General features: G+C 44.6%; 108 protein-coding genes, 1 pseudogene and 2 riboswitches (1 of these 111 running past the window's edge). Of the genes and pseudogenes, 6 read left to right on the top strand and 103 right to left on the bottom strand.

The window, feature by feature from the left end; translation table 11 throughout:
- Positions 1–246: 246 nt before the first annotated feature.
- The 16 genes from ACM6JA_RS28850 to uvrB form a co-directional block, all read right to left on the bottom strand.
- Positions 247–330, bottom strand: coding sequence for an LPXTG cell wall anchor domain-containing protein (locus ACM6JA_RS28850; protein ID WP_414855344.1), 84 nt, complete (start codon positions 328–330; stop codon positions 247–249).
- 70 nt (positions 331–400) lie between these two features.
- A complete protein-coding gene (locus tag ACM6JA_RS28855; protein WP_414855170.1) occupies positions 401–967 on the bottom strand; it encodes a GNAT family N-acetyltransferase in 567 nt (188 codons plus the stop codon).
- Positions 968–1,126: 159 nt separating this feature from the next.
- On the bottom strand, positions 1,127–1,771 hold the full coding sequence (hisIE, locus tag ACM6JA_RS28860; protein ID WP_414855171.1) for a bifunctional phosphoribosyl-AMP cyclohydrolase/phosphoribosyl-ATP diphosphatase HisIE: 645 nt from the start codon (positions 1,769–1,771) through the stop codon (positions 1,127–1,129).
- Positions 1,768–2,526: an imidazole glycerol phosphate synthase subunit HisF gene (hisF, locus tag ACM6JA_RS28865; protein WP_414855172.1), complete on the bottom strand. Its 759-nt coding sequence runs from the start codon at positions 2,524–2,526 to the stop codon at positions 1,768–1,770. Before hisF ends, hisIE begins: the two co-directional genes overlap by 4 nt.
- Complete coding sequence (gene hisA, locus ACM6JA_RS28870) at positions 2,516–3,265, bottom strand: 1-(5-phosphoribosyl)-5-[(5-phosphoribosylamino)methylideneamino]imidazole-4-carboxamide isomerase (protein ID WP_414855173.1); 750 nt, start codon at positions 3,263–3,265, stop codon at positions 2,516–2,518. The genes hisF and hisA overlap by 11 nt, the downstream gene beginning before the upstream one ends.
- Positions 3,262–3,876, bottom strand: a complete 615-nt coding sequence (gene hisH / locus ACM6JA_RS28875; RefSeq protein WP_414855174.1) for an imidazole glycerol phosphate synthase subunit HisH — start codon at positions 3,874–3,876, stop codon at positions 3,262–3,264. Before hisH ends, hisA begins: the two co-directional genes overlap by 4 nt.
- Position 3,877: 1 nt before the next feature.
- Positions 3,878–4,477, bottom strand: a complete 600-nt coding sequence (hisB, locus tag ACM6JA_RS28880; RefSeq protein WP_007718302.1) for an imidazoleglycerol-phosphate dehydratase HisB — start codon at positions 4,475–4,477, stop codon at positions 3,878–3,880.
- Positions 4,474–5,772 carry a histidinol dehydrogenase gene (hisD, locus tag ACM6JA_RS28885; protein ID WP_414855175.1) on the bottom strand — a complete coding sequence of 433 codons (1,299 nt, stop codon included), beginning with the start codon at positions 5,770–5,772 and terminating at the stop codon, positions 4,474–4,476. The genes hisB and hisD overlap by 4 nt, the downstream gene beginning before the upstream one ends.
- A gap of 19 nt (positions 5,773–5,791) precedes the next feature.
- Complete coding sequence (hisG, locus tag ACM6JA_RS28890) at positions 5,792–6,439, bottom strand: ATP phosphoribosyltransferase (RefSeq protein WP_007718296.1); 648 nt, start codon at positions 6,437–6,439, stop codon at positions 5,792–5,794.
- Between the two features lie 3 nt (positions 6,440–6,442).
- A complete protein-coding gene (locus ACM6JA_RS28895) occupies positions 6,443–7,618 on the bottom strand; it encodes an ATP phosphoribosyltransferase regulatory subunit (protein ID WP_414855176.1) in 1,176 nt (391 codons plus the stop codon).
- Between the two features lie 181 nt (positions 7,619–7,799).
- On the bottom strand, positions 7,800–8,303 hold the full coding sequence (locus ACM6JA_RS28900) for an acyltransferase (protein ID WP_007718291.1): 504 nt from the start codon (positions 8,301–8,303) through the stop codon (positions 7,800–7,802).
- Between the two features lie 15 nt (positions 8,304–8,318).
- A complete protein-coding gene (gene hprK / locus ACM6JA_RS28905) occupies positions 8,319–9,254 on the bottom strand; it encodes an HPr(Ser) kinase/phosphatase (RefSeq protein ID WP_007718288.1) in 936 nt (311 codons plus the stop codon).
- A gap of 155 nt (positions 9,255–9,409) precedes the next feature.
- Positions 9,410–9,778 carry a phage holin family protein gene (locus tag ACM6JA_RS28910; protein WP_047069714.1) on the bottom strand — a complete coding sequence of 123 codons (369 nt, stop codon included), beginning with the start codon at positions 9,776–9,778 and terminating at the stop codon, positions 9,410–9,412.
- Positions 9,779–9,817: 39 nt separating this feature from the next.
- On the bottom strand, positions 9,818–10,450 hold the full coding sequence (locus ACM6JA_RS28915) for an HD domain-containing protein (RefSeq protein ID WP_414855177.1): 633 nt from the start codon (positions 10,448–10,450) through the stop codon (positions 9,818–9,820).
- Positions 10,451–10,516: 66 nt separating this feature from the next.
- Complete coding sequence (uvrA, locus tag ACM6JA_RS28920) at positions 10,517–13,384, bottom strand: excinuclease ABC subunit UvrA (RefSeq protein ID WP_414855178.1); 2,868 nt, start codon at positions 13,382–13,384, stop codon at positions 10,517–10,519.
- A 15-nt stretch (positions 13,385–13,399) separates the two neighbouring features.
- Positions 13,400–15,376, bottom strand: coding sequence for an excinuclease ABC subunit UvrB (gene uvrB, locus ACM6JA_RS28925; RefSeq protein ID WP_007718279.1), 1,977 nt, complete (start codon positions 15,374–15,376; stop codon positions 13,400–13,402).
- Positions 15,377–15,556: 180 nt separating this feature from the next.
- On the opposite strand from uvrB, the gene ACM6JA_RS28930 reads away from it, so the two are divergent.
- Complete coding sequence (locus tag ACM6JA_RS28930; RefSeq protein WP_414855179.1) at positions 15,557–16,489, top strand: flagellar hook assembly protein FlgD; 933 nt, start codon at positions 15,557–15,559, stop codon at positions 16,487–16,489.
- Between the two features lie 64 nt (positions 16,490–16,553).
- Here the strand turns inward: ACM6JA_RS28930 and ACM6JA_RS28935 are convergent, their stop codons facing one another.
- The 6 genes from ACM6JA_RS28935 to ftsE form a co-directional block, all read right to left on the bottom strand.
- Positions 16,554–18,263 carry a hypothetical protein gene (locus ACM6JA_RS28935; RefSeq protein WP_414855180.1) on the bottom strand — a complete coding sequence of 570 codons (1,710 nt, stop codon included), beginning with the start codon at positions 18,261–18,263 and terminating at the stop codon, positions 16,554–16,556.
- 122 nt (positions 18,264–18,385) lie between these two features.
- On the bottom strand, positions 18,386–19,747 hold the full coding sequence (locus ACM6JA_RS28940; protein ID WP_414855181.1) for a PDZ domain-containing protein: 1,362 nt from the start codon (positions 19,745–19,747) through the stop codon (positions 18,386–18,388).
- A 15-nt stretch (positions 19,748–19,762) separates the two neighbouring features.
- Positions 19,763–21,232, bottom strand: coding sequence for a S41 family peptidase (locus tag ACM6JA_RS28945; protein ID WP_007718275.1), 1,470 nt, complete (start codon positions 21,230–21,232; stop codon positions 19,763–19,765).
- Positions 21,233–21,324: 92 nt separating this feature from the next.
- Positions 21,325–22,527: a murein hydrolase activator EnvC family protein gene (locus ACM6JA_RS28950; protein WP_414855182.1), complete on the bottom strand. Its 1,203-nt coding sequence runs from the start codon at positions 22,525–22,527 to the stop codon at positions 21,325–21,327.
- A gap of 27 nt (positions 22,528–22,554) precedes the next feature.
- A complete protein-coding gene (ftsX, locus tag ACM6JA_RS28955; RefSeq protein WP_414855183.1) occupies positions 22,555–23,451 on the bottom strand; it encodes a permease-like cell division protein FtsX in 897 nt (298 codons plus the stop codon).
- Entirely contained in the window at positions 23,441–24,127 is a 687-nt protein-coding gene (gene ftsE, locus ACM6JA_RS28960; RefSeq protein ID WP_173612226.1) for a cell division ATP-binding protein FtsE, read from the bottom strand. The genes ftsX and ftsE overlap by 11 nt, the downstream gene beginning before the upstream one ends.
- 336 nt (positions 24,128–24,463) lie before the next feature.
- Between ftsE and ACM6JA_RS28965 the strand changes: the two genes are divergently transcribed.
- A complete protein-coding gene (locus tag ACM6JA_RS28965) occupies positions 24,464–25,621 on the top strand; it encodes an iron-containing alcohol dehydrogenase (protein WP_414855184.1) in 1,158 nt (385 codons plus the stop codon).
- 94 nt (positions 25,622–25,715) lie between these two features.
- Here ACM6JA_RS28965 and ACM6JA_RS28970 read toward each other — a convergent pair whose 3' ends face one another.
- From ACM6JA_RS28970 to ACM6JA_RS28980, 3 genes are all read right to left on the bottom strand, one after another.
- A complete protein-coding gene (locus tag ACM6JA_RS28970; RefSeq protein ID WP_414855185.1) occupies positions 25,716–26,261 on the bottom strand; it encodes a hypothetical protein in 546 nt (181 codons plus the stop codon).
- 19 nt (positions 26,262–26,280) lie between these two features.
- The gene (locus ACM6JA_RS28975; protein WP_414855186.1) at positions 26,281–26,649 is read right to left on the bottom strand and encodes a hypothetical protein; all 369 of its coding nucleotides are present in this window, start codon (positions 26,647–26,649) and stop codon (positions 26,281–26,283) included.
- Positions 26,650–26,790: 141 nt separating this feature from the next.
- Entirely contained in the window at positions 26,791–27,891 is a 1,101-nt protein-coding gene (locus ACM6JA_RS28980; RefSeq protein ID WP_414855187.1) for a GerAB/ArcD/ProY family transporter, read from the bottom strand.
- Between the two features lie 139 nt (positions 27,892–28,030).
- Between ACM6JA_RS28980 and ACM6JA_RS28985 the strand changes: the two genes are divergently transcribed.
- Positions 28,031–28,942, top strand: a complete 912-nt coding sequence (locus ACM6JA_RS28985) for an acetamidase/formamidase family protein (RefSeq protein ID WP_414855188.1) — start codon at positions 28,031–28,033, stop codon at positions 28,940–28,942.
- A 59-nt stretch (positions 28,943–29,001) separates the two neighbouring features.
- On the opposite strand, the gene argH is transcribed toward ACM6JA_RS28985, so the two are convergent.
- Together argH and ACM6JA_RS28995 are read right to left on the bottom strand one after the other, a co-directional pair.
- Positions 29,002–30,447 (bottom strand): argininosuccinate lyase, encoded by a 1,446-nt coding sequence (gene argH, locus ACM6JA_RS28990; protein ID WP_007718258.1) that lies wholly within the window; start codon positions 30,445–30,447, stop codon positions 29,002–29,004.
- A complete protein-coding gene (locus ACM6JA_RS28995) occupies positions 30,444–31,703 on the bottom strand; it encodes an argininosuccinate synthase (RefSeq protein WP_414855189.1) in 1,260 nt (419 codons plus the stop codon). Before ACM6JA_RS28995 ends, argH begins: the two co-directional genes overlap by 4 nt.
- 276 nt (positions 31,704–31,979) lie before the next feature.
- On the opposite strand from ACM6JA_RS28995, the gene ACM6JA_RS29000 reads away from it, so the two are divergent.
- The gene (locus ACM6JA_RS29000; RefSeq protein ID WP_414855190.1) at positions 31,980–32,519 is read left to right on the top strand and encodes a histidine phosphatase family protein; all 540 of its coding nucleotides are present in this window, start codon (positions 31,980–31,982) and stop codon (positions 32,517–32,519) included.
- Positions 32,520–32,547: 28 nt separating this feature from the next.
- On the opposite strand, the gene ACM6JA_RS29005 is transcribed toward ACM6JA_RS29000, so the two are convergent.
- The 11 genes from ACM6JA_RS29005 to ACM6JA_RS29055 all read right to left on the bottom strand — a co-directional run bounded on the left by ACM6JA_RS29005 (position 32,548) and on the right by ACM6JA_RS29055 (position 44,180).
- Positions 32,548–33,885, bottom strand: coding sequence for an HD-GYP domain-containing protein (locus ACM6JA_RS29005; RefSeq protein ID WP_414855191.1), 1,338 nt, complete (start codon positions 33,883–33,885; stop codon positions 32,548–32,550).
- A complete protein-coding gene (locus tag ACM6JA_RS29010; RefSeq protein WP_007718253.1) occupies positions 33,869–34,420 on the bottom strand; it encodes a DUF5317 family protein in 552 nt (183 codons plus the stop codon). Before ACM6JA_RS29010 ends, ACM6JA_RS29005 begins: the two co-directional genes overlap by 17 nt.
- A 143-nt stretch (positions 34,421–34,563) precedes the next feature.
- Positions 34,564–34,707 carry a hypothetical protein gene (locus ACM6JA_RS29015; RefSeq protein ID WP_170206688.1) on the bottom strand — a complete coding sequence of 48 codons (144 nt, stop codon included), beginning with the start codon at positions 34,705–34,707 and terminating at the stop codon, positions 34,564–34,566.
- Positions 34,677–34,758, bottom strand: a riboswitch (cyclic di-GMP riboswitch). It overlaps the preceding gene by 31 nt.
- Before the next feature lie 92 nt (positions 34,759–34,850).
- On the bottom strand, positions 34,851–35,822 hold the full coding sequence (gene argF / locus ACM6JA_RS29020) for an ornithine carbamoyltransferase (RefSeq protein WP_414855192.1): 972 nt from the start codon (positions 35,820–35,822) through the stop codon (positions 34,851–34,853).
- A complete protein-coding gene (carB, locus tag ACM6JA_RS29025; protein ID WP_414855193.1) occupies positions 35,767–39,009 on the bottom strand; it encodes a carbamoyl-phosphate synthase (glutamine-hydrolyzing) large subunit in 3,243 nt (1,080 codons plus the stop codon). The genes argF and carB overlap by 56 nt, the downstream gene beginning before the upstream one ends.
- Positions 39,002–40,108, bottom strand: a complete 1,107-nt coding sequence (locus ACM6JA_RS29030; protein WP_414855194.1) for a carbamoyl phosphate synthase small subunit — start codon at positions 40,106–40,108, stop codon at positions 39,002–39,004. Before ACM6JA_RS29030 ends, carB begins: the two co-directional genes overlap by 8 nt.
- Positions 40,109–40,256: 148 nt before the next feature.
- Positions 40,257–41,438 (bottom strand): aspartate aminotransferase family protein, encoded by a 1,182-nt coding sequence (locus tag ACM6JA_RS29035; protein ID WP_414855195.1) that lies wholly within the window; start codon positions 41,436–41,438, stop codon positions 40,257–40,259.
- Positions 41,439–41,456: 18 nt separating this feature from the next.
- Positions 41,457–42,254: an acetylglutamate kinase gene (gene argB, locus ACM6JA_RS29040; protein ID WP_414855196.1), complete on the bottom strand. Its 798-nt coding sequence runs from the start codon at positions 42,252–42,254 to the stop codon at positions 41,457–41,459.
- Between the two features lie 13 nt (positions 42,255–42,267).
- On the bottom strand, positions 42,268–43,308 hold the full coding sequence (gene argC, locus ACM6JA_RS29045) for an N-acetyl-gamma-glutamyl-phosphate reductase (RefSeq protein WP_414855197.1): 1,041 nt from the start codon (positions 43,306–43,308) through the stop codon (positions 42,268–42,270).
- A 136-nt stretch (positions 43,309–43,444) separates the two neighbouring features.
- Positions 43,445–43,834: a c-type cytochrome gene (locus ACM6JA_RS29050; RefSeq protein WP_026043384.1), complete on the bottom strand. Its 390-nt coding sequence runs from the start codon at positions 43,832–43,834 to the stop codon at positions 43,445–43,447.
- Positions 43,835–43,910: 76 nt separating this feature from the next.
- Complete coding sequence (locus tag ACM6JA_RS29055) at positions 43,911–44,180, bottom strand: YciI family protein (RefSeq protein ID WP_047069739.1); 270 nt, start codon at positions 44,178–44,180, stop codon at positions 43,911–43,913.
- A gap of 143 nt (positions 44,181–44,323) precedes the next feature.
- Between ACM6JA_RS29055 and ACM6JA_RS29060 the strand changes: the two genes are divergently transcribed.
- On the top strand, positions 44,324–45,757 hold the full coding sequence (locus tag ACM6JA_RS29060) for a PAS domain S-box protein (protein WP_414855198.1): 1,434 nt from the start codon (positions 44,324–44,326) through the stop codon (positions 45,755–45,757).
- On the opposite strand, the gene prfB is transcribed toward ACM6JA_RS29060, so the two are convergent.
- From prfB to hpf, 4 genes are all read right to left on the bottom strand, one after another.
- A protein-coding gene (prfB, locus tag ACM6JA_RS29065) for a peptide chain release factor 2 (RefSeq protein ID WP_414855199.1) occupies positions 45,747–46,860 on the bottom strand; the annotation gives its coding sequence in 2 pieces (ribosomal slippage) (positions 45,747–46,778 and positions 46,780–46,860; 1,113 coding nt in all). The two genes, ACM6JA_RS29060 and prfB, sit on opposite strands and share 11 nt — an antisense overlap.
- 114 nt (positions 46,861–46,974) lie before the next feature.
- Positions 46,975–47,436 (bottom strand): hypothetical protein, encoded by a 462-nt coding sequence (locus tag ACM6JA_RS29070; RefSeq protein ID WP_414855200.1) that lies wholly within the window; start codon positions 47,434–47,436, stop codon positions 46,975–46,977.
- 245 nt (positions 47,437–47,681) lie between these two features.
- Positions 47,682–50,201 (bottom strand): preprotein translocase subunit SecA, encoded by a 2,520-nt coding sequence (secA, locus tag ACM6JA_RS29075; protein WP_414855201.1) that lies wholly within the window; start codon positions 50,199–50,201, stop codon positions 47,682–47,684.
- Positions 50,202–50,401: 200 nt separating this feature from the next.
- Complete coding sequence (gene hpf / locus ACM6JA_RS29080) at positions 50,402–50,965, bottom strand: ribosome hibernation-promoting factor, HPF/YfiA family (protein ID WP_414855202.1); 564 nt, start codon at positions 50,963–50,965, stop codon at positions 50,402–50,404.
- Between the two features lie 209 nt (positions 50,966–51,174).
- On the opposite strand from hpf, the gene ACM6JA_RS29085 reads away from it, so the two are divergent.
- On the top strand, positions 51,175–52,227 hold the full coding sequence (locus ACM6JA_RS29085; protein ID WP_414855203.1) for an HD-GYP domain-containing protein: 1,053 nt from the start codon (positions 51,175–51,177) through the stop codon (positions 52,225–52,227).
- Positions 52,228–52,293: 66 nt separating this feature from the next.
- Here the strand turns inward: ACM6JA_RS29085 and ACM6JA_RS29090 are convergent.
- From ACM6JA_RS29090 to wecB, 61 genes and pseudogenes are all read right to left on the bottom strand, one after another.
- Positions 52,294–52,428 (bottom strand): annotated as a pseudogene (locus tag ACM6JA_RS29090) (cold shock domain-containing protein); the annotation flags it as partial.
- Positions 52,424–53,098 carry an amino acid ABC transporter permease gene (locus ACM6JA_RS29095; protein ID WP_047069746.1) on the bottom strand — a complete coding sequence of 225 codons (675 nt, stop codon included), beginning with the start codon at positions 53,096–53,098 and terminating at the stop codon, positions 52,424–52,426. The pseudogene ACM6JA_RS29090 and the gene ACM6JA_RS29095, both read right to left, overlap by 5 nt.
- An 88-nt stretch (positions 53,099–53,186) precedes the next feature.
- The gene (locus ACM6JA_RS29100; RefSeq protein ID WP_007718196.1) at positions 53,187–53,978 is read right to left on the bottom strand and encodes a basic amino acid ABC transporter substrate-binding protein; all 792 of its coding nucleotides are present in this window, start codon (positions 53,976–53,978) and stop codon (positions 53,187–53,189) included.
- Between the two features lie 289 nt (positions 53,979–54,267).
- The gene (locus tag ACM6JA_RS29105; RefSeq protein ID WP_414855204.1) at positions 54,268–55,053 is read right to left on the bottom strand and encodes an OmpA family protein; all 786 of its coding nucleotides are present in this window, start codon (positions 55,051–55,053) and stop codon (positions 54,268–54,270) included.
- Positions 55,046–55,855, bottom strand: coding sequence for a motility protein A (locus ACM6JA_RS29110; protein ID WP_007718192.1), 810 nt, complete (start codon positions 55,853–55,855; stop codon positions 55,046–55,048). Before ACM6JA_RS29110 ends, ACM6JA_RS29105 begins: the two co-directional genes overlap by 8 nt.
- 379 nt (positions 55,856–56,234) lie before the next feature.
- On the bottom strand, positions 56,235–56,594 hold the full coding sequence (locus ACM6JA_RS29115; protein WP_414855205.1) for a flagellar protein FliT: 360 nt from the start codon (positions 56,592–56,594) through the stop codon (positions 56,235–56,237).
- Between the two features lie 13 nt (positions 56,595–56,607).
- Complete coding sequence (fliS, locus tag ACM6JA_RS29120; protein WP_414855207.1) at positions 56,608–56,985, bottom strand: flagellar export chaperone FliS; 378 nt, start codon at positions 56,983–56,985, stop codon at positions 56,608–56,610.
- A gap of 14 nt (positions 56,986–56,999) precedes the next feature.
- Positions 57,000–58,508, bottom strand: a complete 1,509-nt coding sequence (gene fliD, locus ACM6JA_RS29125) for a flagellar filament capping protein FliD (protein WP_414855208.1) — start codon at positions 58,506–58,508, stop codon at positions 57,000–57,002.
- A gap of 12 nt (positions 58,509–58,520) precedes the next feature.
- Entirely contained in the window at positions 58,521–58,856 is a 336-nt protein-coding gene (gene flaG / locus ACM6JA_RS29130; protein ID WP_414855209.1) for a flagellar protein FlaG, read from the bottom strand.
- Positions 58,857–58,916: 60 nt separating this feature from the next.
- On the bottom strand, positions 58,917–59,903 hold the full coding sequence (locus ACM6JA_RS29135; protein WP_414855210.1) for a Gfo/Idh/MocA family protein: 987 nt from the start codon (positions 59,901–59,903) through the stop codon (positions 58,917–58,919).
- Positions 59,904–59,914: 11 nt separating this feature from the next.
- Positions 59,915–60,937 carry a Gfo/Idh/MocA family protein gene (locus ACM6JA_RS29140; protein ID WP_414855345.1) on the bottom strand — a complete coding sequence of 341 codons (1,023 nt, stop codon included), beginning with the start codon at positions 60,935–60,937 and terminating at the stop codon, positions 59,915–59,917.
- Positions 60,937–61,818, bottom strand: a complete 882-nt coding sequence (locus ACM6JA_RS29145; protein ID WP_414855211.1) for an SGNH/GDSL hydrolase family protein — start codon at positions 61,816–61,818, stop codon at positions 60,937–60,939. Before ACM6JA_RS29145 ends, ACM6JA_RS29140 begins: the two co-directional genes overlap by 1 nt.
- Positions 61,819–61,857: 39 nt before the next feature.
- Positions 61,858–62,685, bottom strand: a complete 828-nt coding sequence (locus tag ACM6JA_RS29150) for an SDR family oxidoreductase (RefSeq protein WP_414855212.1) — start codon at positions 62,683–62,685, stop codon at positions 61,858–61,860.
- The gene (locus ACM6JA_RS29155; RefSeq protein WP_414855213.1) at positions 62,666–63,385 is read right to left on the bottom strand and encodes a cytidylyltransferase domain-containing protein; all 720 of its coding nucleotides are present in this window, start codon (positions 63,383–63,385) and stop codon (positions 62,666–62,668) included. The genes ACM6JA_RS29150 and ACM6JA_RS29155 overlap by 20 nt, the downstream gene beginning before the upstream one ends.
- Entirely contained in the window at positions 63,382–64,293 is a 912-nt protein-coding gene (locus ACM6JA_RS29160) for a Gfo/Idh/MocA family protein (protein WP_414855214.1), read from the bottom strand. Before ACM6JA_RS29160 ends, ACM6JA_RS29155 begins: the two co-directional genes overlap by 4 nt.
- Positions 64,290–65,339, bottom strand: a complete 1,050-nt coding sequence (locus ACM6JA_RS29165; protein WP_414855346.1) for a nucleotidyltransferase family protein — start codon at positions 65,337–65,339, stop codon at positions 64,290–64,292. Before ACM6JA_RS29165 ends, ACM6JA_RS29160 begins: the two co-directional genes overlap by 4 nt.
- A 13-nt stretch (positions 65,340–65,352) precedes the next feature.
- Entirely contained in the window at positions 65,353–65,985 is a 633-nt protein-coding gene (locus tag ACM6JA_RS29170; RefSeq protein WP_414855215.1) for an acetyltransferase, read from the bottom strand.
- Positions 65,982–67,064: an N-acetylneuraminate synthase gene (neuB, locus tag ACM6JA_RS29175; RefSeq protein ID WP_414855216.1), complete on the bottom strand. Its 1,083-nt coding sequence runs from the start codon at positions 67,062–67,064 to the stop codon at positions 65,982–65,984. The genes ACM6JA_RS29170 and neuB overlap by 4 nt, the downstream gene beginning before the upstream one ends.
- A 14-nt stretch (positions 67,065–67,078) precedes the next feature.
- On the bottom strand, positions 67,079–67,750 hold the full coding sequence (locus tag ACM6JA_RS29180; RefSeq protein WP_414855217.1) for a PIG-L deacetylase family protein: 672 nt from the start codon (positions 67,748–67,750) through the stop codon (positions 67,079–67,081).
- Complete coding sequence (gene neuC / locus ACM6JA_RS29185; RefSeq protein ID WP_414855218.1) at positions 67,750–68,910, bottom strand: UDP-N-acetylglucosamine 2-epimerase; 1,161 nt, start codon at positions 68,908–68,910, stop codon at positions 67,750–67,752. The genes ACM6JA_RS29180 and neuC overlap by 1 nt, the downstream gene beginning before the upstream one ends.
- Before the next feature lie 4 nt (positions 68,911–68,914).
- Entirely contained in the window at positions 68,915–69,565 is a 651-nt protein-coding gene (locus tag ACM6JA_RS29190; RefSeq protein ID WP_414855219.1) for an HAD family hydrolase, read from the bottom strand.
- Complete coding sequence (locus ACM6JA_RS29195) at positions 69,537–70,439, bottom strand: ATP-grasp domain-containing protein (RefSeq protein ID WP_414855220.1); 903 nt, start codon at positions 70,437–70,439, stop codon at positions 69,537–69,539. Before ACM6JA_RS29195 ends, ACM6JA_RS29190 begins: the two co-directional genes overlap by 29 nt.
- Before the next feature lie 31 nt (positions 70,440–70,470).
- Positions 70,471–71,175, bottom strand: coding sequence for a TylF/MycF/NovP-related O-methyltransferase (locus ACM6JA_RS29200; RefSeq protein WP_414855221.1), 705 nt, complete (start codon positions 71,173–71,175; stop codon positions 70,471–70,473).
- A gap of 16 nt (positions 71,176–71,191) precedes the next feature.
- Entirely contained in the window at positions 71,192–72,364 is a 1,173-nt protein-coding gene (locus ACM6JA_RS29205) for a LegC family aminotransferase (protein ID WP_414855222.1), read from the bottom strand.
- Positions 72,361–73,371, bottom strand: coding sequence for an NAD-dependent 4,6-dehydratase LegB (locus ACM6JA_RS29210; protein ID WP_414855223.1), 1,011 nt, complete (start codon positions 73,369–73,371; stop codon positions 72,361–72,363). The genes ACM6JA_RS29205 and ACM6JA_RS29210 overlap by 4 nt, the downstream gene beginning before the upstream one ends.
- A gap of 17 nt (positions 73,372–73,388) precedes the next feature.
- On the bottom strand, positions 73,389–75,266 hold the full coding sequence (locus tag ACM6JA_RS29215) for a 6-hydroxymethylpterin diphosphokinase MptE-like protein (RefSeq protein WP_414855224.1): 1,878 nt from the start codon (positions 75,264–75,266) through the stop codon (positions 73,389–73,391).
- Complete coding sequence (locus ACM6JA_RS29220) at positions 75,253–75,834, bottom strand: hypothetical protein (RefSeq protein ID WP_414855225.1); 582 nt, start codon at positions 75,832–75,834, stop codon at positions 75,253–75,255. Before ACM6JA_RS29220 ends, ACM6JA_RS29215 begins: the two co-directional genes overlap by 14 nt.
- Before the next feature lie 134 nt (positions 75,835–75,968).
- Positions 75,969–76,793 (bottom strand): flagellin, encoded by an 825-nt coding sequence (locus tag ACM6JA_RS29225; RefSeq protein ID WP_414855226.1) that lies wholly within the window; start codon positions 76,791–76,793, stop codon positions 75,969–75,971.
- A 198-nt stretch (positions 76,794–76,991) separates the two neighbouring features.
- Positions 76,992–77,690, bottom strand: coding sequence for a class I SAM-dependent methyltransferase (locus tag ACM6JA_RS29230; RefSeq protein WP_414855227.1), 699 nt, complete (start codon positions 77,688–77,690; stop codon positions 76,992–76,994).
- A complete protein-coding gene (gene csrA, locus ACM6JA_RS29235; protein ID WP_414855228.1) occupies positions 77,687–77,962 on the bottom strand; it encodes a carbon storage regulator CsrA in 276 nt (91 codons plus the stop codon). The genes ACM6JA_RS29230 and csrA overlap by 4 nt, the downstream gene beginning before the upstream one ends.
- 22 nt (positions 77,963–77,984) lie before the next feature.
- A complete protein-coding gene (fliW, locus tag ACM6JA_RS29240; protein ID WP_414855229.1) occupies positions 77,985–78,389 on the bottom strand; it encodes a flagellar assembly protein FliW in 405 nt (134 codons plus the stop codon).
- 13 nt (positions 78,390–78,402) lie between these two features.
- Positions 78,403–78,981 (bottom strand): DUF6470 family protein, encoded by a 579-nt coding sequence (locus ACM6JA_RS29245; RefSeq protein ID WP_414855347.1) that lies wholly within the window; start codon positions 78,979–78,981, stop codon positions 78,403–78,405.
- Between the two features lie 23 nt (positions 78,982–79,004).
- On the bottom strand, positions 79,005–79,907 hold the full coding sequence (flgL, locus tag ACM6JA_RS29250; RefSeq protein WP_414855230.1) for a flagellar hook-associated protein FlgL: 903 nt from the start codon (positions 79,905–79,907) through the stop codon (positions 79,005–79,007).
- A 17-nt stretch (positions 79,908–79,924) separates the two neighbouring features.
- Positions 79,925–81,412 carry a flagellar hook-associated protein FlgK gene (gene flgK / locus ACM6JA_RS29255; protein WP_414855231.1) on the bottom strand — a complete coding sequence of 496 codons (1,488 nt, stop codon included), beginning with the start codon at positions 81,410–81,412 and terminating at the stop codon, positions 79,925–79,927.
- Between the two features lie 12 nt (positions 81,413–81,424).
- A complete protein-coding gene (locus tag ACM6JA_RS29260) occupies positions 81,425–81,916 on the bottom strand; it encodes a flagellar protein FlgN (protein ID WP_414855232.1) in 492 nt (163 codons plus the stop codon).
- A 71-nt stretch (positions 81,917–81,987) separates the two neighbouring features.
- A complete protein-coding gene (gene flgM, locus ACM6JA_RS29265; RefSeq protein WP_016742371.1) occupies positions 81,988–82,263 on the bottom strand; it encodes a flagellar biosynthesis anti-sigma factor FlgM in 276 nt (91 codons plus the stop codon).
- A gap of 110 nt (positions 82,264–82,373) precedes the next feature.
- Positions 82,374–82,802 carry a TIGR03826 family flagellar region protein gene (locus ACM6JA_RS29270; protein ID WP_414855233.1) on the bottom strand — a complete coding sequence of 143 codons (429 nt, stop codon included), beginning with the start codon at positions 82,800–82,802 and terminating at the stop codon, positions 82,374–82,376.
- A gap of 87 nt (positions 82,803–82,889) precedes the next feature.
- Positions 82,890–83,675: a ComF family protein gene (locus ACM6JA_RS29275; RefSeq protein ID WP_414855234.1), complete on the bottom strand. Its 786-nt coding sequence runs from the start codon at positions 83,673–83,675 to the stop codon at positions 82,890–82,892.
- On the bottom strand, positions 83,672–85,660 hold the full coding sequence (locus ACM6JA_RS29280; RefSeq protein ID WP_414855235.1) for a DEAD/DEAH box helicase: 1,989 nt from the start codon (positions 85,658–85,660) through the stop codon (positions 83,672–83,674). The genes ACM6JA_RS29275 and ACM6JA_RS29280 overlap by 4 nt, the downstream gene beginning before the upstream one ends.
- A gap of 149 nt (positions 85,661–85,809) precedes the next feature.
- On the bottom strand, positions 85,810–86,175 hold the full coding sequence (locus tag ACM6JA_RS29285; RefSeq protein WP_414855348.1) for a glycosyltransferase family 2 protein: 366 nt from the start codon (positions 86,173–86,175) through the stop codon (positions 85,810–85,812).
- Positions 86,176–86,245: 70 nt separating this feature from the next.
- The gene (locus ACM6JA_RS29290) at positions 86,246–86,953 is read right to left on the bottom strand and encodes a response regulator (RefSeq protein ID WP_015893575.1); all 708 of its coding nucleotides are present in this window, start codon (positions 86,951–86,953) and stop codon (positions 86,246–86,248) included.
- Between the two features lie 33 nt (positions 86,954–86,986).
- Entirely contained in the window at positions 86,987–88,129 is a 1,143-nt protein-coding gene (locus tag ACM6JA_RS29295) for a sensor histidine kinase (RefSeq protein ID WP_047069765.1), read from the bottom strand.
- Positions 88,126–89,142 (bottom strand): polysaccharide deacetylase family protein, encoded by a 1,017-nt coding sequence (locus ACM6JA_RS29300; RefSeq protein ID WP_414855236.1) that lies wholly within the window; start codon positions 89,140–89,142, stop codon positions 88,126–88,128. The genes ACM6JA_RS29295 and ACM6JA_RS29300 overlap by 4 nt, the downstream gene beginning before the upstream one ends.
- Positions 89,143–89,293: 151 nt before the next feature.
- The gene (metK, locus tag ACM6JA_RS29305; RefSeq protein ID WP_217367744.1) at positions 89,294–90,499 is read right to left on the bottom strand and encodes a methionine adenosyltransferase; all 1,206 of its coding nucleotides are present in this window, start codon (positions 90,497–90,499) and stop codon (positions 89,294–89,296) included.
- A gap of 133 nt (positions 90,500–90,632) precedes the next feature.
- A riboswitch (SAM riboswitch) is annotated at positions 90,633–90,734 on the bottom strand.
- Between the two features lie 61 nt (positions 90,735–90,795).
- On the bottom strand, positions 90,796–93,372 hold the full coding sequence (locus ACM6JA_RS29310) for a S8 family peptidase (protein ID WP_414855237.1): 2,577 nt from the start codon (positions 93,370–93,372) through the stop codon (positions 90,796–90,798).
- A 182-nt stretch (positions 93,373–93,554) separates the two neighbouring features.
- On the bottom strand, positions 93,555–94,550 hold the full coding sequence (locus ACM6JA_RS29315) for an SLAP domain-containing protein (protein WP_414855238.1): 996 nt from the start codon (positions 94,548–94,550) through the stop codon (positions 93,555–93,557).
- 40 nt (positions 94,551–94,590) lie between these two features.
- A complete protein-coding gene (locus tag ACM6JA_RS29320; protein WP_414855239.1) occupies positions 94,591–95,553 on the bottom strand; it encodes an SLAP domain-containing protein in 963 nt (320 codons plus the stop codon).
- Positions 95,554–95,646: 93 nt separating this feature from the next.
- On the bottom strand, positions 95,647–96,594 hold the full coding sequence (locus ACM6JA_RS29325; RefSeq protein ID WP_414855240.1) for an accessory Sec system S-layer assembly protein: 948 nt from the start codon (positions 96,592–96,594) through the stop codon (positions 95,647–95,649).
- A 426-nt stretch (positions 96,595–97,020) separates the two neighbouring features.
- Positions 97,021–97,962 (bottom strand): NAD-dependent epimerase/dehydratase family protein, encoded by a 942-nt coding sequence (locus tag ACM6JA_RS29330; protein WP_414855241.1) that lies wholly within the window; start codon positions 97,960–97,962, stop codon positions 97,021–97,023.
- Positions 97,963–97,983: 21 nt separating this feature from the next.
- Entirely contained in the window at positions 97,984–99,405 is a 1,422-nt protein-coding gene (locus ACM6JA_RS29335) for a sugar transferase (protein ID WP_414855243.1), read from the bottom strand.
- A gap of 31 nt (positions 99,406–99,436) precedes the next feature.
- A complete protein-coding gene (locus ACM6JA_RS29340; protein ID WP_414855244.1) occupies positions 99,437–100,192 on the bottom strand; it encodes a DapH/DapD/GlmU-related protein in 756 nt (251 codons plus the stop codon).
- A 24-nt stretch (positions 100,193–100,216) separates the two neighbouring features.
- Positions 100,217–101,443, bottom strand: coding sequence for a glycosyltransferase family 4 protein (locus ACM6JA_RS29345; RefSeq protein WP_414855245.1), 1,227 nt, complete (start codon positions 101,441–101,443; stop codon positions 100,217–100,219).
- Positions 101,421–102,629, bottom strand: coding sequence for a glycosyltransferase (locus ACM6JA_RS29350; protein ID WP_414855246.1), 1,209 nt, complete (start codon positions 102,627–102,629; stop codon positions 101,421–101,423). The genes ACM6JA_RS29345 and ACM6JA_RS29350 overlap by 23 nt, the downstream gene beginning before the upstream one ends.
- A 71-nt stretch (positions 102,630–102,700) precedes the next feature.
- Positions 102,701–104,599 (bottom strand): asparagine synthase (glutamine-hydrolyzing), encoded by a 1,899-nt coding sequence (gene asnB / locus ACM6JA_RS29355; protein ID WP_414855247.1) that lies wholly within the window; start codon positions 104,597–104,599, stop codon positions 102,701–102,703.
- Positions 104,600–104,619: 20 nt separating this feature from the next.
- Entirely contained in the window at positions 104,620–106,518 is a 1,899-nt protein-coding gene (gene asnB, locus ACM6JA_RS29360; protein WP_017252311.1) for an asparagine synthase (glutamine-hydrolyzing), read from the bottom strand.
- 13 nt (positions 106,519–106,531) lie between these two features.
- A complete protein-coding gene (locus ACM6JA_RS29365) occupies positions 106,532–107,755 on the bottom strand; it encodes a glycosyltransferase (RefSeq protein WP_414855248.1) in 1,224 nt (407 codons plus the stop codon).
- A 13-nt stretch (positions 107,756–107,768) separates the two neighbouring features.
- On the bottom strand, positions 107,769–109,268 hold the full coding sequence (locus ACM6JA_RS29370; RefSeq protein ID WP_414855249.1) for a hypothetical protein: 1,500 nt from the start codon (positions 109,266–109,268) through the stop codon (positions 107,769–107,771).
- A gap of 21 nt (positions 109,269–109,289) precedes the next feature.
- Entirely contained in the window at positions 109,290–112,328 is a 3,039-nt protein-coding gene (locus tag ACM6JA_RS29375; protein ID WP_414855250.1) for a glycosyltransferase, read from the bottom strand.
- Positions 112,300–114,153, bottom strand: a complete 1,854-nt coding sequence (locus tag ACM6JA_RS29380; RefSeq protein WP_414855251.1) for an ABC transporter ATP-binding protein — start codon at positions 114,151–114,153, stop codon at positions 112,300–112,302. Before ACM6JA_RS29380 ends, ACM6JA_RS29375 begins: the two co-directional genes overlap by 29 nt.
- A complete protein-coding gene (locus tag ACM6JA_RS29385; RefSeq protein ID WP_414855252.1) occupies positions 114,146–114,943 on the bottom strand; it encodes an ABC transporter permease in 798 nt (265 codons plus the stop codon). The genes ACM6JA_RS29380 and ACM6JA_RS29385 overlap by 8 nt, the downstream gene beginning before the upstream one ends.
- On the bottom strand, positions 114,943–115,343 hold the end of the coding sequence (wecB, locus tag ACM6JA_RS29390; RefSeq protein ID WP_414855253.1) for a non-hydrolyzing UDP-N-acetylglucosamine 2-epimerase. 697 nt of this gene lie beyond the right edge of the window; the window shows 401 of its 1,098 coding nt (coding positions 698–1,098); its start codon lies off the right edge, out of view; the stop codon is at positions 114,943–114,945. Before wecB ends, ACM6JA_RS29385 begins: the two co-directional genes overlap by 1 nt.

Below are 115,343 nucleotides of genomic sequence, written 5' to 3' on the forward strand. Positions count from 1 at the left end.
TTTCACATCTTATCACGTTCGTTATTAGCGAGTCAAGAAGTTTTTTATCGAATCTCGTTTTCTTTTCTCGTATTTTGTCGTCGTTCTTGGCGACAAGGAATAATCTATCACATATAAAATTCTAAATCAAGAGTAATTTTAAAAGTTTTTTTATCGGCAAACGAGAAACAGCTAAAATATCGTGATACGAAAGGAAAAAGAGCGAGAAAAACATCTCGCTCTTTCTATCAAATATCTCTACTATATTCAGGCTTGAACTACATACCCGTTTCTTTTCTTACGATATTGAAAGATTCCTACTCCAGCCATAAGAGCCAGTCCCGCGCCCATCGCCAACCATTCCGGAAAGATGAACAAGATCCCCTATGCAATTGCCACTAGCGAAAGAGCAACAGGAGACCTATTCCTTTGCTCGCTGGTAAAACTCTTCGCGCAACAGCCCCATCATGATGGTGTCGTAATACTGCCCATCTACATATTCATTTTGGCGCAGTCGCCCTTCTATCACAAAGCCTGATTTTTCATACGCGCGAATGGCACGCGTATTTCCGCTCCACGTATCCAGCTGCACCCGATTCAAGTTCAGCTTGGAAAAGAGGAAGTCGAGCAGGAGACGCAATGTATCTGTACCGTAGCCTTTGCTCCAATAGTCTTTCGCCATGATCGCAATGCCAATTGTGGCTGTCCGCGTAATGGGATTCACATCTCGGTAATCACAATTGCCGATGTGTTCTCCGTCCACGGTATAGACAGAGAATACAAAACCCTTTAATTTATCATCCGGCCGTGAAGCGCGAACGTTTTCCTCATACATGGCTTTCAGTGAGTCGAGTGAAACATAACTATAGGTTACCAGGCCTGAGCCCGCTGCCCATTTGGCTGCTTCTTCATCGTTGCGCCAATGGAACAGTCTCTCCATATCCTCAGCAATAACTGGTCGTAATTCTACTAAATTCCCTTTGATCATTAAGTATCCTACCCTTCGATTGGTGTTTGAAAATGGAGTCTCTTTGGTTTGAAGTGATTTTGAATTTGTTCATGGTCACCACACCTTTCGAAGTAAGATACCGATTATTCTAACAAAAAAACCACGCTCTGGAAACAGAGGTGGTTATTACTTCATTTGTTAGCGACGCCTCTGAAGCTCCGTCAGTACTTCATCCAGCGGCAGCTTTTGCTCGCGTAACAAAACCATCAAGTGAAAGATCAGATCAGAGGCCTCGTACCGAAGCTCCTCACGACTTCGATTTTTCGCTGCAATAATGACCTCGGCAGCCTCTTCCCCGACCTTTTTCAGGATTTTGTCTACGCCTTTTTCGAACAAGTAGGTGGTGTAGGAACCTTCCGGGCGCTCTGCCTCCCGGGCAGCAATCAATTCTTCCAGCTCACTCAAGATCGCAAACCGATCTGCTTGTACCGGCTCATCTTCTGTATCGGAGAAAACTTCCTGCGAGAAACAGCTGTACGCTCCCGTATGACAAGCAGGCCCTTTCGGCTCGACCATCACAACCAGTGCATCTCCATCGCAATCATACTGCATAGAGACAATCCGCTGTGTATGACCCGAGGTCTCACCCTTATGCCACAATTGTTGTCGGGAACGGCTCCAAAACCATGTTTCTTTGGTCGCCAATGACTTTTGTAGCGATTCTTCATTCATATAGGCAAGCGTCAAGACTGTCTTGCTTCCGGCATCCTGCACGATGACAGGGATCAAACCCTTTTCGTCAAAACGCAATTTTTCCACTGCAAACGCTTCTGCTCCTGTCATGGTCGTACGACAACTCCTTTGGTTTGCAAATACTCTTTCACCGAGTGAATCGACGTCTCGTCATAGTGAAAAATGGATGCGGCCAGCGCTGCATCTGCCTTTCCCTGAGTCAGCACATCGTAAAAATGCTCCCTCGAGCCCGCTCCACCAGAAGCAATGACCGGAATCCCGACCGCTGCTGATACCCGCTTGGTCAATTCGAGTCCAAAGCCTTTCTTTTCCCCATCGTCATCCATGCTGGTCAAAAGGATTTCGCCCGCTCCCAGCGCTTCTGCCTCCTGCGCCCAACGGATGACATCCCTACCCGTCGCATTCCGTCCACCGTGGGTATACACTTCCCAGCGATCTTCCCCGACATTTCTCGCGTCGATCGCCACGACGATACATTGTGAGCCGAAGACCGTCGCTCCCTCACGGATCAATTCTGGACGCAAAACAGCCGCTGTATTCAACGAGATTTTGTCCGCACCCGCACGCAATATCCTTTTCATATCGTCGACGCTGTTAATGCCACCACCAACCGTGAAAGGAATCGTAATGTTTGCGGCCGTTTTTTCGATGACATCCACCATCGTCTTGCGCCCTTCGTGGGACGCAGAAATATCGAGAAAGATCAGCTCGTCTGCTCTTTCCTCGCTATACTTTTTTGCCAGTTCAACCGGGTCTCCTGCATCGCGAAGTCCGACGAACTGCACACCTTTTACCACCCGTCCGTCTTTTACATCGAGACACGGGATGATTCGTTTAGCCAGCATTCGCTTCACGCCCCTCCATACGCTGGAGCGCTTCTTCCAATGTAAAAGCGTCCGTGTAGAGTGCTTTGCCAACAATGGCACCAGAGACTCCGTCTGAAGCATGGGCAGCCAGCGTCAACAAGTCGTCCAGTTGGCTGACACCTCCCGAGGCAATCACCGATTTACCTGTAGCCATCGCCAAGGCTGCAATTTCTTCTACATTGGGTCCTGTCATCGTGCCATCACGGGCGATATCGGTGTAAATAAACGTCTCGGCGCCATACGTAACCAACCGCTTGGCAAGCTCTGTCGCTTGCACATCTGTCGTGGTCAACCAACCTCTGGTAGCCACCAGTCCATTCCGGCAGTCTAGACCAATCGCGATTTTGTCCCCATAGTTTTGAAGAATTCGCTTCGTAAAAGGCTCGTCTTCGATAGCTGCAGTCCCGACAATCACTCGCGAAACACCCGCTTCCAAATAGTCCGCGATCTGCTCTTCTGTTCGAATGCCGCCTCCAACCTGCACAGGTACAGGGATCGAGCGCGCTATCTCTTTGATAAGCGCTGCATTTGCAGGCTTTCCTTCCTTTGCCCCATCCAAATCTACGAGATGAACCCAGGACGCCCCTTGCTCTACCCAGCGCTTCGCCATCGCGAGCGGTGAATCAGCGTACACTGTCTCTTGCCCGTAATCTCCTTGGAAAAGTCGAACACACTTGCCCCCGCGAATATCGATCGCCGGATAAACGATAAAGCTCATGTCAAAACCCCCTCGCATTGAACGGCAAAGTTACGCAGCAGCAGCATTCCTGTCTCTCCGCTCTTTTCCGGGTGAAACTGCATACCGTATACGTTGTCACGATTCACAATGGCTGTGACCTCCTGGTGATAGTCACTTGTCGCAAGCAAGACATCAGACTGGCACAAGACATGATACGAATGGACAAAGTAGACGTAATCACCATCCTGCACACCGTTTAGTAACGGTTGCTTTTGCTTTATTATCAGTTGGTTCCATCCCATGTGCGGTACCTTGTAATCCCCGCGAAAACGAACGACCTCACCACCGAGCAGTCCCAAACCCGTATGCTCGCCATGTTCCGCACTTTTCTCAAATAAAAGCTGCATGCCGAGACAAATGCCCAAGATCGGACGACCTGATGCTGCGTATCCCTTGATCGCTTGCTCTAATCCAAGCTCACGTATGTTGGTGATAGCATCTCCGAACGCCCCCACTCCCGGCAAAATCAACCCGCTATATTCTTGCAGACGCTCAGCCTGCGATACGAACTTGTACGAATAGCCCAGCCTTTCCAACGCCTTGCTCAAGCTGTACAAATTCCCCATGCCGTAATCGATGATGCCGATCATACTATAAAACCCCTTTTGTTGACGGGACCCCTTTTACACGCGGATCGATCGTCGTCGCTTCATCCAGTGCACGGCCCAGCGCTTTGAAAATCGCCTCGATCATGTGGTGCGTATTGTGACCGTAGTGCAGGATCACATGCAGATTGATCCGTGCCTCCAGTGCGAGTTTCCATAAAAATTCGTGCACCAGCTCCGTCGGAAACTGACCAACCATATTTGTAGGGTACGTAGCGCGATATTCCAGATGAGGACGGTTGCTGATATCAATGACGACCTGCGCGAGCGCGTCATCCATCGGGACAAACGCATTTCCATAACGCTTGATGCCTTTCTTGTCTCCCAACGCTTCCCGCAGAGCATGCCCAAGACAAATCCCGATATCCTCCACCGTGTGGTGATAGTCGATTTCGATATCTCCCTTAGCCTTGACAGTCAGGTCAAAATGTCCGTGTCGGGTAAACAGGTCTAGCATATGATCCAGAAACGGAACACCCGAATTTTGCTTGCTCTCACCCGCGCCGTCTACACCAAAGGAAAGCGCGATCTGCGTCTCATTCGTATTGCGTTCGATCTGTGCTGTACGTTGTTTCCCTTCACTCATCTCTTTTCACTCTCCTGCTCTTCACTCTCAAAATCTCGCAATCGCGCAAGGATCGCTCGACCGTGCCCAGACAATCCTTCCTGCTCTGCCAGTGCCACAATTTTATGTCCATTGTCTCGCAAATCTCGTTTGCTGTAGGAAACAACACTAGACTTCTTAATAAAATCATCGACGGATAATGGCGAGGAAAAACGCGCCGTTCCATTCGTAGGAATCACATGATTGGTACCAGCAAAATAATCGCCGACTGGCTCTGAGCTGTATGGGCCGAGGAAAATCGCACCTGCATTTTCCACTTTTCCGAGATGCTCAAACGGCTCCGCCACCATGATTTCCAAATGCTCAGGTGCGATACGGTTGATAACGGCAAAACCTTCTTCCAAATCGTCGACGAGTAAAATAGCGCCGTAGTCGCGTATCGCCGCTTCCGCAATCGCTTTACGTGGAAGGTCGGCAAGCTGTCGCTCGACTTCCTGTGACACCTGCTCCGCCAACGATTGCGATGTCGTAACCAATATTGCGGCTGACATCGGATCATGCTCGGCCTGAGACAGCAGGTCTGCCGCGACGTATCGCGGGTTGGCCGTCTCATCTGCGATCACCGCAATTTCACTTGGCCCTGCCACCATGTCGATACTGACCAATCCGAAAACTTCTCGCTTTGCCAGTGCCACGAAAATATTACCGGGCCCAACAATTTTATCAACTGCTTTGATTTGCTCCGTTCCGTAGGTCAATGCCGCGATCGCCTGTGCCCCACCTGCCTTATATATCTCGGTCACACCTGCAATTTGGGCCGCAACGAGTATCGCAGGATTGATTTTCCCGTCCGCTCTTGGTGGTGTCGTAATGACAACTTGTGGAACACCTGCGATTTTAGCAGGGATGGCATTCATCAATACACTGGAAGGATAAGCTGCCGTTCCGCCTGGTACATACAATCCTACGCGCTGCAATGGACGTATCAGTTGGCCTAACAAGGTGCCACTCTCTCTGGTGGTAAACCAGGACTGACGGACTTGTCGCTCGTGAAATGCCCGAATATTTTCGGCTGCTTCTATCAATGCCGCTTTGACTTGTGGAGAAACGAGCGCACTTGCTTCTGCAAATTCGCCTTCGCTCACACGGAAGTTTTGTAGAAGCACACGATCAAATCGTTCTGTGTAATAGCGCAGCGCTTCGTCCCCTTGCTGGCGAACCGAGGTGAGGATCGCCTTCACCGCTTCTTGCTGTTCTCTCGTCCCTGCGTCTACCGATCGTTTCCCGTCATACTGGCTGGCTGACATGATACGCATGGCTGTCTCCCCTTTTTCTCTAGTTCCCGCGAGGAATGACCTCTAAAAATTTTCCGGCGATCTCGTCCACCGCTTCACTTTTCATCCGATAGCTGGCTCGATTGGCAATCAGCCTCGTCGTAATTTCACAAATGCTCTCCAGTTCGACCAAGCCATTTTCCCGTAATGTCCTACCTGTTGAGACAATATCCACAATACGATCAGCCAGTCCAATCATCGGTGCAAGCTCCACTGAACCATTCAGCTTGATTACCTCTACCTGCTGTCCCTGCTCACGAAAATAACGTGACGCAATCTTCGGATATTTCGTCGCAACACGCAGCGCTTCTGTCGGTTTCCAATCTGGCAGACCTGCTACCATCATGCGACAATAGCCGATATGCAAATCCAACAGCTCGTAAACATCTCGTTCTTCTTCCAATAAAACATCCTTGCCAACCACTCCAACGTCAGCCACCCCATACTCTACATAAGTAGGAACATCGGTAGGCTTCGCCATAATGAATTCAAGCTTGGCATTTTCCACAGGGATAATCAGTTTACGAGAATCTTGTAGATCCGCAGTGACCTGCAAACCAGCCTGCTGGAGGAAGTGGACGGCCTCTTCAAAAATCCGCCCTTTTGGCATGGCGATCGTCAGCTTTTGGTCGTTTTTCGTGAGTGCCATCTCCTACTCCTCCTGTTGCGTCATGCAAATGACCTTGGTATATCCCGCTTCTTGTCCAACCTGTTTCTCATCTATTCTGGAAACGAGACGTGCCACCACCACGAGCCCGTTCTCACGCAATTGCTGTGCCTCTGCCAAAGCGGCGCCGCGGCAATCCTCGGTGTATACAAGCAAAACTCGCGCAGGTGCTTGCCGTTTTTCGAAAGGAGTGACCTGAAGCAGCCGATCCATCTTGATCGCAAAGCCTGTGGCCGATGCCGCACGCCCAAATTGGGAGAGCAACTGATCGTAGCGTCCTCCGCCCAATAGTGGGGAGCCCAGGTCTGCCGCGTACCCTTCAAAAACGATGCCTGTATAGTAGTTCAAATTGATGATCAGATTGAAATCGATCAACAAATCCTCCGTCACTCCGTAGGCTTCTAACGACTCCCACAAGGAAGCAATCGTCTCGACTGCCCTCCTTGCCTTTCCGTTGCCTGCCAGTTCACGCGCGACTTCAATCTTCCCTTTTCCCCCTTGCAGGCGTAGCAAGGCTTCCAATCGGCTTTTTGCCTCTGTAGGGATGTCTACTGTTGCTAGTAGTTGCCGGAAGCCAACGAAGTCCCGCTCGTACAAAAACTGACGGAATTGATTGCGAACATACTCATCCTCAATCTCTTCCTCCAAAAGACCGTCTACGAAATCGACATGCCCAATGGCAATGCGAAACGTCTCTACACCTGCTACCCGCAAGCAAAACACAGCAAGTGCAATGGCTTCCGCATCCGCATCGACAGACGCATCTCCGATCAGCTCGATCCCGGTTTGAGAAAACTCCGCATTCCGTCCCGCTTCCTTTTCTTGTGCCCGAAACACATTTGCCTGGTAATACAACCGAATTGGCAATGGAACATCTTTATAAAGGGAGGAAACAACCCTTGCAATTGGCGTTGTCATATCCGGACGCAGGACTACGGTGTGGCCTTGTTTATCCAGGAGGCGAAACATCCGGTCTGTTAGTGTCGCACTTGCTGCTCCTACCGTATCGAAGTACTCCAGAGAGGGTGTGGATATTTCGTCATAGCCCCATCGCTCGATACACTTCCGCAGCTCCCGCTCCAAGTGCCGTTGTTTCGCCAGTGATTCCGGCAGTATGTCCCGCATCCCGAGCGGCTTTTCGAATCCCAAGGGTTTTGCCATCCTTGTTCCCTCCATCACATTCGCTTTACTCTGCTAATATGGTAATAAACTAAAGTGTTATGAAGAAGATTACCACGTCGAGAATCTTAGGTCAACCAAGATAAGAATAGTCGGAAAATTTAACACAAAACTAAAAACCGCCAGGATAAACTCCTGACGGCTGATCATAATGGAAGAGACGCTACATGACTTCTTCCTCTGAAGCTTTCGTTCGAATGAGCTGCATGGGGTTTCCACCTACAAAGGCACCAGGCGGGACATCTTTATGAACAACCGTTCCCGCTGCGACAATGGCCCCTTTGCCTATCGTTACTCCCGGCAAAATGGTAGTGTTGGCCCCCACCAAGACAGCATCCTCAATAATCACTTCTCCCAAACGGTATTCATCTATCAAATATTCATGCGCAAGTATGGTCGTATTGTACCCGATCACGCAATTACGACCGATCTTGATTTTCTCAGGAAACATAATGTCCATCATCACCATCAACGCAACAGCACTATGCTGCCCTACTTCCATACGCAAAAATGTTCGGTACATCCAGTTCTTCCACGAAACGATCGGCGTATACCTGGAGAGTTGGATGACGATAAAATTTTTCATGACTTTCCAGAAGCTTACCGTTTGATACATGTGCCAAAGCGGATTTACCCCATTTACGGGATAACGTGTTGTCTTCCTCATATGCGTCTCTTTCTCCTACAAATCAGAATCGGCATCTTCTAAAATGGCATTCGACTGTTTCCGTGTGAAGTGCATCGCTGCGTTGTAACCCATCCGTTTCAGACGGAAGTTCATCGCTGCAACCTCAATGATGACTGCCAAGTTTCGTCCTGGTCGAACAGGAACGGTAATAATCGGAATTTCGGTATCCATGATCTTCAATGTTTCCTCATCGAGCCCCAACCGCTCGTACATTTTATGTGGCTCCCACAGCTCTAGCTGAACAACCATCTCGATGTTTTTCACATTGCGCACGGCACCTGCACCAAACATCGTCATAATGTTGATAATCCCCACGCCGCGGATTTCCAAGAGATGCTGAATCAGCTCAGGAGCGCTACCGCTTAGCTGCCCGCCCTGTGTCTGCTTAATCTCCACTGCGTCATCTGCTACGAGTCGGTGTCCGCGCTTTACAAGCTCAAGTGCGGCTTCACTCTTCCCGATCCCGCTCGAACCCATAATCAAAACGCCGACACCGTAAATGTCTGTGAGTACCCCATGAATTGTCGTCGTTGGTGCAAGACGGTTCTCCAGGAAGTTGGTCACTTTCCCGACTAGCGTCGTCGTTGCCAGCGGGGACTGAAGTACAGGTACCCCCAACCGATTGGAAACGTCAATCATCTCTTCAGGCACCATCTGATTACGGGTCACACAGAAGCAAGGAACCTGACTTTGCATGAGAAAATTCATCCGTTCCAGCCGTTCCTCTGGAGTCAGCGTTTGAAAAAAGTTGATTTCCGTCAAGCCGAACAATTGAATCCGCTCTTCCGCATAATACGAATAGTAACCGGCTAACTGCAGGCCGGGACGACTCAAATCCGTTACGGTAATCTCACGCCCCAAGCCCTCTTCCCCGCTCAAGATCGTCATATTGAAATGGTCCACTAGATGGCTCACATTCGTCTTACGCATGAAGCTTCCCCCTTACATGGGATTTTCCGTCCCTATGGTTGTGTCTCTATTGTATCGAAACCTCTGTACTTACGACAACCTAATAAGACCGAGCATCCTTATTAGGCAAAAACCCCGCGACTCGTTTGAGAGAATACGGGGCTTTTTCGAACATACTACCTCTTTTCTTTTTTCATCCCTACTACAACTTCAATGAGGTAGCCAAAAATACTCATCAGTGCTGCTGCCACGATGACAGTGCCAATGTTGTCAGGCCATGGCCCCACTTCAAATCCATCAATAAAATAGGCAGTCAACGCAAACGTCACGGCATTAATGACAAACCAGAACAAACCGATCGTCAATACTTGCAAGGGAAAAGTAAAAAACAGCAGAATCGGCCGAATCACTGTGTTGACCATCCCCAAAATCAACGTAGCCCATAGTGCTACTGTGAAATTCGCTACATAAATGGAATGGAACCAATTGCTGATCAAAAGTAGCGCAGCCCCATTTAAAAGCATTTTGATTATCCAGCGGCTCATGGTGCATTCCCCCTATACAGTCTTGCAATCGCGCAACGATTAACGATTCCCCGTTACTTCCCATTCCCATTGCTCAAAAAACGTTGTCATGAATTGATGCCTGTCTTCGGCGATTTTCTGGGCAGTCTTGGTGAAAAGCTTGTCTTTGATGCGCTGCAGCTTCCAAGTGTATTCCTTATAAGGTGTATGCTGATTGGGGTCATCCGATTGTATGGGTTGCCCAATAACCCCAGTATAAGCAAAAACCCGAGCCACTCCAATAGCCCCAATCGAATCCAGCTTGTCTGCATCAAACAAGACCTTTTCTTCCAAGGTATGTGGCGGTCGGTCTTTGCGAAAACGATGGGCGAGAATTGCAGACTGTACACGTGAGATGAATGCTTCCGTCATACTGCGTTCGGAGAGCCATTCCCCTGCTAGTCTTGCGCTGATTTCGGCATGGCACTCACCTGTTTGCCGTTCTTCTGCTCTCCCGATATCATGCAGCAAAGCAGCGAGGCGCAGCACTTCCATATCTGCCCCTTCCTCGCGGCCAATCCGCTCACACATCGCCATCACACGCAAATTATGTTGCCAATCGTGAGCAGGATCTTGTCCATCAAAGCGCTTCTGTGCTTCTGCCACCAGATCGGCAGGTAGTGCGGCAAGAGAATCCTTCACGTAATAATCCATCTTTTCTTCCCCCTATGCGTCCACCTAGCAAAGACGCCTCCCTGAATCAGGGAGGCTGTCTCTCGATTACTTCGAAACGAATTGCTCTAGCTTGGCATTCGTCCGTTCTCTATCACGTTCCAAAATCGGCTTTAAATAGATACCCGTATAAGAGCCTTCCATTTTTGCCACTTCTTCCGGTGTTCCCGTTCCGACAATTTCTCCGCCACGGGTACCACCCTCAGGCCCCAAATCTACGATGTAATCAACCGTTTTGATTACATCGAGATTGTGCTCGATGACTAGCACCGTCTCCCCGTTTTCCACCAATCGTTGCAGTACCTTCAACAAACGATCAATGTCATCCGTATGCAGACCAGTTGTCGGTTCATCCAGAATGTAAAGCGTACGCCCTGTGCTGCGTCGATACAGCTCAGATGCGAGCTTGACACGTTGCGCTTCCCCGCCTGAGAGCGTCGTAGCAGGCTGCCCAAGCTTTACGTATCCTAGCCCTACGTCTACAATCGTCTGTAGTTTGCGCTCAATCTTTGGCAGGTTCCGGAAAAACTCTACGCCATCCTCAATGGTCATTTCCAGCACATCTGCAATGTTCTTGCCTTTGTATTTTACATCGAGCGTCTCGCGGTTGTAGCGTTTGCCGTGGCAAACTTCGCAAGGCACATACACATCCGGCAAAAAGTGCATCTCGATTTTAATGATCCCGTCACCACTGCACGCTTCACAACGGCCGCCCTTGACGTTAAAGCTGAAGCGACCTTTTTTATAGCCGCGCACTTTGGCTTCGTTGGTGGAAGCAAACAGGTCGCGAATATCATCAAAGACACCTGTATATGTCGCCGGATTGGAACGTGGTGTACGTCCAATTGGAGATTGGTCGATGTCGATCACCTTATCCAAATGCTCCAGTCCCAGGATGCGGCGATGCTCACCTGGCTTCACCTTTGCCTTATTCAAATCACGAGCTAGTGTCTTTTGCAAAATTTCATTGATCAGCGTACTTTTTCCTGAGCCAGATACACCTGTTACGGCAACAAAAACGCCTAGAGGAAGCTTCGCAGTGACGTTTTTCAGGTTGTTTTCCTTCGCGCCCTCAATCTTGATCCATTTGTCCGAAGGCTTGCGACGCTCCATCGGAACAGGGATGAATTTGCGCCCACTTAAATAGGCACCCGTCAAGGAGTTAGGGTCCTTCATGACTTCATCCGGAGTTCCTGCCGCTACGATTTGACCGCCATGTATGCCAGCGCCCGGTCCAATATCGATAATATAATCGCAGGCCATCATCGTATCCTCATCATGCTCGACGACGATCAATGTATTCCCCAGCTTGGTCATATGCTCCAACGTCTTGATCAGACGCGCGTTATCCCGCTGATGCAGTCCGATACTCGGCTCATCCAAAATGTAGAGAACGCCCATCAGACTAGAACCGATCTGCGTAGCCAGTCGAATCCGCTGCGCTTCTCCCCCAGACAATGTTCCCGCTGCACGGCTCAGTGTCAGGTAATCCAGTCCGACATCAATCAAGAAGTTCAGTCGCTCCTTGATTTCTTTTACGATCAGGTTCGCGATCTTCGTTTCCCGCTCTGTCAGTTCCAGCCCACCGACAAACTGATGCGCATCGAGAATCGACAGCGTAGTCAGCTCAGAAATGCTGCGCTCCCCGACCTTTACCGCCAAGCTCTCCTGACGCAAACGTTGGCCTTTGCAGACAGGACACGCCTTTTGGCTCATGAAGCCTTCGATTTGTTCACGGATGTAATCTGAGCTCGTCTCCAGATGACGTCGTTGCAGATTAATGACGACACCCTCGAACGGTACGACCGCCTCACGCACTTGCCCGAACTCGTTCTCATAGCGGAAGTGAATTTTTTCGCCTTCACTGCCGTACATCAAGATTTGTCGGTGCGCTGCCGTAAGCTCCTCGTATGGCACATCCATCCGAATGTTAAAGTGGCGGCAAGCTGATTCCAACAATTGTTGATAGTAAGTAGAAGTCTTCGGCTCCCATGCGCCAATCGCCCCATCATCGAGCGTCTTCGTCGCATCGGGAACGACCATATCCGGGTCTACCTCCAACTTGACACCCAGTCCATCACACTCCGAACAAGCACCAAACGGGCTGTTAAAGGAGAAAATCCGCGGCTCCAGCTCCCCGATGGAGAATCCACATATCGCGCAAGCATGCTTTTCACTGAACAGCAGCTCTTCTTGCTCCATTACATCGACGATGACCTTGCCATCTGCTAAACGAAGTGCCGTTTCCAAGGAGTCTGCGAGACGCGCCTGTACATCCGGCTTCACGACGATCCGGTCAACGACAACCTCAATGTTATGCTTCTTGTTCTTTTCCAGCTTGATGTCTTCGGACAGATCGGTAATTTCACCATTGACCCGCACACGGACGAAGCCTTGCTTGCGGATGTCCTCGAGCAGCTTGACGTGCTCTCCCTTGCGTCCTTGTACCATAGGCGCGAGAATCTGCATTTTCGTGCGCTCAGGATACTCCAATAGTCGATCGACCATTTGTTCAATGGTCTGGGATTGGATCTCGATTCCATGCTCCGGACAAACCGCTCTACCGACACGCGCATACAAAAGGCGCAAATAGTCGTAGATTTCCGTAACCGTACCTACCGTGGAGCGAGGGTTGCGGCTCGTTGTTTTCTGGTCAATCGAGATCGCAGGGGAAAGTCCCTCAATCGAATCCACGTCCGGCTTGTCCATCTGTCCGAGAAATTGACGGGCGTATGCGGACAGTGACTCGACATAGCGTCGTTGTCCCTCTGCGTAAATCGTGTCAAAAGCAAGCGAGGACTTACCCGAGCCAGACAAACCCGTCAGAACGACGAATTTGTCCCTCGGAATGACTACATCAACATTTTTTAGGTTGTGGGCACGTGCACCCTTTACGACAATATGTTCTAATGGCATGAAAAAAACCTCTCCTTAGAGTTCCGCCTTCAGCTCAAGAATCAAATCACGCAATTCGGCCGCACGCTCGAACATGAGGTTGCGTGCCGCTTCCTTCATTTCTTCTTCCATACGTTCTATAACAGCCACGCGATCCTTCTTCGGCATTTTCTTGAAATCTGCATGTGGCAAGTAATCTGCTTTTTCCTCCGCTACCTTGGTCGCCTCGATCACTTCGCGGACGGACTTTTTCACGGTTTGCGGCGTGATGCCGTGCTCTTCATTGTAAGCCATCTGAATAGAACGACGACGGTCTGTCTCACGAATCGCAGAGGTCATCGAATCTGTCATTTTGTCAGCGTACATAATAACGCGTCCCTCTGCGTTCCGCGCAGCCCGACCAATCGTCTGAATCAGCGAACGCTCATTGCGAAGGAAGCCTTCCTTGTCTGCATCCAATATCGCTACAAGTGATACTTCCGGCAAGTCAAGACCTTCCCTCAAGAGGTTGATCCCGACTAGCACGTCAAATTCACCCAAGCGCAATGAACGCAAAATCTGCATCCGCTCAATCGTTTTAATATCCGAGTGAAGATAACGCACCTTGATTCCGATTTCTTTCAGATAGTCCGTCAAATCCTCAGACATTTTCTTCGTCAGAGTCGTGACGAGAACCCGCTCATTTTTCGCAATTGTGGCTTGAATTTCGCCAATCAAATCGTCAATCTGTCCCTTGATCGGACGTACCGTAACCGTTGGATCAATCAAGCCTGTCGGACGAATCACCTGCTGTACCATTTCCGGACTGTGTTCCAGCTCATAAAGACCAGGTGTAGCCGAAATGTAGATCGCTTGTTTCAGCTTTCCTTCAAACTCCTCGAACTTGAGTGGACGGTTATCGCGTGCAGAGGGCAGACGGAATCCGTGATCGACCAGTACATCCTTCCGTGCACGGTCACCGTTATACATCCCCCGAACCTGCGGCAAGGTCATATGCGACTCATCCATCATGACGATAAAATCTTCTGGGAAGTAATCTAGCAAGGTATAAGGAGCATGCCCGGCAGGCAGTCCCGTTAGATGGCGCGAGTAGTTTTCAATACCGGAGCAAAAGCCCATCTCCATCATCATCTCAATATCGTACCGTGTACGTTGCTCCAGTCGCTGTGCTTCCAGGAGCTTACCTGCATCACGGAATTCTTTCAGTCTTTCTTCCAGCTCGGCCTCGATGCTTTGGACAGCCAGCTTCATTTTTTCCTCGCGCGTCACGTAGTGAGATTTAGGGAAGATGGCAATGTGATCACGCTGTCCCAGAATCTCGCCGGTCAGTACGTCAATCGAAGTAATCCGCTCTATTTCATCTCCAAAAAACTCAACGCGAATCGCCTGCTCACTCTCTGAGGCAGGGAAAATCTCCACGACGTCCCCCCGCACACGGAACGTACCGCGCGTGAAGTTGATATCGTTGCGTGTGTACTGGATATCGACCAAACGATGCAAAATCTCGTCCCGTCCTGTTTCCATGCCAACACGTAAAGACAAGAGCAGCTCCCGATACTCCTCGGGAGAACCCAATCCGTAAATGCAGGAGACGGAGGCAACGATGATCACATCTCGGCGTTCAAACAACGCACTGGTAGCGGAGTGACGGAGCTTGTCGATCTCGTCGTTAATGCTCGAGTCTTTTTCAATAAACGTATCCGATTGGGGAATGTATGCTTCGGGTTGATAGTAATCGTAGTAGCTGACGAAGTATTCCACCGCGTTGTTCGGGAAAAACTCCTTAAACTCTGCACAAAGCTGAGCGGCCAGAGTTTTGTTGTGTGCCATCACGAGTGTTGGCCTGTTCACCTGAGCAATTACCTGGGCAGCCGTATAAGTCTTTCCCGTTCCCGTCGCACCCAGCAATGTCTGGTGTCGCTTGCCAGCCTGTAACCCTGCCACCAGCTCGGCAATGGCGGTCGGCTGGTCACCGGACGGTTGAAACTCCGATACCAATTCAAAACGCTCCATTCCCTCGTTCATCTCCTCATAGCATGACTGTTTCTACTTCCATTATAACACAATTTCAGCTAGTTTAAGCCCAAAATTCGAACAAACGTTTGTCTTCATCTTTCCACCGATTTTTCCGATATAAGATGAAGGAAGTGCAAACATGCACAGATAGACTCGCCACCTTCAGGGAGGATTGACATGTCAGATACCGGAACAACCGTTAAAAATAACCCTTATATACAACCGCATTTGAGCTATAAAGGCAAAAAAGAATTCACCACCGAGCTCGACCAAAATGCCTTTATGAAGCTCATGCTGGAGCAGTTAAAGCATCAAGACCCTATGTCCCCAATGGACAACTCTCAGTTCATCCAGCAAACAAGTATGCTGACCATGGTAGAAAAAATCACAAAAATGACCACGCTGATGGAGCAATCGAACAACAGCATGGTCACTTTGGAAAAGTATGAAAAGCTGGTAGGTCGTACAGCCTCGTATTCCCTTACTACTAAAGACGAGATGACGGGAGAAACTAAGACGGAGAAGAAAGAAGGCGTACTTGATGCCGTCTACATGGATCAAGGCAAAATCTACTTCCGTGTCGCAGGCGAATCGACACCGATTCCACTGGCAGACGTCTCCGGACTGGAATCGCAAGGTCTGGCTGGTAATACGCTCGATAACAGCGTGAAGTACATGGAAATGATCGGTCGAGAGATTTCCTATAAAGTAACCAAGGAAGTCGACCGGGATGGCAATCCAGATACCACACACGACGTTTCCAAGGTGGATGAAATCTTGAATGGCGTCATCACTGGCTTTACTACCAAAAATGGTACTGCACAATTCCAACTGGATAATGGATCAACCGTAAAAGCCGAAGAAATCGTAGGCATGACGGTGAAACCTGAAAACAGAACAATGGGCAACTCCCTTGCCTACGCGCAAATGATCGGCTACAACATCACGTACAATCAGTCTCAGACGAATCCGGACGGTACCACTACCAATACGCCTCTTACAGGCGTGGTCAAAGCTGTCAGCATGAAAAACGGGGTAGTCGAATTCGTCCTCAAGGATGATAAGAAAGTCGGTCTCAATCAAATTACGGGATTCGAAGCAACTGCCTAGAATCCTATACAAAAAGCCGCACATCTTCGAAATCGGAGAAGGCGGCTTTTTATTATGCAGGTTCCTATTCGTTTACAATCACTTTTCCGGTTATCGCATCCACATAAAATGTATCATCTACTTTAAATTCTCCCCCGCAGAAGCAATGCGAGCGAGTTTGGCGAAAAGAAAGGTCATAGCCGAGCTTCCAGGTAATCGTGTTTTTCTTGTAATCTGGCTGGTGGATGTAGGTCAGCTCAAGTGGAAAGGTTTGTAGTAAACGGGTCATAGCCACTTGTTCTTTAAGCGCGTTGGAACGGGCCGGGTATTTGACACTGGCCGGTTTATTTATGCTCACCTGCTCCCATGTACCCGTCCATGAATCGATCCGAATCGAATACATCCCCTGTTCCACACTCTGATTGCTCCCATATACCGGAATGCCGTTCACAAGGGGATCAGCTATGATCGAGGTGTACCTTTCATCTCCATCCTCCGTTACTTGTATCTGATTGCTTCCAGACGGAGTCAGTCTTTTCAAAAGCTTTTCCGCTTCCATTCGATCCCGCTTCTTATCCGTTTTCACGTTAGACCATTGCGGATTGTTCACCTTAGTAGAAAATTCAAGCAGTTCACCAGTCTTTGCATCCGTCACGAGGAGATGATGCTGCTCGCCGTTACTGCTTCCCTCAGGAAAGGTCGCCATTCGAGATATCTTGTCGGCATCGGGAACCCCCTCACCAAAACTTCCCCATATGAAATAACGAAGGGCTGGACCATCATTGTAACTCGCCTCGTAGATGGACAGCGGCTGCTTTTCTGTTTCTATTCTAAACAACATGCGTAACAAATCACGCGCTTGCGTCTCTGTTTGCGCTACCCACTTCTCTCCTGTTCCGGTCACATTGATGGTCTGAGACGGGGTGGTTGTCGCTCGGGTATTCGTTGTTACTAATCGTTTACCACTAAAGGCATCTAATGCACTACCTGTATGTTGTTGCGTTATGATTCCATTTTTCAGGACATAAGCGAGTTTTGCTTCTACCTGATCGCTTTGATTATGAATGGGCAATAAATAAACGAGTTCTAATGGACGGCTTTCTTGCCACTTTCGTACTGCTTGTTCGGGGGAGATGACGCGCTGAGGAGATGGGAGTGAAGAGGGACTTACTTTTTCGTATAATCTGCCATCAAACGTAGAAAACCAAACGATTCTTCCCGATGCATCAAAGCTGACAAGACAATCATAATCGTCGTCGAGCACCACATTATTCAGGACTCGCACCAGTCGAACCGTCAATAAGTCCTTATTTTTATAAACCTCTCTCGCCTGATAGGTGTTACCTGTACCAGTTCCCTGCAAACCAGCGACAAAAGCCAACGCACGTGCTTTGGCCTGCTGCTCATTCGGGTAGGCAGGCTTTGTTGCTGCTTTCGGGGTAAGATTCAGTCTGAGCAGCTCTCCTGTCTGTCCATCAAAAATCGCATCATCCATAGACGATTCAGCCTCAGCAGCAGACTGTGCAAACGTGACCACCACCCCGCTAACACCGGGTCCATCCACATCACCACCGTAAACGACATAGCGCGAAGACAGCTCCGGTAAAAGCTTGACTAGCTTTTGGACACCTTTCGTCACAAGCATCGGCACAGCCACAACCGATTGAGCCTGCGCTACGGTCACATGACTCGTTGCGCCTACTCCTGATAAGGGGCCGGCAAAAACTGTGGCGGCAGCTAATGTACCTGACAAAAACCACGAGACCGTTCTTTTCACTTTGAACACCGAACCCACTCCCTCTTTTTTCCTCCTACATTGAGACGCAACAGCTACCCGTAAGTTACCGAATGGACAAGCTATGCTCGAAAAAAAGAAGGTATGCACGTTTGTCTGCATACCTTCTCCCCCAACTATCCTTATGCTCCTACATTCAGCTTCTCCAGCTTTTGCTTGATCAGCTCGACTACACTGGCGCGTTTCAAATCAACAAATGCACGGGTATTTGCATCCGGAACCACAATGATCCCCAGTTGGTGATGATTGCCCGCATAAACCGCACACTGTACGAACTTCAGCTCGCCTTCACGCGTGAGTACTTCCATTTTGCAAAAGGCAGGATTGGCTTGTAACGCCGGATATAAATCTTCTTTTTCCCGCACCGAAATGCCATTTACTTTCACGATAATCTCACCGGGCGTGATACCGATCTCCTCTGCTCTCGTACCCGGAATGACACCCATTACCTTTACACCACGCGAAGACTGGATGAAATAAGGCGAACGCTTTCTTTCTTGATACTGACTCCAGAAAAACAGCGCCTCATGACCGAACAGTGCAAAGATCGCGGCCAGCAAGATCAACGGATAAAACCATACAGCCAGAGCGCACAAGCCCAACAAACCAATCGCATACAGTGTCAAATTTTTCGCAACCTGCGTTGCTTTTCTATACGGAGTCATCGTTTGTGTCATATCAGAGAATCCGGTCACTGTCGGCAGAAGCATCAGTCCGAATGAAGCGGCTTCCGGCGAAAAGAACGGCCACCCTGGATACAACGCACCGCTGATAGCACCTGGCTCCATCTGTACGAACAGCACGGCTGGCGTCAGCCAAAAAGAATGAAGCAAATAGGCACCGACGATCCGACCACGCTGCCCTTCCACGAACAGCGGAGAAGCGTCCCGCCCGCCATTCCAGCGTACGAGCATCGCTTCAATCAGATGCATGACCGCAACTAACGCAAGCAACGGCAAAGGCTTCGCCTGACGAATCATTTCCCAGACATAGCTCAATCCAGGAACATCCGTAACCGGTGGAATGACCTGTGTGATCGCGTGTAAAATCGCCAAAATCCCTGCAGCATATGCGAAACAGAGAAACCGTAAACGAATCAGCGCCAAGATGAGCGCCAATCCCCATAGTATCCACAAATCCTGTGCTTGCACGACCACGCCGAGTCCTGCACTAAGAAGAGAAATAAGCAAGCCTCCCACCAAGCCCATCCCTACAGCCCGTATCGTCGAGAGCAAGGGGGACTGAATGCGTGCAGAAAAAAGCTGTCTTTCCAGGTTCATCTGTCTGCGATAATGCAAATAAATAAACACCAGAAAGAGATAGAAGACAGGATTGATAAAAAATGCGGCAAAGCCATATGCAATGGTAAGCATATCTGCCTGTATCGCCAATTGCCTCACCTCAATTAAAAGAAAGAAAAACCACGGCATTTGATTTGCCGTGGTTATCATTTCTACGGAAAGCAGGGAATTACCTGCTTCCATTTTCTTGATTATTCATTACTTACCCGTGACTACATCCAGCGCTTTTTGCAATTGCAGGTCATTCTCTGGCTTCGTCATCGTTTTACGGAGACTTTCTTCCAGCGAAGAGCGTGTCTTCGCGTCTACTTTGCCAGTTACCTCAAGTTTGTTGGAGGTTTGGAACTGCTTGATTACTTCCTCTGTCTTTTCATCAAAATAGCCATCTTCTCGTCCTGGGGACAGATTCAAGCCCTTCAGGATGAGCTGCAGGTTTTTCACGTCAGTGCCAGCCATATCGCGCTGCAATACTTTATCTGCCGGCAACAGAGTTGCGTTGAAATAGTCTGGTTGCTTGACTGCAAAGTCTGGCGTAATGCCTTTTTTATGGACCCATTCACCCTTCGGTGTGACCCACTTGGCAATCGTCAGCTTCAATTGGCTCTTGTCGTTCATTTCCATGGTACTCTGAACGGTTCCTTTACCAAAGGTCTTCTCACCGACCAGCTTGTAGTTGCCGCTATCCCGCAGAGCACCTGCGAGAATTTCCGAAGCACTGGCGCTTCCGCCATTAATCAGTACCGAGATTGGGTAAGGCTTAGCAGCTTCTGTAGTCGAGAAATACTCTTCCTTTTGCTGTCCGCCATTTCCATACTCGATTTGCACGATCTTACCTTTATTTGGAACAAGGATTTCTCCGATTTCTTTCACGGCTAACAAATACCCTCCCGGATTGCCTCGAACGTCAATGACCAAACCGCCAATCCCCTTCTGTTCGAGAGCAGCCAGCTGATCTTTGAAGTGCTTAGCTGTTTCTGTAGAGAATTGGGTAAGGTTGATCACGCCTACTTTGACACCGTTCTTCTCGAGTATCTGACTGTTTACCGTCTCAATCGGAATATCGTCACGAACACACACGATGGTAAGAGGCTCTGGCACTCCTGCTCTCACTACTTTGAGAACCGCCTTTGTTCCTTTTGGACCGCGAATCTTCGTCACTGCCTGATGCAGGTCCAATCCTTCAAGAGATTCATCATTTACGCTCAAAATTTGGTCGTTTGGTCGCAGCCCTGCACGCTCTGCTGGGGAGTTTTTGAATGGCGAAACAACCGTTACCCGACCATTTTGCATCGTTACCTCTGTCCCGATCCCTTGGAAAGTCGAGTGTAGGGTTGATGTGAACTCCTCAGCAGAACGAGGGTCCATGTAATCACTGTACGGATCTTCGAGCGACCCGACCATTCCGCCAATTGCACCCTCTACTAACTGCTCATTGGTGACATTTTGGATGTAATCTTTCTTGATTGCTGAAAACGCCTCGTACAGCTTCTGGAACTCTTTCGGATAATCTCCGCTCCCAGAAAATAGCGCCATGCTGGATGCTGTTAAAGCTCCACCTTGACTTGAACTGGCGCTAGCCGATGTCTTCATGATCGCCATCGTAATAAAACTACTGGCTACCATGGAGATGAGTACAAGCGCGATAACGGTACGTCCTTTCCATCTCACTGTTACGTCACCATCCTTTGTGCTACCGGAAAAAGATATGCTGCTAGTGTATGCATGTTCCGTTAACAATATTTGTCTGGTCGCACGAGGGTCTACTTCAAGTACGGCATTGGGTTGACTGCTACGTCATTTTTATAGACGGTAAAGTGTACGTGATTTCCGGTTGAGCGACCTGTTGATCCTACCTCTGCGATCTTTTGACCTCTCGATACGGCTTGCCCAACAGAAACCTTGATACCTCCCTCGCGAATATGACCGTACAGAGTGGTATATTCCGCGTTATGCTTGATCATTACTGTATTCCCGTAGCCGCCGTTATATCCTGCAAAGAGAACGATTCCGTCAGCCGCTGCCATAATTGGCGTTCCCTTCCGTGCTGCCATATCTAAACCATTATGCCCAGCCGAGCGGCCTGTAAACGGGTCTGACCGCATTCCGAAGCCCGAAGTGAAGCGGAATTGTCCACTTGCGACTGGCAAGGCAAACTTTCCACCCTTGTAGCCTGTACTGGATGCGCTCATCGCACGTACTCGTTCCGCGTATTTGGCTGCTTCTTGTTTGGTGCTAGCCAAAAGCTCCTGTCCATACTGCTCCAAATCCACTTCCAGTGCAGATTCTTTCTTATCCAGTTCAGCCTTCACCACTAGACTTTGCTTGTACTGCTTGTCCAATTCGACTTTGAGCTCCTCAGCCTCATCGAACATCCCAGCGTACACAGTCAGTTGATGATCAATTTCTTTCTTTTTGGTCTCGATCGTTTCCTTATCGCGAATGTTATCCTCTAAAATACGCGTGTCCTGCTCCAAAATAAGCTGCAAGGCCTGCATGCGCGTCAAAAAGTCCCCAAAGTCAGAGGAACCGAGAAGTACATCCAAATAGGAGATCGTACCGCGTTCATACATGGAAGTCACACGCGTTCTGAGCAAGGCATCCCTTTTGGCTACGCGGTCTTTTGCTTCATCCAGTTTATCCTGAGCGTTTGCTGCTTTTTCCTTGGTATCATCCATTTGCTGCTCAAGCTTGTCCAGCTTTTTCTGTGTATCGTTGCGCCGCAAATCAATTTGCATCAATTGCGTCTCCAAGCCTTTTTTCTCTTTTTGCACGACATTAATCTGTTCTTCGGTCTTCTTCAATTGCTGCTGCTGGCTTTTCTTCTTCTTTTGAATTTCTTTTAGCTCTCGATTAATCTTGTCCAAAGAGGCCTTACTAGGCGCTGCCAAGCTTACATTTGTCGGGAGCACAGTACCAACCACAAGCCCAGTGATTACGAGTGCTAGCAGGATTCTCTTTCTCATGTTACTCCTCCCACGCTCTTCAAATTATTAAACTCGCAAGAAGCGACGTACGGACACCAAACTTCCCCAAATCCCGATGAATGCACCAATCGCAAGCAAAGCCAGCGCCACTTGATACACGAGCGGGAATAGCGGCAACAGTTTAAACAGTTGGGAAGCTTCAAAGCTGGAGTGAATGGCATCCAGGAGGTAGTAATACCCAACCGTTAACATAATGGTCGGAATCAATGCCCCTGCCACACCCATCAACAGCCCTTCCACAAAGAATGGCCAACGGATAAACCAGTTCGTGGCCCCAACCAGCTTCATGATTTCAATCTCTCTGCGACGTGCCACAATTGTCAGCTTAATCGTGTTGGCAATCAAGAACATCGCTGTAAAGCCAAGTCCAATAATAAAAGCAATCCCGACATTACGAACTGCTCCTGTCAAGGAAAACAGCTTATCCACAGTGCCTTCCCCATAGGTCAGGCTTTTGACATACTGGAGATTTTTAATTTGAGCGGCAACAGCAGCAGTGTCTTGCGGTTGCTTCGTTTTTACGGTAAACGCATCCGGCAGAGGATTGCTTTCCTCCAATCCTTCAAACAAATACGCTTTTTCACCAAGGCTCTCTTTAAACTGCTTCAGCCCTTCGTCTTTCGGTATAAATGAAACAGACTCGACTTGCGGAAGTTTCTTGATGTTATTCTCAACCTGTGTGATGTTTTCTTTTGTCGCCAGCAAGTCCATGAAAACGCGAATTTCTACTTGTTTTTCGACGGTTTGCGCAAAGTAATTGACGTTCATCGCCAGAATGAGGAAAACGCCCAAGATAAAGAGGGTAATGGTTACGGCACTAATAGAAGCGAACGACATCCAGCCGTTCCGCCCGAGGTTTTTGACCCCTTCACGGACATGGCGCCCCAGCGTCCTAATCTTCATAACCATATTCCCCTCTCTGCTCATCACGGGCAATTTGGCCTGCTTCGATCGCAACCACCCGTTTTCTCATGGTGTTTACAATTTCCCTATTGTGGGTAGCCATGACGACTGTCGTTCCACGCTGATTGATTTCTTCAAACAGCTTCATGATTTCCCAAGAGGTCTCAGGGTCCAAGTTCCCTGTCGGTTCGTCCGCGATAATAATTCCCGGACTATTTACCAGTGCTCGCGCCAAGGCAACACGTTGCTGCTCACCACCGGACAGCTCGTTTGGCAGCATTTTGGCTTTATGCTTGAGTTTTACGAGTCCCAAAACATCCATCACGCGCGGCTTGATTTGTTTAGGATTGCTCTCGATTACTTCCATCGCAAATGCGACGTTTTCGAAAACGGTCAACGTCGGCAGCAGCTTGAAGTCCTGGAACACGACACCGATACTGCGGCGGACTAATGGAATTTGACGTTCTTTAATTCTGCTGACATTGAAGCCACCCAAAAAGATTTGTCCTTTCGTCGGCTTCTCTTCACGGTACATTAATTTGATAAACGTAGATTTACCCGCTCCACTGGGGCCAACTACGTACACAAATTCACCCTTTTCGATTCGAATGTTGATACCTTTCAAAGCATTCGTACCATTCGGGTATGTTTTCCACACATCGAACATTTCGATCAAGCAAATCACATCCTACTTCGTCAGATCCTTCTCTATGTATCTTGATCCTGATTTTTTGTTAACGGTAAAATCGACAAAACCCCTCTACCCACTAGCAACCGCTGACATACCTTGTTGAAAAACAGCGGGATTTCCCATCTTATCCATTATACCACCACGATTCAAGGATGGTATCCACTAAATCTCTCATTTCTTGTCGAAACAGCTTCGAATGTTAACATCTGTCACGAATTAGGGAGAAAATAAGATTGCACATTCCCGCCTAGCTTCATGGAAAACAGTTGGCTACAATGAGTGTGACAAGAAAGTCATCATGTAAAAGGAGCTGGTTATACCGTGGAAAATTTTGTTTACCATAACCCGACACAGCTGATTTTTGGACGGGGTCAATTGGCCCAGCTCGAGGAAAAAGCAAGACAGCTAGGTCCCACTGTTCTTTTGGTATATGGTGGTGGCAGTATAAAGCAAACCGGTCTCTACGACAAAGTGATTTCTCTCCTCCAGTCTGCGGGCTGCCGTGTGCATGAGTTGGCAGGAGTGGAGCCAAATCCACGTTTGAGTACAGTGAACAAAGGAATTGAGCTATGCCGCCAAGAAGGCGTTAATTGGATACTCGCTGTTGGTGGTGGCAGTGTAATCGACGCGGCCAAAGCAGTCGCGATTGGTGTGCCTTACGAGGGAGATGTATGGGATTTTTATACGCGTAAAGCGGTCGCACAAAAGGCTCTGCCCCTCGGTACCGTACTGACACTTGCTGCTACTGGTTCTGAAATGAACCGGGGAAGTGTCGTCACCAACTGGGAGACACAAGAAAAGCATGGAGCTGGCACGACGTTTCCGGCGTTTTCGATTCTGGACCCTGAGCATACGTTTAGCGTACCTCGCGACCAAACAATCTACGGAATCAGCGACATTTTGTCCCATGTATTCGAGCAGTATTTCACGCATACAACCGAGATTCCATTGCAAACACGTTTTGCTGAGTCGATCATGAAGACCGTTATCGAAAATGCAGAACGCGTCCTCACCAATCCGGAAGACTACGCTGCTCGTGCCAACATCCTGTACTGCGGAACAATGGCATTGAACGGCACTCTCCCGGTTGGTGTCACAACAGACTGGGCAACCCACTCCATTGAGCATGCTGTCAGTGCTGTTTACGACATCCCGCACGGTGGCGGTCTGGCGATCATCTTCCCGAAATGGATGCGCTATGTGTACCGTGAAAACGTCGCTCGCTTCGTGCGCTTCGCAACAGAGGTATGGAATGTTGATCCTTCCGGCAAGACAGATGATGAGATCGCCTTGGAGGGGATTACCGCTACAGAAGCTTTCTTTGCGCGTATCGGTGCCCCGACCCGATTGGCTGATTACGAAATCACCGATGAGCACTTGCAACTCATGGCCGAAAAAGCCACTCCGTTTGGCCCGATCGGTCAGTTTAAAACGTTGACGAGTGACGATGTGGCACAGATTCTTCGATTAAGTTTGTAAATCTAGTTTCGTATTTCGGTTTTAAAAATATATAAAGAAGCCTTAGTCCAGTATAAGACCGAACTAAGGCTTCTTATATTTTCTATGTTTATTACTATCCACTTGGATATTTTTCTTCTATTGAAGATATCCTCCAGTTTCTAGAATTCAACTGATCCTGTTTAATTTTCTCTTTCTCAATATACGAAACTATTTTCATCTTAACAAAATTTCCATTTCCTTCTTCTCTCTGAAAAAGAATATATACCTCTGATAGATTTGATGTGGTCAATACGACTGGAACAAGATCACCTGGTTTTCGTACACTATTTAGCGCATTGGTTAAGTCTTCGGAAAAGTGGGTACTCTCTGGTTCCTGCAGATTCATAGTTATATGATCGGAATCGAACCAATCAAATTTTTCAAGATCATCCTTATTCAACGCGAAAATATTGATCGCATTCTGCCAAGATTGCTCAAGCATATCATTAATTTCTTTGGATCGCTTGTCCCTCATATATGTCTTTTTTTCTTGTGTAATCAGAGCATCTTCTGCGTTCATAGAATTTACATGGAGAAAAATTAATGATGCGACTGCAGCAATAGTAACACATATAGAAAGAGTGAATATATTCCACCCAAATAATTTTTCCTTTTTCATATCTCTATTTCATAAAGTTTTACCCTTTAGTAGTGGTCGTCTTGGTTTTTCCTGCTGCGTCCCAAATTTTGTGGTTAGACTTTGCAGTATATTTACCTTTTCCGTAAGTTACATCAACTTGGGCTTCTGCCCATTCTCCATCTCTTTCATCTACAGCACTATCTTGAAACTTACCATCTTTATAAATCTCTACATAGACCTTTGCCTTAACTGTATCGGAATTCCCTTCTGTTCTTCCTAATGCACTCATATATTTGTCATCATATGTTGCAGATACTACCGTAAAAGTCTGACTCGATTTAAACCCTAAGGCAGCAAATGCAACTGAAGATACTGCGGTAACAGCTAATAGAGAGGAAGCAACTGTTAAAAACAATTTTCTTTTCATTTAATTCTCCCCTTTTTATTACAATCCAATTATTGTAAATGTATTATTTTTACAACACTACTCTATTTCATACAATTCTCGCCCGTAAAACGACACAAAAAGCCATGCTCCGTTAAGGAGTACGGCTTTCTTTTGACCTCGTCAGTTTTGATTCAACCATTTTTTCCGAATAAGATTTCCGCATAACAGCACCAACGGTACACCGATGCTGTAGGTAAAATCATAGAATGGCCAGTACTTCGCAATGATGTCGCCAAAGACAACCATATTGGGTGAGAAAATCATGGACATCACCATGAGCAAAACGATGTACGGAAAAATTAGAACCCTGAAGTTGTCGATTCGAAAGACGTGACGGATGCCCAAATGAAAAAACAGACAATACAGCGTAATTTTGACGCTCACCGCGATAAACCAGATCACCGCAATAATCGCCTCTAGCCGCTGAATGAAATCCCCGAGCTTCAGCTGTTTGATGAGAACATAGGTCGGATAAAAATGCCGCGCAGTCTGATCTGCCCCCAAAACAAGGATGCACATCAGCATGATGATGAACAGCACAATTCCCCCAAGCAACGTCCCCAGAAAAAAAGATCTCATCCGTTTTTGGATGGGCGAGACAAACGGAAGAACCGCCATAAAAATGACCAGCTCTGAATAAGGAAAGGTAATTGCCGCCGTAGATCCCTGCAAAATAGGCGTCCACCCATTTTCAAATACAGGTTGAATTCTCGATATTTCCGCCTGTGGTAGTAGAGTAATCATGAGTAAACCAAAAAAGAAAAAGAACCAGACAAAATAGATTTCTGCCGATTCTGCGACTGTTTGCAGTCCCAAACTGACACCAAACATAATCACAATGACAAACAACAGCTGTATCGCGAATCTTGGAGTCGAGACTAATAGATGCGTGCCAACAAAGTCGCCAATTTCCATCACATGCGCCCCTGCCGAAAACAGAGTATAGCTAATAAATGAGAGTGTAATGATCGTTCCTAGTACTCTCCCAACGGTTTGATCAACGAAGGTGAAAAAGCTTTGATTCGGATAAAGCTTCCCCACAGCTATGAGTAAGACAATATTGAGCAGTCCCACCACAAGCCCGACCAGGACAGATATCCACGCATCTTGTTTAGCGAGTGCAGCCGTCATGCCAGGCAGGACGAGAGCGGAGTCCCCAATGGTAACAAGGGTGACGAGCATCAATAGTTGACGGGGACTGATCTTGTTGGTCTCTTGCATAATTGCTCCCTGCTCTCTTTAGGCCTTCGATCCCTTTGTACAATTATTTCCTGCATGATTCGGCGCTAAACACATAGGCATTTCATGCTATGATAAAGAAATATATGTAAATTCCGAAATGGACTGGAGGACTGCAACCATGTACAGAGTAAATAAGCGGAACGTGATTTATGCCATGTCTCCTGAGAATCGGCCGGTCTTGAAGGTAGAAGCAGGCAGTATCGTCACGTTTGAAACCTGCGATTGCTTCGAGGATCAAATCCAATCGGCTGACACCGTGTTTCAAGAGCTTGATTGGAATCGGATCAACCCTGCTTCCGGCCCTATTTATATAGAAGGAACAGAACCAGGCGATATTTTGGTTGTTCATATTCAGAAAATTGAGATTAAAAATCAAGGCGTAATGGTTACTGGACCAGAACTGGGTGTAATGGGATTTGCCCTGCAAGAAAATGTGATCAAAATGATTCCGATACAAGATGGACAAGCTGTCTTGTCAGACAAGCTTCAGGTTCCGATCAATCCCATGATTGGCGTAATTGGAACAGCTCCTGCCAAAGAAGCCATTTCGTGCGGTACGCCGGGCGATCACGGCGGCAACATGGACTGCAAGCAAATACGTGAAGGTACTACATTGCTTTTACCTGTAAATGTTCCCGGCGCATTATTTGCCCTAGGTGACCTTCATGCTGCAATGGCTGACGGTGAAGTAGCTGTATGTGGTGTGGAAATTGCAGGGGAAGTAACCGTAAAGCTCGATGTGATAAAAGGAAAGCAGTGGCCGTTACCGATGGCAGTCAACCAAGAGCACCTGATCACGATTGCGTCAGAAAAAGAGCTGGACAAGGCAGCGGATCGAGCGGTAATTAACATGGTACAATTTCTATACGAAGAGCTGGGCGTAGAAAAGGCCGAAGCCACCTTCCTGCTCTCCGCTGCGGGCGATTTGCGTATCTGTCAGGTCGTCGATCCTTTAAAGACAGCCCGCATGGAGTTGCCTCTAGCGTACGCAACCTCATTAGGCTTTGATTCGAAAATAGTTGGTAGATAAGGATAGAACGCAAAAAAACCCCAAAGCTTTGGGGTTTTGCTATTCCTGCATGTACGTTTTTATGCAGGTGAACCGACATCGATCAGGGATTCAATCATGACCTTTTGACTGTTTTTGTCCACCCAAGCATGTGTTTCTACCAGTTGCTTGCGGTACCAATCAATTTGTACTTCTACCTGATTACGAGCGGTCCCACCCAGCACGTTGCGCGCATTGACAACTGTCTCAACAGCTAGAGCGTCATACACATCTGCCCCAATATCCTCTGAGAAGCTCTGGAATTCTTCCAAGGTCAAATCGAGAAGATATTTTTGCTGCTCGATGCAGTACAAGACGGTTCTCCCTACGACTTCATGCGCCTGACGGAACGGCATGTCTTTGCGAACCAAGTAATCTGCCAAGTCTGTCGCATTGGAAAAATCGTTGGTAACTGCTTGACGCATGCGATCTGCTTTGACATGCATCGTCTTAATCATCGGCGTGAGCAACGCTAGTGCCCCATGAATGGTCGCTACCGTATCGAACATGCCTTCTTTATCTTCTTGCATGTCCTTGTTGTACGCCAGCGGCAAACCTTTCAATACGGTCAACAATCCAAACAGATTGCCGTAAACACGCCCTGTTTTTCCGCGAACCAGCTCTGCTACATCAGGATTTTTCTTTTGCGGCATGATACTGGACCCCGTGCAAAATGCATCGTCTAGTTCCACAAAGGAGAATTCCTGACTGCTCCAGATGACGAGCTCTTCGCATAGTCGGGAAAGATGGGTCATGACCAAAGAAGCGTCTGCCAAAAATTCGACGATGAAATCACGGTCACTCACCGCATCCATGCTGTTTTGATAGATACCGTCAAATTGCAGCAATTCCGCTACAAATGTGCGGTCGATCGGGAAAGTCGTACCTGCGAGAGCACCTGCTCCAAGCGGCAGCACATTCACACGCTTCCACGTCTCAGTCATCCGCTCGATATCGCGTTGCAGCATGGACACGTACGCCATCAGGTGATAGCCAAACAATACTGGTTGCGCACGCTGCAAATGTGTATAGCCTGGCATGACGGTATCGAGATGCTGGCTCGCTTGCTCAAGCAATGCCTCTTGCAAATACATCGCCAATTGGATGATCTCCATCAGCTTTTCTCTGAGGTACAGGTGCATATCCAACGCAACCTGATCATTGCGGCTACGGCCGGTGTGGAGTTTTCCCCCTACCGGACCGATCTCTTCAATCAGCATCTTTTCAATATTCATATGCACATCTTCGTGCGCAACGAGAAACTCAGCTTGCCCACGCTCAATTTTCTCTTTTACCTTTTTCAAGCCAGCGATGATCTGTCTTACTTCCTCCATCGGCAGGATGCCGCACTTGCCCAACATGGCAACATGAGCCAGGCTTCCGACGATGTCCTGTCGCCACATTTTCTGGTCGAAAGAAATAGAAGCGGTATACTCTTCTACTAGTTGATTCGTAGGCTTCGTGAAGCGTCCTCCCCAGAGTTTCATTGCTTGATCGCATCCTTTTCATCCAAAATCTTAATGGCAGTGTTTTTATTCTCGTGCAGTACACCCTCGTTTACCTGTGCGTATACCTTTGTAGGCAAACCCCACAGCTTGATGAAACCGAGTGCTGCTTTGTGGTCGAATTGGTCACCTGCATTATAAGTCGCCAGCTCATGGCTATAGAGAGACGATGCAGAGGTACGGCCTACAACGATCGCATGTCCTTTGTGCAGCTTCACGCGTACAACACCCGTTACGTGTTTTTGCGTTTCTTCAATGAACGCCTGGACAGCATTGCGAATTGGCGAATACCAGAGACCCTCATAAATCACTTGCGCCAGTTTTTGCTCGACAATTGGTTTGAACTGAGCCACCTCACGAGGTTGCGTCAAGAATTCCAGCTCACGGTGAGCCAAAATCAAGGTAGTCGCAGCCGGTGTCTCGTAAACTTCGCGAGATTTGATGCCCACCAAACGGTTTTCCACATGGTCGATACGGCCTACGCCGTGGTTTCCAGCGATTTTATTCAGCTTGAGGATCAGCTCAGCCAGTGGGAGCTCTTCGCCGTTCAATGCAGTTGGCTTCCCTTGCACGAAAGTAATTTCGATTTCTTCTGCCTCGTCTGGTGCATCCGTGATCGACTTCGTCAGATCGTATGCACCTTCTGGAGGAGCTGCCCATGGATCTTCCAGAACACCGCACTCGCAGCTTCTGCCCCATAGGTTTTGGTCAATGCTGTATGGATTGTCCAGATCGATTGGGATCGGGATATTGTTCTTTTGCGCATATTCAATCTCTTCGTCACGCGTCCAGCCCCATTCACGAACCGGCGCCACGATTTTGATATCCGGGTTCAGCGCTGTAAAGGAAACATCGAAACGCACCTGGTCGTTTCCTTTTCCTGTGCAACCGTGTGCGACAGCTACCGCGCCTTCTTTTTCCGCGATTTCAACCAGCACGCGCGAAATCAAGTAACGCGACAGTGCAGACACTAGCGGATATTTCCCTTCGTACATCGCGTTTGCCTTCAGAGCTGGCAATACGAATTCCTCTGCGAATGCATCTTTAGCATCCACTACGATGGATTTCAATGCCCCTACCTGCAATGCTTTTTTCTGTACGAAATCGAGGTCTTTCCCTTCCCCTACATCCAATGCAACTGCAATGACATCGTAGTTATACGTATCTTGCAACCATTTAATTGCTACCGATGTATCTAAACCGCCTGAATAGGCCAACACAATTTTATCTTTTGCCATCATTCTCTCTCCCCGTTTCGAAGTTTCTCTTATGCGAGTAATTATACAAACGAACTAATAAAAATACAACTATTTTTCTTGTATATTTCTTGTGAATTCGCAGACAAAAACGGAGATGCAGAGGAATTATACATTTTCCGTATAAAGAGTATCTTGTTTTTATGCATACTCATCATCTGTTTATGCATAAACGTTGTGGGATTGAAAGGGAAACTTATCCAAGGTAGAGAATGAATGAAAGGAGGAATTCCATAGGAGATATCTGTTGGAGGGATTATGAAAACAATTTATTTGGTACGTCATTGTCAGGCTACTGGCCAAGAACCCGAAGCACTGCTCACGGAAAAGGGAGAAGTACAAGCTCGGGAGCTTGCTACCTTCTTCGCAGGTTCTCCCATTGATCGAATCATTTCGAGTCCGTATCATCGGGCGATTGCTACCATCCAACCACTTGCACAGGAACGCGGAATCGTGGTTGAAAAAGACACACGTTTGGTCGAGCGCGTCCTTAGCGGAGTACCACGTGAAGATTGGTTCGAACGACTGCGCGATACGTTCAATGACCTGACGCTTGAATTCGAAGGGGGCGAATCCAGTCTTACTGCTATAAACCGGGTAGATTCATTGCTCACTGAGATTTTGGTAGATGCGCATAAAGAAATCGTGCTCGTTAGCCACGGATGCCTGCTGGCCTTGCTCATGAAATCAATTGATGACCGCTTTGGCTTTCACGATTGGGAGAAATTAAGCAATCCAGATGTATTCAAGCTTACCTGCCATTTAGAAACCAGAGAGCTCGTCCGCATATGGTCGTAAACGAATAAAAACAGTTACAAGGGGCAGCTCATCTGATTGCCTCCTGTAACTGTTTTTGTGGGATGGACTCCATTCCGATAATGCTCTGCAACTCTTCGTATGGCAGTCGCTGAACGATTCTGATAAAATGCTCCGCCAATATCGGATCAAATTGGGTACCGGAGCCCCGTCTGATTTCTTGAAGCGCTTCCTCCACTGGCAAGCCTTTTCGATATGGCCTGTCCGCGACCATCGCATCGAAAGCGTCTGAAATGGCTAAAATTCTCGCCACCAGCGGAATCTCATCCCCAGCTAAACCATCCGGGTATCCCCTTCCGTCTATTCGCTCATGATGGGAGCGGATCGCAGGAAGCAATTCATTGAACATCCCTGCTTGCAAAATAATTTCGTAGCCAATGACCGTGTGCTGCTTGATCTTGTCGTACTCTTCCGGGGTCAGCTTTCCTTTTTTATTGAGAATTTCGTCTTCGATGCCGATTTTTCCAATGTCGTGCAGGATTCCCCCGATATAAACATCCTCCACTTTTCTTTCGGACAAACCAATATCTCTCGCAATTTCTCTTCCCCAGTAAGCTACACGCTGAGAATGTCCACTTGTGTATCGATCTCGTGCGTCAATGGAAGCAGCCATCGTCGTTAAGAAGTTGTGATTGAATGATTTGACCTCTTCTACTTTTTGCTGAAGTCTTTGAAGGTTGTCATAGTAATGATGAAATACGTAGCTGATCGTAATAAACGCAATCATCATAGGAATTAGTGTTAGCGGGCCATATGACTCTACTAACCGTGAACCTACTCCTGCTAGAATTAAAAGCAGCAAGTAAGTCGAGGTAAAACCTTTTGCCATCATCTTTACGGTTCGCGCCCAAGTCATTTGATGAAAATAGGAGATACCCAATCCACATAAAATCAGGTTCACAAACCAATACACAACAGCTAAAAACAAATCGCTAATAATGGGAGAAACGGTTCCGAAGCCCTCGATCCAATCCTTCAAAAAAGCTACTGTCCATATAGTCATTAACAATTGCCCGATATTAATGATAGCTTTTAGCGGATTAAACCTTACCAGGAAAGCAATGATTAAAGATTCAATAACAGCAGCCCATACTCCGACCCACACTCCGTACAACAAGATACCCGAAAAGATTACAGCATTGTTCACTGTTAAAATCGTATTCGATATACGCACGGGAGCAAAACAGGAGAAAATGGTCAGGAGGGTATAGGTAGATAATACCGCCCAATGTTCACGAACAGCCCATTCAGATGAAGATGTGTAAAAAATATAGATTGCTGCAATGACAAATCCAACCTGTACAACAATCCCCTTTATCCAAACCGCATAATCAGTTTTTTGTCGCATAACTTTTACCTTCGCGAAGTTGTAGTAATGAAATAGGTTTATTCATCAATCGCTGAACAAGTAAAAAGGCGCCTAACATAATAAAAATATCGCCGATGCTAATAATCCGAGGAATGATAGATGGCATGTAGATGACATCCGTCAAAAATGGAAAATTTGAACTTTCCGTCAATACACTATGCTTGAAATTCGTTCCGTTTACAACTGGTTCTAAATCATAAGGAAGCTTTGCTGCTTGGACTAAATCGATTGGCATTTTTCCATTGTTAGACCAAATTGCAATCGCATTCAGAAACCAGCCGATTAAAAATATCCGCATATCTTCAAATTCTCGATTAAAAACGAGGAAAGCCAAAATAAACACATACGCGATCGATATGAAAAGGCCACCGATCGTAGGGAAGATGACTGCACAAGCCTGCAGCAATATGGTAACGATAAGAAGTTTTATTTGATTGAATTTAGGAAATTCCTTGATTCTTCCCCCTCGCAGCAATGCTACGAGAAAAGATAGGGCAATTACATCCAATAGCATGTTGTTTCCTCCAAGCTTGAAGAAAAAACACCACTCAGCCAAGCGGTGTTTGTTTCTCCAATACGCTTATTATCCAATATGGAAGTTTGCAGAAGTAGCTGCTACGATTGCAACCACCATCATAATTGCCGCGAACCATTTTTTCATTTTCTTTTCCCCCCTTCAGGCATAGTGGAGAAAGCTGGCTTCGCTACTGTCCGTGATGCAGAGGCCAAGCGACCAAGTACAGCCCCTGCTCCTCTTTCCTTTTCCATTACGGAAAAGGTTGGATTCGCTACTGGCTCCATACGGACCAAGCGACCAGATACAGTCCGTACTTCTTTGCTTCTTTCCTACCTTTATTTTACACATAAGTGACAAAATTCGGCAATCCTAGATTCATAGTCTATTCGATTTAATTACAGCTAGTTCTATTTAACTAGAACTATGTTCACACCAGCGCCGCCAATATCGCCTTTTGTGCGTGCAATCTATTTTCAGCCTGATCGAAAATGACAGAGCGCGATCCGTCGATGACTCCGGTTGTCACTTCTTCTCCACGATGTGCTGGCAAGCAGTGCAAGAAGAGATAATTACGGTCTGCCGCTGCTACCAATTTTTCGTTCACTTGATAGTCGGCAAATGCTTTCAATCGCACCTCATTTTCTTCTTCAAAACCCATACTAGTCCAAACGTCCGTGTATACAGCATCTGCCCCCATGACAGCCTCTGTAGGATCGGTGGTCACCATCATGTTTCCACCACTTTGTTTCGCGTATTCTGTAGCCTTTGCGACAATTGCTGCATCCATTTCGTAGCCTGCCGGAGTCGCCACTCGCACATCCAGACCTAGCAAAGCTGCGCCCAGCACCAGTGAATTCGCCACGTTGTTGCCGTCTCCTACATAGGCGAGCTTGACTCCTTTCAGCTTGCCTTTATGCTCCCAGATCGTAAGCAGATCAGCCAACGCCTGACACGGATGGTACAGATCGGTCAAGCCATTGATAATAGGGATCGACGCGTGCTCGGCAAGCTCTTCTACATAAGAGTGGGAAAAGGTGCGAATCATGATGGCATCCACGTACCGAGAGAGAACTTTCGCTGTGTCGCTGATTGGCTCCCCGCGTCCGAGCTGTAGCTCTTTTCCACTCATAAACATCCCTAGGCCACCCAACTGATGCATCCCTACTTCAAAGGAGACGCGCGTGCGGGTCGAAGCCTTGTCAAAGATCATCCCCAACGTCTTGCCTTGCAAAGGCTGGAATGGCTGTCCCAGCTTTTGCAATTGCTTGACGTGAGCAGACAGATGGAGCAGCTCCATCAATTCCTCCCCGTTGAATTCATCGACGCGTAAGAAATCTTTTCCTTTATGCTTTTGTAACGGCAAGTTTTGAAAGTGTTCCAATATCTTCACTGGCTGCATGCGAGCCACCTCTTTTCTTCATAATAGACTTCACGTATAACTCGAACGTATCGACAGCGGAGAACAACGGCACACCTTGCTGTACCATACGGCTTCGCAGAGCAAATCCTGTCCGGCCCTGACGATTGCCTTTCGTCGCAGTAACGAGTGCAAAGGCTGCTTCTTCCTTTTGCAATAGCTCGATCCACGCCGCTTCATCTGCCACGACATGCTTCACGACAATTCCTTCGGCTTTCAACCACTCGGCCGTTCCCGGAGTCGCCGCCAAATTGGCACCGTCTGCTTGCATTTGTCCAATCGACTCTCTTATGCCGTCCTGCTTATCTCCATCTGCCAGAGAAATCATGACCAACTGACCTTTTTGCCAGTCGCCGTACAAATTGTCCTTGAAAGCAAAGGCTTTGCCTGCTGCCTCTTCGAAAGAATGCCCCAAGCCGAGAACTTCGCCCGTCGATTTCATCTCTGGACCTAGTACCGGGTCTACGCCGTTCAGCTTGATCGTGGAGAAAACGGGCGCCTTGACGACTGCAAACGGAATCTCTGGCAAAAGCCCTGTACCGTAGCCCATCTCCGACAGCTTTTCACCCAATTGTGCGCGAACCGCTAATTGAACCATCGGGATGCCAGTCACTTTGCTCGTAATCGGTACGGTCCGTGAAGCACGTGGATTTACCTCCAGTACATAAACCGTTTCCCCATCAATGACGAACTGGATATTGATTAACCCGACCGCTTCCATTTCCCTCGCGATTGCTTCTGTATAGCTCGCGATTTTGTGCTTAATGTCATCCGTCAGCTGAGGAGCTGGGAACAAGGCTACACTGTCGCCAGAGTGGATGCCCGCTCTCTCCACATGCTGGAAAATCCCTGGGATAATGACAGATTTTCCATCGCATACCGCATCTACTTCTGCTTCCTTGCCTGGAACGTATTTATCCACGAGGAGTGGGAAAAACATGCTCATGTCCGGATGGTTCAACCAGTCGTGAATGGTAACTTGCAGTTCCTCGATAGTGTGGACTACTACCATACCTTGCCCGCCGATGACGTACGAAGGCCGCATCAAAACAGGGAAGCCGATTTCCTCCGCTATCGCGGTCGCATCCTCCAAGGACGATACTCCTTTACCGGGAATATGCGGAATGTCCAGCTTGCGCAGCATGGCGTAGAATAGCTCGCGATCCTCCGCACGTTCGATGGCTGTAAGTGACGTACCCATTACTTTCAGACCCGCATGCTCCAGCTTGGCTGCCAGATTGATCGCAGTTTGACCCCCAAACTGAACCATGACGCCCTCTACCTGTTCGCGTTCTGCGATATGCAGCACGTCTTCTACGTGAAGCGGTTCAAAATAAAGATGGTCGGCTGTTTCATAGTCAGTGCTGACCGTCTCTGGGTTGTTGTTCACAACGACAGCCGCAATACCACTTGCCTGAAGTGCTTTGGCTGCATGCACAGAGCAGTAGTCAAACTCGATACCCTGACCGATGCGAATGGGACCTGAGCCGAGTACCAGTACTTTGCGGCCAGACAGTGACTCGACCTCATCTATTCCTTGCCAATCCGAATAGTAGTAAGGGGTTTGAGCATCAAATTCTGCTGCACACGTGTCCACGATTTTATAAGTAGGCGTAATGCCCGATGCTTGACGAAGTGATTTAATTTCGATAGGTGTAGTACCCACTAGTGAAGCGATGGTTTCATCGGCAAACCCGCGACGCTTTGCTTCCAACAACAGCTCTGGGGTCAGTGTTTTCCTATCGTGGCAAGACAGCTCTACTTCCAAGTCCACGATTTTACGCAAGCTCCGCAAGAAAAACGGATCGACACCAGTCAGACTGTGCAGCTCACTTTCTGTAAAGCCTTTGCGGATCGCCTCGGCAAAAACAAACAGTCTGATATCAGTCGCTTCCTGCAAGGAATGTGCAAGCTCCTCACGTGTCCAGGATGCCAGCTCTGGTCGAGTCAAATGTGTGCAGCCCTGTTCCAGGGAACGAACTGCCTTCAAAAGTCCTGCTTCCAGATTGCGGGCGATCGACATGACCTCGCCAGTCGCTTTCATTTGCGTCCCCAGCTTGCGGTCTGCCAGTGGGAATTTGTCAAACGGGAAGCGTGGGATTTTGACAACGATGTAGTCCAACGCTGGTTCAAAGCTAGCGTACGTATAGCCCGTGATTGGATTGAGTACTTCATCCAGTCCGTAGCCCAATGCGAGCTTGGCGGCGATCCGCGCGATTGGATAGCCTGTTGCTTTGGACGCCAACGCACTTGAACGACTGACACGAGGATTTACTTCGATCAACACATACCGATCGGAATTCGGATCAAGCGCAAATTGAATATTGCAACCGCCTACTACCCCAAGCGAACGAATCACTTTCGTTGATACGCTGCGCAGCATTTGGTACTGGCGATCTGTCAGCGTCTGAGAAGGCGCGACGACAATACTGTCTCCCGTATGAATACCTACTGGGTCCAAATTTTCCATATTGCACACGATAATGCAGGTATCATTTGCGTCCCGCATGACCTCGTATTCAATCTCTTTCCAGCCTTTTACACTGCGCTCAATCAGTACCTGACCAATTGGGCTAGCCGCAATGCCACCTGCTGCAACCTTTCGCAAGGACGCTTCATCCCCTGCGATCCCGCCACCTGCTCCTCCGAGTGTATAAGCAGGACGCACGATAACGGGATAGCCTATCACGTTCGCAAACTCGATTGCTGCTTCTACAGATTCAACTGTATCGCTCTCTGGAACAGGCTCTCCGATTTGTTGCATCAATTGCTTGAACAGCTCACGGTCTTCCCCGTTTTGAATGGCAGCCAACGGCGTACCCAAAAGCTGCACACTGTACTTTTCCAGCACGCCCGCTTCTGCCAGCGAAACAGCAAGATTAAGTCCCGTTTGGCCGCCTAACGTAGGCAAGAGGCCATCGGGACGCTCTTTTGCGATAATAGCTGTCACGGATTCCACCGTGAGCGGCTCCAGATATACTTTGTCCGCTACTTGTTCATCTGTCATGATCGTTGCCGGATTGTTGTTCACCAGCACGACCTGCACGCCAGCTTCTTTTAGGGAAAGGCAAGCCTGTGCACCTGCATAATCAAACTCCGCTGCCTGCCCGATGACGATCGGACCAGAACCGATGACCAATACTTTATGAATGTGTGGCAATTTAGGCATATCTCTTCGCTCCTACTACACGCATCGACTGCAAGAATTGGTGGAAAATGTGGGATGTATCACTAGGGCCCGGATGTGCTTCCGGATGGAACTGCACACTGAAAACAGGCAGACTGACGTGACGCAATCCTTCGACTGAACCGTCATTGACATTGCGATAGGAAACCGTTAACTGTCGTTTATCCAGAGACTCTTCCTTGACCACGTACCCGTGATTTTGTGAACTCATATATACTTTGCCAGTCATCAGATCCTTGACCGGATGATTGCTGCCGCGGTGACCGTATCCGAGCTTTTCTGTCTTGCCGCCGTACATCAATGCCAATACTTGATGCCCCAAACAAATGCCCAATGTCGGGTACTGCTCCACGGCTTTGCGCCATTCACTGCAATACGCAAGCAAGTGCTCCGGATCGCCAGGCCCATTGGAAAACAACAAGCCGTCTGGTGCGAGAGCATTGATTTGGTTAAAACTCGTATCAAATGGAACGACCGTGACACGGCAGCCCTGCTGGAGAAGGGCATCCAAAATCGATTGCTTCATGCCGAGGTCAATCAAGACGACATGCTCCCCTGTTCCCGGATACCGCTCCACTTGTTGTCTGGATACGTTGGCAACTAATGATTTCTTGGCGTGCTTGTAGCGCAGGGACACAACTTCCTCTACCTGCATAGGCTGATCGGAAATAACACCGAATACAGTACCGTCTTGACGGACTCGCTTTGTAATCGTTCGCGTATCAATCCCTGCAAGGATCGGGAATCCAAATGCTTCTGCCGCTTGGGCCAAACTCATGTTTGATTCGTAATGGCTTGGCTCCATGCATAGCTCACTGACAATCATCCCTGTCAAAGCTGGCTTGGCTCCCTCATAATCCTTTTCGTTAATCCCGTAGTTTCCGATCAAGGGATACGTGAAGGTAACGATTTGCCCTGCAAAAGAAGGATCTGTCATCACCTCTTGATATCCCGTCATTCCTGTATGAAAAACCACTTCTCCGAATCCGTTAATTGGGGCGCCATACAGCTTCCCTGTAAAAACCTCGCCGCTCTCCAGCGTTAAATATCCTGTTCCTAACGATTGATTCTCTCTATCCATCTATAAAGCCACTCCTCTCCAATGGGCACCGGCCTGATTGCTCTTATCGAAAATTTATGCAACCTTTTGTATTAATATACATTTGAGATTATAAAAATGCAACGAGTTTTTTGACCACTTTCACTCGTTGCATTCTTTGCTTTTTCATCTAAACCTGAGATAGCGCCTCGCTTAATACAGCAATGGCCTGCTTTACTTCATCATCGGTCGTTACAAACGAAGGCAAGAGTCTCACTACTTGTGGGCCAGCCATCAGCAGAATGACTCCTTTTTCCCGTGCATACGCAACCAGCTCACCAGCAGGAATCGTTAGCTCCACACCAAGAAGCAATCCTTTTCCCCGAACCGTAACCACTTTGTCTGGGTGCTCTGCCTTGAGCTTCTCCAGCTCTTTGATCAATACGTCATGGATATGGGCTACCCGCTCCAAAATCTGCTCCTCTTCCATCGTCGCAAGCGTCGCGATTCCAGCTGTTGCTGCCAATGGATTCCCGCCAAAAGTAGTACCATGCGTACCTGGAGCAAACGCTTCTGCTACTTCCTTAGTCGCGACGACCGCACCAATCGGGAACCCACTTCCCAAGCCTTTTGCCAATGAAATCGCATCTGGCTTCACGTCATATTGCTGGAAGGCAAACCATGTACCCGTGCGACCAACCCCAGTCTGTATCTCATCGATTAACAGGAGTAATCCGTGCGCATCGCACAATTCACGCAGCACCTTCACCCACGCCTCTTCTGCCGGATGTACGCCGCCTTCTCCCTGAACCAGCTCCAGCATGATCGCGCATGTCTTGTCTGTAATTGCTGACTTGACTGCATCAAGGTCGTTGTAAGGAACGGTGACAAATCCTTGCGGCAATGGTGCGAATCCGTCCTTCACCTTTTCCTGTCCAGTAGCCGTCAAGGTAGCCAATGTCCGTCCATGAAAAGACTGTTCAAAGCTGATGATTTCGTAACGGTCAGTCCCTTTTACTTTTTGTGCATAGCGGCGGGCGAGCTTGATCAACCCTTCATTCGCCTCCGCCCCACTGTTGCAGAAAAAAGCTTGATCCAGTCCAGACAGACGGCTCAGTCTTTCCGCCAAAATCTCTTGCTGAGGAACATGCACCAGATTCGAGCAATGCCACAACGTATCGAGCTGTTCGTGCAGCTTTGCCGTTACTTTTGGCGGGACATGCCCTAACGAGGTCACGGCAATTCCTGAGGTAAAATCGAGATATTGCTTGCCTTGATCATCCCACACCTGGTTTCCTTGTCCTTTTACCAAACTAATTGGCCATCTCGCATAGTTATTCATGAGATGCACAGGCGTTGTTGTTGTATGCATATTCATTTCCCTCCTCACCTAAGCGTAATTAACATTCATACGAACGGTTGTCCCAACTGCCTGCCCCGCACAAACACCGAGCAGATCTTCAGCGGTTCCCCGGCAGATGACAACCTGCTCCACACCCTGTCCAAGAGCGTCGAGAGCTGCCTGAACCTTCGGAATCATTCCTCCAGTAATAATCTCTGCCCGAATCATTTCCTGAATCTCTTCTGCACTTGTGGCTGGCACTACTGCCTTGGTTCCGTCTGGCTGAGGCTGCATGATGCCCGGAACGTCAGTCACCATGATCAGTTTTTCGGCGCTAAGTGCTGCTGCAATCGCTCCTGCGGCTACATCAGCATTGACATTAAATGTCTCTGTGCCTTCTTCACTAACGGAAAGGGGAGCAATCACCGGGACATAGCCCTGCCCAAGAATCGCTTTCGGAATGGTCGTATCAGCCTTCTTGATTTCTCCTACCCATCCGAGTGGCTTTGGCGTTTTTGTTGCCAAAAGAGTCTGACCATCGATGCCACTAACTCCCCATGCCTTGGCTCCTGCCTGCGTTAGCCTTTTTACCAGCACCTTATTGATGTTACCGCACAAGACCATCTCTACAACACGCAGCGTGTCCTCGCACGTAACACGAAGCCCATCGACAAATTGAGGAGTGATCTGAACTCGATCAAGCATACTGTTAATGGCAGGGCCGCCCCCATGGACGATGACGAGCTCTTGCCCTTGCGCCTGCAGTCCGGCAATCGCCTGAAAGAAGGAGTCAGGTAGCTGATCCATGGTGCTTCCGCCACATTTGATCACGACAATCCCTTGCATCTGCTCTCCTCCTCTACGGGTATACGGGTACGAGCGGCAAGCCCGTTTTCTCAGGCAAATCAAACATGGCATTCATGTTTTGCACAGCTTGACCAGCTGCGCCCTTCATCATGTTATCGATTACCGACAGCAAGATAACACGCTTCGTGCGCTGATCAACATGAATAGCGATATCGCAGTAATTGGAACCATAAACTTCTTTCGTATGTGGATGACTGCCTGCAGGACGTACACGCACAAAAGGCTTATCCGCATAAGTAGCTTCGTATAGCTCCTGGATTTGTGCTTGTGTGACATCAGTCGTTAGTTGTCCGTAAGCCGTGACTAAAATCCCTCGGGTCATCGGTACCAGATGCGGCGTAAATTGAACAAGCGTCTCTTCCCCGCTTTGTTTTTGCAGCTCCTGTTCAATCTCTGGTGTATGCTGATGATTCGCAACTTTATATGCATGAATGCTTTCATTAATCTCGCTGTAATGAACACCGAGCGATACTCCACGTCCAGCACCGGACACACCTGATTTGGCATCGACGATCCAACTGTTAGGCTGCACCCAGCCTGTCTTCACCAGCGGAAGCAGGGCGAGGAGCGTAGCAGTGGGATAGCAGCCAGGATTTGCTATGAGACTGGCACCCGCCACTTGCTCTTGATTCCACTCGGTTAAACCGTAAACGGCTGTTTCTACCCATTGGGAAGGGGCCGGCTCATGTTTGTACCACGTTTTGTAGACCGCACCGTTTTCCAGACGAAAATCCCCGGATAAATCGATGACCTTTACGCCTTTTTCGACCAGCTTCGGAGACAGCCCGCTACTTACTCCCGCAGGCGTAGCGAGGAAGATCAAATCGTTCACACCACTCATGCTGTCTGCATCAATCGGTGACAATGTGGGCAACCCGAGCCCAACTACATGTGGAAACGATTTTTCCAAGCTTTCTCCTTCTGATGAACTTGAATATAAGTTTGCAATCTCAACATGCGGATGCCCAGCCAAAAGACGGATCAATTCCGCGCCACCATACCCCGTTGCTCCAACAATCCCGACTCGAACCATGCTCTCTCCCCTTTATTCAATTCCGTATTTTTATACATGAATAATAATAAAAATCCATTTAGAATACAACAGAAAAACTTTTTTACGTCCAAAGAAAAAAGCGCCCGATTGCTCGAGCGCTGGTTTGTTGCCCTGTTTACTTTTTGTCCGCTAACCATGCAGCGATGTTTTCTGCATCTTTTCCTTTGACGAGACCCGGAGGCATTGATCCTTTTCCTTTTTCCAAAATGCCCAGGATCTGCTCCTTGTTCAACTGACTACCGATCTTTTGCAAGTTCGGTCCAACTGCCCCTTCCAACGTCTGTCCGTGGCAGCCTGCACAGGTATTTTTGAACATGGTTTCTGCAGTTGCTGCATCATAGCTGCCGGATGGCGTCGTCGAAGGTGTTTCTGTCGCTGGTTTTTCAGCTGCCGGCGTTTCTGTTGCTGGTTGTTGTGCTGGCGGCTGTGTTTGCTTGCTGGTACCACAGGCACTTAGCGAGAATGCGAGTACAGCCGCTGTCAAAACGAGTGGAATACGTTTCAAGGCTGTTCCCTCCTTTTTTCGGATTTCTTCGCTAAGTATGCCTCCGACTACCACTTCTCATTCTTGCTACAGCCATTTAGGACAAAGGAAACTCTAACGGGCTCCATTCACGTAACTCCAACGTCCGTGCGCCTTCCACGACAACTGGATCAGCCTCAGCCAATTTGCGAGCCTCTTCCAGAGAATCCGCTTTATAAATAACCAATCCGCCAAGCTTATCTGTGAAGGGTCCTGCCATGAACACTTTTCCCTGCTTGTACAAATCATTGATATACGTAAGATGCGCAGGTCTTACTTGAGCATTCAGCTCTTGATTCACGATTGGCAAAAATGCGGCATACAACATGGACGGTTTCTCTCCTTTTTCATGACCTTGGTCTTTCATGAAGTATAACATAATTATGAATACGGACTTTTGTCTGGTAGGATTTTTCCTTTCTACAGCGAACGATTCAAAGGTAGCAAGTAGCAACAGAGAGGCGGATAGGTATGGGCACGCAGATACAGTTATATACATCTCTCTTCCACAACAATCCTGACGCTGTTTTCATGTTCGACATGCAGGGCAGATTCACAGGAGTAAACGCTGCTGGTGAAGCATTGGTAGGATACACCTCTCAAGAATTGCTGCACATGCAAATTTGGGAAATTCTTGCTTCTACAGAAGGTCTCGACAGTAAGAAACAACAAATCCTCTCTGCAGGAATCAGAAAAAATAAGCATTATCAGTTGCTCCATAAAAACGGGCAGGTTGTGGATATTATCGCTTCCAGCTTTCCTATTTTTCAAAATGGCGAAATAATCAGTCGCTATTCCATTGCCAAAAACATCACGCAGCAAAAGAAAATGGAAGAGGCTCTTCACCAGATGCAAGAGAACTTTCGGTTAATATCCGAAAACATTATGGATTTGATTTTCATTGTAAATGTGGATGGAATTATTACCTACGCTTCCCCTTCTGTTCAAGCGGTTAGTGGTCTCACGATTGATCAAGTGATCAACCAGCATTTTTCGATCTTGATTCATCCTGAGCAAGTAACCAACGCAAAAAGCGATTTTGCTCAAATGATGAAGCAGAAGATCACACTTGACGCCGAGTACCATTACCTGCACCCAGACGGTAGAATGTTGCTGTTCGATGTGAAAGGAACACCTGACATTTGTTCGAGCGGTAATATTCTCAGCACGGTTTTTGTGGCACGTGATATTACAGAACGTCGGCAATCAGAAGAATTGCTTCGTTACTCTGACAAGCTGTCAGTTCTAGGAGAGCTTGCCGCGGGAATCGCCCATGAAATTCGCAATCCACTTACGGCCTTGAAAGGGTTTATTCAACTCATGGAAGGGGACGAGTTCGCCAATCAGCAATACTTGCAAATTATGCGATCCGAAATCGACCGGATCACTTCGATTACCAGTGAGCTTTTGATTATGGCCAAGCCGCAAGCGTTGCGATTTGCTCCCAACGGACTTTTGCCATTGCTTTCGTCTGTCATTAAGCTTTTGGAACCACAAGCACTTCTAAAAAACGTATCCATTCTTACTGATTTTCCGCAAGTCACGTCCCTCATATTGTGTGAGGAATATCAAATCAAGCAAGTCTTCATAAACATCATAAAAAACGGCATGGAAGCCATGCCGTTAGGTGGAAATCTCACAATCAAGGTTGTAGAGCGATCTTCCGATGTTATCATCCGAATCAGCGATCAAGGACAAGGTATCCCTGCCGAGCTACTTCCTCGATTAGGAGAGCTTTTTTATAGTACAAAAGAAACAGGAACTGGCCTGGGGTTAATGGTAAGCACAAAAATTATTCGCGATCACGGCGGTACAATCAACATCGCCAGCGATGTCGGCAAAGGAACCACCGTATCGATTTCCATACCAAAAGCCTTGAAGCCTTCTGTTTCGTTTAACGATTAATCTGCGCGCGCAGATAGGCATCGATAAACGAATCAATATCACCATCCATGACTGCTTGAACGTTTCCTACCTCCATATTCGTCCGGTGGTCTTTTACCAGACTGTATGGGTGGAAGACATAGGAACGAATTTGGCTGCCCCATGCAATATCTTTTTGTTCACCTTGAATCGCGGCCAACGTTTTCTCTTGTTCTTCCCGTTTTTTCTCAAACAATCGTGCCGTCAGCATCTTCATCGCACGCTCCCGGTTTTTAATCTGGGAGCGTTCTGTTTGACACGTCACCACAATTCCAGAAGGCAAGTGAGTAATCCGTACAGCTGAGTCAGTCGTGTTGATATGCTGACCACCAGCACCACTGGAACGATACGTATCGACTTTCAGGTCTTCTGTACGTATGTCTACCACATTATCGTCTTCGATCTCCGGTAGGACGTTGCAAGACACAAACGATGTGTGACGACGTCCAGAGGCATCAAACGGAGATATCCGCACAAGACGATGAACCCCTTTTTCTGATTTGAGGTAGCCATACGCATTGTAGCCCTTAATGAGGAGAGTGACACTTTTTACACCGGCTTCATCGCCAGGCAAATAGTCCAATGTTTCAACCTTGAAGCCCTTGGCATCCCCCCAACGTGTATACATACGTAGCAGCATGGACGCCCAATCCTGGGACTCTGTACCACCCGCTCCCGGATGTAGCTCCAGAATGGCGTTGTTTTTGTCGTATTCATCACTCAAAAGCAATTCCAGCTCAAAGCTCTCAAATGACTTCCGTAGCTCCTGCGTACTGTCATACAGATCTTGAATGAGGGACGTATCCCCTTCTTCGATGACGAGCTCCAGCATTACCTGGAGATCCTCGTACTGAGAATCCAGCTTAGCCATCGTCTCTACGAGGCTTTTGATTACATTCAGTTCACTGATTGTCTTCTGCGCTGCATCATTGTCATCCCAAAAATCGGGTGCCAGCATGCGCTCTTCCAGTTCACCGATTCGTTCCTGTTTTACTGGGAGGTCAAAGAGACCCCCTAATATCCGCTAAACGCTTAGCCATGCTAGACATCTCTTGTTTGATGTCCGCAATATCGATTAATGCCATGTTGCGAATCACCTTCTCTTTACGTAAGCTATGTTTTATTGTAACGTAATTTGCCAGATGCGCAAATACGGCAGCTTGTCACGTTTAGAAAAGGGACTTCGCCGCTACACTTTGTCACGTTGCCACCGGTGGTGATGGCGAGGATCTCAGGTCTCGGATTTCATGTGGTTGTTTATTTTCCGCCTGTGGTGCGGTAACCAGATAGAGATGGGTACGCCGAGCTTCGCTTGCTTTCAGCTGGTAGGCTTGCTTGATGAAGGCTTGTCGCTTCCAGTTGTGTGTTTTTCGATATTTTTTGGCTAGCGGACTTTCACGCGTTCGATCCACCATTCCATTCGGCGGTGCAATCAAGGCCTCGTTCCAATTCGGCTCCGGAATTTCCTCTATCAGTCGCTTGTCCTCAAAGACCGGGTCTTGCGCTGAGATGACTCTCGGTAATTCTATTCCCTCCTCCTTTTCAATCAGCTGTACTTTTTTATTTTCTTTTCCTGTCTTTAGGACTGCTTTTAAAGTAACGGAAATGCGCTCCATTATATTCTTCGTTTGTATCCCCATCACGTTCACTGACGTTCTCATTTGTTCATTCCCCCGTCTTCGTGAATTTTTGGTAAAAGTGTTGTACTTACGATTCTATTTATTTTTCAGATAATTACCACTTGAATCGTTCGATCACATTTACCAGTGTTAGACAAATTGATCGTTAATATCAGACGAGGAAGAATAGATGAGGACGAATACTGTCAAGGCATTAGGAATGGGCAAGAAAAAAACATCCCCCTCGTACCGAATTTGCCGATACGAGAAGAATGTTCTGTCCTTGCTTACTGTTTCTTATTTTGACGTTTGCGTCCCTGCTCCTGAGCGCGACGCTGTGCACGGTTTTTCGGATCAGCATCACCGGAGGTCTCCGGATCTGGACGATCAGATGGTCCGGAAGTTTGCAAGTTATCAGGGTCGATTCCTTGACCGCGAATAACATCCTGACGCTCCAGGTTTTGGCTGACTTCGGCCTTCATGATATACATAGCGACTTCTTCCTGAACTGCAGCCAGCATACCTTGATACATTTCGTATCCTTCGAACTGGTACTCACGAAGCGGGTCGTTTTGTGCGTAGGCGCGCAGGTGAATCCCTTGACGCAACTGATCCATTGCATCGATGTGATCCATCCACTTGCTGTCGACTGCACGCAGAATGACGACTTTTTCAAACTCGCGAATCGATTCACCGATTTCTTCTTCACGCTGTTTGTACTGCTTATCGACTTCTGCTTTCAACAGCTCGAGAATTTCTTCTGCTTCCATGCCTTTCAGCATTTTAGCCGTAATCGTTTCTTCATGGAGGAACCCATTATTGGCAGCATCGGCCAATGCTTGCAGATCCCAATCCTCTGGTACCTCTTCTTTAGGACAATGCAGAGACACTGCACGCTCCATCACAGTGTAGATCATATTCAAAGCAACATCGCTGAGATTTTCCTGTTCCAGGATGTCTTTACGCTGTTTGTAGACAACCAGACGCTGCTGATTCATCACGTCGTCGTACTGGAGAACGCCTTTACGTGCATCGAAGTTGGATCCCTCTACACGCTTCTGCGCGGATTCTACCGCACGAGTAACCAAGCGGCTCTCGATCGGCATATCCTCTTCCATACCCAGGCGATCCATCATATTCATGATATTGTCCGCACCGAAACGACGCATCAGCTCATCTTGCATCGAGAGGAAGAACTGGGATGAACCCGGGTCCCCCTGACGACCGGCACGACCGCGCAGCTGATTGTCAATCCGACGGCTCTCGTGGCGTTCTGTACCGATAATATGAAGACCGCCTACATCGGCAACACCTTCGCCAAGCTGAATGTCCGTACCACGACCCGCCATGTTTGTCGCAATGGTAACCGCTCCGTACACACCTGCACGTGCAACGATTTCCGCCTCGCGCTCATGCTGCTTCGCGTTCAATACGTTATGAGGTACGCCTTTTTGCTTCAGCATTTGGGACAAGCGCTCCGAGTTTTCGATGGAGATGGTACCTACCAAGATCGGTTGGCCCTTTTTGTGACGCTCGACAATGTCGTTTACAACCGCACGATATTTGGCTGCCTCTGTTTTGAAAACAAGGTCAGGTGAATCGACACGCTGTACTGGCTTATTCGTTGGAATAACCACAACATCGAGACCGTAAATCTTTTTGAACTCTTCTTCTTCCGTCTTCGCTGTACCTGTCATACCCGCCAGCTTCGCGTACATACGGAAGTAGTTTTGCAAGGTAATGGTCGCCAGTGTCATGCTCTCGCTTTGGACACGCAGACCTTCTTTGGCTTCAATCGCTTGATGCAAGCCATCGCTGTAACGACGTCCAACCATCAGACGGCCGGTGAACTCGTCAACGATCACAACTTCGCCTTCCTGCACCACATAATCGACATCGCGCTTGAATAGCACTTGTGCTTTCAACGCCGCCGTAATGTGGTGGTTCAACGTGATATGTGCCGTATCGTACAGGTTGTCGATGTTGAATGCCTGTTCGACTTTGGTTACACCTTCATCTGTGAGGTTGACGATTTTCAGCTTCTCATCGATTGTGAAATCTTTTTCTTCTTCCAGGCGTTTCACAAAATGCGAGCAGATGTAGTACAGCTCTGTCGATTTGTTAGCAGAACCGGAGATGATCAACGGCGTACGTGCTTCGTCAATCAAAATGCTGTCAACCTCGTCGATGATAGCGAAGAAGAGCGGACGTTGCACCATTTGTTCCTTGTACAGAACCATATTGTCACGCAGATAATCGAAACCAAACTCATTGTTCGTACCATACGTAATGTCACACGCGTATGCTTCGCGTTTTTCTTCAGGGCTCAGTCCATTCTTATTCAAACCGACTGTCAGTCCGAGGAAGTTATACAGCCTACCCATGATGGTCGAGTCACGCTCAGCCAAGTATTCGTTCACGGTAACGACGTGGACGCCTTTGCCCATCAAGGCATTCAGGTATGTCGCCAGTGTCGCAACCAGCGTTTTACCTTCACCTGTCTTCATCTCGGAGATACGGCCTTCCTGAAGCACCATACCACCAATCATCTGGACGTCAAAGTGACGCATGCCCAGTACACGGATCGATGCTTCACGTACAACGGCAAACGCTTCATTCAAAATTTTGTCCAGTTCTTCTCCATTTGCCAAGCGAGCCTTAAACTCAGCAGTCTTCTCACGCAATTGGTCATCCGAGAGTACCTTAATCGTTGGTTCCAGCGCGTTGATACTTTCTACACGCTTAAACATTTTCTTTACTTCACGTTCATTGCTATCGCCGAATATCTTTTTAACGAGTCCTAACATGAGGACACCCCTTCCATATGCTGCCAAACAAAAATGCACAAGCCAGCATGAGTCCAGATAATAAAATAAGGATACCGATTCTACGAAAATAATACTTTCTAAAAAGATATTTTATCAAATAGAGCATCCTCTACACAAGTAAAGGGAGTTGCCAATAGCAACTCCCTAGTCTTATACGAATGAGAATGTGTAAAGTTTCGTTATTTTGGTTCAATCAATCCGTAACGCCCATCATTGCGGCGATACACCACACTGACGTCATTGGTGTCACTGTTTTGGAAAACGAAGAAGCTGTGTCCCAGCATATCCATTTGCATGACCGCTTCCTGTGCATCCATCGGCTTCAGATCGAAGCGTTTGGTTCGAACGATATCGATATCTATGTCGATATCATCCTCATCCACATCCGGGATCATGACTGCTACTGGCTGACTCTCACGCTGTGCGATTCTTCCTGTCGAATCAACCCGAAGCTTCCTCATCAGCTTCGTTTTGTGTTTGCGAATCTGACGTTCCAGCTTTTCTACTACCAGATCGATAGCAGCATACATATCTTCGTGCGTTTCCTCCGCTCGGATAATGACCCCACTCAGTGGGATAGTTACCTCGATCGTGCCTTCTCCGCGATGTACATGCATGGTGACTTGTACTTCTGTAGGCTGTGGACTTTCAAAATATTTTTCCAGACGGCCGACTTTCTTTTCGACATATTCTCTAAGTGCAGCGGTGACTTGAATGTTTTCTCCACGAATGTTAAATTTCATGGTTCCAACCTCCTTCCGTCTATACATACCTATTCGCCACTTCTGTAAATAATCCTTCCACTCAGATTAAAAAAATCTTTGCAAATCTTTTACAAACCATCAATATCCGACATTATTTTACCAATACTTACTAGATTCCCTATGCTATAATAGGACAGGTAGTCATCCAATCCTATATCGCGGTCGTACATCGCACTGGAGGAATCCTCATGGCAGAGGTAAAACCTTCCCATTCACTTATCGGAACAACGCTCGCTCAAGACGTCTACAATGAGTACGGTCTGCTTTTACTACCCGCTGGTGCAACCCTTCATCTAAGTGATATACGACTGCTAGAGGCTCACCTGGTAGAAGCCGTACACGTTACTACTGACTCGGAAGCACCCGAAATGCCTTTTCCTCTCCTTCATTGGAGTGAGGCAGAGGCTGCAAAGGCCTATATGGTGGCCGTACAAAAGACCGAGTATTTATTTAACCAGCTCGCAAATGGGGATACCCCCCGACTGCAACAATTTAGCGACGCTGTTCATCCTATGCTCGATCAAGTTCTTCATCACATGAGATTTCTGCGCTTCATTTATTTGAATGAAGGAACAGAAAGTTATACGTATCGCCACTCCCTGCATGTAGGTATCGTGGCAGCTTTAATCGGAAAAATCATAGGCTTGCCGCAACGTGATGTTCATTTTTTGGGCCTTGCAGGTCTTCTCCATGACATCGGCAAGATGAAGATTCCCGATGAGCTGCTGTCCAAACCAGAGCGTTTGACAGACGAAGAGTATACGATTATGAAAAAGCATACCGTATACGGCTACGAGCTCCTGCGCACCATGGACGATGCCGACAACTTGCTGGCACAATGCGCTCTGATGCATCACGAACGTTGGGATGGAAGTGGATATCCCCTCGGACGCAAAAAAGATGGCATTCCTTTTGAATGCCAAATCATCAGTGTCGCAGACGTATTTGATGCGATATGCACAGATCGCGTGTATCGGAAGGGAACCTCTCCCTTTGAAGCCGCGAATGTTCTGTGGGAGTTAGCTTGTACTGGCCAATTAAATCCGATGATTGTATCTCGTTTTATCCATTACATTATCTTACTTTACGTCGGCTCCCATGCGCTTTTGAACAATGGCGACCACGTCGAAATCATTATGATTCATACCGATGAGCCTATGCGCCCTCTCGTTCGTAGAGGTAATGATTTTATAGACCTGAGACTCCAGCGCTCCCTACGCATTCAAAGAATGATCAGTTAAACACGTTGAAAAAACGAATCCCCCTGTCCGATCAAGGAATCAGGGGGATTTTGCTATTTGTTTCGTTTATAACTTCACGACGTTCGCCGCTTGTGGACTGCGGTCCCCTTCCACAATGTCGAATTCTACAGCCTGTCCCTCATCTAACGAACGAAACCCTTCCGACTGAATCGCCGAAAAATGGACGAATACGTCATCACCGTGTGGAATATTTTTTCTCAAGTCCTCGCACAACTACACGGGACAAGAACAACGTAAGTACCAGGTAAACCGCCGCTTCCGTTAAATACGGGGGGTAGCGCTCAAATGTACTTTTCGCCACGTTCATGGCTGCGTAGTTTAATTCCGGTGTCGCGATTACTGCTAGTAGGGATGAATCTTTTAAGAGAGCAATAAACTCATTTCCGATCGCAGGCAGCATACGTGTAAATGCTTGTGGAAGTATAATTTGGCGCATGGCAAGGCCCTTGTTCATACCAAGTGATCGTGCCGCTTCCATTTGCCCTGGATCAATTGATTGGATGCCAGCCCGAAAGATTTCCGCCATATAGGCAGCTGCATTGAGCGAAAGCGCGACGAAGCCTGAATAAATCGCTTCCGGACTGCTCGCTCCCGGATACAGAATACCCCAAATCGACGGAATCACCGCAAAATGAATCAGCAAAATTTGGACCAACATCGGGGTTCCCCGAAACAGCTCTACATAAATCGAACAGGTCCACCGCAAGATTCGTTTGGAGGACATTTTGCCCAAGCTGATGAACAACCCCAAAAATGTTCCGCAAACCGTAGCCACTGCCGTTAGTAAAATCGTATTAATAATGCCTCGGATAAACAGTTCTCGGTAGTCGTAGATGACACTCCAGTCCAATGGCTAATCCTCCCTTCTTCATGTCAGCAAGCCAAGTTGCGAACAAACGCCGGCTACGTCGTAGAGACGCACCCGGCCATTTTGCTGCCTACTTATTGCCAAAGTACTGGGTGTAAATTTCCTGCAGCTTTCCATTTTCTTTTATCTTTTTCAATCCGTCGTTGATTTTTTTCATCGCATCGGTATTGCCCTTTTTTACGATAATTCCGTAAAATTCCTTTTCAAAGGAATCATCTTTAATCAGCTTAAACTTCTTATCTTTGACTTTATTCACGTAGTATGACAAAACGCCATTGTCGCCAATCACTGCATCGACTCGACCATTAAAGAAGTCATCGACGGAGGATGGCATGTCGTCATAGCCTTTCAAGCCTTCGTACGTATCTCCAAACGCTTTTTTGACCACTTCTTCACCCGTAGTCGCAGCTTGAACCCCGATCTTCTTGCCTTTCAAATCTGCCAGCTTCGTCACTGGAGAATCTTCCGCTACCAGAATGAGTTGATTCGCTTCAAAGTATGAGTCCGAAAAATCGTATTTCTCCTTGCGCTTCTCCGTGATCGTGATGGACGAGATCCCAATATCAACCGTCCCTTTGTCCAGTCCATCAAAAAGCGGGTCCCACCCGGTGTTTTTCCACTCGATCTTGAATCCGCCAGCTTCCGCGATCGCGTTCATTACATCGATGTCGTGGCCACTAATCTTGTCAGCCTCAAGCATTTGGAATGGTGGATATGCCGCATCTGTACCGACTACGTACACCTTGTCACCCGAACCGCCACTGCCAGACGTTTGCTGACCACCCGATCCACAGCCTGCGAGGAGTACCCCCACACCGACGACCAACGCGAGCGATTTGAACCAATTTGTTCCGATACGCATTTCGAAATCCCCCTTGTGTCTCTCTATCTGCCCATTTTGTCCCCAGCAATGTCCACATGGAAATTACGGATTTTTTGCGTTCTCCACAGAGTTATCCACATTATCCACATACCCTTGTGCACAAGCTGGGTATAACCATTTTCCTGTATATTCTGCCACTTTAGTACGAAAGTAAGGGGAACGAAATGGGAGAATAAGTAGATCTAGCAGCAAAAAAACAGGATTCATATATACGGGATATAGTTCTATCCTGCATATAAAAATCCTGCTTTTATCTGAAAATAATGAATTATTCTTTTTCCCCCAAAATCACGATCTCTACCCGACGATTCTTCGAACGGTTCTCCGCGTTGGAGTTGTCCACAAGCGGTTTGTATTCCCCCAAGCCTGCCACTGTAAAGCGAGACGCTGGTAAGGAGTGAGCATCCACCATTTCACGCATGACAGAGATCGCGCGCGCCGAGGATAGCTCCCAGTTGGATTGGTAGGTACTGCGAGATATCGGCACATCATCTGTATAGCCCTCGATTCGCACCTTGTGCTCAAAGCGCTTCAAAACCCCTGCTACCGTCCCGACGACTTGCTTCCCTTGGGCTTGTAGGTCTGCCGAACCACTCGTAAACAAAATCGTTTCCGGCAAACGGATACGCAAGCCTTCTTCGGTCTCCTCGTAGTCGAGATTCAGCTCAGCCAAAGCGGAGGATAGCTGGTTGCGTACCGTCTCCATATCGCGCTCACTCGAGTCAGATATGCCCATTGGCGGCTTCGGCACGTTTACGGTGTCTTCAGAGCCTTCTTTTACTTTTTCGCCCTTGAGCTCCTTCTGGCGAGCCTCCAATTGGTAGACCTCTCGCTGCAGCTCCAGCTTTTGCAGGTTGAGCAAGTCGAGACTCTCATGCACCTGCTCCAAGCTCGCTTTTTCCTTTTGGACTTCATCTTTTTGTGCTTGAATGCTCTTCGTCTGCGTCGCCGCGATAATAATCACGATCACGAACAACAGCGTAATCAGGTCACTATAGCTAAGCAGCCAGCTTTTCTCTAGCTCTTTTTCGTCGTATAACCGTTCGTCATGCATAGCGGTCCTGCCTTTCAATCGTGCCCTTCATGCTGCCTGCCTCTTTAATCAGCACCAGCTTTTGGTCACCTGGCAAGAATGAATTCAGCTTTTCAAACAACAAGCGTGGTGTCTCCATGCGCTGGAGACCAATACACCCTTCGACAAAAAGACGTTTTTCAAACATTTCCCGGTCGTACAGATCCATCAGGCGATAGTAACACGGCAACGCGAACAGATTCGCCAAGAGTGCGCCATACAGCGTCGCTACGACCGCTGCGCTCAGACTGTGTCCGGTCAAGGCCATGTCTTCGAGCGACTTCAGTACGCCCGTCATCCCCAGAAGCGTACCAACCAACCCCATCCCCGGCGCCAACAAGCTAATGAGACGGAAGAACCCTGCTGATTGTTGGTAGCGATACTGCTCGCCCTTGAGCTCGTTCTCCAGGATCAAGCGCAGCTCTTCTTCGGGAACACCCTCGATCGCCAGCAAGCATCCGCGTTGGACAAATGAATCGGGTTCTTGTTGCAGCTCCTTTTCGAGCGCGATATAGCCCTGTTCCTTCTGGACGAGCGCGTAGTAGTAGAAGCGCTTGATCGTTTCTTCGACGTTACTTTGTCGGCCGTGGATGAGCAGGCGCCAGATTTTTTTCAAGTCGAGATGCTTGCGTTTGACTGCGTAGGACATGACTACGGAGAGCGCGACTAGCTCAATGGCGGTTACGTTGAGGAGGTCCGATAAGGTTCCGTTTAGGTAGACCGCGTGTATGAAGATGAGGAGGACGGCTCCGATTAAGACGAGAGAGCGGCGTTTTGTGGACACAAGTGATTCACCTTCCTAGTTTTTCAACAAGATGTTCTTCATGTTCTTAAATTATAGCAGATGGTGGAAAAGAGGTGAGAGAATGAAGTCATGGTTATAGTGAAGCTTGTTACAGAAAATGTCGATAATGATAAAGAAAGCAAATCTACCAAAGAGGTGACCATCTGTGAATGCCGTACAATTAAAACAAGCCGTTACCATTAGTTTAACGAAGCAAGTCCAGGCAACTGCACAAGCACAAGCTTCCATGATGTTGGAGGGTCTTGCTAAAACGCAGCAAAATGTTCAAGAGGCTCAGGCTAGTCATCCATCTCTCGTAAAACCGATCTATATGCGTGAATACTTTGTTAAAAGAACACGGCCGGTTCCCCGGCCGTTTTTATTTTTTGCGGTCGAAAAAGGCACCGTAGCCATTTGGACCTACTTCGTTGTACGTATTCATTGCGAGCTTGCTTCGTTGTACGTTGTTAAGTTGCTGCTGGACGCCTTGCTTTCTCCCGTCAATTAGTGGAATAAGGCGTTGGTTAATATTGTAAATCTGTTCTAAGTGTTGCTTTTGAGTTGATGATAGTGATTCACTGTTTAACTCGTATTGCTGAATTTGTGATATCGCATCTTCTCGCTCATCCAATAAAGACAACCATTCATCTGGTTCAGAATCCTTTACACCTACTACTTGTTCTAAGCGTAATGTTGTTTCTAACAGGCTAACTAGAAGAACATCAACTGTTTTTTCCATATCCCCTAATACCCTACCCTTGTCTTTTCGCCAATAGCATGGCTTCTTTCCAAGTGTCACGGAATTGAACAAAAAGTTCTTCTACTTCCAGAAGAATGCTTACGTCTTTACGCATATTAGCCTCGATTGTACGTTGAAGCATATATTTGTAGAGCTTGGAGAATTCCTTGGATATATCATAATCGCTGTTTAAGGTAGACATCAGCTCATAAATGATATTCTGTACTTTCAGAGAGGCCTCATGGGCTTTTATTATGTCTTTTTCCTCTAGAGCTGCCTTTGCCTGTTTAATGAACTTGAGTGCCCCATTGTACAGCATCAGTGTCAAATCAGCAGGGGTAGCGGTTGTTACCTGATTGGACTGGTATGTCTGTGCAGCATTTTGTAACATCTGCATCACTCCTGTTATTTCTGTCCTAACATTTGTGCAAACCAAGAGCCTTGGGATTGAGATTTCGACATTGCTTTTTCCATGGCACTGTATTGTTTCCAGTAACGGTCTTCGATCATTTTAAGACGATCTTCCCAACGATCAATATCATCATCAGTCTGCTTAATTTTCTTGCTTAAATTGCTATCGTCTGCAATTGTTCCTACTGCTCCTGCTTCCTTTGTTATCTTGTCTATGACCTGATTTAATTGATTATACAAACGCTCCGCTACTCCGCTTTCACTATACTTTGTCGAAGCATTACTACTACTACTATAGTTTGTAAACAGTTTCAGTACATCATCGCCATTATTACGGATAGATTCACGAAGCTTGGTTTCATCAATATATAGCTTTCCGTTTTCGAGATAAGCATTTTTACCACTTGGAGCACCACCAATCCCAATCTCAGAAAGTGTATCAAATGCTGGATTAGTACCCGCAACCTGCAATGGTGTGCTGATCGCACGTCGTAGTTCATTCAATCCGCTCGTAAGAATAGGATCCCTCAAGAGAACACCACTTTTTGCCATGTTCTCCATTTTTTCAGCCGTTTTTTCAGGCAGCGCTTCCTTTTCTTCTTCTAATAAAGGCTGATAACCCTTGTATTTTGGTTCAGCTATCTTCTTATTGATTGTCTCAAGAACTGCGTTATACTTGTCGACAAAGTCTTTTACCATATTAAAAACAGCATCTTCATCAGTCTTAGTACTGACTACTACGGGTGCGCCAACATTAGCTTGTTTTAAGGTAAGATCGATGCCATCAAATGAAAAAGAGTTTGTTGCCGATGTATATTCTACGCCATTAATCTTAAATTTTGCAGGAGTTCCAGCGGTACCGGCAGTAGAGGTAGTTGAACCTATGTTTAGGTTATTTGAATTGGAAGTATCTACTTTAAACTGTTTGCCATCCTCTGAAGTCAGTACAAGCTTATTATTAAAATAACTTGCCTTGACTCCGGCATTTGCATTATTGATATTTTGGATAATGCTATCCAAAGAGTCATTCGTTCCTGAAACAGTTATAGGTACACCAACAGTGTCATTTGAATCAATTGTGCCGTCACCGTTCGAATCCTTACTAATTGTGATAGTAAAATTCGATCCACCAATTGGAACTTTGGGATCTGTAGACGCTGGGTTGAACTCAGCTTTTGGAGGTGTACCAGCTTTAGCCAAGCTCTCTACCTCTATAGAATATGAAGATAGACTAGGTTTACCTGCTACCTTAGCAGATGCAATTGTGTCATTCTCGGAGGAAGCAATCTTTTTATTAAAACTCCCTGACATCCGTAGACTTTTCATTGAATTCTGCAAGTCTGCAAGAATCGTATTCATATCTCGATAAGCATCGCGCTTCCATTCAACACTATATTTATTCCGTTGTAGGCGATTGACAGGTTCGCGTTGAGCTTTCATCAAGTCTTTAATTATTTTTTCAGTGTCCATTCCTGAAGCCATACCACTAATTCGTATTCCCATGAATGTAGCCTCCTATCTCTTTTCGTCAACAAGCAATCCGATCATTTCATGCATTTTCGCTACCATATCCATCATTTTTTTTGAAGGGATCTCACGTATCACCTCGTTTGTCTGGTCATTAATAACCTGAACATAATACTCATTGAGATCCTCATGAAGGGTAAACTTAATGTGGGAACTGCTTGATTGCAACCACTTGTTTATGCCTGATATTTCATGTTCTAAATCACGTTTACTCTGCTGCGAATGCTCTATAGGCGCTGGCTTTTCTTGGGACTGATTGTTATTCTGAACTAACTCAGTGTACGGTTTCGCTTTTCCGAAGGTATTTAATGAACCGACTTCCATTGCAATCCTCCTTAAGAAATATTTTCTTAAGATAGTTATCGGTTTTTTTTACTAAAACTTTTAGATTAGACATTCCTCTGTTGATGGGTTAAGTGATTCTACTAATTGCATCGTTCGAACAGCATCTTGAATGGACATACTGCCCTCATATACTGCACTTTGACTCTGTGTTACTACATTGTTAATAAAATACAAGATTTGATTTGCAAAACCAGGTTTAGCATTAACATCTGCTGCTTCAGGAAGTAACCGGTAAGGCTCCTTATTTCTTAGAAAAACATGGGCTTCTTCCAGATTAGAGAACTGTATTTTTCCATCTGGGATGTATATTTCGTAGTTCCAATTTCCAAGGGCATGCCAGTACGCCTGAAATGTAACTGGTATATTTGATTCTGAAACAATAAGAGCAGCATATCGATGATTAAAAGGCTCTACATCCTGTGAATTATGAAACGCATTCACCCTTTTTGGGTCACCACAGAAATAGCGAATCAAGTCAATACAATGGATGCTATTTCCTGTAAATAACATCTCCAGCTTTTCGGGGGAATAATTATTTTCTCGAAGCGATCGATACCTCTCAAATACATCCATGCGCATTCCGAGCAGACCGCCAGCTTCCTCAATGACATTTTTTGCCTGACTAACTATGCTGTAAAATCGACGGTTAAAACCTACCATTATGCTTGTACCGTGCTGCTTGGACAATACCTCTAAAGATTTCGTTTGTTGTGCTGTTAAACCGGGTGGCTTTTCAATCAGTAAAGGAACTTGATATGGGATCAATGCTGAAGTGACATCATAAATTTGGCTAGCAGGTACTGCTATAATCACTCCATCTAATTTCTCATTTTCAAGCATGTCAATAATAGTAGTATACGTCCTTGGTATCTTTAGTTCATGCTTCGCTCTCTCGTTACTTTCTCTGGTACGATTTACGGCCGCACTTACTCGTATATTAGAGTTTTTATTTTCATTTAGCCAATTAATGGCTGTTATATAGAAAGGAGCAATTGTACCAGTTCCAACTATCCCCAGAGATATCATGAGAACCTCCCTTAAGTAAACGAAAACAATTTGTTTGAGTATTCTTGATCAGTAAGAGGAAGCTCAATCATTTTATTCCCCATTTCGTGGGAGTAATGCATTCCAATAACCACCTCTAATGCCTCAACAGCATGTAGCGGATTAGCGGGAATCTCGTCTCTAAGTAAGCTCATTACTAGATCACGACTTAAGGTAATAATATCAAGCTCAAGATTGCATTCCTCCATTAATTGTAATGGAGTTCCATACCTAGTCACTGATAACTCTTGATCTTGCTTTTCTCTCGCTTCAACCGTGTATGATCGCTTTAATTCATTAATAATAATTCGACCGTATTTACCATTTATTATAAGTAACGGGGGAATTCCCAAATCATCAGTCATTTCAAAGAACATGCGTGTTCCTGAACTAAAATGGAAGATCGCATAACCCCCAGGATCTTTAAATTGAGCTCCACGTGGATTTGGTATGTTTTCATCATTTAGGAAGCCGCATACTTGTACCACTTTCTGATCTAATAAAAAGCTCACCAGATCAATAAAATGAGTACCATTGCATCCCAATTGACCGCCGCCCATTGAAAACATCACGCTTTCTACTGGCCCAATAACTTCGCTTCTTAATTTATCCCGTAACGCCACGTAATCTTTGGACCATCTTCTCCCATGATTAACTGCAAGCATCATCCCCTCTGCCTTAGATTTGTTTACCATATCTTTAGCCTGGGATATTGATATTGCAATTGGTTTCTCACAAATGACTTTTTTCACACCGTACTTCATTGCATCTAAAAAAAGAGGATAATGACTTGGCCCATTAGTGGCTATGATTAAGATGTCAACCCGCTCATTTTGCAGCATGTCCAAATGATTAGAATATATGGATACCTCTTGTTTTAGGTGGAAATCTTCAATTTTCTTAACTGCGTCTGCTCTCACATCAGCTACAGCTATTCTAATTTCTTCCATGGTTTGAACAGCATTTACATATCTTTGTCCCATCGGTCCTAGCCCAATAATCCCGATCGTTTTCATCACTTAATTTGCTCCTTAATCATGTCCACAAGTTGAGGTAAAAGCGTATGCTTAATTTTATTTTCCCTCACAAACTTGATATACTCAGTTGTCTTTTTCAAGTCTTGCATCTGAAATGAAAGGTATATAAGATTATAAAGGTTATCTCCATAATATGGGTAATACCCAAAAGATCGAGTAAAATGCTTATAACTTGTATCTATCTCTGTTTCAAAGGCGTTACAACCCGCTATATTCTCATAGAATGCTATGATTATATTGAGTAAAAAAGTGCTGACCAACAAATTACCTCGCTTGTTCAAATGATGGTCATCTGGCAGTAAGTAAACATGCGGATCGCTTGGCTCAATATGTGTTTCCATATCTATAAAAAACACTTGGCTGTGGTTTTCGCCGTTTTTTAAAATATCATTGTACAAAGAAATTTGTGTTAATGTTCCGGGATAACGTTGTTCCATCTTCAAAGAAGTTTTACAGATCCCTATTACAATTAGTTTCGTTTGAGGGCGCAGCTCTACTAATGAGATAATTTTCTTGTAGTATTGCTCAAATTCTTCAATTTCAACTATTTGCTTCCCACCCAGTTCCTCTCTAAACCAACAATCAACAATACCTACTTGCATAACAATGACATCTGGTTGAAAGAAAAAAAGGTGGTCAGTAAATTGTTCGGAAATATTTTTTATAGTAGAGAATCGTTGAGCACGATTGGTGACGGTAAAATTCATTTCAGTAAATTGAGATCGTAATTCTTTCTCTAATAAAAACCCGTAAGTCTCATTAAAATGAACTGCTAATTCTTTATCTTGAATCGGATCAAAATTATTAATTCTATGAGGACGTGGTAGTGCAAGGGAATCGCCAAGAATAAGGATATTCATATGAGTTCACCAGTCTTTTCAGTTTTCTATCCGATAGTTTTACCAGACCGATAAACCACCGTCGATTACAAATTGTTGTCCAGTTACGTAACTTGATGCATCAGATGCCAAGTAAACCACTGCCCCAACGATTTCTTCAGGTCTCCCCATTCTTCCCAACGGTACACGATTTGAATATTTTGTAATAAATGTTTCATTCTGCCCACTTTGAATTCCCCCAGGAATAAGGGTATTAACTCTAATTCCATGAGACGCCCAATAACTGGATAAATACTTTGTCAATCCAACTACAGAGGCTTTTGATGCAGAATAAACAGCTGGAGTGTTTATCTGTTTACCCAAATAATGAGACCCTTCATAAATTCTGTTATCTGGAGCTACGATCCCATAAATTGAAGCAGTTTGAATAATTGAGCCGCCTTTTCCTTGAAGAACCATTTGTTTTCCGATCGATTGCGCTACTAAAAACATACCATCAATGTTCACTGCCATAATTTCTCGCCATTGATCCAATGAGTATTCTTCGAACGGGGCGAAGAAAGCATCCAGATCACTTGATTTACTCGCTGCGTTATTATGGAGAATATGAATTTCGCCAAAAGCCTTAACGGTCTTCTCAACCATCTCTTTAACTGATTCAGTCGAAGAAACATCACATTGAACACCTAAGCATTTAACTCCGTGGACATCGGTAAGCTCATCGGCAAAAGCAATTGCATCATTCTCGTTTAAATCCACAACAACAACATTTGCTCCGAATTCCGCTAAACCTTGGCAAATTCTCTTCCCTAGAATTCCAAGTCCACCTGTTACAACCGCAGTTTTCCCCTGTAAATCAAACAAATTCTTAAACAAATAAGGCTTCATAACTATCCCTCTTTTGGCTCATTAAGAATTCAACAAATTTGAAATCTATCTCCGAATCAATATCAATAGAGCGATCCTCTGGCATTTCATACAGTAATGTATCGTCATTAAATACAGTATGTTTTTCAAAGAAAGCATTGCGGGTCCATACATATATAGAAGCATTCATGTCAAAACATTTTGGAGAGTCCTGCCTTCTCACAATAGGTTTTTCAAGCTTTTTTGATAGGTATACATAACCTTTGGAATTCAATTCCACTAAATTGAAGTAAGGAGATCTTCTTGCGGGAGCTGCGGTAATAAGATTAGATCCTTTCTTCTTTTCAAATAATTCTACTGCCGAATTTAAATCACTAACATCTCGTAACGGAGATGTTGCATCTAAGTCGACAATAATGTCAAAAGATACTCCCAACCTAGCCTCTACTTCTTTTACACAATGCTGAATTGCAGGCAGTTTTGCAGATTCATCAGTGGCCATTTCAATCGGTCGTTCGATTAAGACGTCAGCTCCATATGTTCTTGCAGCTTCTAAAATATCTTTTGAATCACTACTTACAGCCACACAGTCAAATAAACCTGATAATTTCGCTTGTCTGATACTAAATGCTATAAGAGGATGGCCCAGTAAAAGGCGTACATTTTTATTTTTTACTCCTTTTGAACCTCCTCTAGCACAAATTGTACATATTCTTTTCATTTTCTAATCCACCTTTGCTCCAAGTTGGCCTCTTCTACAGCTTTGATCATACCCATTACTTCAATTGCTTCATCAAGACTGCATAAGTCCTGCATATTTCCATTCAAAACTGCAGTATGCTGTTCGATATATGTAAAATCTCTTGGTACTTCGAATGTCTCTTTTTCATCGTTAACTACTATTTCATTATTAATCATGTCTAATTTAATCGTATTATTTTCTGTATTCACTATTACAAATCGTTTTGCAAGCCTATCCATATAATTTATATTGATTGTGACCACGGGACATTTCTTTGTCTGCAATAAGATAGAGAATATATCATCACTATTAATTTCTAAACTACTGAACTGCCCTCCTAAGGCTGTTAACCTCTCCCAACCACCGAGGAGCCAATTTACGTAATCAAGTTCGTGGCTTAAATCTCTTAGAACGCCACCCCCATCTTCCTTCCTGGAAGAGTAGGCGGTCCTATAGTCGATTTGTGGTCTCCATTGAGGAAGATATTGACCAGTATAAACGTGAAACGATAATATTTTTTCGTTCTCTAAATAACTCTTTAGTTTTTTTATTCCTGGGTGAAAACGAAGATTATACCCTACATAAAGATTTTGAAAATCATTAGGGGGAACTTCATTTTCTTGATCAAATAGTGGTTTTTCGACTAAAACAGTCCCCTTGAACCCATTTCTACTTAATTCATGTAATGTTTTATAGTGTTCAGAAGTACGATTAGCAACAATTACATAATCGGGCTCTTCTATTTGTAGTGCTTCCGTGAGTGAAAAATAGTGACAATCCCATTCGATAATACGACTACTCACAACTGCAACTTTACACCCGAGTTTATCAAGTAATCTAGCGTGTCTCATCCCGATAGATCCAAACCCAATGACGATCGCTTTCAACTGAATACCTCCATGTATTCTTTGTTGGCCTTTTCGTAGTCAGTCATACGTCCAATATCTAACCAGTATTCTCGAATAGGGAATGCAATTGTATTTTTCTCTTCCTGCATTAGTTCTTCAAACAGACTTGGCATGTCTAAATACTGATTATGCTTGATGTAGTCAAGAACATTAGGGTTGAGTACATATATCCCTGCATTAACAAAAAAACGTTGCATCGGTTTCTCCTCAATGCTCGTTAATCTTTGTTTTTCGAGCCTAACGACACCATAGGGGATTTGATGATCATACTCTCGCACACACATCGTTGCATAAGCTTGATAAGTCTTGTGAAAATCTAGCAACTGTTCAAAATGCACTTTTGTAAGCAAATCTCCGTTCATAACAATAAATGAATTATTGGGTCGTTCAGGTAACAAGCTTAAAGCTCCAGCAGTACCAAGAGACTCTTGTTCATATAAATATCGTATTGTCACACCCCAACGGTCTCCGTTACCAAAATACCCTTGAATCATCTCCGCTTTATATTTAACTGAGATGTAGAACTTATGAAAGCCTTGGTCAATAAAACTTTGTAAAATTGTTTCAAGTATTGGTTTATTTCCTACTTTTAGTAATGGCTTCGGGCAATCGTATGTTAATGGTTGAAGTCGTGTCCCCAACCCACCTGCCATAAGCACGACCCAATTATCCTTTTGCTTTGGGCGAAGTAACTCATCTAAAATTTCCACATGTATAATTCGACCATCTTCATCCACAATAGGAATCTGGTGAATTTGCTTAATTCTCATTAGAGCCAGTATGTCTTCACGATTATCATAAGGTGATGCAACAGTAGGATAAGGGTTCATAACCGTTGAGATTTCCTCTTGAAGATCTCTGCCTTTTAAAAGGCCTCTCCGAATATCACCATCTGTAACAGTACCTAGCAACCGATCCTTATTGTCTACTACAAGTGCAATTTGCCTAGCGTTTTTATCAATAATTTCTAACGTGTTGATGATAGGAGTTTGAGGTGACACCAAAAGGTCTCTCCAGTTCAACAGTCCTCACACCTTTCTAGCTGCTAGTTGTAACAACCTTAGCAGGAACTCCCGCCACCTTTACTCTGTCTGGAATGTTCTTAGTTACAACAGCACCAGCACCAACCAGGCTCTCTTTTCCTACTAGGATTCTCTGTATCACTACGGAACCCGTTCCCAAATGCGCCCCTTCTTCAACTTCTACCCCTCCGGACAAAATAGCTCCGGGTGCTATATGAACGTGCTTCCCTATCTTACTATCGTGATCTACAGAAGCCCGCGTATTGATTATAGAATTACTTCCGATATAACAATCTGCTTGAATAATAACACCAGCCATTATCTGTACGCCCTCATCAATTACCACACTTGGTGAAATAATAGCGCTTGGATGGATGACGCTAGTAAATTTGTATCCTTTTTCTTTATAAAGATCATACAAATGCTTTCGTCTCGTATTGTCCCCTGTTGATCCTAATCCGTTTACAAGCACAATATTTTCAGTTAAATAATGTTCAATCTCCGAATCATTTCCTAAACATGGAACCCCATAAATGTCCCCGTGATCAATGAAATCTGTATAGCCTATTACTTCTCTAGCCTGTGATAACAATATCTCAATAAGAACTTTGGCGTGTCCTCCACCTCCAAGAACTATTACCCCTCTCATAATTGGATCACTTCATCCGCCTGGTAATCCTTATCTGCCTGTTTCCCGATTATATCCCAGTAGTACATTGGGGAAATTCCAGTCGCTGGACGCTTTGAAGTTAAATTTTGAGGGGTAAAGGTTTCCCCTTTGCGAATACTACATGCTGCGACCAAACTTTTGCGGGCAATATGTTTATTTTTTTGTTCAGATTGCGTCATCTTTTTTGTTTTCGATCCTAGTGCTTCTTCCACTTGACGAATCGAGTCTATCATTTGCTTTAATTCATCTGGTTCGATAGAAGCTTTGTGATCTGGCCCAGGTAAATTTTTGTCCAAAGTAAAATGTTTCTCAATTACTTGCGCTCCGCGAGCAACTGCAGCAATGGGAATAGAAATACCTTCCGTGTGATCGGAATATCCCACAGGGAGGCCAAATGCTGCGAACATAGTATCCATCGCTCTTAAGTTTACGTCGGCCAAGGGAGCAGGGTATTCTGTTGTACAATGTAATAGTGTTACTTTATTTTGGAGAGCCTGCTGGCCCTCAATACTTGTATATGCCTCCTCGAATGCTTGAAATGAAGGAGCCTTGCCCGACTGGACGTATCCAAATGCCAAGACACCAAGTGCTTCTTCTATTTCTCCAAGCAGAGACATTCCCGTGGAAAGAATAACTGGCAGCCCAGATTGCGCTGCTTTTAGTAAGAGAGGTGCATTCGTAATTTCACCAGACGACATTTTAAGTTTATCAACCCTGATGTGCTGTGTAAGTAAATCTACACTGTCTAGATCAAATGGTGTAGACAAAAATTCTATATTTAAATCCTTACAATAGCCCAACAGCTCTTCATGCATCTCCAAAGTCAATTCTAGTTTTTGTACCATTTCCAGTTGAGTCTCTCGCGAATTTGTTGTCTTCTTTTGATAATCGGCTTTTTCGGCATGATTGGTGATAATATTTTTTGCTTTAAATGTCTGAAACTTAACTGCATCAGCTCCAGCTTCGGCAGCTCGAAAAACCAGTTCCTTTGCCATCGATAGGGAACCATTATGATTAACTCCTGCTTCAGCGATAATGTATGTTCTATTACTATTCACAAAGACCTCCCCTTTCACAGGACCTCTTTTAATAGCATAAACGCTTCCGCAGCTTCCACACCTGCTGTTGAACCACGTACGTAAGCCAGAGATCTTATTGTTTGTTCACTCCTTGGAAATGGAAAAGAGCCTACTTCACTTTCGAAAATACGCATAACTTCTAGTTTTCTCTCCAAATGTTTCGAAATATCCACATACACATTAGGTCTAAAACCATTCGTATCGGGATTTAAACCAAATTCAGTTTCGGACAGAGTCTCATATGCTAGTATTCTCTCCACAAAAGAATATCGAAACCATTTTGTACAAGAAATAACTGCATCGAAAACAAATTTGTGATCCGTGTGAACATCTCCAGGATATGGAGCGTAAATTACCTGCGGCTGAACAGAAAGCATCACAGCGCTCATCTTCTCTACTATTTTACTCATACCTATTTCATCGAGTTTGGTAGTTGGAAGATCTAACTTATGAACAGAAGTAAACGAATATTGTCTAGCAGCAATTTCAATCTCTCTCGCTCTTGAAGCAATCCGGTCAGGGGAAAACCCTCCGTCCACACTCATTCCTGTAACAATTAGCCAATGAACTCGATCACCCTGTTCTAAGTGACGATAAATGGTTCCGCCGCAGCCAAGAGTCTCATCATCGGGATGTGGAGCTATAAACAGAACGTCTTTACTCATCAGTATGTAATATCCTTTACTAATAATTTTTCATCAATTTCAATTTCAGCTAAAATATTTGCTATCTTTTGTGAAGAAAATCCATCACCATACGGATTAACACAATTCTTCACTAAATTTTTGTAATCTGTATCATGAATTGCTTTCCTAACAGCCCCCGTGATTGCCTCGACATCATGAGGAACAAATTGAACATTCTCAGCATGCAATCGACCTTTTTGTCTATTTCCGACATTAATGACTGGTAATTTTAACAATGGTGCCTCTAAAATACCTGAGCTTGAATTCCCCAGTAAGCAATCGGCTTGTCTCATAATGTTTATAAATTCTAACCTCGGTATATTTTTTGCCATGTATATAAAAGGAAGATCTTTGTATTCTTGTAATGCATTAATTAGTTGCTGGCTACCTGCATCCGAGTTTGGATAGCTTATAATAGTCTTTATTCCTAGCTTTCTAACGGCTTCCAAAGTTTGCTTCATTTGAAAGTAAGCCTCATCGATTTCTGTAGAAATTACATGTTGAATTAACAAGATAAGCGGTTCTTGGTCTTCAATCTTAAAGCCAAGCCTTTCGGATAGTTCTTCTCTTGAAAGAAGAGGGACCTCTCTTATTCGATCCAACCCTGGATTCCCAGTATTATAGACTCGAAATGATTGTTCACCCATTTTAAGTAAACGGTCAGCACTGTCTTGGTTTGTTACAAAATGCAAATGTGCAAGTTTAGAAACAGCATGTCTAATCTGGTCATCAACGTTACCTACTACGCGATCACCACCAGCAATATGCGCTACAGGAATATTCATATAAGCTCCAACTAGAGCTGTAGTCATCGATTCTTCACGATCTCCCAAGACTAGTAAAAATTCTGGTTCTACTTTTTTTACAGCTTGAATTAGCCCTTGAAGTTGGATAGCTAAACCTTTTACTCGAGCAGATGCCTGATCGCTGTTTAAAAGACTTTCAATTTCGTCTGCAATTTTAAAACCATCCTGTTTTATTTCATTTACTGTTAAGCCGTATGCGTCACTTAAATGTGCACCTGTCACAATAAGTTCTAAATCTAACATGGGGTGAGAATCTATCGCTCTAAATACCGATGACATAATGTCATATTCCGATCGAATACCGGTAACTCCTAAAACTTTACGTTTATTCATAAGGTTATCCCTCTTTTTGAAGGCAATATGTTTGTACAAATTGAAAACCGAGTACCTCTGCAAACTTTTTATCTACTTCCCTATCGCCAAAAAAAACAACTTGCTTTGGATTGAAAACCTCTTCTAAAATCTTAATGTTTTTTGTGATTAGAGGCGAAGGTTTACTGTATTCACTTCCATACAATCCTGTAAATCCAACATTTTGTTCCTCAAACCACGAAGACAGTCCTAAGGAATGAAATTTTGCCTTTTGTAATTGAACTCCGCCGTCTGTAATTAAAAACAAGCCATATTTATTCTGAACATAGTTCAAGAAAAATGAAACTCTATCAGATAGAGTAAGCATGGGCGTGTGTTTTCTAAAAATCCTTAGACACTCATTAATAGTTGTTTCTCGTTCACTCTCTACAACATTATGCCGTATTAGTATTTCGTCAAATATTTTATTATATGAACTACCTTTTTCCATCCATCGTAGCAGTAATTGATTATATATTTCTTGTTCTGTAGATTTAGTTGATAGTGCAATCCTTTTAGCTATAGGTCTGTAAACTTGAATAATAAAATTGAATTCATCATACAGTGTTCCATCCATATCAAACCCTACGAATTCCACAATATCCCAATCAACATTTGGGAACAAAGACTTCAGCATAATACCTCTTCATCATTAATCCATATTTTATAGGTTTAGTACTTATCGGCTTTCCTTCAATAAAGTGATCGATTATCAAATTTATCCAATTCTCAGTTGCGGCAAAGCCCAGCGCCATCCCGCCTGCAATTCTTGGATTAATTTCAATGAATTTTATTTCTCCGTTCTCTTGTACGAAACACTGCATATTCACTGGTCCAACAAAAGGAATAGCTCGACATATTTTCCGTACCCATTCTTCTATATCAGGGCGATTTGCTACTATTCCTGCAGTAGATTTCCCTTGCGTTACCCCTTCTCTTAAGCGTGGAACAATGTAGACTGGATCGGTATTACGATTGCAAAAAACATCAACGGTATACTCTGTCCCTTCAACAAGCTCCTGGGAAATCATCCCTTCCATGTTAATAGCCGTATTCTCTATTCGTACTCCAACTGCACCCCTTCCATTTCTCGGTTTAACCAAGGGGAATTCTTGCTCGAGGCTAGTGCTTGGTGTAGGAATACCTGCATTTATAAAAAACTGGTAAGTAAGCCACTTATCCTGAAATGTTTTTATCGTTTCTTCCCCGGATAAGATTACATGAATCCCCTCTTCAAGTAATTCTTTCCGTCTCTTAGCCCATCCAATTAGTGTTTCATCTAACGATGGAATGACTATATTAATATCGTGCTTATTAAGTAATTCAATTGTTTGTTCCCAGAGATCAGGCGCATTCTTCGAGGGCATCTGAATAAACTGTGATGTGAGATAGCGACCAACACAATCAGGGTCGATATCAGATGCAACTGCAATGTGACCAGCTTCTTGGATTGCTTTAATGAGATAGGCAGCTGACATACTTCCAGACGCTTCGGTCAATATCTTTAACATAACAAGTCCCACCCTATCAATCATCTATTCACTATAAAACTATATAAGAAATATTGGGTTCAAATGAAAAACGATTGATTTCATACTTTCGTAAGTCAAGCATTTCTAGCAGAGCTTGTGTTTCTCCCGGCCACCATGGGTTGTTAATTTCGTCAAAAGCTAAAATTGCGCCCTTTGGCATACGTGAGAGCAACTGTTCCAACGCTACTTTAGTAGGCTCATATAAATCAAAATCTAAAAATAACAAGCTGACTAGTAAGTGGGGATTATCTTTCACATATTGTGGAATTGTAACGGTTGCATCACCTCTTACCAACTCAACTTTTTGAAACTGGTTTAGAAATCGATTCTGATCAAATTCGTTGATAACATCTGTTAACTCTTCAAAAACATCATAACCCGTATCCAGTCCTCCGAGACGCATTTCGCCGTTCTCGCTACTTACACTTCCTTGGTCATTCTCATGAATGGAAGGAAAACCGTTGAATGTATCGAACCCTATAATTCTTCGATCAAATGCATACGGTTCTAAACCAGCAGATAACTTTGCCCACGCCATCAATCCACCACCATGATGAACACCGCACTCTATAATATTTCCCTTTATATTTAATTGCATTTTAAATAGTTCATATCTAGCTAAGAATCTGGTCATAATTTGTCGACGAATATATTTCTCGAAATTATCTAGTTTTTTTTCAGTTGTTCCGTATCCCTTTTCAAAAGTTCTCGACACTAGTGGCTCCTCCATTTCACGATAGCAACTCAACACTGCTTGGAATGTTAATTAAGCGTCTCTCAATCATCATTGAAGTCTCTATAGGCATACTAGGACACTGTTTAAACATGTCCAGCTTATGTAGTAAAGTCCAGGTTGGTCTCGTCATAATTCCTTGAGTGTTCGTTTTCTCCAAAATCTTATCACGAACACTTGCATACTCATCATCAAGTAGTATCGCATTGAGCCAAAAGTTACTTGAAACATAATCCTGTTCCCAGAAGAATGTTACTCCTTCGATTTGTTTAAAGGCATTCTGATATATCTCAGCAACTTTTCTTTTCTTGGTTAAGAAATTTGGTAGTTGCTCTAATTGAGCACACCCTAAGGCAGCATTAATATTTGGCATTCGATAATTATAACCAATTTGATCATGCTCAAAGGCCCATTTATGGGGTATCTTAGCAGTAGTGGTAATATGCTTTGCTAGATTCCCTAAAGGCTCATCATTTGTCAAAATCGCACCACCACCACCAGTAGTAACGATTTTATTCCCATTAAAACTAAGTGCTGATACTTTTCCCAAATTACCCGTATGTCTTCCTTTGTAAAATGACCCCAAAGATTCGGCAGCATCTTCTACTAGTTCCAACCGAAAACGTTCACACACATTCACAAGCTCATCTAATTCAACGGGATGTCCAAATGTATGCATGGGAACAACTGCTTTGATTCTTCTCCCCGAAACTCGGTTATAACAAATGCCCTCTCTTACAACCGCAATCTCTTCCAAATAACTCTCTAGCTTATATGGATCAATTCCCAGTGTTTTTTCAGAACTGTCCACAAAATGAGGAATAGCACCACAGTATGCAACTGCATTCGCTGTTGCGATAAAGGTTAGGGTAGGAATTAAAACCTCATCACCCGACTCGATCCCAACTAATTTTAAGCAAATATGCAAAGCAGCCGTGCCATTCACAACGGCCACAGCTCGCTTTACTCCGGTATATTCTTGGAGCATTTGTTCAAACTGGTCTACGTATTTTCCTACCGAGGAGACCCAACCTGTATCAATACACTCTTTTACATACTCCCATTCCTTTCCTTGAAAACAAGGTTCGTGAAGGGCAATATAATCTTTTTCGTTAGGAACTATATCATTCAAGGTGGATACTACCGATTCAACTATTTTTGTCTTCATCATAAGTTGTAGATACCTGCCTTGTAGTGAGTCAAGTTCGAGGGATTAGTAAACCAATCTATTGTTTCCGCAAGCCCGCGCTTCAGCCCCTCAATTCCGGGATAAGCCGGTTCCCAACCAACTAATTCTCTTGCTTTGGTGTTATCTGCCCACAAACGCTCAACTTCACTTTTCTCTGGACGAATTCTTTGGTCATCTGTCTGAATATCAATTTGTTGACCCAGCAACTCTGTAATAATTTCCACTGTTTCACCAATGGATACTTCATAGTTGCTACCAATGTTAATTACTTCACCTATTGAACTATTAGATTGTGCGACAGCCAAAAAACCTCTTACCGTATCTTTAACATAATTAAAATCCCGAGTCGGATGAAGAGACCCTAGTCGAATTGTGCGAAGACCACTCGCAATTTGTGTAATGATGGAAGGAATAACAGCACGAGCAGACTGTCGAGGTCCATATGTGTTAAACGGTCGAATAATAGAAACCGGCAGACCAAATGAACTGTGAAATGAGAGTGCCATATGATCAGCGCCAATCTTACTTGCTGAGTAAGGGGATTGCCCTTGGAGCGGATGATCCTCTGTAATTGGAACGAAACGTGCAGTACCATAAACTTCACTTGTAGAGGTATGTACTACTTTTTCCACGTTTAACATTCGAGCTGCTTGGAGAATATTTAAAGTTCCTTTTATATTTGTATCGACATAGGTTTCAGGTGAATGATACGAATAAGGGATGGCAATAAGGGCTGCTAAGTGGAGAACTACATCGCAACCCTTCATTGCATTCATTACACCATATGGATCACGAATATCACCTGAGAAAACATCTAAACTACTTTGGATGTCTTTTGGAGAGTGATCCAGCCATCCCCATGAATTAAATGAGTTATAATAGACAAAAGCCTTTACATCATTTCCTTGTCTTATTAACTCTTCAGTTAAGTGAGAACCGATAAAGCCATCCGCTCCGGTGACGAGAATTTTCTTGCCTCTTAGCTCCATGCTGCTTCCCCTCTCTTTTATACTAAAATTGCTTCCCCTGTAACTTCTTCATGAATCTTTTCTAGCAACCTTTTTATGAGTGCTGTATCTGCTTGGCAAGAAATTAGATAATTCCCAAATTGATCAACGACTCTTCTTGATTTTGATTTTGCATCTGGATTAGAACGAATTTCATCAAACATTTTTAAAATTAACTGGAATTCAAGATGATTCATTGGTTGAATAATGCGCAGGTTTAATTTGTTTGCTTGTAGACGATCAAACATTTTATCGAATTTGTTAAGGCATACTTCTAACTGTTTATCATTTCTAGTGGTGATAAAACTGTTCATGTCTTCAAGTAACTCAGCGAATCTGCGAATAATCTTGATTAGCTCATCTTGAGAAACTATTAACTCCTTGATCACTTGTTTAAAATGCGAAATATCATAATTACAATTATCATTCTCTACAATCGAATTTAACCAGTTTGAATTCACTACATTACGCGAAGTTAGATGTGTAGTAATTAACTCCTCCAGCGGAAGAAAAACAGTGCCTTCAATTTGAGCACCGCCTTTGGTTGTATTGATGATATCAGTTCTAGCTATTTTTTGAATAAGTTCTTCTAGCTCCTCACGCATTGACACATGGCCGCGTCCACTTAAGGTAGTGTTTCCATATACATCTTTTACTTCAACTGCATATTCCCTACGCTCTTGCCCCAATTCAGTACCTGTGTACTCAATACCTTGTGCATAAATCTGATCTCCACGGTACGCAAGGTTTTGGCCAACAAAAATGATTGGTGCGAAACCCATGTAGTCAAGAATTTGCAATGTCAACGTTGCAATACTTCCAAATCTGTCGATGTACTGAAATGATTCATCGTCTGTTTTTTTCAAGAATAAATCCATAATATAATCATCACGAACCAAGAAATTTGCCTTTTCTCCGCAATAATTCTGTACAGTTTCAAATCCCATTGTACTTCCGAAAATCAAAGGGACGCTGTCAATCTTCCCCTCGATAACCTTTTGAAATACTTTTGAGTTCATAGCACTTCCATCATAAGCAAAAGCCGCATCTGGGAGAATATCAGCGTTCAGCAACTGATTTATTGAAGAACCAACGGAAAAGATATACCCTAAGCCGTTTTCCTTGATGTGACGCAAGTTTTCAAATTCATCATTCAAAGAAGGTCCAGCTCCTACTATTATGGCTGGTTTTCCCTTGAATTGATCTTTATGGGCTTCTAGAATATTTGGTGTCTTTATTATGGTCGGTAAATTGAAAAATCCGTTAATCGCCATTCTCTTCGCGAAAACCTTACCTGTAAGAAGGCGATCTCTTGTCTCATATACAACATCCCGAAATGTTTTGATAAACTGTTCCGTCTGTTCAAGAAGAATTCTTTTGTAACTAGGGAGGATCACCAAATATAACTCATCTTCTAGAAAATTAGTAAGTTCCATCAGATTCTTCTTACAATCTTCAGGGTTTTCCTCGACCATTACGTGTTTCAGCTTTTTCGTTGGAGACCAGTCATCTATTTTTTTACGCCCCATTAATTGATGGAAGACAGCCATATTAGGCTCGTATAAGGAAAAAGAATTGTTAGGTTTCCTCTTGATAAACTCATCGATATGATACCCTAACCCTACTCCAAAAAATAACACATGCCTATCGCCGATGTCCTCTAGTGTTTCAATAAAACGTTCTGCTTCCTGCATAGGGTTATATTTACTATGGATATAGTTCCATCCAGACTCTAAACATACAGCTAACGTGAGATCCTGTGATTTAGTTTCCTCAAGTCTAACATGATCCATTAATTGAGGATTGCGATCTCTGAGCTTCTCCCAAATGTCAGGGTAATGTTTTTTTAAAGAGGTAATGTTATCAGTTAGTACCATTGCCGTCCACCTCGTGAATGCAAATATCCTCTAGTTGTTTTTCAATCATTTTATAACGGGGGATGATTTCATACTCAACTACATCACCAATCATGTATGTATCTTGTTGATTAACCGCAGTATTTATCGTTTCTAATTCATTGCTAAAAGTAAAGATATCATTATACATTGGGTAATATTGCACTGTATTCTGAATCCAGAGCAGCCCTTCCACCAAGTGCCCTAACTCTTCCCAGGTGTCAGTAGATAACATCTCTGCATGAAACCTTTCAGCCAACTGCGGAAGGTGTATAAGTGATCGCTTCACGTATTCCTGAATAGATATTAAAGTATCTTTGGATAACTGTTCTTCTGTCAAAAGAATGGGTTCGATCATTTCAATACTTTCAATATCCCCTTCTATTTCCTCCTCAAAGTCTGAATGAATCTCTCTTCCATCTATTCGCATTCCGCAAAAGATCATATTTTTTTCTGCCATAATAGCTTTAATAATAGAAAATATGTATTCTACAACATTATCTTGGGTTTTATCCACATGGTATTCTTGCCCCAGTGCTAGTATCTTCATGTTCTTCATCCCTTTCACTGTTCTTTTTAGTATATCGGTTCCTTTTTAACATTCAATTATATGATATACATGGAAAAAATAAAAAAGCATGGGCTTCTGGATAGAAACCCATGCTTTTTTTGTGAAAAGGTGTATTAACGGAGCAATTGCAGTACACCTTGTGGCAATTGGTTTGCTTGTGCAAGCATTGCTTGAGAAGCTTGAGTAAGAATGTTGTTTTTCGTGAAAGCCATTTGCTCTTTCGCCATATCTACATCGCGGATACGGGATTCAGCAGCAGTCAGGTTTTCAGCAGTGATGTTCAGGTTGTTGATTGTGTTTTCCAAACGGTTTTGGTTAGCACCCAAGTAGGAGCGAGCTGCAGATACTTTGTTAATTACTGCATCAATGCTCTTCAGCAGGCTTTTCGCAGCACTTTGTGTATTGATTTTCCAGTTACCAACTTGAGTTGCAACACTGGACAGGTTAAATTTGGAAGTATCCAAAGTCAGAACTTGAGCAGCATCTTGACCGATTTGCAGATCGATATCTTTATTAGAGTTACCATCCAACAAGCTGATACCATTGAACTTAGTGTTAGTCTTAATGTTGGTTACCTCATTAGACAGTTCAGTCAACTCTTCTTGCAGACGGTTACGGTCTGCTGCAGAGTCGTAGGTACCGTTAGCAGATTGAGTAGCCAGTTCTTTTACACGAACCAAAATATTGTTTACAGTTTGCAATGCACCCTCAGCAGTTTGTACGAGGGAGATACCATCCTGGGAGTTGCGGGAAGCTTGCTCCATACCACGGATTTGTGCACGCATACGCTCGGAAATGGAGAGACCAGCAGCATCGTCAGCCGCACGATTGATGCGGTAGCCGGAAGACAGTTTCTCAACGTTTTTCGACAGGTTGCCAGTGTTTGCACCCAGTTGACGGTGTGTATTCATTGCGGAAATATTGTGATTGATAATCATGAGTATTTTCCTCCTTGATTTTTGCCCGTCACGTCCATGTGACTAGGAATTTTTAGGACTATTTACAATCGCGCGCTTGTAACTTTGTCCCTACATTATCTTATATCGGTAAAACCTTGAGCATCTTTAACTAATTTAGAAAGTTTTTTTAAAAATTTTTTCTAAGTTTATATATTGATGCAATGTTCACTGACCCTATTACTTGATATTTCGTAGAATAATATGATACCTAGAGTGAAAAGTTCCAGTCAAAATATCTTCTCTTTTTATTAATACACATTCAAGAATTTCAAACGATCTTCCAATTAACTTCTCGATTTTACCAAAATTAAAATAGGACTGAATCGTCCCTTTTTCATGAGCAGTTTCAACTTCCACTTCACCATTATATTCCCGAGAGTGGCTAGAGTCGTCTCCTGAAATCAGATCACAATAAAAGAGTCCACCCTTCACCAAAACCCTGTTAATCTCTTCCACAGACTGAAGTGCAACAGAAAAGTTCATGCTATCTAATACTCCATGACTAACAGCAAATTGAAAATAATCATTTTCCCAAGGTAGATTTTGCGTGTACCCCTGCTTTATTTTATCTTCAGGGCTGTTGATCCCTTCCTTTTTTGCCCAATCAATTGCTAATTGGACAGCCGTTTCAGAAAGATCAATACCATACGCATCTAATCCCATTTGATGTGCATAAATAACATGTCTTCCAATACCGCACCCTAAATCTAATAATTTGTGGTTTTCCAAGTTCGGATATCTATCCATAAACTCAGACTGCCCTGTCCGTTTCCGAATATATTTGGAAGTGAATCTAATAATTTCTTCATGAGGATAATAAACGAAGTTATCTTTGTTTTTGTATGAAGTCTCCCACTCTTGTTTGTAAAAGCTCACTTCTCATCATCCTCTTTCTTACTCTGTAATTCATCTCTTTTACTCTGCTGATTCATCAATATAGCCTTCATGGAAGCCCATGTTATAGCACTTTCGGAAGCTAACCGATTCTCTTCTTGTATAGTCATGTATAGTTCTTTTCTATAGATTTCTACATCACGGGGAGCCTCAATGCCTAGACGAACGGTTTCTCCTTCAATCGAAATAACTTTAATCTCTATGTCATGACTTACTATAATAGACTCATTTTTTTTTCTGGATAGTACCAGCATGAGGATCCCCCCTACTCTCTTGTCAAGTTCTCTCGACAAACAACGGCTGATGAATAGAGTATCTTTCATCCTGCAAAATTACTTGTTTGGCCATACGGTTAGACAAATTGATGACAATTGGCGCCTTAAGATTCACTGATACCTGCTGACTCTCTCGAATAGTAACTATTGTAAAAACCGCTTTGGGTGTATCCTCTTGTATACTAAGAGCTACCTTTGATATATCTGGAAGAACGAATTCGTAATCATTAAAAAAGGCGAAAGGATTGACAACCCAAAAACCAATTTCCACCTCTTCAGTAGACTGTATCAAAAAAAACGGACTCTCCTCTTCCTGCATCAACTGAAAAAATTGCAAATGAGAAAACCCAGGAATGCCATCTTCAAAAAATAGCTTACCCAATTCCACTCGTTGGCTCTTATTCATGTTTTCCCCTCACTTACATCATTTGATCCAGTTGACTTCCTGACACATCAATCTTCAGACTATTATATTGTATCATATACGGCTCTACCTTACCGGGCGTATAGGAAAGCTCTGGGGATCTTGTTACTGGATCAATACTCATACCGTTTCGCTTAACGTTGATCGAAACCGGTTTTGCTTGGATACTTATATCGACGCCCTCATCATTGGATGTTGAGGGTGGTCTGTATCCGCCTTCAAGCACCCTCATGCCTTTCTCCCTACCAATTTCAGCTATGGCATTCTCTCTCGTGTATATTCTCATCATACGATCGCCCTCTTGACTCTTCTCTGCGATCGCCTGCAACCATTTTTCGCGCCCATACGCAGCATTACTGTCGCTAAACTGCATTGGGGTCATAATCCCGATATTTGATCGTGCTTGGCTTGAATCGATCATCAGTTCGGTCTTTGCCTGTTCGATAGTAAGTTCCGCGGGTTTCTGGCTCAGATTCATCTCCGCCTGAGGCTGCTTGATTTCTTGAACAGGTTTTCTGACATTTAGGCCGAGTTGCGCAAAAGTACTCTCCATACGTAACTGTGGAATCCGCATCACGTCATCCCCCTCCTAGCTCTCTATCTCAAAAAGTCTAGCAGTGTTGGTTGAATGATACGGGCTCCGGATCCCAGCGCCGCCGAATGTACACTTTCTTGTGTCTTTAGATCTGTCATTACTTCTGCCATGTCAGCATCTTCATTCTTCGCCATTAGCCCGGTGATGCTTACTTCTTGGGTTTTTAGTCTTTCTGCAATTAAGTCTACACGGTTTACAGATGCTCCTAAAGAAGCTCTCTCTGCCAATAATTTGTCATACTGCTGATCCATTCCCGTTATAAATTGCGAAGCACTTCTCCCGGTATTTAACTCATTGATAATATTATCAATCACTTTAAACATGTTATTTGCATTGTCAGGGAAATTAAAGATGTTTTGAGCATTGACGTTCGACGTAACAAAAACATTTTGGCTCACTTCTAAATTTATAGGCGAACTGTTCGTACTGACAAAGTCTCCTTTACCAGCATTGGCACTAGAATCATATGGGGCTTTGTTCGTATCTGTTCCTGCAAATATATACTTCCCGTTAATTTGCTGGTTAGCAAGCGTTCCCAAATGATTCTTCAATTCCAAAATCTCTGACCCCATCGTTTTCAAATCATCAGGGGAAACGGCCCCATCCCCAGAATACACCATGAGTTCATTAATTCGCTTCAAGACGCTACCAACTTCATCCATGGTACTATCGGTCATATCTAACCAAGATTGTGCCTCATCCACATTCCTTTTATACTGATCATTCTCCATCAAAGAAGAACGATAAAACATACCACGTGCTGCCACTACAGGATCATCTGATGGCTTCGCAATCTTTTTGCCAGATGATAGCTGCTCCTGCAAACTATCCATATTCCGCATCGATTTATGCAAATTCCGCAGCATATTACTATTCAGCATGTTCTGCGTTACACGTACTGCCATAATCTATTCCCTCCTAATTAGAGGCCCACTCGGCCCATGCCGTTGATGACTTTGTCCAAAATTTCGTCCATGCTTGTCATAACACGAGCAGAAGCACTGTAAGCATGCTGGTATTTCACCATTTCCGCCATTTCGTCATCGATCGATACGCCAGATACAGATTGACGCTGGCTATCTACGGTACCGACGAGCATTTCAGAGTTTAATTGGTTACGCTCAGCTTCCTGGGCATCAACACCCAATTGGCTAATCGTATAACGATAGTAATTATCTAATGTAGAGCTTTCTGCCAAATCGTTAGGTCCTGCACCCGCAGCCAACACCTTGAACTTAATCGAAGCAATCGCAAGAGCGCTCTTGTTATTCCCAACAGGAGTGCTGCCTGCTTCTGCTTGTGCTGCCGCGATGGCATCCAAGCTCTTCATAATTTCTGGATTAATTACAATCCCAGATGCACTTGTTGGATAATTTTTGGATGCTGGGTTAGCAGCCAGTGAGTTCGCATCTACAAAGAACGGGAGATCCTGTACGGTACCGTTGTTAATATCACTCAAGCTTCGACCTGCCCGATGCAGATCGTTGATTTCCTTCGTCAGATTCACAGCCAAAACATCCAAGCGTTTGAGCATATTCGGTACGATCTGATCACGAGATTGTAACGTTCCTGCCATATAGCCTGTTGTTGGCACAAATGCCGCTCCACCCAACGTCATGTCACTCATGCCTGTAACTGGGTTTTGTACAGTAGCTACCGGCTGTGATGTAATCCCTGTTACAAAATCGCGACCTTCAATCGTCACGTTTACCATACCAGCTGTTGATTGCGTCGCACGAATCTCCACCAGCTTGGAGAGCTTGTCCAAAAGCACGTCACGTTGGTCATAGAGATCATTTGGCTGATAGCCATGCGGTACCACGTTTGCAATCTGATTATTCAAGTTTGCAATCTGTTGGCCCAAGGAGTTGATCTCCATCGCTTTTACGTTTACCACATTGTTGAGATCTGTTCGTACTTCTTGAATGTGTTTCGTCAGCGTATTAAACGTATCCGCTACTGCCTTGCTTCGTTCCCGAACAACTGCGCGGGCTGATGTATCAGTAGGGTCCTTGGCAAGGTCCTGCCAAGCTTGCCACATCTGGTCCATAACTTTTTGCAAGCCAGTATCGGAAGGTTCATTCATGATCCCTTCTAATTTCTCCAACGTTTCCAAACGGCCATCCCAGTAGCCTTGGCGTTTGTATTCGTTCCGATACTGAATATCCAAAAACTCTTCCCGTAGACGCTGAATACTGGTAGCTTGAACCCCTGTCCCCAGCAACCCCGGTTCGATGCTCGCTTGCATCCCCACATATGGCAAACCAGTCGTAGCCTGCATATTCACGCGCTGGCGGCTGTACCCTTCCGTATTCGCATTGGAGATATTGTGTCCCGTTGTATTTAGCGCGGACTGTTGAGCGAACAAGCCGCGTTTGCTAACTTCAATTCCATGAAAAGTAGAGCGCATTTCGACACCTCTTTACGCTTTTTTATTGAAAAAAGTTCGATTAGCCTGACGATACGTATCCGAGGTCGGCCTTCCGTAGATGAAGTCGTCCTCGGGCGTATCCGTGATCAGGTCGAGCGTCATGTTTACAAAAGAAAGGGATTGCTCCAGTAACTGCTGATTCAGGTCGTTAGCATCGCGCAGTTCGGTTACAATCCGGCTTAGCTCATTACGACAAGAAGTGAGTCGCATCTTCTCTTCCGCACTGGTCGTCAACTTGATCAATTCAGCCAGTGTGCCTTCTTGCAGCGCAAAGCCCTTCTGTGCTGTCAGTTCTTTTACGACTTGCTGGCGGGCTGCTTCTGCTTCCGTGATGCCCTTGATCAGTTTTTGCTCCTGGCGCGTGAGGGCTACCAGTTCATCTACTTTTCCTTTTACCAGCACCTCTTTCTTGTGCATGGCTAAGGTGTACAAGGCTTTGTGCAACTGGATCAAGTTGTCGAGCAGATCGTAGAGTCTGTTCATTCCTTGCTTCTCCTCATCTTCCATCGAAAACTATTTAAAGAGGCTGTTCAAAAAGCCTCTCTAGATCTGTGTTACAGCTTTTTCCAAAAGGACAGGAGCTTATCAGCGATTCGCTCACTTGAAACGTGATATTTTCCTTCCTCCACTTGCTTCTTCAACTGCTCCACTTTTTCCCGACGTTGTGGAGAGTTGACATCTTCTACTTGCTTTTGCATTTCTAGCGCTTCTGTGGAAATGTTTACTTCATCCTTGCCCATCGGGATTTTGCCGCTTTTGCCTACCTGGTTGTTACCTGTCTTGTTGTAAGCATTGATCATCCCGACACGGTTAGGTTCATTAATCCGCATCTGATTACCATCCTCTCATACCAACGGTCTTTTCATAGAAAAAACCGATGACACCTCTTAGTAGTATCATCGGCAATTTCATGATGTACGATTAGTTTTTTTGCACAAAACTATTCGTCACTATTCTGCTTTCTTCGATAAGCCGCCTTAGCCAGATCGGCGCGTTGGAACTCTTCCAATCGCTGCTCTACCTCGATTTGTTGCGTGATTTCATGCTTCAAGCCGTTTAGACAAGATTCGCAAATGTTGCCTGCTCGAATCAAAAAACCGCAGCGCTCACATGGATAACCAAGATTTGGACTTCCGGCAACCGAAATGCGCCCTTCCTTGATAAACTTCGTGATTTGTTTCACGCTCACACCGGTGGCTTCGCTCACTTGATGAATATTCGATCCACGATTTTCACGCTTGCGTAAAAACTGGGCGCAGGCCTCATATTCTTGTTCCACTTCTTTACAGCATGTGGGGCAAATGTCACGGACTGCTTGTACAAATACAGCATCACACCGCGAGCAGTTTGCCAACTTGCCCATAGCCATATCGGACAACCCCTTTTCCGTTCAGAAAGTTCATACGGTTCTACATCCGTTGTATGCCTACATCATAGCTTAATTTTTCCAAACTGGCTATCGGTATATTGTCAAGGAATATACTTCACAGCTTGGCCCCAAACGCGCTCTGATTGTCCTCGCGCACGAACGCAACGTCGAACCCGTCGTATAAATATCGTCAAGGAGCAGAATGTTAGCAGCAGAGGGCACAGGCCCATCCTGGCCATCCCATACAAAAGCTTCCCGCATGCTTTCGTGGCGTACTGCGCGCCCTTTTTGCTTGCTCAGCTTTGGGGTGTCCTTCGTTCGACGTAGCAGCGGTCTCACGGGAATCTTGATCGCTGCTCCTAAATAGCGAGCCAGCAAGTCAACCTGATTGAAGCCACGTTCCCGCAATCGTTGTGGATGTAAAGGAACCATCGTGATACAGGTAAACCCCATAGACCTGTAATAACGCTGAACCGTAATGGCGAGAAGCGTACCATAGTATAAAGCTAGCCGCTCGTCACCGCGGTATTTAAACAATCCAAGCAAATCCTTCTCTCCCTTTTCATAGCGAAGCAAACTCCGATTTGCCACCAATATCTGATCATCTTCTCCATGAACACAATCCCTGCATAGCCCTTCGTCGCCGATACTAACCTGCAGCTCCCTATCACGCCCGCACCGCTGGCAAATATCATGTCCAATCACTGGCAAAGAATCAAGGCAAACTCCACACAGCATAATCCCTTTTAACATCCGGTAGATGACCGGATAGCTCGCCTGATCAGATAGCTGTCGCGCCTTTTCACGAGCGGCCGTTTCCTTTTGGAGAACTACGATACGTCCACCACAACGCACACACATCCCACTGGTCATGAAAGTCCTCTTTGTTCCGCGAGTCTTTGAGCCAAGATGTTCATCTGTGAAATCTGTCTGACAGCCCGCTTTGGAGAAATAGCGCGTTCTGCTTGCAAAAATAGAACGCTACCCGTCGTGTCATCAACTGATCGCCCTACTCGTCCTGCTATCTGCACCAATGACGCTTCGTCAAATACAGGTGCCTCCGAACCTACCACTACTACGTCACTCTTCGGTATGGTCACACCCCGCTCCAAAATCGTAGTCGTCACCATGACGGTATAACGTTTTTGTCGAAATGCGAGTACCTTCTCCTCCCGCATAGGGTCTGCCGCATGAACACCGGCCATCTCCCCTGCGTGAGGAGGAAGCCACTTTTGAAGGTACGATAGCACCCTGTCAATTTCATCAACTCGCGGGACAAACACAAAAACTTGTCGGCCTTCATTCAGAGAACTACTCACCGCTTCTATAAACGGTGCCACAACTCGATTCGTCTGAACGCGCTTATGTAAGCCTTGTACCGTGAGAATCTTGGGGACAGGAAGCGCCGCACCATGATAGCGTCCAGGTAACAGAACATGCGTATCAGAGGATAGCGGTATCGCGCCAGACGATCCTAGGAATGAGCGTCCCTTTCTAACGAGCCGCTTTTGCAAATATCCCGGAGGTGTCGCGCTTAAATAAAGGAGCTTCCCATTCTTTTTCACTGCTCTGGATAGAGCGCGATACAAAATAGGATCATTATGATAAGGGAACGCGTCGGCCTCGTCGAGAATCACCAGCAAAAAACGCCGATGGTAGCGCATGACCTGATGCGTGGTCGCAATCGTGATGTCACTCTCTTCCCACTTCTCTGAACTCGAACCGTGGACAGCTATCACTTTAGCCCCTGGAAAGACTCGCTGAATCCGTGGAGCCAACTCCAACACGACGTCTTTTCGAGGTGTTGCAATCAAAACGCGACCGCCAGCAGCAAGTGCCTCTGTAACAGAAGGGAATAACAACTCTGTTTTGCCCGCTCCACAAACCGCCCAGATCAAATATTCCGACAGCCCTGGTCTCGGATTGGCTACAAAGCAACGCGCTCGCTCAGCTGCCCGCGATTGATCTTCCGAATACTTTCCCGCCCACTCCAATCTCGCTACGTTCTGCAAGTGTTCTGCGCTACGGATAAACGATGCTCCTACATCCATTAAAAAATACGGTGTACAACACTTACTCCTACCCATACCTAAACAAGCTGTGCAATAGGCGCAGCCTTGCTCACACGTATGACAATAAGTAAATTCCACCTTCGCTCCTGCACTTCCGCAGCGTTCACAGACCAACTCCAGCCGATTGCGCCACCATCCTTTTGTGACCATAAAACGAATGCCAGGTCGCCACTCCGCTTTGTTTGCCAGCACGAATGAATGCAAAATGGCTGACAAATCATGCACGTCCATCCCTCGCCTTATCAGCAAAGACTCCACTTCATCCCAAAGGAGCGCACGCCCGTCCAAAATCTCACTCAAAACAACTTCTTGTGGTTTCTCGCACGATGGGCTCCTTCGAAGAAGTTCGCGACCACCTAAATAGCCCAACTGAGCATCCGGCAATTTCCCCGATACTTTGCTACCTTGATAAGGAACTTTCACACTCTCCTCGACTGGCTCCCAAGAAAACCACCCCTGCCCTCGACGATCCTTTACGCTCACTGCTTCCCGTCCATATAAGCTACTCGCTTCGCACACGCTACTTACCGCCAGCGCTCTCAACTCTTTTACATATCCATCAGTCAGCATCCGTCCTTTACCGACTTGTTCCATCAAATATCCGTTTACTTTCGCACGCAAGGAAAAAGCCAGAGCAAGCGACGATGTCTTCCCAATGACATGCAGGACACACCCTTCTCTTTCCTGCCAAAAAGAACGATCTACAGAAAAGCTCGGCGTAACATAAGTCTGCACCTGTGGTATTGACCCCCCGCAAGCTTTGATATACAGCAAATACTCACGCATATGCTCACTCCCCCGCCCTCTTGCCATTAGTGTGCAAAAAGACAGAGAGGTCCAGCAAATAAATTTCGGAATCAAAATCAGGCTGTAGAAAAATAAAAAAGCCGCCGATCTATTGTCGACAGCTCGTAATATTTACGCTTAATAAATTTTTATGCTCCCTCTTTTTTCTCCCGCAGATCAATGACGATGGTTCCAGCCGCCTTCTCCTCCTGACCGTCTTCCAAACAATATCCGTACGGATAACGATTCAAGACGACTGTCATCTGTTTCGTATCATCGTCAGATCCATCATCTATCAAGGTAATTCGGATTGGTCTACCACTCCAATACGAACGAAACAGCAGACTCCTCACTACACGTTCCAGCACCTGTTCCGAATTGCGCACCAGTAACCGATAATGCTCATACGGGAGCTCGCTCGCGCTATCCGTCCGATTGGTCCAGCGCTCCGCGATCATTACCAACAAAGAGGAGCAGCCAAATGCTGCCAAAAGCCATACAATCAGCTCTTCCATCACGGTCATACCTCCTCCTATACCAAGGTATGCCGCACGGCTTGAACAGAGTGCAAATAGGAAGCGCTTCCTACAGTTTCACCCAGCCGTTTTTAATGGAGATGACAACAGCTTGTGTCCGGTCTTGAACATTGAGCTTCTGCAAAATACTACTAACGTGATTTTTAACCGTCTTTTCACTAATAAACAAGAATTCCCCAATGGCACGATTGCTTTTCCCTTCTGCCATCAGCTGCAATACTTCCCGCTCGCGACGGGTAAGCGATTCGATCACTTTTGGATCGATGGCTTGCGATTCATCAACGGAGAAGCTACGCTCTGCCGTCCCTTCCTGCTCGCTCAGACGACGGAATTCTTCAATCAGCTTGCCCGTCACCTTTGGATGTATGTATGCACCACCACTAGCCACTACACGCACTGCGTCAACGAGGTCTGACGTTCCCATTTCCTTCAGCAAGTAGCCAGACGCTCCAGCGCGGAGTGTACGATACACATATCCCTCATCATCATGAATCGAGAGCATAATCACACGAGTAGAAGGGCTTACAGAAATCACATTTTCTGCAGCAGAAACGCCATTTATGTTCGGCATGTTAATATCCATCAACAAGACATCCGGCTTGTGCTCTTCCGCCAATACTGTGGCTTCTCCTCCGTCTGCACCTTCACCGACGACCTTGAAATCTTCTTCCATTTCCAATATTCGCTTTACGCCTTCGCGAAATAATTGATGGTCATCCACAATCACAATGCGGAGTTCTTGCTGTCTCTTATCCATGGTTCATCCCCCAGTACTTATTTACGTATCATGTCACAATTTTATCGGTATTTGGAATATAACCTTGGTTCCCTCTCCCGGAGCGGATTGCAGCTCGACACTACCCTCTAAGAGCTGTACACGCTCACGCATTCCCAAGAGTCCAAAAGAGTTGCCATTCGCCATGCGTTTTTCAAGATCGAATCCGACCCCATCGTCTTTGACAACGAGGCTTAACGAATCTTGTACAAATTCCAGCTTCACTTGAACTGTCGTAGCACCTGCGTGCTTCTCCACATTGTTCAGACATTCCTGAACCAAACGGAAGATCGCAGCCTTTACTGAACTGCGCAAAGGTGGCTCCACACCAAATACTACCAGATCGATGGAAGACTGAATACGCTCTTCACACGTTTGAATATATTTTTGCAAGGTAGGTACTAGCCCTAAGTCATCTAATGCCATTGGACGCAAATCAAAAATAATTCGTCGAACATCCGCCAAGCTCAAACGTACCATTTCCTTTAGCTCGTGCAGTTCCATTTGCGCTTCCAAAATGCGCTCGTTTTTCAACATGCGTTCTACAATTTCCGAACGCAGCACGACATTTGCCATCGATTGAGCTGGACCATCGTGAATCTCGCGCGCGACACGCTTGCGCTCTTCTTCCTGAGCCTGGATTACCTTTAGGCCCATCAACTGATGCTGCTTAGCTGATTCCAGCGCCTCGCCTATCTTACTTAAGTCACCAGTCAAATATCCAAGCACAACGCCCATTTGAGAAACCAGCTTTTCTGCACGAACGATGGTTTCTTCCAAGGTACGCAGTTGACGCTCCAAATCATTTCTTCTGCGCTTCAAATTATTTTCCCGCTCGCGGTAAATGGACAGTTCTACCTGAATACGGCTCGCCTCTTCATACGCAACCCGGATATCTTCCTCCGTGTACATATGAAAATTACGACTGACCAACACGAGCTTGTTGCGCGATTTGCGATACGCGAGTTCAAGCGCATCGACTTTTTGAATCACTTTGGAAATTTCTTGTCGAAGTTCATGTAAATCAAACTTCAATGAGTTGCCATGCTGTCTGGCGTTTTCAGCTATATCAAATATTTGAGTTTTACTCGTTTCTACGGTTTCAATCGTTCGCTTGATCACCCCGTCCAGCACGCTGATGTCTATCGCTTTGTTCATGATTGCTCTCCTTCAAACTCATTTTTAGCCTTCGTGAACAACTGTTGGAGGTGCTCTTCTTCTACATCTCGCAGACCCATGTCATTGCGTGGAATGGCAAACGGATCTGTTCCCTGTTTTACGAATCCCCGATTGGATGTAAACACATAGCGGTAGCCAGCTTGACGAGCTGTCTCCAGTACGCTTGGACTTGTGTATCCAAACGGCAACGAGATGACTTCGATCTCTTGCTTCATCCATTCGCTTAAACTGACGCGAGATATACTGAAATCCACATAGAGGCGGTCCCTGTACTCTTTCTCGTCCTCTAAACGCTGCAAGTCTTTCAGATAGACCGGAGCTGTTTCTGGGCCAAGATCGCCCCACTCATTTCGTTCTTCCTCTTCATGCAGACTGTACGTGTGGGACCCGATCGTAACCAGTCCCGTATGAACCATTTCGTTAACCTGTTGACGCGTAAGTGGTGGCGTCATATTCTCCCGTTTTCGGTCAGCTACATCTCTTAAGCGCCCCGCAATCGCGAAGTTCACTGAAGGGTAGCCGTATGTACGTAAGATCGGAAATGCTTCTCTGTAATAACTCTCATACCCATCGTCAAACGTAATCAAAACAGCATTCACAGTCGGTAAGGTACCCGTCTCCATAAATCGCAGGAACTCATCCAACGAAATCGGATTCAGGTCGTTATCATGCAAAAATTTCATGTGTCGGGCAAATTGATCAGGAGCTATGACATACCGCTGATTCGATTGATCCGTGACATGATGGTACGTCAAAACCACAACCTGATTGTTATACCACTTTTTCGTTTGAACCGCTGCTTCTTCAATTGGTGTGACGTTTGGCTCAGCATTTTTTGTCTCACTTATGCTTATAGACGTATCCACTTGGGGAAAAGGTTGCACTTCTTGTTTATTCTTTTTTTCCAGAAAAGATTCGCCTAACAACCCAATAGCCACTGCAAAAAACAAAAAAGTAAGAAACACGATCAGGAAGAGCCTTCTGTTCGGCAAAAAAACCCCTCCTCTACTTCCTCACTAGGAGATTCGACACAGTCCTACAAATTCCTGTGCAACAATTGACCCAATAATTGGATCACTCTGCTCCTAAAACGAAAAAGAGCCCAGTAGCAATACCAGGCTCTTTTTATGTCATTCAGCAATATTACAGTTGAGCAGCCTCTTGCTTCAGAACTTCTGCTTTGTCTGTTTGCTCCCAAGGAACATTCAGGTCATTACGTCCAAAGTGGCCATATGCAGCTGTTTGTTTGTAGATAGGACGACGCAGGTCGAGCTGCTTGATGATACCAGCAGGACGCAGGTCGAAGTGTTTGCGAACCAATTTCACCAGAGCTTCTTCGGAAATGGTACCTGTACCGAAAGTATCTACTGCGATGGAAACTGGTTGTGCTACACCAATTGCGTAAGCAACTTGTACTTCGCATTTGTCTGCGAGGCCAGCAGCCACGATGTTTTTCGCTACATAACGAGCTGCGTAAGCACCGGAACGGTCAACTTTTGTCGGATCTTTACCGGAGAACGCACCGCCGCCATGACGAGCATAACCGCCGTAAGTATCTACGATGATTTTGCGGCCAGTCAAGCCAGCATCCCCTTGTGGTCCGCCAATTACGAAACGGCCAGTTGGGTTGATGAAGTATTTGGTATCAGCGTCCAACAGTTCAGCTGGAACAACTGGTTTGATTACTTGTTCAACCAGATCTTGCTTGATTTGCTCCAAAGTTGTTTCAGGAGCATGTTGGGTAGAAATAACGATTGTATCGATACGAACTGGTTTGTCGCCATCGTACTCAACGGTTACTTGTGTTTTTCCGTCAGGACGGAGGTAAGCAAGTGTTCCGTTTTTACGTACTTCAGTCAGACGACGAGCCAATTGGTGGGACATGCTGATCGGAAGTGGCATCAGCTCAGGTGTTTCATTGCAAGCAAAACCAAACATCAAACCTTGGTCACCAGCACCAATTGCTTCGATCTCAGCGTCAGTCATTTTGCCTTCGCGTGCTTCCAATGCTTGGTCTACACCAAGTGCAATGTCAGCGGACTGCTCGCCAATTGCAGTAATAACACCGCAAGTGTCAGCGTCAAAACCAAATTTCGCACGGTCATAACCGATTTCACGAATGGTTTCACGAACGAGCTTTTGGATATCCACATAAGTGTTTGTAGTGATCTCACCTGCTACGAGAACCAAACCAGTAGTTACGGAAGTTTCGCAAGCTACGCGAGCGTTTGGATCTTTGGACAGGATCGCATCCAAGATGGAGTCGGAAATTTGGTCACAAATTTTATCCGGATGTCCTTCAGTTACAGATTCGGATGTAAACAGACGACGACCTTTTTGCAAAGCCATGAGAAAATACCTCCTTTGACCTCATACAAATAGTGTGGTAGCCGAGTCAGGATTTTATCTACGTAAACGCAAATAAAAAACCTTTTCCATCTTTTAGGAGGAAAAGGTTTGAGCGTTTTTTGCTTCCTTCATCCTCTTATCGGCCAGAACAGATGTCCGTTCTGCTGGTTAGCACCGCTCTAGATCGGTTGCCGGGCTTCATAGGGCCAGTCCCTCCGCCTGCTCTGGATAAGAGTATCCATTACGGATAATAGAATAATTGTTTTTTTCAGAGATGTCAATAGGAAAAATTTTACTTATAGTTGATAGGCTTTGGAAAGTACCACAACTACCTCGGCGCGAGTTGCCCTTCCATTCGGTTTAAAGGAAGAACCGTACCCATTGACCCAATTTCTAGATGTTAAAGCCTCAATAGCAGGAGAAGCCCAATGACTCGTTGGCACATCCTGATAATTCGAGGTACCACGGTTATACATCAAAACATCACGTGCCCGCGCGATCATTACTGCCATCTCTGCACGCGATATCGGCTGATCCGGCTTCATTTCATTCCTCGGGTACCCTTTCAAAATTCCCAATTGATAGGCTACACCTAGGTTGTGGTACGCCCAGTGCCGCTTTGGCATATCCCGGAAGGTCGTTTTTCCTGTGTAGGTAGTTGCTACCTTGGAACCGGTCGCACGCATCGATTTAAGCAGCATCGTGGCAAATTCTGCACGGGTCACTGCCTGATTCGGCTTGAACGACGCATCATTAAACCCATTTACAATATCGCGAGAGCTAAGTCTGACGATCTCTGAGCGCGCCCAGTGGTCCGAAATATCGCGATAGCCCCCTATCAATTTCTGCTGCGTCACCGTGAGTCGGTACGATTCATATTTGAACGCAGTACCGCTATTAAGGCGTACATAATATTTTCCTGGTTGCAAACGCAAACCGATAACATCGTTTCCTCGGTTAGACAGCTCCGCTACCTCATTCGTCGAAGCGATCGCATAGTTCATGTTTCGATCGCTATAGAGCGCGAAACGAAAGCCGCTATCGACAGGAATGTACGGCGCTCGGAACGTCACATACGATTCACTATTCACAGTAAATTGGAACCAGTCGGAATCAGTAGCTGTCGGTATTGTGCCTGACATCACTGTCCCACCGCTTAACGGAGACGCTTTTTGATAGGTGTCATTCGGCTCATTAAAATCTTTTTTTACTGGCGTGTACCCCAAATCCAGCTGGTATTCGCCATTGACTGCATTCCGCGAATACTCGCTCACACGGATGTAATATTTACCCGGAGACACCTCTTTACTGACCCGCTCTGTCGGATTGCCCTTTGTCCCATTATCGTATAGAGGATCCCAAACTACTGCTTTTTGACCAGGCTCTTGTTTACCAAGACCCAGCAACAGATCCACTCGCTTGTTGTCAGGGCTAACAGTGACATCAAAATGCCCGTACTCACGAACATAATAAGAGAACCAATCCTGATCGCCTTCATCATGAAAATTGCCTGTCACACTGATTTGGTTCCCTACAAGTGGTCTGGCCGTTTCTTGTGTATCGTTCGGTTCATTTCGGTCAGGGTTGATTGAAAATTTACTCGTCAACACGTATGTAAAAGCGTTGTTGACGCCTCCATTGCGCATTAAGCGGATGTTCATTCTTCCCGCCTTGACCGGGACCGTTATCATATCTCGATTCCCGAAGTAATGTGTAATCGGTTGACGATTCTCAGGGTAAAAGGTAGCAGCCATCGCCGAAGAAATACCCGATGTGACTGTAGCCGTAAAGCTGACCTTTCCATCGTAAGGGATGTCCATCTTCAGCCAATCTACGGTATCTTTTGGACCCAAATTGCCGCGTATTTGTGACTCAATCGGAAACGCCTTCGCTTTGGAAGAAGAATCATTCGGCTCTAAAAAGTCGTAAGAAAGTGCCGTTTTTACTGCTTTGTTGACATCTAACAAGCCGTATCCAGTCTTCCGATCCCATCCTTTCTCTCCCAAGTCAGTAGCCGTTTGATAAAGCAATTGCCTCACATCAAATGGACTGAGATTAGGGTGCCGAGCGAGAATGAGCGCAGCTGCACCAGCTACTTGCGGTGCCGCTGCTGAAGTACCACTAAACGAGCCGTATTTTCCCCCAAGCTTCGTTGTGTATACATTCAACCCAGGAGCTACCATATTCAGCTCAGGCCCCGTATTTGCCTGATTCAAGACTTCATTGTTACTCCTCACAGCCCCTACCGCCACGACTGTTGGATACGCAGCTGGATACGCCACACGGCTACTTTCATTACCACTTGCTGCAACCAAAACGGCTCCGCTTTTCTCCGCTCGTTGTATAGCAGCTGCCAACGACTTGGAGTAAGCCATACTGCTAACGGACATCACAATGACTTTGGCACCACGATCCAAAGCTACATTGATGCCTTTCGGAATCAGTTCTACTTCCGATTCCGCCTTGCTATTCAAGATTTTAATCGGTAAAATCTTGGCATTCCAAAGAACACCTGAGACACCAATATTATTATTTCCACTAGCAGCTAGAACACCGGCTACTTCTGTGCCGTGCCCGTTGTCGTCCTGTGCTGACTTCCCAGGATTAACGAGATTCACACCTGACAAAAGGTTGCCCTTTAAATCAGGGTGTTTATAATCTGCTCCAGTATCCAATACAGCAATAATAATCTGCTCATTGCTATTTACCGTTGGCCAAGCTTTATCTGCTTTAATTTGACTTAGATGCAGCTGGTTGGTCAAATAGTAGTCATTGGATGCCGGAGGTGCTGCTGCGAAGACTGATTGGCTGTTTGCCATAATGAGCGTGACCATTAATGTAACAGTCACTGACATGTTCACTGATCTTTTCATGTAAAACAGTCCTTCCTTCTCTCCCCTGCAAAAGTAGCAGTCCTAAAAGGAAATCAGGTATTTGTAATCTGGTCTTTAGCATAGCGGATGAAAAGGGGGACACGCAACCCTCATTCTCCAATATTTGGAACGCTTTCATAGAAGAAAACCCTTTTTACCATCGGCAAAAAGGGTTTTTCTCCTTACTGTAACAAACCTTTATTGTCTTCTACTTCAGGTGCTACCTGAGCTTTTTCTTTTTTTCGTTGTTGCGCTTTCGGAATAAAGGCAGTCAGTTCAGCAATATTTACCGCTTCTTTTTTAAAGGAAGAGGAAGGAATATCGAACGCCCACACGCGATGGCAGTTCGCTTCCACCTTCATGTTTTCCAACGTGAAGTGTACGCGTGCTACTGTATCGCCCGCTTTATCATGAACAATAATTGGCACTTCGGTAAACTCCAGACGTTTTCCTAATCCGTTACGGAAAGCAACGATAACTTTCAAGCCATTATCTTCACCAGGCTTGATATCGAGGACTTGCAAATCTACTTCTCCCTCTACAATCGGGTTCTTCTCTTCAGCCTGTTGCAAATACTGCTCCGTCTCCTCTGAACTCAGACCCCAATTATAATTTTGGTTATCCTCTACTCCGTGCTTTTTCGGCTTGATAAAAGTCAGCATCAGAGGTATCTCTTTTTCAGGGATACGGTCAAACTCATCCCAGCGGAACATAAATTCCATCGGGCGACTAGACATTTCTCCTACTGGTCCCGAAGCAATCAGATCAAACGTTTTTCTCGCGACCTCTTCTCCGTCCTCCGTAACCAAGGACAACGGGAGCTTTTGAAGCAAAACGCTGCGCTCTGTCGCATTGCGAATGTAGGTAAGAACCAGATAACCATCATTAGTAACCTGCGTGAAGAACGGAATGATACCGACTTCGTTACGAACAACCGGAGGCATTTCATCATGCGCGTATTGCAATAGCTCCTGCTCAGCGTCATCCAATTGATTTTCCCAAGGACCGTTCATCACCAAAAACAGTTCCTTCGAATCCACACGGTTTGCAGATTGTTGCGGATTATCCAGTCCAGATACACCCAGATAAAACTCTCTATGAAGATTCTCATGAATATCTTCGCGTACTTGCTCTAAGCTCTCTTTGGAACCAAACCAATTTTCCAATAACCAACTCATATAGCAACCTCCTCTTTCCCATCCTGAAAAAATGTGCGTGCTACTCTACAGTAAGCGCCCATCTTTTCAGGTCGGCATCAGGCTTCTTCACAAATTTAGGTGGGAATACAATCAGCCACGGACGGCTGTTTCCAGGCTTCACACGAATGGTGCTTGCATCTAGAGAACCTGTCGCAACTACATCTCCATTGGAATCCGAAATCGTCAATTTGAGCTTTTCCGGACGGTAATCATGGCTGAGTCCATTTCGGAAAAGCATGGCTACCACAAGGTTTCCTTCCTCGGTCTTCCGGATGTCAAACCCCGTTACTTCCACCGTATTAATAGGAACCAACGGCAAAGACTGTGTCAAAGCTTCCAGACGATCCTTTTGACGATCAGTCATGCGCTTCTCCATTTCAGGATCAAGCTCCAGTGTACGAGGCCAAACATGTGTATTTCTGCCTGCCTTCATTACCACTTTCCAACGGCTAAAGGTGAAATTCTCATGCAAATAGCTTTCTTCCGGGAACAAAACCTCCCATGGACGGCTGGAATGCGGTGGAATAGCCTCCATATCTGACAAATCCACTCTGATCCGTGCAAAAGGCTTGTCGTCCAGATAAATCGCTAATCCTACGTTTTTAATACGCACAGGTTTATTTGTGGCGTTGCGGAAAAACATAGCGACAGTCATTCCATTTGGCTGCGGAATCATACTGAAGCCTGTTACGCTAATCATACCTGGTACCATCTCAGGCAATTCTGCTTGCAAAAAGCGGAGAGTATACTTTTTCTCCGAATCCAGCTCACTTTCCCATATCGGGCTCAAGGATAGCTCAGTTCGAATTTTCTCAGCCTTCGTAGCAGACTTTTCCAGTCCGCCATTGCTATCCATTTCGACTTCGTTGTTAGTCATGGAAGCTAAATCAATTGTCGACTCCTCCTGAATCTCTTTTTTCAGATCCTCTAGGGAGCGCTTCTGTTGATCTTTACCTAACAAATTCTTCATAAAAGAAAACATATGATACCTCCTCACACGTCCGGGCACGAACGAAGCTTCTCTTATCATCATAAACGTTTTAGACTAGCCCATGCAAATTGGCCTCTCGAAAAATCAAGCTCCTTGGGGTACGCTCACTTTCCAACGAGACAAATCTGGCGCTTCCTTTTGAATGCTTGCCGGTGGAAAAATAAACACCCACGGCTTGCTGGTATTTGCATTTACATTCAAGCCATCCAGTTCAAATAAGCCTTCTGCCACTTTATCTCCACTTGCATCAAACAGCGCCAACGGCAATTTTTCCAAGGAAAGGGACTGCGCAGAGCCGTTGCGTATCAGAAGCATGACATGAAGATCGCCTTCTGACGAACGCCCAAGCTGTACACTCTGGATATTGACCTCTCCCTCTTTTAAAGCAGGAAGATTCTTGGCTAACTGAATCAAGTAAGTTTTCTGCTCTTCAGATAGCGCCTTAATCCAGGATTCCTCTAGCTCCAATTGGTGTGGCAGAACCATTTTCTTCTCCGCCAATTCAAAAGCAATTTTCCAATTTGCCAAAAGAACATCCACTTTCAGGAAGTGTTCTCTATCAAATACAAACGACCACGGTCTTGCGGAACGTGGTGGAATTTCCCCGATCTCGCTCAGATCAAATATCTGGCGGGTAAACAACTCCTGATCACCGAACAGTACCACCAGTGTCGTCTCATTCAGCTGCACAGGTTCATCAGAACTGTTCCGGATGAATGCTGTCACTTCAATCCCTTCTTCATGCGGAACAAGAGCAGTCCCTGCCAGAGAGATATTCCCCGCCTGCAATGGAGTCAGTTCTTGAGCCATAAATGAGAGCGAATACTTCTCCTGTGGACTAAGCTTATCTTCCCATGATTTATGCAGGGAGAGCGTTGTGATGACGCCAGAAGATGCATCCTGTACCTGGCCTTCTTCTTGATGTGACTGTGCGGTATCAGAAGCAGACAAGATCGATTCCTCTTGAACCTGCTCTTGAACCTCTTTCGCCGTTGGTTTATTCCCCATTAAATTCTTCAAGAAGGATAACATATCGTCGCTCCCAACTTTTCTCTACATCTATATACAGTTTGCATTCGTCATCCACTATAGCATAGTGACATCCTTTTGCAACATAGAAAACTTGGCATTATAAACAGCAATGAAACGGTTTTTGCAACCATAGAACGGAGCCATTCGTAATAGTAGTTATGTTAGGATACCCGTATGATGCAGATGATGTCAAGGAATGGAAAGATATCCTTACTTCAAAGCTCGAAACCTATTAGATGTTAAAGTTTACAATATTATTCAATATTGCTAGAATATAAGTGTCTAAACAAATAACTTGGGGAAGCACCATTTGCCAACTGACCAGCTCAGTTGGTCTTTTTTCTATCATAGGGATAAACTAATATATGTACAAAAAAATAAAGGACCTGCCTGTTACTGGCTGGACCTTCAGATTTGCTTACCACGTTACATAATCGCTAATTGTAGTTTCCAATCCAATGTCTCTCGAATCCCATCAGTTAAACTTGTTTTAGGTACCCACCCTAATTTATCCATAATGTGAGAATTAGATAAAACAGAATGATTAATGTCACCTAATCTTGAATCTACATAAACAGGTGCTCCCTGTCCATTTAATAAACAGTTAAACAGGTTGTACAGCTCGTTTAAACTTGTGGAAATTCCTGTGGAAACATTAAAGATTTCTCCATCTCCCGCTTGCAGTGCAAGTACATTTGCTCTAGCGATATCCTTTACAAACACAAAGTCACGTGTGGTGCTCCCATCTCCATAAATAATTGGTGATTCTCCTCTGCTGAATAAATCAGTGAAAATAGAGACTACACCGCTTTCTCCATTTGAAGACTGCCTTGGGCCATAAACATTGGCATATCGTAAAATAGTAAAATCGATACCATAAAGTTCATGATACATCCTCAAATATTCTTCGGATGTCTTTTTCGTTAAGCCGTACGGAGAAACTGGCTTAAGCGGATGACTCTCTTTAATAGGCAATTCGAAAGGCATTCCGTATACAGCAGCTGTCGAAGCAAATATTACTTTTCTTACTTGATACTTCCGAGCTGCTTCTAAAAGATTGAGTAGCCCTGTTAAATTGACCTGAAGATCCGTAATAGGGTCTCTTAAAGAATTAGGTACGCTAACTTGCCCAGCCTGATGTATGACAATGTCAAACTTTTCTCTAGAAAAGAGCGGATACAAATCATCTCTAATATCTTGTTCAATGATTCGAACGTTCCTAATGAGATTCCCCTTTTTCCCTACGGATAAATTGTCCAACACGACAACGTGATGTCCACACTCAATTAATTCATCTACAACATGGGAACCTATAAAACCTGCCCCTCCAGTTACGAGTACTTTCATTAAAGTCTCCTCTTCACGCATTTGTGACAGCTTCTATCCTTCTCAATAATTAACAGGAAATTTACTGTCACCTTTTTTCACCTTAACAGGCTTTTCTTTTCCTTCTGCTTTGGTTTTATCAAGCAAGACAATGATCGTACGTAACATAATGATTATATCTAGCAGAAGAGAGTAGTTTCTAATATAATGCAAGTCATATCGTAGCTTATCCTCAACATCCGTCGTGTACTTCCCCATAACTTGGGCATATCCCGTAATTCCAGGTTTTACAACATGTCGGTATTCATAGGACTCGAACTGTTGGACAAACTGCTTTGTAAAATATTCTCTCTCCGGCCTTGGACCCACAAGTGACATATCACCTATGAGTACATTGAACAATTGAGGCAGTTCATCTATTCTGGTTAGTCTCAATAACCTTCCGACTCGTGTAATACGAGAATCGTTTTGCTTAGCGATGATTGGCCCCGTATGTACTTCTGCATCTTCTATCATTGAGCGGAATTTATAAATTTGAAACTCATTTCCATGTTGTCCGATTCTTTTTTGCCTGAAAATGATCCTTCCTTTTGGCTCCTCAAACTTGATCATAAAACACACAAAAAGAAAAATTGGGGATAAGAGCACCAAAAAAAGAAAAGAGAAAATCATATCAAAAACCCGCTTGATCAATCGCTGGTCAGCAGGAAGACCAAATGGCTTGACTGCTAGGACCATCGTGTCATCAAGTGATGTGATAATCGATTTAGAAAGCAGCAAATCATATAAGGATGGAACAACATATACGATCTTATTCTGTTTCATAGCTTGGTAAATGATCTGGGCTTTCTTTTCTTCCAATAATTCTGGGGTTATTATGACGGAATCTACCTTATTCATTTGTGCAATGATTTCTTCTAGGCTTTGATCAGGCTGAACATGTTTCCACTTTATAGCACCGAGGAATGACATGTCGATCTTTGCAAATTCAACCTGTGAACCAATTAGCAATGTTGTACCTGCTTTATAATCACGTTTACATTTCGAATAAATAAATTTCCATCCTGACAGTAATCCAATCATAAGAAAATAAGAAATTACTATGACAGATCTCGGCAGCGCAAACTCACGAAAAATAAAAGAAGCGGCCATTGTTAAGAACGTAATGAATGTAGTCGCAACGAAAATACTTCTGACAACATCCCATATGCTTTTTCTATTTAATGTATAAAGCTCATAGACTGTTAGAAAAAACAAGCTAATCAAAAGAATCCAAGGTGCAAGCGCCAGAAATGATTCCCAGTTTCTAGCTGTAATATTTTCATACCTCAAGAAAAAAGCCAGAACATATGTTAAAAAAATGATGAACAAGTCGACCGTTAACAATATAAACTTGTCAATGCGTCTATCCAATATATTAAACATAAAAAAACCCCTAACAATATCAATTGCTAGAGGTATTTTAACATACTTACTGTTTTCCAAACATCACACATTCATATGTCTATGTCGATTCTTAGGATTTTTTAGGCTGATTTATTAAGAGTTGCTCTTCTTCCACATCTCTTAACGGCTTTGCTGGATTACCGACAACAATCTTTCCAGAGACTACCTGTTTAGTTGCAACGCTTCCTGCCCCAATGACTCCATCTTCCTCCACAATCAGTCCGGGTAACAGAGTGGCATTTGCTCCTACCCTGCCGCCTTTTCGAATTGTACACCCTTTAAAAGCAGAAAATCTTTTTTCCGTACGTCCAATATAGTTATCATTACTTGTTACAACACCAGGTGCAACAAACACATAGTCTTCAATCGTAGAAAAAGCAGTGATGTATGCATTTGTCTCAATCTTGCAATATGCGCCTACGCTACATTCGTTTTCTATAGCCACTCCACGGCCGATAATCGTTTGGGTGCCTATTGTTACCTTTTCACGAATAGTAGCAAGATCAGCCACGAATACTTCATCTGCCAGTTGCGCATTCACGTAAACAATCGCACTGGTTCCAATTGTACAACGATTTCCGATCACAGTTGGTGGATGATCTGTTTGCGCCTTTAAGATCGATCTTGCAGCACGCATAGGTTTTTTTCCAATTACAACATTGTCATGTATTTGGCATCCTTCGCCGATTTTCGTGCCTTTGTAAATGATAACGTTATGACCGATCGTCACATTATTACCGATGACAACATCCTCTTCCACTATACAGTTGAATCCGAATGTAACATTCTCTCCTACAGTAGCCTGACCGCTGATGTGTAGATTCATACGTACGACCCCTCCAAATAAGACTTACCTTTCTATAATTGCGACCAGTTCTTTTGCTTGCATTTCTCGTGAAAAATATTGCTCAACAATCTCCTTGCCCAAACATACCAACGGATACATGTTGCCTTGAGCAAGATTATAAATCACTGTAGGTAAAAAGTCTGAGCCATCTTCTTTCATGTTCCCGTAGATGCCTAAGTGATTTCGCTTTAAAAAGGCTTCTATCTCTCCCCTAACCGTTGTTATGATTGGCTTGTCATGCATAAGATAGTCAAATAGTTTATTGGGTAATGCCCCTTCAAACAATGGAACATCTTTTAAACAAATAATGAATGCGTCGGCACACGAGAGATATTTCTGAACGTACGCTTTCGAAACAGCTGGGAGAAAAAGTACGTTATTGTCTAGTTCATATTCCATAACTTTCTGCTGAAGTTTCCCCTTCTCCACACCTTCACCCATTAACACGATCTTTATTTTACTTTCTTTACGCAATAGTTTGGCTGCTTCAATTATCTGCATAAGATCATTTGCCGGACCATGTGCTCCTGCGTACATAAAGACGAAATCATGTTGCCCTATCCCCATTTGTTCCCTAATCGTATTTCTTTGCACGGAGCAATCTTCAGGCATGGACACGTTTTCAAGATCGATGCCATTCGGCAGGAAAAAAATCTTGTCTGCCCTAATTCCTTTTTGCTGGATTCTACTGCTGATTCCCTCAGTAAGCACAACGATTTTGTCAGCTTTTTGATACAGCACTCTTTCCATCCATCGCAATATCTTAATGATGAATGTATCATCTTTACCTGTAATATCGACAAGTGAGTCTGGCCAAAGATCTCTAATTTCAAGAATAAAAACTGCTTTTCTGATCTTCGCTACAAGCATTGCTGAAAAAGCAGTAAATAAAGGGGGTGATGAACCTATAATGACATCAGGCTTGTCACGTTGAAAAAGTCCTACAACCCAAAACCAGCATGCATACAACAACATATTGATCATACGAAAAGGTCCGTTGTCTTTGTATGCAATTGATCCTAACCACAGAAAACAGAACCCCTCCATGAACTGTTTCTTTGCTAGGGTCCATCTGGAAAACCGAAATTGCTTATTGTGATGGATGAAATTACTCCCCCAAAGAGTAACCTTGTACTGTTTACCCAGGTACTTCGCCAACTCATAGTGTCGAGTACTAGCTGGATATTCAGGAGTAACACTATATTGGTTAACAATCCAAATGCTTTTCATGATTTTCACCTAACAAGTTAGCGTAGAGAAATAACAGCTTCTTACTTTCTTCTTCCCAATTACCTTCCATTCTTGCCCATTCCCAAGCGTTTTCCCGGTATTGTAGGAGGTACTCTCTTTCACTTACCATTTTTCTAATTGCCTCCGCAATGCTTTTGGGATCTTCGGGATCAAATAATTCTCCAAAATGAACCTGATCATTCAACTTGCGAATTTCTGGCAAATCACTGGCGCATACAGCGAGTCCAGCCATAATATACTCGGACAATTTATTTGGTAAGCTGTAATAGTTATTTAAGCATGTCGGTTTGTAGGGAATTATTCCGATGTCTGCAAACGCAGCTCCCTCCGTCAGTTGTTCCATCGTTACAGGTTCTAAAAAAGTAATTTTCTCCGTGAGCTTTAAATCAGCTACAAGTTGCCTCAGTTCATTCTCAATAGAACCAAAGCCCCGAATGAAAAGCTTGCAATCGTCTGGCCAATATTCTACACTTTGAATCATTTCTTCTAACCCGCGATCCGGCATGAATCCACCGTGATATAATACGGATACTTCACGAATTGTCCCTCTGGTGATTGTTTTCACAGGGGTCATATTCTGACTAACGTAATTCTTCAGAGACAATGGCAGCGCAACGTTGTATCGCTTTTGTAACTCTTCTGCAATCGAACCATTGACTGTTATTACACGGTCTGCTCTCTTGATTAACATACCTTCTACGATTTGTAGACATCGTTTTATTACTGCAGATGTTCCTTGCTTTTGTTCCGTATATAGTTCATGGGAGTCATAGACAAGCTTTGATCGATGGATGAAACTCGCTATAAAAGCAATGGGGAGAGTATCAAGGTCATGGGCATGATAGACCGTCGCTTTTGTCCCAAATGTTTTCATGGAAAGCCAGACCATTTGATAAGCCTTAAGTAATACCTTTAATGGAAATCCCAGCTTCTTTTTCAATGCGGAGTCACCAGTCATGAACTGGTCAATCTTTCTCCTTACTTTCTGTGTGAGGAATGATACATTAGCCCGCTCCACTTCATAACCAGGCGAGAATCGCTCCTTTGGCTTATCATCCTTGTTCAGTCGAAGTCCTATAATTTTCACCTTATAATCGGAATCAGCCAAAGAAGCAGCCTCTTTCCGTACACGCGGATCTGGAGTAACAGTGTTACTGACGATCATACAAATATCAATCTCTGAATTTCCCTTGCGCAAATCGTAAGTGACACCTCCACGGTACCTAAGTCTCAAACTTAGTCAATAAACTTCTTAAACCAAAGCTCTACATTTAACAAAGCCCAAAGCTCCCAGCTGTTGTCTTCTTTCTTGTTCAATGCTTCTTGAAGTTGTTTAGGTTGAAACATCCCACGGTCTAACGATCTTTTATCTAACAATGACTCATTTAAATAATTTCTGAGTTCATTTTTAAACCAATAGTTAATGGGGGTAGGAAATCCCTTTTTGTCAGTTCTCTCCAGAACCTCTTTAGGGATAACATTTCTGACTGCATCCTTCAAAATATACTTAGGGTCACCCATCTTGACTTTGAGCCCAGGAGGGATTTTCGCAGCCGATTCTACAAGTCGGTAGTCAAGCATTGGAACACGAGATTCAATGGAGACCGCCATACTTGTTCGATCCTCTACTTGCAACAGTGCAGGTAAGTAAGTTTTAAAATCATGGTAAAGAAGCTTGTCGAATAGCTCCTCAGCGTTATCACTGTTTACATATTTAAAAAACTCTACATCACTATCATATGAGTGGTAGGTAGATAAAACCTCACTACCTAATAACGATACATCTAAAGCCATAGAGGTACTGAAGTGTTTCCACTTTTCTTCTGGTGAGCTAGAACGAACCGATAAGTATTGAAGAGCTTTGTTAATGGTCGTTCTGATGCCTCTACGTTTTAAATAATTTAGCAAGAAATGTATCTTGTTAAATCTAGAAGACGTCCTTGGTGACGAAGTACCAGGAGTTACAAGATCGGTAGCTGCCATTGTCCCCGTGGTTAAAAAATATCGTGGGTAGCCACCAAATAGTTCATCTCCCCCTTGTCCACCCAAAACAACTTTCACATGCTCACTTGCTAGTTTTGATACGAAATATTGAGGAAATAACCCCGGACCAACAGCTGGCTCATCCATAACCCATGTCATTCTATCCATTACATCAGGAAATGTTAACCCCTGTGGCACTACTTCCAAATAGTTAGTCTTCGCATGCTCTGCTACTGCTTTTGCATATTTTGTTTCGTCATAGAAGGGGTCTTCTGCAAACTTGCCTGAAAAGGTTTTTAACGTATGTTGGTCACCAAGTAGTTCTCTAGATAAACAAGTAATCGCACTCGAGTCTATTCCTCCACTCAGATGGCATCCAAGTGGTACATCACTTCGCAAATGGATTTTGACCGAATCGCGCAATGTTCCTAGAATCATCTCACTAGCTGTTTCCTCTGTAAGCGTATGATCGTGTCGAAACGATACATCCCAATACTGCTTTATTTTGGAGTTGCCCGAGAGATCACTACTTAGTGTATGTCCTGGCATCAATTTTTTAATTCCTTTAAAAAACGTCTTATCTCCAAGCACATACATGTATTGAAGGTAATCTAATATGGCTTCGTAATTTGGTTGTCTCTTTATTGTTCTATCTTCAATGATCGCTTTTATTTCTGAGGCAACTATTAACCGCTCATCGTCCAAATAGTAATAGAACGGTTTGATCCCAATCCGATCTCGAGCAGCAAAGATTCGCTGTCTTCGTTCATCCCAGATGACAAAACTGAACATTCCATTAAGATATGCAACGCACTCTTCACCATAAAGCTCATAGAGATGTAGTATAACCTCAGAATCACTTTCCGTTTTGAAGTTGCGTCCCTTTCGGCGCAGCATTCCCTGCAATTCCTGATAATTATAAATCTCCCCGTTAAAAACAAGCCACATTGTTTGATCATGGTTAGCCATCGGTTGGTGTCCGCCAGCCAAATCAATAATACTTAACCTTCGAAATCCCAATCCAACAGGACCAGACGTATAAATCCCTTCATCGTCAGGTCCTCGATGGATCATTGAATCTCGCATTTTCGAAAGCAACTGAGGGTCTACGGGCTGTCTGTTAAAGTGAAACATACCTACAAAGCCGCACATGTTATTAAGCTCCTTATTAACTATTGCCCATCAATGAAAGTTTTGAACCAAAGCTCCAAACATAACGCTCCCCACGTTACACGACCGAAATCCTTTTCATTGGATATCGCCTTCTCCAATGCATCTGTTTGAAAGATTCCGCGCTCCCGAGCTTTTTTATCAAGCAGTATCTCACGAACAAATGGCAATAGCGCATCTTTATACCACAGGTTCAGAGGCACTGGGAAGCCCATTTTATCTTTTCTATTAAATACCTCATCAGGAATATGGTTTTTGATTACTTTCTTGAATAAGTATTTAGGCTGTCCACCCTTAAATTTAATAGCAGGAGGAATGGAAGCCATCAGTTCAGCAATGCGATGGTCTAACAAAGGCACACGGGATTCCAGCCCCCATGCCATGCTAGTACGATCTTCAACGTGTAGAAGTGCAGGCAAATGGACCTTCATATCAAAGTAGAGCATTTTATTCAAAAATGAAGCAGCATTAGAACCATTAAATATTAAACCGAACTCATTCACTACACGATCTGAATGAGAAAATAGATCACTACTGTAAATCGCTTTCGTGTCCCCAGAACGATCCATTAACCTGAAATATCTTTCATCTTGGGAGCTAAACAATCCATCGGCCCAAAAATATTTAAGCATTGGTACGTATTGCTGTAGCATTGGCAGACTAGGAATAATGGAAGCTAATGTAGCCGCGTATTCTCCGCGATGCTGGGTCTCCATAATTGCACCTTTTAGACATTCTTCTAAATACCCAACCAAATAGCGAGTATACCCAGCGAAGATTTCGTCGCCGCCTTGGCCGCCCAGCACAACTTTCACATGTTCAGAAGCCAATTTTGAAACCATGAATTGTGGGAAAACGCCAGGACCTGCAGCCGGTTCATCCATGAAACGAATGATTTTAGGAAGAGTTTCCATAAAATCTGCTGATGAAGGATATATTTCGTTATACGTTGCTCCAGTCTGCTGTGCTACTAACTTTGCATAGCGAGTCTCATCAAATCTTTCCCCTTCTTCAAAGGCACCCGTGAATGTATTTAATGAGCTCCCCGTCACATTTAACATTGAGGCCAAGCTAACTACCGTACTAGAATCTAGACCACCTGACAGATGAGCACCCAAGCTTACATCAGAACGCAAGCGAATTTTAACTGCGTCATCGATCAGTACTTTGAGACGATCAGTGAAATACTCTTCTGTGTGTTCATAATCGATATCAAAATTCAAATCCCAGTATTTTTCGATTTTCTGGATCCCCGCTTGTGGATCCACTAGCATGTAATGACCTGGAGGAAGTTTTTTAACCTTATCAAACAATGTTTTTTCTCCAAGCACTGTTTGAAAAACAAGGTACTCTTCCAAAGAATGTTGGTCAACATTTCGAGTGACTTGACCTGTAGAGAGTAGCGCCTTAATTTCCGAAGCGAACATAAAGGTTTCATTCTGATGCCAGTAGTAAAAGGGTTTTACACCCATGCGATCCCTTGCGCAAAAGAGCAGCTTCTTACGATCATCCCAAATCGCAAAGGAAAACATCCCAATAAAATATTTAAGACAATCAATCCCGAACTCTTCATAAGCGTGCACAATGACTTCTGTATCCGAATACGTACGGAAACGATGTCCTTTGCTTCGAAGATTCTGTGCCAATTCCATGTAATTATAAATACACCCATTAAAGGTAATCCAAACGGTTCCATCTTCATTTGAAAGTGGCTGTTTCCCGCCCTCTGGATCGATAATAGCTAAACGGCGGTGCCCAATCCAGAGCCGATTCTCCGGGGACATCCATTCGTCAAAACCATCGGGACCACGATGAGCAATAGCATCGAGCATATTTCGCCCCTGATGCTTAATCTCATCAAACGCCCCCCTATTTGATAGGATTCCTGCAATACCGCACATGTCCTGAACACTCCTAATTCTTGAATACTTTAGTGTTGTATATATGAAGGAGCTTCTGTCCTTCGACTTCCCAGTTTAATTCAGTCGCAGCTGCATTGCATTTCGCTTTCAAATCGTTTTTCCTATCTACATCCTTAAGCATCTCGCATACGGTTTGTCCAAAGGCAGAAGAAGACCCCATGTTTGTAACTTGAATAAATCCGTACTTTTCCTGCATCAAGTTAAAAAACGGCAAATCATCTGCAATAATCGGAACCCCAGCTAAAACATATTCAAACAATTTATTCGGTGAGCAGTATAAGTGGTTGTCATCAATCGGGCGATAGGGAATGATACCTATATCGGCCCCAGCAGAAAAATGAAGCATTTCCTCACTTGGGACTTTTCCCAAAAAGAAAATACGATCCTGAATATTTTCCTGAATCGCCACTTCTCTCAAAACTTTTTCGTATTCGCCATACCCGATAATCGCCAATGCTGTTTTTTCTGGGAAGAAACGCACTCCTCGAACAATGGTTTCAAGATTTCGCTCAGGGGAAATCCATCCTTGATAGAGGACAATATTCCAGTCTTCAGGAATCCCACTCTTTTCGCAAAGAAGGGCCCTTGATTTCTCAGGATTGAAGTTTATTGGCTTTTCCGTACAATTCATAATTACTTCCGGTCTTTTCACTTGATAACGTTCTTCCATAAGTTGAGCTATAAACGGATTTACAGTAATCGATACCGTCGGTTGTTGAATATATTTCTTCTCCAACTCATAGTACTTACGCTGTAGTGTCTTTGGTAGGACCTCTTGGGCATAGTAGAGTTCATGCGCGTCATACACCAAAGGAACCCCTTTTTTTGCGGCAGCATACACACCTACTTTTAAACACGGCAAATCATGAACATGATAAACGTCAGCATCAAGCTCCAGCAGTTTGGTAAGCATGAACTGATCAAAAGGGTCAATCTCCAGAATTGATCTTGCAATCTTCATAAATGCCTTGTTTACGAACATTTTCACTCTATCGTTATTGGGAAGATAGGATCGAATCTTCTTTAAGCGCTCGTCATCCCAATCGTACTGATAACGATGAATTTCAATGCCTTCCCAATTGTAGTGTTCTTCTTTTTCACATTCAAATCCAGCCAACAGTGTAACAGAGTGCCCTGCATTTACCATAGTTTTTGCTTCCAGCAGAATCCTTCGATCAATCATGTAACTATCTGGGGTTATCATTACTATTTTCACTTCAATCCACCCTCTACCAGTTTCCGTAAGCCTCTTCAATATTAATAGATTTTATGTTTGTTCTGTACCCTGGAGACCAAAGAAAATTTAAGTCCCGCACTTGTGGAAATACGATCGGGGTAGCTTTTGAACTGCTTTTAAGACTAATTAAGCTATCTTGGAATAACAAACCAACGGTAGGATCCAGTGTAATTATTTGTGATCCGACCTTCACCTCGACGACAGCATGGAATGCGTCTTCGAAATAATTTATACTTTGATACCTGACGTTATAATTCAATAGTCTTAAAAAGTCATGCATTTCACTTGCGAGATTTAAACAGTGCGCTGTCAAACTGTACAAGGGAATTCTTGGTCTTAAATCTGATTCTGGAACCTGACTATACATATAATTAACAGAGTATAGATAGGTTAAGACCGATAAGAACTGAATATCATCTGGTAAATTTCGAACATCATCTAATACTTTCTTTACATTTGGATACTGTTTCAATGAAATAGAAAGAAGCTGATCATCACTCATTAATTTGTTAGCTCTTAAATCTACCTCTCTAGATTCATTGCCAATTTTCAAGCCAACAATTGAGTCATTACTTACGTTACCAATAACAATACCCGGTAAATTCCTCATTTTATCCACTCTATCCATAAGAGGAACCTTATGGTATTCCCACATTAACATATGAATAGCTAAATTTAGTTCATAGATTAATGACTCTGAAATTTGCCCGACGTTCTGTGCAGGAGAGGGATAGTTAGAGAGTAAACGCCTGATCAAATAATCTGAGTTTGCTTCACGCTCTATATTAGATACAAAAAATTGGCCAACCCATACCTGTTGTCTATAGTTTGGATGTTTTTTGTGTCTGACATCAACTTGCAGTGAATAGATGCCTTCTTTAGGAAATCGGTAACCAGTAGCAAGGGATGCCTGATAGGGAGTAATTACTTTCCAATCTTCTTCGCCATACTTGCCCCATAATTGAAATTCAAGATCACTCAGTTGAAATTTGCCCTCTTTGATAATAAAGTCGATAGGTTCATTAACTTTTTTTTCAACGTAAAACGGTGCCCAGCTAATTCCCTCTACCAATTCCATATCTTTGATCGGCTCTACAACATTAAACTGCTGAACCCAATGTTGGACATTCTCTGGATGTTTTAGATCCTTGATATCAATCTGAATATAATTTTCCCCGGTTTTTGTGAATGCAAAATCTATCAAGGGTAATTTCCCGTATGGCTGAACTAATTCCCAATCTTCATTAGGAACCTTGACCCACATCTGATAAACCAATTGTTCTTTTGATATTGTATTTTCTATTGGAAAAAGATTAACTCTTTTATTCACATCAATTACTGTTGATTTTGGAGTCCATTCGATATTCTTGACAAGTTTCTCTGTTGATTCTATTGCTATTGCTCTTGAAGGAAAATAAAAGTTACCAAGCAAAAGAAAAAAGGCAAGAACAACATAAACCCATTTCATAGTACGTGGATTACACATATTCATCAATTATAGTCTCCCGTGATGTTAGTAAGTGTTTTGATAAATGTCCGTCAATCTATATGCTAAGTAGTTATAGCTAAAACGATTAACTGCGTGCTTCCGAATATCCTCTGATGCATATTTCTCAATATTGCACCCTACAGTAATCATAGCTTCGGCCAAGCTTAGCGGATCTTCTTTCTCACAAAGCTCTCCTAAAAATGACTCTGTAACGATACTCTCCGGTCCTCCACATCGAGTCGCGACTACAGGCTTCCCTGAAGCCATAGCTTCGATAAGCACTACCCCAAATGTTTCCGCTTTGCTAGGCAAAACAAAAACATCTGTTTCTTCTCGTAAAATACGTGAAACTTCTTGCCTAGATTGAAGCCCTAAGACAAAACAACATTGTTCCAATCCCAACGTTTGAATCAATTCCCTTACTTGGGCTCCTATTGTGCCATCTCCAACAATTTTTAAAGTCGCCTCAGGTAATGCCTGATGAACTTTAGCAAATGCCTTCACTAGTGTGTAGGGATCTTTTACCTCTTCCAAGTAACCAACATACGTAAAACGTAATGCTTGGGTATTTACCGAAAAAGCAGGATCAACATAGAAGTCATCAATAGATACGCCGTTATGCAGTGTTCTGATTTTGTCCAGTACAGTCTTATCTGAGAAGTAGCTCTTCACTTCATTCATCAAAGATTCACTAACGCAATAGACCTGATCTGCACGTCCAATCGACCGTAAAGTTAGTTGTTTAATTAAAGCATTTTTTGTTAAATTACTGAATGGACCTGTATGCTCTGTGAGAATAAGGGGAACTTGATATTTTTCCGCAACACTAGACGCAGCAGTGCCATCTAAATAGGCTGTATGAGCGTGTATCAAATCAAACTTGAAGTCTTTCCATACATTCTCGATTACTCCTAAGACAGCTTGACTGTAAGACCAAGCATGAAAGCGGAACGGAATGAATGGTGACCCCACTCGATAAGGCGGGTATAATACTGGGACTCCGTCGTATTCCTCCCACTTCGTGTCAGCAAGAACTTGCGGATATACTTGATTCGCTCTCCATAAACTTTTTATGTTGATTCCATTCATCCAGAATGGCCTACATGAAATGACTCTGGCATCAATTCCTTCATACTCTCTCAATGCTTTTACTTGCTCATGAATAAATGGTCCGCTAACCTTTTGATCAGGATGTGGGAACATGTGACTAAGTACCAAAACTCTTTTCACTTTTCGATTGAGATTTTTGGTCCATAAAGTAGCAGCGGGTAAAGCCTCTTTATAATCAATCTCAACCTGTGCGCATCTGTCAGCAGTAATCTCCAGTTCTTCAGTCAAAATTTTATGCTTTCCTTCTAGAACTGTCACTTCATTTTGCAAACTCTCACACTTTTCGCTGATTTGCACCATGTCTTGTTTGATTAACTTATTTTCTTCTAGTACCAACAGGTTTTGTTGATTTTCCAATTGTCGTTCTGCTTCAATAGTATCTAGTTGCTTCTGCGCTAGTACCAATGCTGATTCAGCAAGAGAACGGTTATTTTCATTTCTATTTAATAACTCGTTGAGATAATCGATTCTATTGTTATAAAGCTTCTTCGCTTCCGACGTCTTCTTTATCAAATCGATCCAGGAAATCTCTTTTTCAGGGACATACTCTACTCCATCATGTGTGAACCACATCGGCTTTGGCCATAATCCTTCGTGGTCCGTCCATAGACTCCAAGACACTTGGTAAGATTCATCATTTGAAGATAATATATTTAACCCCCTGCTCAACTGAAGAAAGGGTTGTACACAACCAGGTTTTGGGGCAATATACTCTAAACTATTGACAATAACCTTCCCATACAAATAGAGGGATAAGGGTAATCCAAATTTATCAGCATTCCAGGAACTATTTATCGGGACTTCAAATGTTTGATCTTGCTCTTCTACTGACGAAGCGAATAATAAAGTGGGTAATCCAGTAATACCATCGATGGCATACAATTCTACCCGATCGCTATTAGAGAAACCTGACGCCTTTATTACTAGTTTATCACCAGCTTTAGATACGACTGACATACGGATTGGTACTTCAGTAGTTTTATCGCTTTGATTTGTAATACCATTTTCAACTATTTTGGTTGTTTCAGGTAGACGAAACCTTGCCCACACTGAACCAACTGTAAAATCAGGACTAACTGCTTGCAAATGATTAGCAAACTGTACTCGATGGATGCTATCTTCTTGTTCTGTAATGGAAGGTACTTCTTTAAATGGAGCTTCGTCCAAATAAGGATTCTGATAGAGTGCAATTAGTTCACTTCTATCTTGTATACAAGTAGTGTCGATCCCATCAAACCATTTCTCATGCCTGATAGCATCAAAAAACGGCAGTATTTGGGTAGCCTCTTGATCGGGAATATGTTGCTCTTTTGACTGGCAGTTTGGACAAACTGCTCCATCCCAATAATGGAAGATCCCTAATCCTTGCTTTACCTGTATGCTTGGATCGTGTGGAGGCAATGTTGTGGCGCCACTGTAACGAATTTCTCTTGCCTTCCAATCGATTAATGAAAATACATCTACTATTTTCTTTTTATCGAAATTCCGTTGATGCCAATGAATATGGTAGACTTCCCCGCAATTACTACATTTCGTTTCATTCGCAGCAAGCTGTTCACTGTGTGGCACCGTTAATAGAATGTACTTTTTAGCCACCCGTTTCATCTCTAGAAGGCCCTGAGCAAACTCTTCCTCTGTCAAATGTTCAAATACATCATTGGACATGACCAAATCAAACGAGTTATCTGGAAAAGGCAACTCTGTAATAGAGCTAACTACCGTATCTCTTTTTACGTATTTTAGAGCCTCTTCACTTATATCTACTCCCACAACATGAATATGGACGGGAAGATGATTGGTTATCTTCCCGTCGCCACACCCCAGGTCGAGAATGCTTTCCACATCTGAGGGAATCATGTTAAGGATATCGTGTAATACTTGGCGCTGATACAAATCTGGTGTATCACTCCAAATTTCAGCCTGCTTATAGTACTGTTGGTTGTCGTTTTGCATCCGATAACTTCACCCCAAATGGCTGTAAACAAAGCCCCTTCTCAATATTATCTTCAAGCGATTGTACAATTTCAAAATGTATACTTCGATCTAGCACATGATAACTCTCAGCTTCCACACCGCTTTTCGTGAGTGTTTTAAAAATAGCTGCGCTCGCTACATATTTTCCTCGGCCAATTAAAAGTTCATCTACATCAAATGAGAATGTTCCTTTTCTCGGCAATGTAGCAATCCCGCTTTCTTTTGTATCGGCAATCCACTGACTGGCAACTTTTCCATCAGACATATATATACAAAACACAAATACTGGGTTGACCATTTCAATATTCGATTCATATTCAATAACTACCTGAACAGGTTTCCTAGTTTCAAATATTTTTGCTTCATGAAGTGACTCATTTAGCATCCGAACGGATACAATTTTCGCTTCTTTACTACCGTATTCAGAGAGTTCTGCTGCACGTAATACTTCACTTTCTCGTATTTCTTCTTCCTCATTTTCCTTCGTTGATACCCCTTTATCTTCCAAACCTGTTTTCGCCATTTCCTCATTCATCAAAAACTGTGGTGAAACAATAAATTCATATGTTGTAAACTCACCAGCAATTAATGCGCCTAGCTGTCTGTATTCAATACCATCGAACACTTCAAGATTCACATTTCCACCAGAAACTTGTGCCGTCACTTGTAAGCTCAGTTCCTGTAGATTTTGTAGGTAGACCTTCGGAACCTTATACTCAAAAGGTGCGTGACAATATTTCCCGCCGAGATTTTTATACTCTCGATAGTAACCATTCGCGTCTCTTAATGATGGTCCCCAATCCATGTATCCTTTTGTATCCATTATGTAGTGCATTTGATCAGGTGAGTTATCCATGGGCCCACCTACATCAATTGTCCCAATTTCTTCTGTACCAGAGAGAAGCTTGATTTGGTAAACTCGACTAGAACCATTTGGTGGTTTCCCGTTTTCACCTACAAAATGGAACAAAACGGATTGAAATAGATCATCCATACTTTCAAGCAAGGCAGCCTGCTTCTTCTGTATCTTCAAGTCCCTTGCCCGAAGACGTATTTCTTCTTCCTTGCGAATCATTGCGTTGTAATTTTTAATTACCTCAAGGGGATTTCCGTCTTGTCGTATACGACCACGATCGATCCAGATTACTCGATCACACAACTGCAATACACTGTTTAAATCGTGGCTGACAAATAGGACGGTTGCTCCTGATTGAGCTGTTAGTTTCTGCATCCGCTCCACGCATTTTCCTGCAAAGTAAGCGTCTCCAGCTCCCAATACCTCGTCAATAATCAAAATTTCTGGCTCAATAGATGTGGCAGTAGAAAAAGCTAGTCTCGCATACATACCTGCCGAATATGTCTTGATAGGCTGATCAATGAATTCTTCAAGCTCAGAGAAGTCAATAATCTCTTCTTCTTTTTCTTGGATCTGCTTATCAGTCAATCCTAAATAAGATAAAGCCGCCTTTATGTTTTGGCGGCCCGTAAATTCAGGATGAAATCCCGTTCCTAATTCCATAAGGGCTTGAATATTGCCATTTACCTCAAGTGTTCCTTCTGTCGGTGTGACATTTCCTATGATCGTTTTCAAAAAGGTGCTTTTTCCAGCACCATTCCGACCAATTAATCCAATTCTCTCCCCTTTTTTTATTTCTACGCTAAGATCCCGCAATGCCCAAAACTCTTGGTAATAATCTTTGCGCCAAAAATTAAGACCAAACACATCAAGAACCTTATCGATAGGTTTGGAATACAATCGATATAGTTTTCCTAGGTTAGCAATCTTAATGGCATGATTAGACATTGTCTATAAACACCCGCTTCATTTTCTTAAAGAACCAGTAGCCAAGAACAAAAGTAGCAAGAGAAAAGCACGCTAATGTAATAAACGTTGAAGTTGGAGGCAATTTACCCAGCATGAGAATGTTCTGATTGGATACTGTTAAATAGTAAATGGGATTCAAACTTAAGAACGGTCGCAAATACTCGGGAATCATATCTACCGTATAAGCAATTGGACTAATCATCATCAAAAAAAGTATGAGCACGCCAGTGATACTTTGTAGATCCCTTGCGTACACATTCACACTAGAAAGAATCCAAATAAGCCCTAGTGTAAATAGAATTTGAAAGACCCATACAAATACAAATAACGGCAACACTGCCGTCCACTTCCCAAATGACAGCAAACCGATTAATAGCAATATCGTTCCTGCCACTTGGGTGGTTTGTGAAACAAGAACTGCTTTTACCGGAACTAGCTCAATCGGAAACATTGTATTTTTAATTAAACTCGAATTGGAAACGACACTGCTTACTCCGTTTCCTAGGGCTTCTGAAAACCCAATAAACGGAATTAAACCACAAAAAATAAGCAACACGTATTCATTAGAGTTAAAAAGTTGAAATTTGACCTTAAAAATAAATATGTACACTGCTGCGTATGCACCCAAAAGCAGTAACGGGTACAAAAACAGCCACACTAACCCTAGCAAAGAACCAGCATACTTGGTCCTGATGTCGCTTTTCGTAGTCTGCCACAACAGCTTTCGATATTTATAAAGAAACGTAAATGGTTCAAGTAGTATTTTCACTATGCTCCACCAACTAGTAAACGGATTATTTGTTCAGCAGCATCTCCGTCACCGTATACTTTGGGGACTTCATTTATCGTAAAAGCTGCTTCCTTGTAACGATTATAAGCCTCGACGATTGAGTTTGAATGAGCACCAGTTAATACGTTTGCCCCCGCATTTACTGTCTCTACCCATTCGGTTTCATCGCGCATCGTAATACAAGGTCTTTGTACGAAATATGCTTCTTTTTGAACACCGCCGCTATCCGTGAGAATAATTGCTGCGTTGCTTTCTAATTCAATCATTTCTAAATATGAAACTGGCTCGATGAGCAATATATTCGGATTCACCTTAATTCCGTATTCATCCAAGTATTTACGAGTCCTTGGATGCAACGAAACGAGCACAGGGATATCTT

The sequence above is a fragment of the Brevibacillus sp. IT-7CA2 genome, from assembly GCF_949767855.1.
Lineage (GTDB): Bacteria > Bacillota > Bacilli > Brevibacillales > Brevibacillaceae > Brevibacillus.

Coding starts and splice junctions, on each gene's coding strand:
- ACM6JA_RS28850 (WP_414855344.1), bottom strand. CDS start 330: ATGGGCGCGGGACTGGCTCTTATGGCTGGAGTAGGAATCTTTCAATAT.
- ACM6JA_RS28855 (WP_414855170.1), bottom strand. CDS start 967: ATGATCAAAGGGAATTTAGTAGAATTACGACCAGTTATTGCTGAGGAT.
- hisIE (WP_414855171.1), bottom strand. CDS start 1,771: ATGACAGGAGCAGAAGCGTTTGCAGTGGAAAAATTGCGTTTTGACGAA.
- hisF (WP_414855172.1), bottom strand. CDS start 2,526: ATGCTGGCTAAACGAATCATCCCGTGTCTCGATGTAAAAGACGGACGG.
- hisA (WP_414855173.1), bottom strand. CDS start 3,265: ATGAGCTTTATCGTTTATCCGGCGATCGATATTCGCGGGGGCAAGTGT.
- hisH (WP_414855174.1), bottom strand. CDS start 3,876: ATGATCGGCATCATCGATTACGGCATGGGGAATTTGTACAGCTTGAGC.
- hisB (WP_007718302.1), bottom strand. CDS start 4,477: ATGAGTGAAGGGAAACAACGTACAGCACAGATCGAACGCAATACGAAT.
- hisD (WP_414855175.1), bottom strand. CDS start 5,772: ATGCGTATCATGTCAGCCAGCCAGTATGACGGGAAACGATCGGTAGAC.
- hisG (WP_007718296.1), bottom strand. CDS start 6,439: ATGGCACTCACGAAAAACGACCAAAAGCTGACGATCGCCATGCCAAAA.
- ACM6JA_RS28895 (WP_414855176.1), bottom strand. CDS start 7,618: ATGGCAAAACCCTTGGGATTCGAAAAGCCGCTCGGGATGCGGGACATA.
- ACM6JA_RS28900 (WP_007718291.1), bottom strand. CDS start 8,303: ATGAGGAAGACAACACGTTATCCCGTAAATGGGGTAAATCCGCTTTGG.
- hprK (WP_007718288.1), bottom strand. CDS start 9,254: ATGCGTAAGACGAATGTGAGCCATCTAGTGGACCATTTCAATATGACG.
- ACM6JA_RS28910 (WP_047069714.1), bottom strand. CDS start 9,778: ATGAGCCGCTGGATAATCAAAATGCTTTTAAATGGGGCTGCGCTACTT.
- ACM6JA_RS28915 (WP_414855177.1), bottom strand. CDS start 10,450: ATGGATTATTACGTGAAGGATTCTCTTGCCGCACTACCTGCCGATCTG.
- uvrA (WP_414855178.1), bottom strand. CDS start 13,384: ATGCCATTAGAACATATTGTCGTAAAGGGTGCACGTGCCCACAACCTA.
- uvrB (WP_007718279.1), bottom strand. CDS start 15,376: ATGGAGCGTTTTGAATTGGTATCGGAGTTTCAACCGTCCGGTGACCAG.
- ACM6JA_RS28930 (WP_414855179.1), top strand. CDS start 15,557: ATGTCAGATACCGGAACAACCGTTAAAAATAACCCTTATATACAACCG.
- ACM6JA_RS28940 (WP_414855181.1), bottom strand. CDS start 19,747: ATGGAAGCAGGTAATTCCCTGCTTTCCGTAGAAATGATAACCACGGCA.
- ACM6JA_RS28950 (WP_414855182.1), bottom strand. CDS start 22,527: ATGAGAAAGAGAATCCTGCTAGCACTCGTAATCACTGGGCTTGTGGTT.
- ftsX (WP_414855183.1), bottom strand. CDS start 23,451: ATGAAGATTAGGACGCTGGGGCGCCATGTCCGTGAAGGGGTCAAAAAC.
- ACM6JA_RS28970 (WP_414855185.1), bottom strand. CDS start 26,261: ATGAAAAAGGAAAAATTATTTGGGTGGAATATATTCACTCTTTCTATA.
- ACM6JA_RS28975 (WP_414855186.1), bottom strand. CDS start 26,649: ATGAAAAGAAAATTGTTTTTAACAGTTGCTTCCTCTCTATTAGCTGTT.
- ACM6JA_RS28980 (WP_414855187.1), bottom strand. CDS start 27,891: ATGCAAGAGACCAACAAGATCAGTCCCCGTCAACTATTGATGCTCGTC.
- ACM6JA_RS28985 (WP_414855188.1), top strand. CDS start 28,031: ATGTACAGAGTAAATAAGCGGAACGTGATTTATGCCATGTCTCCTGAG.
- argH (WP_007718258.1), bottom strand. CDS start 30,447: ATGAAACTCTGGGGAGGACGCTTCACGAAGCCTACGAATCAACTAGTA.
- ACM6JA_RS28995 (WP_414855189.1), bottom strand. CDS start 31,703: ATGGCAAAAGATAAAATTGTGTTGGCCTATTCAGGCGGTTTAGATACA.
- ACM6JA_RS29000 (WP_414855190.1), top strand. CDS start 31,980: ATGAAAACAATTTATTTGGTACGTCATTGTCAGGCTACTGGCCAAGAA.
- ACM6JA_RS29005 (WP_414855191.1), bottom strand. CDS start 33,885: ATGCGACAAAAAACTGATTATGCGGTTTGGATAAAGGGGATTGTTGTA.
- ACM6JA_RS29010 (WP_007718253.1), bottom strand. CDS start 34,420: ATGCTATTGGATGTAATTGCCCTATCTTTTCTCGTAGCATTGCTGCGA.
- ACM6JA_RS29015 (WP_170206688.1), bottom strand. CDS start 34,707: ATGGAGCCAGTAGCGAATCCAACCTTTTCCGTAATGGAAAAGGAAAGA.
- argF (WP_414855192.1), bottom strand. CDS start 35,822: ATGCAGCCAGTGAAGATATTGGAACACTTTCAAAACTTGCCGTTACAA.
- carB (WP_414855193.1), bottom strand. CDS start 39,009: ATGCCTAAATTGCCACACATTCATAAAGTATTGGTCATCGGTTCTGGT.
- ACM6JA_RS29030 (WP_414855194.1), bottom strand. CDS start 40,108: ATGGATAGAGAGAATCAATCGTTAGGAACAGGATATTTAACGCTGGAG.
- ACM6JA_RS29035 (WP_414855195.1), bottom strand. CDS start 41,438: ATGCATACAACAACAACGCCTGTGCATCTCATGAATAACTATGCGAGA.
- argB (WP_414855196.1), bottom strand. CDS start 42,254: ATGCAAGGGATTGTCGTGATCAAATGTGGCGGAAGCACCATGGATCAG.
- argC (WP_414855197.1), bottom strand. CDS start 43,308: ATGGTTCGAGTCGGGATTGTTGGAGCAACGGGGTATGGTGGCGCGGAA.
- ACM6JA_RS29055 (WP_047069739.1), bottom strand. CDS start 44,180: ATGTTGTATGCCGCATTTTTGCCAATCGTGAATCAAGAGCTGAATGCT.
- ACM6JA_RS29060 (WP_414855198.1), top strand. CDS start 44,324: ATGGGCACGCAGATACAGTTATATACATCTCTCTTCCACAACAATCCT.
- ACM6JA_RS29070 (WP_414855200.1), bottom strand. CDS start 47,436: ATGAGAACGTCAGTGAACGTGATGGGGATACAAACGAAGAATATAATG.
- secA (WP_414855201.1), bottom strand. CDS start 50,201: ATGTTAGGACTCGTTAAAAAGATATTCGGCGATAGCAATGAACGTGAA.
- hpf (WP_414855202.1), bottom strand. CDS start 50,965: ATGAAATTTAACATTCGTGGAGAAAACATTCAAGTCACCGCTGCACTT.
- ACM6JA_RS29085 (WP_414855203.1), top strand. CDS start 51,175: ATGGCAGAGGTAAAACCTTCCCATTCACTTATCGGAACAACGCTCGCT.
- ACM6JA_RS29100 (WP_007718196.1), bottom strand. CDS start 53,978: ATGCGTATCGGAACAAATTGGTTCAAATCGCTCGCGTTGGTCGTCGGT.
- ACM6JA_RS29105 (WP_414855204.1), bottom strand. CDS start 55,053: ATGCATGACGAACGGTTATACGACGAAAAAGAGCTAGAGAAAAGCTGG.
- ACM6JA_RS29115 (WP_414855205.1), bottom strand. CDS start 56,594: ATGGAAAAAACAGTTGATGTTCTTCTAGTTAGCCTGTTAGAAACAACA.
- fliS (WP_414855207.1), bottom strand. CDS start 56,985: ATGTTACAAAATGCTGCACAGACATACCAGTCCAATCAGGTAACAACC.
- fliD (WP_414855208.1), bottom strand. CDS start 58,508: ATGGGAATACGAATTAGTGGTATGGCTTCAGGAATGGACACTGAAAAA.
- flaG (WP_414855209.1), bottom strand. CDS start 58,856: ATGGAAGTCGGTTCATTAAATACCTTCGGAAAAGCGAAACCGTACACT.
- ACM6JA_RS29135 (WP_414855210.1), bottom strand. CDS start 59,903: ATGATATCTCTGGGGATAGTTGGAACTGGTACAATTGCTCCTTTCTAT.
- ACM6JA_RS29140 (WP_414855345.1), bottom strand. CDS start 60,937: ATGAAAACGATCGGGATTATTGGGCTAGGACCGATGGGACAAAGATAT.
- ACM6JA_RS29145 (WP_414855211.1), bottom strand. CDS start 61,818: ATGAATATCCTTATTCTTGGCGATTCCCTTGCACTACCACGTCCTCAT.
- ACM6JA_RS29150 (WP_414855212.1), bottom strand. CDS start 62,685: ATGAAGCCTTATTTGTTTAAGAATTTGTTTGATTTACAGGGGAAAACT.
- ACM6JA_RS29155 (WP_414855213.1), bottom strand. CDS start 63,385: ATGAAAAGAATATGTACAATTTGTGCTAGAGGAGGTTCAAAAGGAGTA.
- ACM6JA_RS29170 (WP_414855215.1), bottom strand. CDS start 65,985: ATGAGAGGGGTAATAGTTCTTGGAGGTGGAGGACACGCCAAAGTTCTT.
- ACM6JA_RS29180 (WP_414855217.1), bottom strand. CDS start 67,750: ATGAGTAAAGACGTTCTGTTTATAGCTCCACATCCCGATGATGAGACT.
- neuC (WP_414855218.1), bottom strand. CDS start 68,910: ATGAATAAACGTAAAGTTTTAGGAGTTACCGGTATTCGATCGGAATAT.
- ACM6JA_RS29190 (WP_414855219.1), bottom strand. CDS start 69,565: ATGCTGAAGTCTTTGTTCCCAAATGTTGATTGGGATATTGTGGAATTC.
- ACM6JA_RS29195 (WP_414855220.1), bottom strand. CDS start 70,439: ATGTTAAAGATATTGACCGAAGCGTCTGGAAGTATGTCAGCTGCCTAT.
- ACM6JA_RS29205 (WP_414855222.1), bottom strand. CDS start 72,364: ATGATGAAGACAAAAATAGTTGAATCGGTAGTATCCACCTTGAATGAT.
- ACM6JA_RS29210 (WP_414855223.1), bottom strand. CDS start 73,371: ATGGAGCTAAGAGGCAAGAAAATTCTCGTCACCGGAGCGGATGGCTTT.
- ACM6JA_RS29215 (WP_414855224.1), bottom strand. CDS start 75,266: ATGGTACTAACTGATAACATTACCTCTTTAAAAAAACATTACCCTGAC.
- ACM6JA_RS29220 (WP_414855225.1), bottom strand. CDS start 75,834: ATGAAGATACTAGCACTGGGGCAAGAATACCATGTGGATAAAACCCAA.
- ACM6JA_RS29225 (WP_414855226.1), bottom strand. CDS start 76,793: ATGATTATCAATCACAATATTTCCGCAATGAATACACACCGTCAACTG.
- csrA (WP_414855228.1), bottom strand. CDS start 77,962: ATGCTGGTACTATCCAGAAAAAAAAATGAGTCTATTATAGTAAGTCAT.
- fliW (WP_414855229.1), bottom strand. CDS start 78,389: ATGAATAAGAGCCAACGAGTGGAATTGGGTAAGCTATTTTTTGAAGAT.
- ACM6JA_RS29245 (WP_414855347.1), bottom strand. CDS start 78,981: ATGCGGATTCCACAGTTACGTATGGAGAGTACTTTTGCGCAACTCGGC.
- flgL (WP_414855230.1), bottom strand. CDS start 79,907: ATGGCAGTACGTGTAACGCAGAACATGCTGAATAGTAATATGCTGCGG.
- flgK (WP_414855231.1), bottom strand. CDS start 81,412: ATGCGCTCTACTTTTCATGGAATTGAAGTTAGCAAACGCGGCTTGTTC.
- ACM6JA_RS29260 (WP_414855232.1), bottom strand. CDS start 81,916: ATGAACAGACTCTACGATCTGCTCGACAACTTGATCCAGTTGCACAAA.
- flgM (WP_016742371.1), bottom strand. CDS start 82,263: ATGCGGATTAATGAACCTAACCGTGTCGGGATGATCAATGCTTACAAC.
- ACM6JA_RS29270 (WP_414855233.1), bottom strand. CDS start 82,802: ATGGCTATGGGCAAGTTGGCAAACTGCTCGCGGTGTGATGCTGTATTT.
- ACM6JA_RS29275 (WP_414855234.1), bottom strand. CDS start 83,675: ATGACCAGTGGGATGTGTGTGCGTTGTGGTGGACGTATCGTAGTTCTC.
- ACM6JA_RS29280 (WP_414855235.1), bottom strand. CDS start 85,660: ATGCGTGAGTATTTGCTGTATATCAAAGCTTGCGGGGGGTCAATACCA.
- ACM6JA_RS29285 (WP_414855348.1), bottom strand. CDS start 86,175: ATGGAAGAGCTGATTGTATGGCTTTTGGCAGCATTTGGCTGCTCCTCT.
- ACM6JA_RS29290 (WP_015893575.1), bottom strand. CDS start 86,953: ATGGATAAGAGACAGCAAGAACTCCGCATTGTGATTGTGGATGACCAT.
- ACM6JA_RS29295 (WP_047069765.1), bottom strand. CDS start 88,129: ATGAACAAAGCGATAGACATCAGCGTGCTGGACGGGGTGATCAAGCGA.
- metK (WP_217367744.1), bottom strand. CDS start 90,499: ATGGCTTTGCAAAAAGGTCGTCGTCTGTTTACATCCGAATCTGTAACT.
- ACM6JA_RS29310 (WP_414855237.1), bottom strand. CDS start 93,372: ATGAAAAGATCAGTGAACATGTCAGTGACTGTTACATTAATGGTCACG.
- ACM6JA_RS29315 (WP_414855238.1), bottom strand. CDS start 94,550: ATGAGTTGGTTATTGGAAAATTGGTTTGGTTCCAAAGAGAGCTTAGAG.
- ACM6JA_RS29320 (WP_414855239.1), bottom strand. CDS start 95,553: ATGTTTTCTTTTATGAAGAATTTGTTAGGTAAAGATCAACAGAAGCGC.
- ACM6JA_RS29325 (WP_414855240.1), bottom strand. CDS start 96,594: ATGTTATCCTTCTTGAAGAATTTAATGGGGAATAAACCAACGGCGAAA.
- ACM6JA_RS29330 (WP_414855241.1), bottom strand. CDS start 97,962: ATGCGTGAAGAGGAGACTTTAATGAAAGTACTCGTAACTGGAGGGGCA.
- ACM6JA_RS29340 (WP_414855244.1), bottom strand. CDS start 100,192: ATGAATCTACACATCAGCGGTCAGGCTACTGTAGGAGAGAATGTTACA.
- ACM6JA_RS29345 (WP_414855245.1), bottom strand. CDS start 101,443: ATGAAAAGCATTTGGATTGTTAACCAATATAGTGTTACTCCTGAATAT.
- ACM6JA_RS29350 (WP_414855246.1), bottom strand. CDS start 102,629: ATGATCGTCAGTAACACTGTTACTCCAGATCCGCGTGTACGGAAAGAG.
- asnB (WP_414855247.1), bottom strand. CDS start 104,599: ATGTGCGGCTTTGTAGGTATGTTTCACTTTAACAGACAGCCCGTAGAC.
- asnB (WP_017252311.1), bottom strand. CDS start 106,518: ATGTGCGGTATTGCAGGAATCCTATCAAATAGGGGGGCGTTTGATGAG.
- ACM6JA_RS29370 (WP_414855249.1), bottom strand. CDS start 109,268: ATGAATATGTGTAATCCACGTACTATGAAATGGGTTTATGTTGTTCTT.
- ACM6JA_RS29375 (WP_414855250.1), bottom strand. CDS start 112,328: ATGCAAAACGACAACCAACAGTACTATAAGCAGGCTGAAATTTGGAGT.
- ACM6JA_RS29380 (WP_414855251.1), bottom strand. CDS start 114,153: ATGTCTAATCATGCCATTAAGATTGCTAACCTAGGAAAACTATATCGA.